The sequence below is a fragment of the Kitasatospora atroaurantiaca genome (assembly GCF_007828955.1).
GTDB classification, from domain to species: Bacteria; Actinomycetota; Actinomycetes; order Streptomycetales; family Streptomycetaceae; genus Kitasatospora; species Kitasatospora atroaurantiaca.
This window is the reverse complement of sequence record NZ_VIVR01000001.1, coordinates 5419502-5534844: the sequence shown is the minus strand read 5'-3', so window position 1 is coordinate 5534844 and position 115343 is coordinate 5419502. Positions and strand designations below refer to the sequence as shown.

The 115343-nt window shown below is 71.1% G+C and carries 92 protein-coding genes and 3 rRNA genes (2 of these 95 running past the window's edge); 27 read left to right on the top strand and 68 right to left on the bottom strand.

Annotated features, from left to right (window positions below; genetic code table 11):
• Positions 1 to 681, bottom strand: partial view of a PP2C family protein-serine/threonine phosphatase gene (locus tag FB465_RS25055; protein ID WP_211785850.1) — the 5' portion only. Its footprint begins 510 nt before the window's first position; only the first 681 of its 1191 coding nucleotides appear in the window; its start codon is at positions 679 to 681; its stop codon lies off the left edge, out of view.
• A gap of 313 nt (positions 682 to 994) precedes the next feature.
• Here FB465_RS25055 and FB465_RS25050 point away from each other — a divergent pair, with 313 nt between their 5' ends.
• Positions 995 to 1213, top strand: a complete 219-nt coding sequence (locus FB465_RS25050) for a heavy-metal-associated domain-containing protein (protein ID WP_145794053.1) — start codon at positions 995 to 997, stop codon at positions 1211 to 1213.
• Positions 1214 to 1276: 63 nt separating this feature from the next.
• The gene (locus tag FB465_RS25045) at positions 1277 to 3556 is read left to right on the top strand and encodes a heavy metal translocating P-type ATPase (protein ID WP_145794052.1); all 2280 of its coding nucleotides are present in this window, start codon (positions 1277 to 1279) and stop codon (positions 3554 to 3556) included.
• 29 nt (positions 3557 to 3585) lie between these two features.
• Here FB465_RS25045 and FB465_RS25040 read toward each other — a convergent pair whose 3' ends face one another.
• The 3 genes from FB465_RS25040 to recD2 form a co-directional block, all read right to left on the bottom strand.
• Positions 3586 to 4305, bottom strand: a complete 720-nt coding sequence (locus FB465_RS25040) for an SDR family NAD(P)-dependent oxidoreductase (protein WP_145794050.1) — start codon at positions 4303 to 4305, stop codon at positions 3586 to 3588.
• Between the two features lie 539 nt (positions 4306 to 4844).
• Complete coding sequence (locus FB465_RS25035) at positions 4845 to 6134, bottom strand: citrate synthase (protein ID WP_145794048.1); 1290 nt, start codon at positions 6132 to 6134, stop codon at positions 4845 to 4847.
• A 226-nt stretch (positions 6135 to 6360) separates the two neighbouring features.
• A complete protein-coding gene (recD2, locus tag FB465_RS25030; protein ID WP_145794046.1) occupies positions 6361 to 8664 on the bottom strand; it encodes an SF1B family DNA helicase RecD2 in 2304 nt (767 codons plus the stop codon).
• 164 nt (positions 8665 to 8828) lie between these two features.
• Between recD2 and FB465_RS25025 the strand changes: the two genes are divergently transcribed.
• A complete protein-coding gene (locus tag FB465_RS25025) occupies positions 8829 to 9623 on the top strand; it encodes a VOC family protein (protein ID WP_145794045.1) in 795 nt (264 codons plus the stop codon).
• 43 nt (positions 9624 to 9666) lie between these two features.
• A complete protein-coding gene (locus FB465_RS25020) occupies positions 9667 to 10119 on the top strand; it encodes a GNAT family N-acetyltransferase (RefSeq protein ID WP_145794043.1) in 453 nt (150 codons plus the stop codon).
• A gap of 95 nt (positions 10120 to 10214) precedes the next feature.
• Here the strand turns inward: FB465_RS25020 and rrf are convergent.
• The 6 genes from rrf to FB465_RS24985 form a co-directional block, all read right to left on the bottom strand.
• Positions 10215 to 10331: ribosomal RNA gene (rrf, locus tag FB465_RS25015) — 5S ribosomal RNA — on the bottom strand.
• An 83-nt stretch (positions 10332 to 10414) separates the two neighbouring features.
• Positions 10415 to 13536, bottom strand: a 23S ribosomal RNA gene (locus FB465_RS25010).
• 276 nt (positions 13537 to 13812) lie between these two features.
• A 16S ribosomal RNA gene (locus FB465_RS25005) occupies positions 13813 to 15336 on the bottom strand.
• The 16S, 23S and 5S rRNA genes sit together here, the layout of an rRNA operon.
• Before the next feature lie 411 nt (positions 15337 to 15747).
• A complete protein-coding gene (locus FB465_RS24995; protein ID WP_425461213.1) occupies positions 15748 to 16551 on the bottom strand; it encodes a DUF3710 domain-containing protein in 804 nt (267 codons plus the stop codon).
• A gap of 62 nt (positions 16552 to 16613) precedes the next feature.
• Entirely contained in the window at positions 16614 to 17081 is a 468-nt protein-coding gene (dut, locus tag FB465_RS24990) for a dUTP diphosphatase (protein ID WP_145794038.1), read from the bottom strand.
• Positions 17078 to 17617, bottom strand: a complete 540-nt coding sequence (locus FB465_RS24985; RefSeq protein WP_246193313.1) for a PaaI family thioesterase — start codon at positions 17615 to 17617, stop codon at positions 17078 to 17080. The genes dut and FB465_RS24985 overlap by 4 nt, the downstream gene beginning before the upstream one ends.
• A gap of 253 nt (positions 17618 to 17870) precedes the next feature.
• On the opposite strand from FB465_RS24985, the gene FB465_RS24980 reads away from it, so the two are divergent.
• Complete coding sequence (locus FB465_RS24980; RefSeq protein WP_145794035.1) at positions 17871 to 18320, top strand: DUF3093 domain-containing protein; 450 nt, start codon at positions 17871 to 17873, stop codon at positions 18318 to 18320.
• Positions 18321 to 18552: 232 nt separating this feature from the next.
• On the opposite strand, the gene FB465_RS24975 is transcribed toward FB465_RS24980, so the two are convergent.
• The 4 genes from FB465_RS24975 to FB465_RS24960 all read right to left on the bottom strand — a co-directional run bounded on the left by FB465_RS24975 (position 18553) and on the right by FB465_RS24960 (position 22573).
• Complete coding sequence (locus FB465_RS24975; protein ID WP_145794033.1) at positions 18553 to 18852, bottom strand: DUF4193 domain-containing protein; 300 nt, start codon at positions 18850 to 18852, stop codon at positions 18553 to 18555.
• Positions 18853 to 19299: 447 nt separating this feature from the next.
• Complete coding sequence (locus tag FB465_RS24970) at positions 19300 to 20274, bottom strand: acyl-ACP desaturase (RefSeq protein WP_145794032.1); 975 nt, start codon at positions 20272 to 20274, stop codon at positions 19300 to 19302.
• A 255-nt stretch (positions 20275 to 20529) separates the two neighbouring features.
• Positions 20530 to 21846 (bottom strand): sensor histidine kinase, encoded by a 1317-nt coding sequence (locus FB465_RS24965; RefSeq protein ID WP_145794030.1) that lies wholly within the window; start codon positions 21844 to 21846, stop codon positions 20530 to 20532.
• Positions 21847 to 21919: 73 nt separating this feature from the next.
• A complete protein-coding gene (locus tag FB465_RS24960) occupies positions 21920 to 22573 on the bottom strand; it encodes a response regulator transcription factor (RefSeq protein WP_145794028.1) in 654 nt (217 codons plus the stop codon).
• A 447-nt stretch (positions 22574 to 23020) separates the two neighbouring features.
• On the opposite strand from FB465_RS24960, the gene FB465_RS24955 reads away from it, so the two are divergent.
• On the top strand, positions 23021 to 23206 hold the full coding sequence (locus tag FB465_RS24955; RefSeq protein ID WP_145794026.1) for a hypothetical protein: 186 nt from the start codon (positions 23021 to 23023) through the stop codon (positions 23204 to 23206).
• Between the two features lie 138 nt (positions 23207 to 23344).
• Here FB465_RS24955 and FB465_RS24950 read toward each other — a convergent pair whose 3' ends face one another.
• A complete protein-coding gene (locus FB465_RS24950; protein ID WP_145794024.1) occupies positions 23345 to 24148 on the bottom strand; it encodes an inositol monophosphatase family protein in 804 nt (267 codons plus the stop codon).
• A gap of 22 nt (positions 24149 to 24170) precedes the next feature.
• Positions 24171 to 25307, bottom strand: coding sequence for a ferrochelatase (locus FB465_RS24945; protein ID WP_145794023.1), 1137 nt, complete (start codon positions 25305 to 25307; stop codon positions 24171 to 24173).
• A 122-nt stretch (positions 25308 to 25429) separates the two neighbouring features.
• Here FB465_RS24945 and FB465_RS24940 point away from each other — a divergent pair, with 122 nt between their 5' ends.
• Complete coding sequence (locus tag FB465_RS24940) at positions 25430 to 26683, top strand: MFS transporter (RefSeq protein ID WP_145794021.1); 1254 nt, start codon at positions 25430 to 25432, stop codon at positions 26681 to 26683.
• A 91-nt stretch (positions 26684 to 26774) separates the two neighbouring features.
• The gene (locus tag FB465_RS24935; protein WP_145794019.1) at positions 26775 to 28088 is read left to right on the top strand and encodes a D-arabinono-1,4-lactone oxidase; all 1314 of its coding nucleotides are present in this window, start codon (positions 26775 to 26777) and stop codon (positions 28086 to 28088) included.
• Positions 28089 to 28092: 4 nt separating this feature from the next.
• On the opposite strand, the gene FB465_RS24930 is transcribed toward FB465_RS24935, so the two are convergent.
• Entirely contained in the window at positions 28093 to 28821 is a 729-nt protein-coding gene (locus tag FB465_RS24930; protein WP_145794017.1) for a hypothetical protein, read from the bottom strand.
• Between the two features lie 437 nt (positions 28822 to 29258).
• Here FB465_RS24930 and sepH point away from each other — a divergent pair, with 437 nt between their 5' ends.
• A complete protein-coding gene (gene sepH, locus FB465_RS24925; RefSeq protein ID WP_145794015.1) occupies positions 29259 to 30326 on the top strand; it encodes a septation protein SepH in 1068 nt (355 codons plus the stop codon).
• Between the two features lie 150 nt (positions 30327 to 30476).
• On the opposite strand, the gene FB465_RS24920 is transcribed toward sepH, so the two are convergent.
• Positions 30477 to 31319 (bottom strand): sulfurtransferase, encoded by an 843-nt coding sequence (locus tag FB465_RS24920; protein ID WP_425461212.1) that lies wholly within the window; start codon positions 31317 to 31319, stop codon positions 30477 to 30479.
• A 150-nt stretch (positions 31320 to 31469) separates the two neighbouring features.
• On the opposite strand from FB465_RS24920, the gene FB465_RS24915 reads away from it, so the two are divergent.
• Positions 31470 to 32243, top strand: coding sequence for a VOC family protein (locus tag FB465_RS24915; RefSeq protein ID WP_145794012.1), 774 nt, complete (start codon positions 31470 to 31472; stop codon positions 32241 to 32243).
• A gap of 131 nt (positions 32244 to 32374) precedes the next feature.
• Here the strand turns inward: FB465_RS24915 and FB465_RS24910 are convergent, their stop codons facing one another.
• The 4 genes from FB465_RS24910 to FB465_RS24895 form a co-directional block, all read right to left on the bottom strand.
• Positions 32375 to 33031: a thymidine kinase gene (locus FB465_RS24910; RefSeq protein ID WP_145794011.1), complete on the bottom strand. Its 657-nt coding sequence runs from the start codon at positions 33029 to 33031 to the stop codon at positions 32375 to 32377.
• Positions 33032 to 33066: 35 nt separating this feature from the next.
• Positions 33067 to 34233, bottom strand: a complete 1167-nt coding sequence (locus FB465_RS24905) for an alkaline phosphatase family protein (protein ID WP_145794010.1) — start codon at positions 34231 to 34233, stop codon at positions 33067 to 33069.
• 15 nt (positions 34234 to 34248) lie between these two features.
• Positions 34249 to 34839, bottom strand: coding sequence for a DUF5998 family protein (locus tag FB465_RS24900; protein WP_145794009.1), 591 nt, complete (start codon positions 34837 to 34839; stop codon positions 34249 to 34251).
• Between the two features lie 93 nt (positions 34840 to 34932).
• Entirely contained in the window at positions 34933 to 37707 is a 2775-nt protein-coding gene (locus tag FB465_RS24895; RefSeq protein ID WP_145794008.1) for a bifunctional acetate--CoA ligase family protein/GNAT family N-acetyltransferase, read from the bottom strand.
• A 119-nt stretch (positions 37708 to 37826) separates the two neighbouring features.
• Between FB465_RS24895 and FB465_RS24890 the strand changes: the two genes are divergently transcribed.
• Positions 37827 to 38105, top strand: a complete 279-nt coding sequence (locus FB465_RS24890) for an HPr family phosphocarrier protein (RefSeq protein ID WP_145794007.1) — start codon at positions 37827 to 37829, stop codon at positions 38103 to 38105.
• 190 nt (positions 38106 to 38295) lie between these two features.
• Here FB465_RS24890 and FB465_RS24885 read toward each other — a convergent pair whose 3' ends face one another.
• Entirely contained in the window at positions 38296 to 39207 is a 912-nt protein-coding gene (locus FB465_RS24885) for a glutaminase (protein ID WP_281292356.1), read from the bottom strand.
• A 94-nt stretch (positions 39208 to 39301) separates the two neighbouring features.
• Between FB465_RS24885 and FB465_RS37985 the strand changes: the two genes are divergently transcribed.
• A complete protein-coding gene (locus FB465_RS37985) occupies positions 39302 to 39382 on the top strand; it encodes a hypothetical protein (RefSeq protein WP_145797571.1) in 81 nt (26 codons plus the stop codon).
• Between the two features lie 49 nt (positions 39383 to 39431).
• Positions 39432 to 39977, top strand: coding sequence for an FHA domain-containing protein (locus FB465_RS24875; RefSeq protein WP_145794006.1), 546 nt, complete (start codon positions 39432 to 39434; stop codon positions 39975 to 39977).
• A gap of 117 nt (positions 39978 to 40094) precedes the next feature.
• Here FB465_RS24875 and FB465_RS24870 read toward each other — a convergent pair whose 3' ends face one another.
• From FB465_RS24870 to FB465_RS24860, 3 genes are all read right to left on the bottom strand, one after another.
• The gene (locus tag FB465_RS24870; RefSeq protein WP_145794005.1) at positions 40095 to 41288 is read right to left on the bottom strand and encodes an RtcB family protein; all 1194 of its coding nucleotides are present in this window, start codon (positions 41286 to 41288) and stop codon (positions 40095 to 40097) included.
• A 311-nt stretch (positions 41289 to 41599) separates the two neighbouring features.
• A complete protein-coding gene (locus FB465_RS24865; RefSeq protein ID WP_211786005.1) occupies positions 41600 to 42967 on the bottom strand; it encodes a M16 family metallopeptidase in 1368 nt (455 codons plus the stop codon).
• Between the two features lie 20 nt (positions 42968 to 42987).
• Positions 42988 to 44310, bottom strand: a complete 1323-nt coding sequence (locus FB465_RS24860; protein WP_145794003.1) for a M16 family metallopeptidase — start codon at positions 44308 to 44310, stop codon at positions 42988 to 42990.
• A gap of 295 nt (positions 44311 to 44605) precedes the next feature.
• Between FB465_RS24860 and FB465_RS24855 the strand changes: the two genes are divergently transcribed.
• Both FB465_RS24855 and FB465_RS24850 read left to right on the top strand, forming a co-directional pair.
• A complete protein-coding gene (locus tag FB465_RS24855) occupies positions 44606 to 47056 on the top strand; it encodes a DNA gyrase/topoisomerase IV subunit A (protein ID WP_145794002.1) in 2451 nt (816 codons plus the stop codon).
• Positions 47057 to 47258: 202 nt separating this feature from the next.
• Entirely contained in the window at positions 47259 to 48146 is an 888-nt protein-coding gene (locus FB465_RS24850) for a ferredoxin family protein (protein ID WP_145794001.1), read from the top strand.
• A 52-nt stretch (positions 48147 to 48198) separates the two neighbouring features.
• Here FB465_RS24850 and FB465_RS24845 read toward each other — a convergent pair whose 3' ends face one another.
• From FB465_RS24845 to FB465_RS24835, 3 genes are read right to left on the bottom strand one after another with little or no spacing between them, the layout of a single operon-like run.
• Positions 48199 to 49260: an ABC transporter substrate-binding protein gene (locus tag FB465_RS24845; protein ID WP_145794000.1), complete on the bottom strand. Its 1062-nt coding sequence runs from the start codon at positions 49258 to 49260 to the stop codon at positions 48199 to 48201.
• A 56-nt stretch (positions 49261 to 49316) separates the two neighbouring features.
• Positions 49317 to 50177, bottom strand: a complete 861-nt coding sequence (locus FB465_RS24840; protein ID WP_145793998.1) for an ABC transporter permease — start codon at positions 50175 to 50177, stop codon at positions 49317 to 49319.
• On the bottom strand, positions 50167 to 50988 hold the full coding sequence (locus FB465_RS24835) for an ABC transporter ATP-binding protein (RefSeq protein ID WP_145793997.1): 822 nt from the start codon (positions 50986 to 50988) through the stop codon (positions 50167 to 50169). The genes FB465_RS24840 and FB465_RS24835 overlap by 11 nt, the downstream gene beginning before the upstream one ends.
• A 224-nt stretch (positions 50989 to 51212) precedes the next feature.
• Between FB465_RS24835 and FB465_RS24830 the strand changes: the two genes are divergently transcribed.
• The 3 genes from FB465_RS24830 to FB465_RS24820 all read left to right on the top strand — a co-directional run bounded on the left by FB465_RS24830 (position 51213) and on the right by FB465_RS24820 (position 54011).
• Complete coding sequence (locus tag FB465_RS24830) at positions 51213 to 52802, top strand: ATP-binding protein (protein ID WP_145793995.1); 1590 nt, start codon at positions 51213 to 51215, stop codon at positions 52800 to 52802.
• On the top strand, positions 52799 to 53488 hold the full coding sequence (locus tag FB465_RS24825) for a response regulator (protein WP_145793994.1): 690 nt from the start codon (positions 52799 to 52801) through the stop codon (positions 53486 to 53488). Before FB465_RS24830 ends, FB465_RS24825 begins: the two co-directional genes overlap by 4 nt.
• A gap of 238 nt (positions 53489 to 53726) precedes the next feature.
• The gene (locus FB465_RS24820) at positions 53727 to 54011 is read left to right on the top strand and encodes a hypothetical protein (protein ID WP_145793992.1); all 285 of its coding nucleotides are present in this window, start codon (positions 53727 to 53729) and stop codon (positions 54009 to 54011) included.
• Positions 54012 to 54034: 23 nt separating this feature from the next.
• Here FB465_RS24820 and FB465_RS24815 read toward each other — a convergent pair whose 3' ends face one another.
• The 6 genes from FB465_RS24815 to FB465_RS24790 all read right to left on the bottom strand — a co-directional run bounded on the left by FB465_RS24815 (position 54035) and on the right by FB465_RS24790 (position 61115).
• The gene (locus tag FB465_RS24815; protein ID WP_425461259.1) at positions 54035 to 55771 is read right to left on the bottom strand and encodes a solute symporter family protein; all 1737 of its coding nucleotides are present in this window, start codon (positions 55769 to 55771) and stop codon (positions 54035 to 54037) included.
• 95 nt (positions 55772 to 55866) lie between these two features.
• A complete protein-coding gene (locus FB465_RS24810; RefSeq protein WP_425461211.1) occupies positions 55867 to 56358 on the bottom strand; it encodes a DUF485 domain-containing protein in 492 nt (163 codons plus the stop codon).
• 165 nt (positions 56359 to 56523) lie between these two features.
• On the bottom strand, positions 56524 to 57180 hold the full coding sequence (locus FB465_RS24805) for a response regulator transcription factor (protein WP_145793988.1): 657 nt from the start codon (positions 57178 to 57180) through the stop codon (positions 56524 to 56526).
• Positions 57177 to 58352 (bottom strand): sensor histidine kinase, encoded by a 1176-nt coding sequence (locus FB465_RS24800; RefSeq protein WP_145793986.1) that lies wholly within the window; start codon positions 58350 to 58352, stop codon positions 57177 to 57179. The genes FB465_RS24805 and FB465_RS24800 overlap by 4 nt, the downstream gene beginning before the upstream one ends.
• Before the next feature lie 11 nt (positions 58353 to 58363).
• Positions 58364 to 58849 carry a CcdC protein domain-containing protein gene (locus FB465_RS24795; RefSeq protein ID WP_145793985.1) on the bottom strand — a complete coding sequence of 162 codons (486 nt, stop codon included), beginning with the start codon at positions 58847 to 58849 and terminating at the stop codon, positions 58364 to 58366.
• A 154-nt stretch (positions 58850 to 59003) separates the two neighbouring features.
• On the bottom strand, positions 59004 to 61115 hold the full coding sequence (locus FB465_RS24790) for a DNA gyrase/topoisomerase IV subunit B (RefSeq protein WP_145793983.1): 2112 nt from the start codon (positions 61113 to 61115) through the stop codon (positions 59004 to 59006).
• A 504-nt stretch (positions 61116 to 61619) separates the two neighbouring features.
• On the opposite strand from FB465_RS24790, the gene FB465_RS24785 reads away from it, so the two are divergent.
• Positions 61620 to 61850 carry a DUF7455 domain-containing protein gene (locus FB465_RS24785; RefSeq protein WP_145793982.1) on the top strand — a complete coding sequence of 77 codons (231 nt, stop codon included), beginning with the start codon at positions 61620 to 61622 and terminating at the stop codon, positions 61848 to 61850.
• A 139-nt stretch (positions 61851 to 61989) separates the two neighbouring features.
• Here FB465_RS24785 and FB465_RS24780 read toward each other — a convergent pair whose 3' ends face one another.
• The 7 genes from FB465_RS24780 to FB465_RS24750 all read right to left on the bottom strand — a co-directional run bounded on the left by FB465_RS24780 (position 61990) and on the right by FB465_RS24750 (position 71371).
• Positions 61990 to 62796: a S1 family peptidase gene (locus FB465_RS24780; protein ID WP_145797569.1), complete on the bottom strand. Its 807-nt coding sequence runs from the start codon at positions 62794 to 62796 to the stop codon at positions 61990 to 61992.
• Between the two features lie 278 nt (positions 62797 to 63074).
• On the bottom strand, positions 63075 to 64697 hold the full coding sequence (locus FB465_RS24775) for an RNA polymerase sigma factor (RefSeq protein ID WP_145793980.1): 1623 nt from the start codon (positions 64695 to 64697) through the stop codon (positions 63075 to 63077).
• Positions 64698 to 65211: 514 nt separating this feature from the next.
• Positions 65212 to 66084 (bottom strand): FadR/GntR family transcriptional regulator, encoded by an 873-nt coding sequence (locus FB465_RS24770; RefSeq protein WP_145793978.1) that lies wholly within the window; start codon positions 66082 to 66084, stop codon positions 65212 to 65214.
• Positions 66085 to 66257: 173 nt separating this feature from the next.
• Positions 66258 to 67055 (bottom strand): hypothetical protein, encoded by a 798-nt coding sequence (locus tag FB465_RS24765; RefSeq protein ID WP_145793976.1) that lies wholly within the window; start codon positions 67053 to 67055, stop codon positions 66258 to 66260.
• A 3-nt stretch (positions 67056 to 67058) separates the two neighbouring features.
• The gene (locus FB465_RS24760; RefSeq protein WP_170290684.1) at positions 67059 to 68249 is read right to left on the bottom strand and encodes an ABC transporter ATP-binding protein; all 1191 of its coding nucleotides are present in this window, start codon (positions 68247 to 68249) and stop codon (positions 67059 to 67061) included.
• A gap of 235 nt (positions 68250 to 68484) precedes the next feature.
• Positions 68485 to 69228, bottom strand: coding sequence for an NUDIX hydrolase (locus FB465_RS24755; protein ID WP_145793973.1), 744 nt, complete (start codon positions 69226 to 69228; stop codon positions 68485 to 68487).
• A 76-nt stretch (positions 69229 to 69304) separates the two neighbouring features.
• Positions 69305 to 71371 carry a glycogen debranching N-terminal domain-containing protein gene (locus FB465_RS24750; protein WP_145797568.1) on the bottom strand — a complete coding sequence of 689 codons (2067 nt, stop codon included), beginning with the start codon at positions 71369 to 71371 and terminating at the stop codon, positions 69305 to 69307.
• Positions 71372 to 72239: 868 nt separating this feature from the next.
• Between FB465_RS24750 and FB465_RS24745 the strand changes: the two genes are divergently transcribed.
• Positions 72240 to 73553: an alpha/beta fold hydrolase gene (locus FB465_RS24745; protein ID WP_145793971.1), complete on the top strand. Its 1314-nt coding sequence runs from the start codon at positions 72240 to 72242 to the stop codon at positions 73551 to 73553.
• 7 nt (positions 73554 to 73560) lie between these two features.
• Here the strand turns inward: FB465_RS24745 and FB465_RS24740 are convergent, their stop codons facing one another.
• Positions 73561 to 75027: a DUF4192 domain-containing protein gene (locus tag FB465_RS24740; RefSeq protein ID WP_170290683.1), complete on the bottom strand. Its 1467-nt coding sequence runs from the start codon at positions 75025 to 75027 to the stop codon at positions 73561 to 73563.
• A 221-nt stretch (positions 75028 to 75248) separates the two neighbouring features.
• On the opposite strand from FB465_RS24740, the gene FB465_RS24735 reads away from it, so the two are divergent.
• Both FB465_RS24735 and FB465_RS24730 read left to right on the top strand, forming a co-directional pair.
• Positions 75249 to 77492 (top strand): RecQ family ATP-dependent DNA helicase, encoded by a 2244-nt coding sequence (locus FB465_RS24735; RefSeq protein WP_145793967.1) that lies wholly within the window; start codon positions 75249 to 75251, stop codon positions 77490 to 77492.
• A gap of 289 nt (positions 77493 to 77781) precedes the next feature.
• Positions 77782 to 78366, top strand: coding sequence for a hypothetical protein (locus FB465_RS24730; RefSeq protein ID WP_246193307.1), 585 nt, complete (start codon positions 77782 to 77784; stop codon positions 78364 to 78366).
• A gap of 50 nt (positions 78367 to 78416) precedes the next feature.
• Here the strand turns inward: FB465_RS24730 and FB465_RS37745 are convergent, their stop codons facing one another.
• The 3 genes from FB465_RS37745 to FB465_RS24715 form a co-directional block, all read right to left on the bottom strand.
• Positions 78417 to 78809 (bottom strand): hypothetical protein, encoded by a 393-nt coding sequence (locus FB465_RS37745; RefSeq protein WP_342791834.1) that lies wholly within the window; start codon positions 78807 to 78809, stop codon positions 78417 to 78419.
• A 371-nt stretch (positions 78810 to 79180) separates the two neighbouring features.
• Entirely contained in the window at positions 79181 to 79864 is a 684-nt protein-coding gene (locus tag FB465_RS24720; protein WP_145793962.1) for a ribonuclease HII, read from the bottom strand.
• Positions 79865 to 79988: 124 nt separating this feature from the next.
• Positions 79989 to 80672 (bottom strand): TetR/AcrR family transcriptional regulator, encoded by a 684-nt coding sequence (locus FB465_RS24715; RefSeq protein WP_246192817.1) that lies wholly within the window; start codon positions 80670 to 80672, stop codon positions 79989 to 79991.
• 255 nt (positions 80673 to 80927) lie between these two features.
• On the opposite strand from FB465_RS24715, the gene FB465_RS24710 reads away from it, so the two are divergent.
• Positions 80928 to 82475 carry an MFS transporter gene (locus FB465_RS24710; protein WP_145793960.1) on the top strand — a complete coding sequence of 516 codons (1548 nt, stop codon included), beginning with the start codon at positions 80928 to 80930 and terminating at the stop codon, positions 82473 to 82475.
• A gap of 106 nt (positions 82476 to 82581) precedes the next feature.
• On the opposite strand, the gene FB465_RS24705 is transcribed toward FB465_RS24710, so the two are convergent.
• The 13 genes from FB465_RS24705 to FB465_RS24645 all read right to left on the bottom strand — a co-directional run bounded on the left by FB465_RS24705 (position 82582) and on the right by FB465_RS24645 (position 97804).
• The gene (locus tag FB465_RS24705; RefSeq protein ID WP_145793958.1) at positions 82582 to 84156 is read right to left on the bottom strand and encodes a DUF4153 domain-containing protein; all 1575 of its coding nucleotides are present in this window, start codon (positions 84154 to 84156) and stop codon (positions 82582 to 82584) included.
• 159 nt (positions 84157 to 84315) lie between these two features.
• Positions 84316 to 87423, bottom strand: a complete 3108-nt coding sequence (locus tag FB465_RS24700) for an Ig-like domain-containing domain (RefSeq protein WP_145793957.1) — start codon at positions 87421 to 87423, stop codon at positions 84316 to 84318.
• Between the two features lie 121 nt (positions 87424 to 87544).
• Positions 87545 to 88480 carry a carbohydrate ABC transporter permease gene (locus tag FB465_RS24695; RefSeq protein WP_145793955.1) on the bottom strand — a complete coding sequence of 312 codons (936 nt, stop codon included), beginning with the start codon at positions 88478 to 88480 and terminating at the stop codon, positions 87545 to 87547.
• The gene (locus tag FB465_RS24690) at positions 88477 to 89478 is read right to left on the bottom strand and encodes a carbohydrate ABC transporter permease (protein WP_145793953.1); all 1002 of its coding nucleotides are present in this window, start codon (positions 89476 to 89478) and stop codon (positions 88477 to 88479) included. Before FB465_RS24690 ends, FB465_RS24695 begins: the two co-directional genes overlap by 4 nt.
• Before the next feature lie 73 nt (positions 89479 to 89551).
• Positions 89552 to 90928 carry an ABC transporter substrate-binding protein gene (locus FB465_RS24685; protein WP_145793952.1) on the bottom strand — a complete coding sequence of 459 codons (1377 nt, stop codon included), beginning with the start codon at positions 90926 to 90928 and terminating at the stop codon, positions 89552 to 89554.
• A 252-nt stretch (positions 90929 to 91180) separates the two neighbouring features.
• Positions 91181 to 92377 carry a cytochrome P450 family protein gene (locus FB465_RS24680; RefSeq protein ID WP_145793950.1) on the bottom strand — a complete coding sequence of 399 codons (1197 nt, stop codon included), beginning with the start codon at positions 92375 to 92377 and terminating at the stop codon, positions 91181 to 91183.
• Between the two features lie 30 nt (positions 92378 to 92407).
• Positions 92408 to 93652: a cytochrome P450 gene (locus tag FB465_RS24675; protein WP_145793949.1), complete on the bottom strand. Its 1245-nt coding sequence runs from the start codon at positions 93650 to 93652 to the stop codon at positions 92408 to 92410.
• Positions 93649 to 94329: a GTP-binding protein gene (locus FB465_RS24670; protein WP_145793947.1), complete on the bottom strand. Its 681-nt coding sequence runs from the start codon at positions 94327 to 94329 to the stop codon at positions 93649 to 93651. Before FB465_RS24670 ends, FB465_RS24675 begins: the two co-directional genes overlap by 4 nt.
• A complete protein-coding gene (locus FB465_RS24665; protein ID WP_145793945.1) occupies positions 94310 to 94672 on the bottom strand; it encodes a DUF742 domain-containing protein in 363 nt (120 codons plus the stop codon). Before FB465_RS24665 ends, FB465_RS24670 begins: the two co-directional genes overlap by 20 nt.
• A complete protein-coding gene (locus tag FB465_RS24660; RefSeq protein ID WP_145793943.1) occupies positions 94669 to 95103 on the bottom strand; it encodes a roadblock/LC7 domain-containing protein in 435 nt (144 codons plus the stop codon). Before FB465_RS24660 ends, FB465_RS24665 begins: the two co-directional genes overlap by 4 nt.
• Positions 95103 to 96779, bottom strand: coding sequence for a sensor histidine kinase (locus tag FB465_RS24655; protein WP_246192816.1), 1677 nt, complete (start codon positions 96777 to 96779; stop codon positions 95103 to 95105). The genes FB465_RS24660 and FB465_RS24655 overlap by 1 nt, the downstream gene beginning before the upstream one ends.
• Positions 96780 to 96986: 207 nt before the next feature.
• Positions 96987 to 97547 carry a Clp protease N-terminal domain-containing protein gene (locus FB465_RS24650; protein WP_145793941.1) on the bottom strand — a complete coding sequence of 187 codons (561 nt, stop codon included), beginning with the start codon at positions 97545 to 97547 and terminating at the stop codon, positions 96987 to 96989.
• Between the two features lie 2 nt (positions 97548 to 97549).
• Positions 97550 to 97804, bottom strand: a complete 255-nt coding sequence (locus tag FB465_RS24645) for an RNA polymerase subunit sigma-70 (RefSeq protein ID WP_145793940.1) — start codon at positions 97802 to 97804, stop codon at positions 97550 to 97552.
• Between the two features lie 102 nt (positions 97805 to 97906).
• Between FB465_RS24645 and FB465_RS24640 the strand changes: the two genes are divergently transcribed.
• Positions 97907 to 98719 (top strand): helix-turn-helix domain-containing protein, encoded by an 813-nt coding sequence (locus FB465_RS24640; RefSeq protein ID WP_145793938.1) that lies wholly within the window; start codon positions 97907 to 97909, stop codon positions 98717 to 98719.
• A gap of 6 nt (positions 98720 to 98725) precedes the next feature.
• Here the strand turns inward: FB465_RS24640 and FB465_RS24635 are convergent, their stop codons facing one another.
• The 3 genes from FB465_RS24635 to nrdR form a co-directional block, all read right to left on the bottom strand.
• On the bottom strand, positions 98726 to 99163 hold the full coding sequence (locus FB465_RS24635) for a hypothetical protein (protein WP_145793936.1): 438 nt from the start codon (positions 99161 to 99163) through the stop codon (positions 98726 to 98728).
• Between the two features lie 233 nt (positions 99164 to 99396).
• Positions 99397 to 102279, bottom strand: a complete 2883-nt coding sequence (locus FB465_RS24630; protein WP_145793935.1) for a vitamin B12-dependent ribonucleotide reductase — start codon at positions 102277 to 102279, stop codon at positions 99397 to 99399.
• Positions 102280 to 102429: 150 nt separating this feature from the next.
• Positions 102430 to 102927, bottom strand: a complete 498-nt coding sequence (gene nrdR / locus FB465_RS24625) for a transcriptional regulator NrdR (protein WP_145793933.1) — start codon at positions 102925 to 102927, stop codon at positions 102430 to 102432.
• A 390-nt stretch (positions 102928 to 103317) separates the two neighbouring features.
• Between nrdR and lexA the strand changes: the two genes are divergently transcribed.
• Positions 103318 to 104055, top strand: a complete 738-nt coding sequence (lexA, locus tag FB465_RS24620) for a transcriptional repressor LexA (protein ID WP_425461258.1) — start codon at positions 103318 to 103320, stop codon at positions 104053 to 104055.
• Between the two features lie 111 nt (positions 104056 to 104166).
• On the opposite strand, the gene FB465_RS24615 is transcribed toward lexA, so the two are convergent.
• Genes FB465_RS24615 through FB465_RS24595 form a run of 5 tightly spaced genes read right to left on the bottom strand, consistent with a single transcriptional unit; the run spans position 104167 to position 111739 of the window.
• A complete protein-coding gene (locus FB465_RS24615) occupies positions 104167 to 106263 on the bottom strand; it encodes an ATP-dependent DNA helicase (protein ID WP_145793930.1) in 2097 nt (698 codons plus the stop codon).
• Positions 106264 to 106275: 12 nt separating this feature from the next.
• A complete protein-coding gene (locus FB465_RS24610; RefSeq protein WP_145797565.1) occupies positions 106276 to 107988 on the bottom strand; it encodes an IucA/IucC family protein in 1713 nt (570 codons plus the stop codon).
• A 55-nt stretch (positions 107989 to 108043) separates the two neighbouring features.
• On the bottom strand, positions 108044 to 109402 hold the full coding sequence (locus tag FB465_RS24605; RefSeq protein ID WP_145793928.1) for a lysine N(6)-hydroxylase/L-ornithine N(5)-oxygenase family protein: 1359 nt from the start codon (positions 109400 to 109402) through the stop codon (positions 108044 to 108046).
• The gene (locus FB465_RS24600) at positions 109395 to 110078 is read right to left on the bottom strand and encodes a GNAT family N-acetyltransferase (protein WP_145797564.1); all 684 of its coding nucleotides are present in this window, start codon (positions 110076 to 110078) and stop codon (positions 109395 to 109397) included. Before FB465_RS24600 ends, FB465_RS24605 begins: the two co-directional genes overlap by 8 nt.
• On the bottom strand, positions 109970 to 111739 hold the full coding sequence (locus FB465_RS24595; protein WP_145793926.1) for an IucA/IucC family protein: 1770 nt from the start codon (positions 111737 to 111739) through the stop codon (positions 109970 to 109972). Before FB465_RS24595 ends, FB465_RS24600 begins: the two co-directional genes overlap by 109 nt.
• A 336-nt stretch (positions 111740 to 112075) precedes the next feature.
• On the opposite strand from FB465_RS24595, the gene FB465_RS24590 reads away from it, so the two are divergent.
• Both FB465_RS24590 and FB465_RS24585 read left to right on the top strand, forming a co-directional pair.
• A complete protein-coding gene (locus FB465_RS24590) occupies positions 112076 to 113227 on the top strand; it encodes a trypsin-like serine peptidase (RefSeq protein WP_145793925.1) in 1152 nt (383 codons plus the stop codon).
• A gap of 67 nt (positions 113228 to 113294) precedes the next feature.
• Entirely contained in the window at positions 113295 to 114464 is a 1170-nt protein-coding gene (locus FB465_RS24585) for a trypsin-like serine peptidase (protein ID WP_145793923.1), read from the top strand.
• 103 nt (positions 114465 to 114567) lie between these two features.
• Here the strand turns inward: FB465_RS24585 and hflX are convergent, their stop codons facing one another.
• Positions 114568 to 115343 carry the 3' portion of a GTPase HflX gene (gene hflX, locus FB465_RS24580; RefSeq protein ID WP_145793921.1) on the bottom strand. 730 nt of this gene lie beyond the right edge of the window, so only the last 776 of its 1506 coding nucleotides appear in the window; its start codon lies beyond the right edge, outside the window; it ends in the stop codon at positions 114568 to 114570.

Sequence of the window (115343 nt, the reverse complement as noted above, 5' to 3'; positions counted from 1 at the left end):
CTCGTCGTAGGCCGCCTCGCGGAAGGCACCGAGCACCACGGCGGCGGTCTGCACGGCACCGAGCCCCTTGCCACGGACGTCACCCACCAGCACCCGGGTGCCGTGCGGGGTGTCCAGGACCGAGTACAGGTCCCCGCCGATCCGGGCGGCGTCGGCGGCCGAGACGTACCGGACGGCCAGTCGGAGCGGCCCCACCGAGGGTCCGGGCCGGTGGAGCAGCGCCCGCTGGGCCGCCTCGGCGACCGAGCTGACGGCGGCGAAGGCGGCCGCACGGTGCATGCGGAGCCGGGCCACCCAGGCACTGAACAGCGTCAGCGCGATGTAGCTGAGCAGCGCACCGAACAGGAATCTCCCGTCGTTCAGGCTGTCCGTCTGGTCGTAGTGGCTCAGGCCGAGCAGTGAGAGGAAGCCGAGCAGGCAGACCAGCAGGAGTTCGGCCGGCCGCAGGGTGAGTGCGGCGATCGAGGGCACCACCACCATCAGCGGGGCCAGGTAGCGGTCCTGACCGGAGAGGAGATCGGCCAGCGAGACCACCAGGACGGCCAGCAGGGCCGGCGCGGCACGGCGCCGCAAGGAGAGGTCCTGCAGGTCGGTGGCGAGCAGCGCCCGGCGGCGCCTGGCCGGTGACAACCCGGCGGCCTCGGGCGCTTCGGGCGACTGGGCTCGACCGTTCCGGAACACATCTCCGACATTACGGATGAATCACCCCCGCCCGCCACGCGTCGGCCGGCGGTTCCGGCAGGATCCCTCGGAGCCACCCGTCCTCACCCGACGACCGGCCGACCACAGGACACGCCCCACTGGTCCCCAGGGGCGGACATCACGCAACAGCGCGACTACTCTCTGCTAGCGATCAGCGGAAACGCTGCGATCCACGCCACAACGACCACCCACCCCCGGAATACCCCAGGGGGGTATGGTGTTGTGAGCAGACAGAGCAGTGAGTAGACAGAGCCCGGCACCTGCCCGGGCAGGAGCTTCCCGGAGGTCCCCGATGTCCAGCACCACCACCTACACCGTCAGTGGCATGAGCTGCGGCCACTGCGAGAAGTCGGTCAGCGCCGAGGTCTCGGCCATCCCCGGCGTGATCGAGGTCGCCGCCGATGCCAAGGCCGGGACGGTGACGGTCTCCTCCCGGTCCCCGTTGGACGAGGACCAGGTCCGCGCCGCCGTGGACGAGGCCGGCTACGAACTGGTCGGCCCGGCAGCCTGAGCCTCCCGTGGCGGGGGCGGGCCCGGACCGCGCGCCCCCGCTGCGCTCTCTCCCAAGGAGCAGATGAGCATGAGCACCACGACCCCCGGCATAGACACCGGGGCTGTCCGCGACCGCGTGGAGCTGTCCATCGGCGGCATGACCTGTGCCTCCTGCGCGGCGCGGATCGAGAAGAAGCTCAACCGGCTGGACGGCGTCGAGGCCACCGTCAACTTCGCCACGGAGCGGGCCCGGGTGGACTTCGGGCCCGAGGTGAGCGTGGCGGACCTGATCGCCACCGTGGAGCGGACCGGCTACACCGCCGAGCTGCCCACGCCGCCCGCGCCGGCTGCCACGGAGCCGACCCCGGAAGCCGCTCCTGCCGTCGAGGTCGATCCACTGCGTGAGCGACTGCTCGTCAGCGCCGCGCTGTCCGTCCCGGTGGTGCTGCTCTCGATGATCCCGGCCCTCCAGTTCGACAACTGGCAGTGGCTGGCCTTCGCACTTACCGGCCCGGTCGTCGTCCACGGCGGCCTGCCCTTCCACCGGGCCGCCTGGACCAACCTCAAGCACGGCGCGGCCACCATGGACACCCTGGTCTCGCTCGGCACCCTGGCCGCCTTCGGCTGGTCCGTCTGGGCACTCTTCCTCGGCCACGCCGGGATGACCGGCATGCGGCACGAGTTCGCCCTCACCGTCGGCAACTCCAACGCCTCCTCGACGCTCTACCTGGAGACCGCCGCCGGCGTCACCACCCTGATCCTGCTCGGCCGATGGCTGGAGTCCCGCTCCAAGCGCCGCGCCGGCGCCGCCCTGCACGCACTGCTCGACCTCGGCGCCAAGGACGTCGCGGTGCTGGAGCACGGCCGCGAGGTACGGCTGCCGGTCTCGCAGCTCGCGGTCGGCATGCGCTTCGTGGTCCGGCCCGGCGAGAAGATCGCCACCGACGGCACGGTGGTCGAGGGTGCCTCCGCCGTGGACGCCTCGATGCTCACCGGCGAGTCCGTCCCCGCCGAGGTCACCGTCGGCGACGCCGTCACGGGTGCAACGGTCAACGCCGGCGGGCGCCTGGTGGTCGAGGCCACCCGGATCGGCGCCGACACCCAGCTGGCCCGGATGGCGAAGCTGGTCGAGGAGGCCCAGAACGGCAAGGCGGCGGCTCAGCGCCTCGCCGACCGGATCTCCGCGGTCTTCGTCCCGGTGGTCATCCTGATCGCCCTCGGCACCCTGGTCGCCTGGCTGCTCGTCAGCAGCAGCCTCACCGACGCGTTCACGGCAGCGGTGGCGGTGCTGATCATCGCCTGCCCGTGCGCCCTGGGCCTGGCCACGCCGACCGCCCTGATGGTCGGTACGGGCCGGGGCGCCCAGCTCGGCATCCTGATCAAGGGCCCGGAGGTGCTGGAGACCACCCGCACGGTGGACACCATCGTGCTGGACAAGACCGGCACCGTGACCACCGGGAGGATGGCGCTCACCGCCGTGCACACCGTCGACGGCGTCTCGGAGGCCGAGGCGCTGCGGCTGGCCGGCGCCCTGGAGCACGCCTCCGAGCACCCGATCGCCGCGGCCATCGCCGCTGCGGCGGCCGAGCGGGTCGGCGAGCTGCCGGGCGTCGAGGGCTTCGAGAACATCCCGGGTCACGGGGTGCAGGGGGTGGTGGACGGCCATGCGGTGGTCGCGGGCCGCGAGGCGCTGCTGGCCGACTGGGCCCAGCACCTGCCGCCCGTACTCGCCGAGGCCAAGGCCGCAGCCGAGGCCGCCGGGCGGACCGCCGTCGCGGTCGGCTGGGACGGCGCGGCGCGGGCCGTCCTGGTGGTCGCCGACACCGTCAAGCCCACCAGCGCCGAGGCGATCCGCGAGCTGCGTGCGCTGGGCCTGCGCCCGGTGCTGCTCACCGGCGACAACCGGACCGTCGCCGAGGCCGTGGCGGCCGAGGTCGGCATCGAGCCGGCCGACGTGATCGCCGAGGTGCTGCCCGAGGACAAGGTGGAGACCGTCCGGCGGCTGCAGGCCGAGGGCCGTTCGGTGGCGATGGTCGGCGACGGTGTGAACGACGCCGCCGCCCTCGCCCAGGCCGACCTCGGGCTGGCCATGGGTACCGGTACCGACGCCGCGATCGAGGCCGGCGACCTGACCCTGGTCCGGGGCGACCTGCGCTCCGCCGCCGACGCGATCCGGCTCTCCCGGCGGACGCTGGCGACCATCAAGGGCAACCTGTTCTGGGCCTTCGCCTACAACGTGGCAGCGATCCCGTTGGCCGCGGCCGGCCTGCTCAACCCGGTGGTCGCCGGGGCGACCATGGCCTTCTCCTCGGTCTTCGTGGTCACCAACAGCCTGCGGCTGCGGCGGTTCGCGGCCTCGTGAGCCGGAGTCGGTGAGCTCCTGCGGGTGCGTCAGCGCCCCAGGAGCTCACCGCCGTTGCAGTGCAGGATCTCGCCGGTGATGAAGCCCGCCTCGGGCGAGGCCAGGAAGTAGACCGCCGCCGCGACCTCACCCGACTCGCCGATCCGGCCGAGCAGCGTCCGGGCCGCACGTCGCGACACCTCGGCCTCGTCCAGCCGCGGCCCGAAGAACTCGGTGCCCGACACGGTGCCCGGGGCGACGATGTTCGCGGTGATGCCGGAGGCACCGAGCTGCGCGGCCAGGAAGTGGTTCCAGGCGTGCAGCGAGGCCTTGGCAGCGCCGTACGAACCGGCACCGCGCAGGGCCGCGATCGAGCTGACGGTGACCACCCGGCCGGTGCCCTGGGTGAGCCGGTCCCGGATCGACTCGGTGAGCAGCACGACCGTCAGCACATTGCGCTCGAAGTCCCCCCGCCAGCGCGCCAGCACGGCGTGCGGCCCGGCGCCGATCACGGTCTCGCGGCTGCCCGCGTTGTTGACCAGGACGTCGATCTCGGCGGGCAGTTCGGCCAGCGCGGCCTCGACGGCGTCGGGATCGGCCAGGTCGCAGACCAGCGGCCTGACGTTGGCGCCCAGGTCGGCGGCGGCCCGCTCCAGCACCGCCCGCCGGCGACCGACGATGACGACTTGCTCCCCCGCCTCGGCGAACCGACGGGCCACCTCGTACCCGATGCCGGTGCCACCGCCGGTGACTACCACGTTCCTGGCCATCTGCGCACTCCCTCCCCTGCCCCGCCGCCGCGCTGCTGAGGGTGCGGGCGGTCCGTGCCGGAATGAGACGATTCCTATCACGCTGGGTCGCCATGACTGCGGGGAGGGTGACGTCGCGCTCGGCACATCGTGTGATATGGGCGAGGCACCAGGCGCACACGGAGCGTGGAGAGAGCCAACTCACACCCCCCGGGCGTAACTTTGCGCCCCCGGATACGTCTTACCTTTTGTAGTGCGGCAGCTTTCGGTGGGCGGCGGCGTGGAGAACGGCATCACGTCACCGCACGACCACCACTGCCGACGACGGGGCTCCGGCGGGCCCCGGGACGGCTGCCGAGTCGGTTCGGCGGCCTTCGCGCACGACGCCGGGGGCGGCGGGTCGGAACGCTTTGAGCGGCCGTTCCCGGCCAGGCCGCCCTCGGGCGTCGTGCGCCGCTTCTTCTCCCCTCCCGAGGGGACGCGAAAGGGCCCGACTGCTGGTCAGCAGTCGGGCCCTTTCGCGTCGAGACGTGGAGACGTCGGGACGTGTCAGCGAGGTGTCAGCGGTCGCCGAGGGCGACGTAGTCGCGGATCGCGGTGCCCGTGTAGATCTGACGCGGACGGCCGATGCGGCTCGTCGGGTCGTTGATCATCTCGTGCCAGTGGGCGATCCACCCCGGCAGCCGGCCGAGCGCGAACAGCACGGTGAACATGCTGGTCGGGAAGCCCATGGCGCGGTAGATCAGGCCGGTGTAGAAGTCCACGTTCGGGTAGAGCTTGCGCGAGATGAAGAAGTCGTCGCTCAGCGCGTGCTCCTCCAGCTTGAGCGCGATGTCCAGCAGCTCGTCGGACTTGCCGAGCTGGCCGAGGACCTCGTGCGCCAGGAGCTTGACCTGCGCGGCGCGCGGGTCGAAGGCCTTGTACACGCGGTGACCGAAGCCCATGAGCTTCACGCCGTCCTCGCGGTTCTTCACCTTGCGGATGAAGGAGTCGACGTCGCCGCCGTCCTTCTGGATCTGCTCCAGCATCTCCAGGACGGCCTGGTTGGCGCCGCCGTGCAGCGGGCCCCAGAGCGCCGAGATGCCGGCCGAGATCGAGGCGAACTGGTTCGCGTGGCTGGAACCCACCAGACGGACGGTGGAGGTCGAGCAGTTCTGCTCGTGGTCCGCGTGCAGGATCAGCAGCTTGTCCAGCGCGTTGACGACGACCGGGTTGATCTCGTAGTCCTCGGCGGGCACCGCGAAGGTCATCCGGAGGAAGTTCTCGACGTAGCTCAGGTCGTTGCGCGGGTAGACGAACGGCTGGCCGACGGACTTCTTGTACGCGTACGCGGCGATCGTCGGCAGCTTGGCGAGCAGGCGCACCGTCGACAGGTGGCGCTGGCCGGCGTCGAAGGGGTTGTGGCTGTCCTGGTAGAAGGTGGACAGCGCGCCCACCACCGAGGACAGCATCGCCATCGGGTGCGCGTCACGCGGGAAGCCCTGGTAGAAGCGCTTGACGTCCTCGTGCAGCAGCGTGTGCTGGGTGATCTCGGCGTTGAACGCCGCCAGCTGATCGGTGGTCGGCAGCTCGCCGTTGATCAGGAGGTACGCGGTCTCGATGAAGCTGCCCTGCTCGGCCAGCTGCTCGATCGGGTAGCCGCGGTAGCGCAGGATGCCGTTGTCACCGTCCACGAAGGTGATCGCGGACTTGTACGCGGCGGTGTTGCCGAAGCCGTTGTCCAGGGTGACCAGGCCGGTCTGCGGAAGCAGCTTCGAGATGTCGAAGCCGGCGTTGCCCGCAGTGCTCTCGACGACGGGGTACTCGTACTCGCCGTCCTGGTACCGCAGTACTACCGATTTGTCGCTCACGTCTTCCTCACCGACGAAATGAATCCTCTTCCAAGGTGCCCTGACTGTTTCTACGATCCCCCATCCGGGGGACAGCCGCGCACCCGGGGTGGGCCGAAAAGGGCCCCGCCCTACAAAAGCTGTCGCCGCAGCCGGTACGAACCGGACAAGATCGGCACCAGACCAGGCTCCGCCCTAAATCTCTTCACGTCAAGACAACCTAGTCCACGGCAGCAGCCCTGGATGATCATCCAGTTGCCAGCCGATGATCCAGCGCAGAGTGCCTCCTACCTGCACTGACGGCCCTGACCGCCTGTCCGATCGCTCTGCGTGACCCGACCAGCACGACCAGTTTCTTCGCCCGGGTCACGGCGGTGTAGAGCAGGTTCCGCTGCAGCATCGTCCACGCGGAGGTGGTGACGGGAATCACCACCGCCGGGTACTCACTTCCCTGCGATCGGTGGATGGTCACCGCATACGCGTGCGCAAGCTCGTCGAGCTCGTCGAAGTCGTAGCCGACCTCCTCGTCCTCGTCGGTGAGCACGATCAGCCGCTGGTCCTCCACGCTGAGCGACGTCACCACGCCGACCGTGCCGTTGAAGACCCCGTTCTGCCCCTTCTCGTAGTTGTTCCGGATCTGGGTGACCTTGTCCCCCACCCGGAAGGTCCGGCCGCCGAACCTGCGCTCGGGCAGGCCCTCGCGGCCCGGCGTCACCGCCGCCTGCAGCAGCGTGTTGAGATTCCCCGCACCGGCCGGCCCCCGGTGCATCGGGGCCAGCACCTGGACGTCCCGGCGGGGGTTCAGCCCGAACTTCTGCGGGATCCGCCGGGCCACCACGTCCACCGTCAGCCCCGCTGCCTTCTCCGAGTCCTCCTCCGCGAACAGGAAGAAGTCCGGCAGCCCGTCCGTGACAGGCGGCAGCCCCTCGTTGATCCGGTGCGCGTTGGTCACCACCCCGGACTGCTGGGCCTGCCGGAAGATCCTGGTGAGCCGGACGGACGGGATCGGGCCGGTCGCCGCCAGCATGTCCCTCAGCACTTCACCGGCCCCGACCGAGGGGAGCTGGTCGACATCCCCCACGAACAGCAGGTGGGCGCCCGGTGCAACCGCCTTCACCAGCTTGTTCGCCAGGATCAGATCGAGCATCGATGCCTCGTCCACCACCACCAGGTCCGCCTCCAGCGGCCGGTCGCGGTCGTACGCCGCCTCGCCGCCGGGCCGCAGCTCCAGCAGCCGGTGCACCGTCGACGCCTCGACGCCCGTCAGCTCCGACAGCCGCTTCGCAGCCCGGCCGGTGGGTGCCGCCAGCACCACCTTCGCCTTCTTCGCCAGCGCGAGCGTCACGATCGACTTCACCGTGAACGACTTGCCGCAGCCGGGCCCGCCCGTCAGCACCGCGACCTTCTCGGTCAGCGCCAGCTTCACGGAGTCGCGCTGCTCCGGCGCGAGTTCCGCCCCCGTACGCTTCGCCAGCCAGGCCAGCGCGGCCTCCCAGTCGACGGCTGCGAAACCCGGCATGCGGTCGGTGTCGGCGCGGAGCAGACGCAGCAGCTGGTTGGCGAGGGAGATCTCCGCCCGGTGGAACGGCACCAGGTACACCGCCGAGACCGGCTCACCCGCCTCCCCGGGCACGCTCTCGCGGACCACGCCCTCCTCGGCGACCAGCTCGGCCAGACAGTCGATCACCAGGCCGACATCCACCTGAAGGAGCTTCACCCCGTCCGCGATCAGCCGCTCCTCCGGCAGGTAGCAGTGGCCCTGGTCGCTGCTCTGCGAGAGCGCGTACTGCAGGCCCGCCTTGACGCGCTCCGGGCTGTCATGGGGGATGCCGACCGACTGGGCGATCTTGTCTGCCGTCAGAAAGCCGATGCCCCAGACGTCGGACGCCAGCCGGTACGGCTCGTTCCGCACCACACCGATGGAGCCGTCCCCGTACTTCTTGAAGATCCGCACCGCGAGGGAGGTGGAGACCCCCACACCCTGCAGAAAGACCATCACCTCCTTGATGGCCTTCTGCTCCTCCCAGGCCGCGGCGATCATCTTCGTACGCTTCGGCCCGAGCCCCGGCACCTCGATCAGGCGCTTCGGGTCCTGCTCGATCACGTCCAGGGTGTCGACGCCGAACCTCTCCACGATCCGCTCGGCGAATCGCGGCCCGATCCCCTTGATCAGCCCCGAGCCGAGATACCGCTGGATGCCCTGGACCGTCGCCGGCAGCACGGTCGTGTAGTTCTCCACCATGAACTGCTTGCCGTACTGCGGATGCGAGCCCCATCGCCCGTGCAGCCGCAGCGACTCCCCGGGCTGCGCGCCGAGCAGTGCCCCGACGACCGTCAGCAGGTCGTTCGCACCGCGGCCGGTGTCGACCCGGGCCACCGTGTAGCCGGTCTCCTCGTTGGCGTAGGTGATCCGCTCCAGCACACCGTCCACCTGGGCGAGCTGGCGCTGCTGCGGGGGCTGCTGGGGCTGCTGCCGGGCCTGTTGCTGGGCCTGTTGCTGGGCCTGTTTCGGAGCCTGCTCGGGCTGTTGCCGGGCCTGTCGTTGCTGCATGCCCACAAGCCCCCCTCTCGGTGCCGGTGACCGTCCGCTACGCACCGTACCTCCCCGCACTGACATCGCGGGGTGGCCGCCGGGCTGCTCAGGGCCGAGGATGCCACAGGGGGCACTCATCACGCCCATCCGCGAGGACGGGTCCGCCGAAGGAGCAGTGCACCGTGCTCACCACCGATTTCGTCCCCGGCTCTCCCAACTGGCTCGACCTCGGAAGCCCTGACACCGAAGCCGCCGAGGCCTTCTACACCGCACTCTTCGGCTGGACCTTCACCTCGGCGGGACCGCAGGCCGGCGGTTACGGCTTCTTCCAGAAGGACGGCCGGACGGTCGCGGCACTCGGCCCCCTGACGGAGGAGGGCGCCGAACCCGCGTGGACCCTCTACTTCACCACCCCCGACGCCGACGCCACCGCCGCTCTGGTGCAGGACTCCGGCGGCACGGTCCGCGCCGCCCCCTTCGACGTGTTCACCAACGGCCGGATGGCCGGGTTCACCGACCCGACCGGCGCCGAGTTCGCCGTCTGGCAGCCCGGCGACACGGTCGGCCTCGACGCCGTCACCTCCCCCGGCACGCTGTGCTGGACGGAGCTCTACAGCTCCGACCCCGCCGCCGCGAAGGCCTTCTACCGGGCCGTCCTCGGCTGGCAGGAGCAGGACGTCCCGTTCGGCGACACGGCTACCTACACGGTGCTCACCCCGGCCGGCGGCGGCACCGACGACGGCCAGGGCGGCATCCTGCAGCTGCTCCCCGAACAGACCGCGGCGGGCGTCAGCTCGCACTGGCTCCCGTACTTCGAGGTGCCGGACACCGACGCTGCCGTCGCCGAGGCCCAGCGGCTGGGCGGCGCGGTACGGGCTCCCGCCACGGAGGTCCACGGCGTCGGCCGGTTCGCGCAGCTCACGGACCCGCACGGAGCGGTCTTCGCCGTCATCACCAGTGCCGCCCCGGGTGAGTGACACCCCGTCGGAGGCCGGCGGGCAGCTGACGTAGGGTCCGACCATGAGCGACCTCACGATCCGTCCCGTCGTCCTTGCCGACCTCCCCGCCATCGTCGCGATGCTGGCCGACGACCCCATCGGCGCGAAGCGCGAGTCCCCGGACGACCTCACGCCCTACGAGCAGGCCTTCGCCCGTCTGGCCGCCGACCCGCACCAGCACCTGGTGGTGGCCGTACGGGAGGGCCGGACGGTCGGCACCCTTCAGCTGAGCCTCATTCCCGGGCTCTCCCGCCGCGGCTCCACCCGGACCATCATCGAGGCCGTACGCATCGACGCCACGGAGCGGGGCAGCGGCCTCGGGACCGAACTCATCGAGTGGGCCATCGACACCTCACGCACACTCGGCGCCAACCTGGTCCAGCTGACGTCGGATGCCACCCGGACGGACGCGCACCGCTTCTACGAGCGGCTCGGGTTCGTGGCGTCACATCTGGGATTCAAGCTCGCCCTGTAGGGCGGGGGTGGGGGGCGCGGGCCGGCCTCATGGCCGGCTCGGGAAATGCAGAAAGCCCCCTCCCGTTCCCGGGAGGGGGCTTTCTGTAAATGATTGTTCGGCGGCGTCCTACTCTCCCACAGGGTCCCCCCTGCAGTACCATCGGCGCTACGAGGCTTAGCTTCCGGGTTCGGAATGTAACCGGGCGTTTCCCTCACGCTATGACCACCGAAACACTATGAAACCGTTGACCGCACCACACCGTGACCTGGTGTGGGGTCGTTGTTTCAGAACAACACAGTGGACGCGAGCAACTGAGGACAAGCCCTCGGCCTATTAGTACCGGTCAGCTCCACCCCTTACAGGGCTTCCACATCCGGCCTATCAACCCAGTCGTCTACTGGGAGCCTTACCCTCTCAAGGAGGTGGGAGCGCTCATCTCGAAGCAGGCTTCCCGCTTAGATGCTTTCAGCGGTTATCCCTCCCGAACGTAGCCAACCAGCCATGCCCTTGGCAGGACAACTGGCACACCAGAGGTTCGTCCGTCCCGGTCCTCTCGTACTAGGGACAGCCCTTCTCAACACTCCTACGCGCACAGCGGATAGGGACCGAACTGTCTCACGACGTTCTAAACCCAGCTCGCGTACCGCTTTAATGGGCGAACAGCCCAACCCTTGGGACCTACTCCAGCCCCAGGATGCGACGAGCCGACATCGAGGTGCCAAACCATCCCGTCGATATGGACTCTTGGGGAAGATCAGCCTGTTATCCCCGGGGTACCTTTTATCCGTTGAGCGACGGCGCTTCCACAAGCCACCGCCGGATCACTAGTCCCTGCTTTCGCACCTGCTCGACCCGTCGGTCTCACAGTCAAGCTCCCTTGTGCACTTACACTCAACACCTGATTGCCAACCAGGCTGAGGGAACCTTTGGGCGCCTCCGTTACTCTTTAGGAGGCAACCGCCCCAGTTAAACTACCCACCAGACACTGTCCCTGATCCGGATCACGGACCCAGGTTAGACATCCAGCACGACCAGAGTGGTATTTCAACGACGACTCCACCCAAACTGGCGTTTGGGTTTCAAAGTCTCCCACCTATCCTACACAAGCCGAACCGAACACCAATATCAAGCTATAGTAAAGGTCCCGGGGTCTTTCCGTCCTGCTGCGCGAAACGAGCATCTTTACTCGTAATGCAATTTCACCGGGCCTATGGTTGAGACAGTCGAGAAGTCGTTACGCCATTCGTGCAGGTCGGAACTTACCCGACAAGGAATTTCGCTACCTTAGGATGGTTATAGTTACCACCGCCGTTTACTGGCGCTTAAGTTCTCAGCTTCGCCCGACCGAAATCGGACTAACCGGTCCCCTTAACGTTCCAGCACCGGGCAGGCGTCAGTCCGTATACATCGCCTTACGGCTTCGCACGGACCTGTGTTTTTAGTAAACAGTCGCTTCTCGCTGGTCTCTGCGGCCGGCCCCAGCTCAGGAAGCAAGTTCCCTCACCAGATCCGGCCCCCCTTCTCCCGAAGTTACGGGGGCATTTTGCCGAGTTCCTTAACCATAGTTCACCCGAACGCCTCGGTATTCTCTACCTGACCACCTGAGTCGGTTTGGGGTACGGGCCGCCATGAAACTCGCTAGAGGCTTTTCTCGACAGCATAGGATCATCCACTTCACCACAATCGGCTCGGCATCAGGTCTCAGCCTTAATGAGTGACGGATTTGCCTATCACTCGGCCTACACCCTTACCCCGGGACAACCACCGCCCGGGCTGGACTACCTTCCTGCGTCACCCCATCGCTCACCTACTGCAGACTTGGTCCGGCGGCTCCACCACGTCCCTTTGTCCGAAGACTCCGGGCCGGCTTCGCGGCCTTAGCATCACCTGGTTCAGCGTTGGCGCTTCAAAGCGGGTACGGGAATATCAACCCGTTGTCCATCGACTACGCCTGTCGGCCTCGCCTTAGGTCCCGACTTACCCTGGGCAGATCAGCTTGACCCAGGAACCCTTGGTCAATCGGCGCAAGAGTTTCCCACTCTTGTATCGCTACTCATGCCTGCATTCTCACTCGTGTACCGTCCACAACTGGTTTCCACCGCTGCTTCACCCGGCACACGACGCTCCCCTACCCATCACAGCCCCCGTTGGGGGTATTGCTGCAATGACACGACTTCGGTGGTGTGCTTGAGCCCCGCTACATTGTCGGCGCGGAATCACTTGACCAGTGAGCTATTACGCACTCTTTCAAGGGTGGCTGCTTCTAAGCCAACCTCCTGGTTGTCTCTGCGACTCCACATCCTTTCCCACTTAGCACACGCTTAGGGACCTTAGTCGGTGTTCTGGGCTGTTTCCCTCTCGACCATGGAGCTTATCCCCCACAGTCTCACTGCCACGCTCTCACTTACCGGCATTCGGAGTTTGGCTAAGGTCAGTAACCCGGTGAGGCCCATCGCCTATCCAGTGCTCTACCTCCGGCAAGAAACACGTGACGCTGCACCTAAATGCATTTCGGGGAGAACCAGCTATCACGGAGTTTGATTGGCCTTTCACCCCTAACCACAGGTCATCCCCCAGGTTTTCAACCCTGGTGGGTTCGGTCCTCCACACGGTCTTACCCGCGCTTCAACCTGCCCATGGCTAGATCACTCCGCTTCGGGTCTTGGGCATGCAACTCAAACGCCCTATTCGGACTCGCTTTCGCTACGGCTACCCCACACGGGTTAACCTCGCTACACACCGCAAACTCGCAGGCTCATTCTTCAAAAGGCACGCAGTCACGACCCGCCGTCCGAAAACGACGAGCGACGCTCCCACGGCTTGTAGGCACACGGTTTCAGGTACTATTTCACTCCGCTCCCGCGGTACTTTTCACCATTCCCTCACGGTACTATCCGCTATCGGTCACCAGGGAATATTTAGGCTTAGCGGGTGGTCCCGCCAGATTCACACGGGATTTCTCGGGCCCCGTGCTACTTGGGAAATGAGCAAGCAAGCCGCTGATGTTTCGTCTACGGGGGTCTTACCCTCTACGCCGGACCTTTCGCATGTCCTTCGACTACACCAACGGTTTCTGACTCGCCGACCGGCCGGCAGACCGATCAAGCTCACTCCCACGACCCCGAAACGGCAACCCCTGCCGGGTCTCACACCATCTCGGTTTAGCCTCATCCGGTTTCGCTCGCCACTACTCCCGGAATCACGGTTGTTTTCTCTTCCTGCGGGTACTGAGATGTTTCACTTCCCCGCGTTCCCTCCACATACCCTATGTGTTCAGGTATGGGTGACAGCCCATGACGACTGCCGGGTTTCCCCATTCGGAAACCCCCGGATCAAAGCCTGGTTGACGGCTCCCCGGGGACTATCGTGGCCTCCCACGTCCTTCATCGGTTCCTGGTGCCAAGGCATCCACCGTGCGCCCTTAAAAACTTGGCCACAGATGCTCGCGTCCACTGTGCAGTTCTCAAACAACGACCAGTCACCCACCATCAACACGCACACGCGCATCTCAAGTAGGACCGGCATCTCTGAAGCAACGACCATACGGCCGTTCCCTCAGGACCCAACAACGTGCCCGACACGCCTGACTGATGATGTGCTTTCCACGCCGAAGCAGTACTCACACTCATAACCAAGCGTGCCGAATAGTCAACGTTCCACCCATGAGCAACCGTGCGAGACATTCGCTCGCAACCGGCTATTGCTCCTTAGAAAGGAGGTGATCCAGCCGCACCTTCCGGTACGGCTACCTTGTTACGACTTCGTCCCAATCGCTGGTCCCACCTTCGACGGCTCCTCCCCTTACGGGTTAGGCCACCGGCTTCGGGTGTTACCGACTTTCGTGACGTGACGGGCGGTGTGTACAAGGCCCGGGAACGTATTCACCGCAGCATGCTGATCTGCGATTACTAGCAACTCCAACTTCATGGGGTCGAGTTGCAGACCCCAATCCGAACTGAGGCCGGCTTTTTGGGATTCGCTCCGCCTCGCGGCATCGCAGCCCTTTGTACCGACCATTGTAGCACGTGTGCAGCCCAAGACATAAGGGGCATGATGATTTGACGTCGTCCCCACCTTCCTCCGAGTTGACCCCGGCAGTCTCCTGTGAGTCCCCATCACCCCGAAAGGCATGCTGGCAACACAGAACAAGGGTTGCGCTCGTTGCGGGACTTAACCCAACATCTCACGACACGAGCTGACGACAACCATGCACCACCTGTATACCGACCACAAGGGGGGCTACATCTCTGCAGCTTTCCGGTATATGTCAAGCCTTGGTAAGGTTCTTCGCGTTGCGTCGAATTAAGCCACATGCTCCGCTGCTTGTGCGGGCCCCCGTCAATTCCTTTGAGTTTTAGCCTTGCGGCCGTACTCCCCAGGCGGGGAACTTAATGCGTTAGCTGCGGCACCGACGACGTGGAATGTCGCCAACACCTAGTTCCCAACGTTTACGGCGTGGACTACCAGGGTATCTAATCCTGTTCGCTCCCCACGCTTTCGCTCCTCAGCGTCAGTAATGGCCCAGAGATCCGCCTTCGCCACCGGTGTTCCTCCTGATATCTGCGCATTTCACCGCTACACCAGGAATTCCGATCTCCCCTACCACACTCCAGCCTGCCCGTATCGAATGCAGACCCGGGGTTAAGCCCCGGGCTTTCACATCCGACGCGACAGGCCGCCTACGAGCTCTTTACGCCCAATAATTCCGGACAACGCTCGCACCCTACGTATTACCGCGGCTGCTGGCACGTAGTTAGCCGGTGCTTCTTCTGCAGGTACCGTCACTTGCGCTTCTTCCCTGCTGAAAGAGGTTTACAACCCGAAGGCCGTCATCCCTCACGCGGCGTCGCTGCATCAGGCTTTCGCCCATTGTGCAATATTCCCCACTGCTGCCTCCCGTAGGAGTCTGGGCCGTGTCTCAGTCCCAGTGTGGCCGGTCGCCCTCTCAGGCCGGCTACCCGTCGTCGCCTTGGTGGGCCGTTACCCCACCAACAAGCTGATAGGCCGCGGGATCATCCTGCACCGCCGGAGCTTTCCACCCACCCCCATGCGGAGGCAGGTCATATCCGGTATTAGACCTCGTTTCCAAGGCTTGTCCCAGAGTGCAGGGCAGATTTCCCACGTGTTACTCACCCGTTCGCCACTAATCCACTCCGAAGAGCTTCATCGTTCGACTTGCATGTGTTAAGCACGCCGCCAGCGTTCGTCCTGAGCCAGGATCAAACTCTCCGTGAATGTTTACCCGTAATCGGGTGAGACACTCGCGTTGAGCGGCACGGCAACCACCGGAATAGGGTGATCCCGCGCACTGCGTCCTCGCTGTGTTTTTACTTCAAAAGGAATCTCCAACCCGGACCGAACGGTCCAGGCCGGGGATGTCAACATATCTGGCGTTGACTTTTGGCACGCTGTTGAGTTCTCAAGGAACGGACACTTCCTTCAAAACACTCTCGTGTCTCTCCGGGCGCTTCGTTCTTTCGTGTTTCAAGCTTATCAGACGATTTCCGCTCCGTTTTCCGGAGTTTCACTCACCAGACCCGCTTTTCTTCGCCCCTCGCGGTGCGACTCCGGAACTGTACGGGGACCGGCGCCCCACAAGCAAATCGCCTCCGCCCGGCACTCCGGGCGGAGGCGATCAGCGTTTGCTCAGCGGACCTCGGTGATCTCCGGGCCGCGTGCGAACGGGTCGAGCGAAGCGCCGCCGAAGCGGGTGCCGTCACCCTCGCCCGCGCCGCCGTCAGCGACCATCTGGGCGTCCTCGGGGAGCTTGAGGACGATCGGGTCGCGAGGCGCCATCGGCGTCTCGCCGCGGACGACCACGGTCTGCTGGAAGACCTGCTCAAGGACCCCGGCCATCTCGGGCTGCACGGCAGCCTGGCCGGAGATCACGCCGCGCAGGAACCAGCGCGGGCCGTCACAGCCCACGAAGCGGACGAGCTGGACGCCCTGCGTCCCGTCCGGCAGCTGCACCGGCACCTGAGCCCGGAGGTGCCAGCCCAGCGGGCCCTCCTCCTCCTCGACCAGGCCGCCCTGCTGGGTGATGCCGTTGGCGATCTCCTCGCGGACCTCGCCCCAGATGCCCTCGGACTTGGGGGCGGCAAAGGCCTGGAGCTGGATCGCACTGTTACCGAGGACCAGGGTTGCGGCCACGATCGCGTCGCCGGCCACCTCGACGCGCAGCTCCATGCCCTCCACGCCGGGGACCAGGAGGCCGCCGAGGTCCACCCGGCCGTCCTCCGGATTCTCCAGCTCGGAGATGTCCCACGGGCCGTCCGGACGCGGAGCCGGCGGCAGGCCGACCCGGTCCGCCGGGTCCTGCTCAGTCACGTTCTCGCTCTCGGAGTCGGCGGAACCTTCGACGTCATCGGCCGTCTCGTCGGCGCTGATGGCGTCGTCGGCGAGCTGCTCGACAGCGTCCTCGCTCTTCTGGCGACGACGGAACACGGTCACTGTCCTTCCCGGTCCAAGACCGAAGCGAATACCTGCTCGGCTACTGCGAGGCCGCGGGAATGCTAAACCGCGGCGTGACCGCCGGTCGACCCGAACCCGCCTGCGGCACGTGCCGACCCGGGCAGTTCGGCCACCTCGTGGAAACGCGCCTTCTCGACCTGCTGGATCACCAGCTGGGCGATGCGGTCCCCACGGCGGAAGCTGACCCCCTCGCGCGGGTCCAGATTGACCACGATCACCTTGATCTCACCACGGTACCCGGCATCGACCGTCCCTGGGGCGTTCACCAGTGCAACTCCGCAACGAGCTGCGAGTCCCGAACGCGGGTGCACGAACGCCGCGTAGCCGTCCGGAAGGGCGATCCCGATGCCGGTGGGGAGCACCGCGCGCTCGCCCGGGGCCAGTTCGGCGTCGACGGTGGTGCGCAGGTCGGCGCCGGCGTCGCCGGGGTGCTCGTACGCGGGCAGCGGCAGCTCGGGGTCGAGCCGCCGGATCAGGACGTCTACCGGCGGGCGGGCGGTACTACTCACGGGTTCACCTCAAAGGCTCGGGCGCGCTTGAACAGATCCGGGTCGTCCATGGCCTTCTTGATGTCCTCGGGACGACCGTGCGTGGTGAAGTGTTCCAGCTTCACCTGGACGAAGAGTGCCTGGGCTCTGATGGCCACCGGCCCGTCCGGTCCGCCGATCCGTCCCTCCGCCGCGCTGTAGATCTTGCGGCCGTGCACCCCGGTGACCCAGGCGCGGATGTGCAGCACGGCATCCACCGGCACCGGCCGGACGAAGTCGGTCTCCAGCCTGCCGGTCACCGCGGCGGCGTGCAGCAGCCAGTTCAGCGTGCCGAGGGTCTCGTCCATGGCGGTCACCAGCACACCGCCGTGGGCCAGCCCGGGGCCGCCCTGATGGCTCGGCCTGACGGTGAACTCGGCGGTCACGTCCAGGCCCTCGCCGGCCACGGCGGTCAGCTGGAGGCCCTGCGGATGCTGCGGGCCGCAGCCGAAGCAGTGGTCGTAGTGCGAGCCGAGCAGGGTGCCAGGGGCCGGCGCCTCGGGGGCGCGGGGCGGCAGGACGGCGCCCGCCGGGGGCGTGGTCGGCGGGAGGGCGACGGCCCGGGCGGCGGGCTCTTCCGAGCCCTGCGGCGCAGGCGGGGAGGCGGATGGTCCGTTCACACGCGCGACCTTACCGCCGAGTAGCAAAACGAGTGCAAGGCGAGTCGCACGACGAGTGGCACGAGCTGCGCCGAGGAGCCGCCTGCCAGGCCTGCCGCACCGGGGCGGGGGCGCCACCGGGGCGGGGCCGCGCAGCCCACACAATGGGTGCATGTACGACGAACGCCTCACCGTCCCCCGCTCCTGGTGGCTGCTCCCGGCCGCGGCCGGGCTCTCCTTCGCGCTGATCATGCTGCGCTTCAGCCCGGTGGCCGCTCTGATCGGGCTGGTGGTCGGCATCGCGGCCGGCGCGGCGGCGCTCAGCAGCTACGGCTCCGCACGGATCCGCGTGGTGCAGGGCTCGCTGGTGGCCGGACAGGCCCGGATCCCGGTCGGTGCGCTGGGTACGGCACATCCGCTGGATCGCGCCGAGGCGGTGGCCTGGCGCTCGGTGAAGGCCGACCCGCGCGCCTTCATGCTGCTGCGCAGCTACATCCCCACCGCGCTGCGGGTCGAGATCACCGACCCGGCCGACCCGACGCCGTACGTCTACCTGTCGACCCGCTCGCCGGAGCGGCTGGTCGAGGCACTGGCCGCAGCCCGCGAGGGCACGGCCCGCTAGGACCCTGCGGGTCCGGCGCCCTTCGAACCGGGCCCGGAAACGGAGGAGGGACGGCTCCGCTGTGTGCGGGACCGTCCCGGTGCTCCGGTGGTGCTGTGTGCAGGGCTCGCCTGCTTGTGCGGTCGCTGGCGGCGACCGCCGCTTCTGCCTCCGACCCCGCTGCTCAGGGCCGGACGGGGCGGTGAACCGGGCCGACGGAAGCCGTCGGACCCGGGGCATGCCCGCCAGGTGCTCAGGCGCCGCAGTCCCGGCAGATCGGGTTGCCGTTCTTCTCGCTGTACAGCTGGCTGCGGTGGTGCACGAGGAAGCAGCTCATGCAGGTGAACTCGTCGGCCTGCCGGGGCAGAACCCGGACCGAGAGTTCCTCGTTCGAGAGGTCGGCGCCCGGAAGCTCCAGCCCCTCGGCCGCGTCGAACTCGTCGACGTCGACCGAACTGCCCGACTTTTCGTTACGCCGGGCCTTCAGTTCCTCGATGCTGTCCTCGTTGAGGTCGTCATCGGTCTTGCGTGGGGTGTCGTAGTCCGTTGCCATTTTTCGCTCTCCCCCTCTGGGTGTGTGCGGTATCTCCAGCGCACGTAACGCATGGGGGGTCGGTCTTGTGCCCGACCCGAGGCGGAGATTTTGCCTTACTTCAAGCCCTGTTACTCAATCGACACCCAGCAGCAGGCCCGTCGGGGTGATCGAATGCGGTCCGAACGGCCTCACCCGCAGCTACCACGAACGGCCCAATAAGGTGGGCGATTCACTACGTTGAGTGACCGGCGGCCAATCCCTTGACCCGCAATCTACTTGCAGGTCAAGGGAATTGACGATAGGTCGACAAATTCTCCTGGGACCTGACCCGTCACCCTGGGCGACTGCGCCACTCGAACCGGTGATCACCCTGCGAGATCATCCGAACGTGTCGCGCAACAAAGTGTGAGCTTGGTCACATCGGTCATTTTTCGGGCAAATTCTCGAAAATCACCCAGCCGAAGGCTACTTCTTCGCGGCGTTCGCGGCGCGTCGGGCGAGCAGGGCGGCCTGCCGCTCGTCGAACTTGGCGGCCTGCGCGTCGAGGCCGGCCAGGAACAGTCCGAGCTCCTCCTGGGCCTTCAGGCCCTCGGGGCCGAGCCCGCCGATCTCCATCACCCTGAGGTGGCGCAGCACCGGCTGCAGCACGTCGTCGTGGTGGATGCGCAGGTTGTAGATCCCGCCGATGGCGATCTGAGCGGCGGAGCGCTCGAAGCCGGGCATCCCGTGGCCGGGCATCCGGAAGTTGATGACGACGTCCGCAATGGCCCGCATCGCCTGGTCCGGCGCCAGCTCCAGGGCGGCCCGCAGCAGGTTCCGGTAGAAGACCATGTGCAGGTTCTCGTCGTTGGCGATCTTCGCCAGCAGCTGGTCGCAGAGCGGGTCGCCGGAGTGGTGGCCGGTGTTGCGGTGCGAGATGCGGGTCGCGAGCTCCTGGAAGGCCACGTACGCGACCGAGTGCAGCATGCTGTGCGCGTTGTCGGACTCGAAGCCCTCCGACATGTGGAACATCCGCGCCCGCTCCAGCTCGACCGGGTCGACGGCCCGGGTGGCGAGCAGGTAGTCGCGAATGGCTATGCCGTGCCGGCCCTCCTCGGCCGTCCAGCGGTGCACCCAGGTGCCCCAGGCGCCCTCGCGGCCGAACATGGTCGCGATCTCGTGGTGGTAGCTGGGGAGGTTGTCCTCGGTCAGCAGGTTCACGACCAGCGAGATCCGGCCGAGCGGGGTGACCTTGGACTGCTCCAGCGACCACGCCTCACCGCCGAGCACGCCGTCGAAGTCCCGCCCCTGGCTCCACGGCACGTACTCGTGCGGCATCCACTCCTTGGCCACCTTCAGGTGGCGGTTGAGCTCGGTCTCCACCACCTCTTCGAGCGCCAGGATCAGGCGGGCGTCGGTCCAGGCGGTGGAGGCGGTGCGCTGCACGGGTGCGATGGTCACGTCGGGTGCTCCTGAGGGCGGGCGGCAGGGACGGGTGGGACGCGCTGGGGCCGGGCGGAGCCGGACTCTGGCGACTCACTTACGGCTGCGTAGGTTACGTAACCGTAAGTTGTTCCGGCGGCAAATGACAAGCCGCCCCTGCCAGGGCTTATGTCGTCTTGACATGAGCGGCAGGGGCGGCAGTGGATGGTCCGCGCACGGAGCGAGAGAGGGCCGGAAGGCGTAGGAGGGCCTCCCAGCGCCCTGGCGGGAGGGTCAGGCGCCTGGGATGCGTACCCGGATCGTGAGGCCGCCACCGGTGCGTGGGGTGGCCTCGATGGTGCCTCCGTGCGCCCGGACGACCGAGCGGACGATGGAGAGTCCGAGCCCGACGCCTCGGTCGCTGCGGGTGCGGTCGGCGCCCTTGACCCGGCGGAACGGCTCGAAGATGTGCTCCAGCTCATAGCCCGGGACCACCGGACCGGTGTTGGTCACCACCAGCTCCCCTCCCCCGCCCGGGGAGGTGGCGGTGGAGATCTCCACCCAGCCGTCGGGGACGTTGTACCGGACGGCGTTCTGCAACAGGTTGAGCGCGATGCGTTCCAGCAGGATGCCGTTGCCCGAGACGGTGGCCGGCTCCAGCCCCGGGCGCAGCACGACCTCACGGGTGGCCGCCTCCGGCCGGATCTGTTCCAGGGCGCGGAGGGCGACCTCGGAGAGCTCGACCGGCCGGCGGTCGGTGAGCTCGTTGTCGCTGCGGGCGAGCAGGAGCAGGCCCTCGACGAGCTGTTCGCTGCGCTCGTTGGTGGCCAGCAGGGTTTTGCCGAGCTGCTGCAGGTCGGGCGAGGCGTTCGGGTCGGAGAGCTGGACCTCGAGCAGGGTGCGGTTGATCGCCAGCGGCGTGCGCAGCTCGTGCGAGGCGTTGGCGACGAAGCGGCGCTGGGAGTCGAAGGAGCGGTCCAGCCGGTCGAGCATCTCGTCGAAGGTGTCGGCGAGCTCCTTGAGCTCGTCGTCGGGGCCCTCCATCTGGATCCGGCGGTGCATCTCGGAGCTCGCGACCTCGCGGGCGGTCCTGGTGATCCGCCCCAGCGGGTGGAGCACCCGGCCGGCCAGTGCGTAGCCGGCCATGAAGGCGATGACCGCGAGGCAGACCAGGGCGGTGAGCGCCTTGCGGAGCAGGGTGGCCAGTGCGGCGTGCGCCTGGGTGGCCTGCATGTGGTCCAGGTACTGGTTGAAGTTGTTCGCCGTGATCTCGGAGCCGTCCTGCGTGACGATCTTGACGCCGGGTCCGAGGGTCAGATTGGGCAGCGAGGCGTCCTCGAACGCCTGCTGGACGAAGTAGTACATCAGCACCAGCAGGACGACCCCGGCCATCAGGAACATCCCGCCGTAGAGCAGGGTGAGCCGGATCCGGATGGTCGGGCGCAGCGGCAGCCAGCTGAGCAGTCCGTCGCCCGGGGTGTACCCGGTGGACTCGGCCTTGGGGCCGGCCGGCGCCTCGGCGGCCGGCGGGTGCGCCGGGCGCGGCGGTACCGGGCCCGGGCCGCCGGCGGGCGTGCCGGGGGCCCCGCCGATGGGGGGCGGGGTGGTCATGGCTGTCCTCTCGGGTGCTGCTTCGGTCGGGTCTGCGGTGGGCCGCGGTGGGCCGGGGTCGGCTGCGGCGGGCTCAGATGCGGTAGCCGGATCCCGGGACGGTGACGATGACCGCCGGGTCGCCGAGCTTGCGGCGCAGCGTCATCACGGTGACCCGGACGACGTTGGTGAACGGGTCGGTGTGCTCGTCCCAGGCCTTCTCGAGCAGCTGCTCGGCGGAGACCACCGCGCCGCCGGCCCGCATCAGGACCTCCAGGACGGCGAACTCCTTGGGGGCGAGCTGGATGGGCTTCTCGTCCCGGAGCACCTCGCGTCGGCCGGGGTCGAGCGAGATCCCGGCCCGCTCCAGCACGGGCGGCAGCGGTACGGTCGCCCGGCGGCCCAGGGCCCTTACGCGGGCGACGAGTTCGCTGAAGGCGAACGGCTTGGGGAGGTAGTCGTCGGCGCCGATCTCCAGGCCCTCGACCCGGTCGCTGATGTCGCCGGAGGCGGTCAGCATGATCACCCGGGTGGACAGTCCCTGCTCGACGATGCTGCGGCAGACGTCGTCGCCGTGGACCAGGGGGAGGTCGCGGTCCAGGACCACCACGTCGTAGTCGTTGACGGCGATCCGCTGGAGTGCGGCCTCACCGTCGTAGACCACGTCGACGGCCATGGCCTCGCGGCGCAGACCGGTCGCGACGGCTTCGGCGAGCAACTGCTCGTCCTCCACGACGAGTACCCGCACGGTGGTTGTCCCTTCTCCAGGCCGACACACGGCTCCGACGGTGCTTCCATCCTGCCTGGTTGCGGCGTAAAGCATCAGTAAGCGGGCACAAGGCGGGCCGACCCCGGGTACCCGAACCTGATCGGTGCCCGACCGGCGGAGCCGCTAAGCGGTACGGCAGTGCCCTGATTGGACTGTGACGCGGGCAACTTTCTCGGGCCGGGAGGTTTCCCGCTCCGGGGCGTGGGGAGGACAGGTTCACACCCGCGATCGGGCCGAGCGTCGATCGCAAACCACCCGCCGTGCGTTCATCCGCACCGGCTCAGGGGATCCAGAGTCACCGGGAGCGGCCGAGGCCGTCTCCGCACCCGACCGGAGAGCAGCACCGGCTGGGGCGTTGCCGTTGACCGCCGTCCCTCGGCCGGGGAACGCCGGACCGTGCCCGTCCGACAAAGCAAGGGGGCCCGTATGGACGCCTTTACCGCCGGAATCCTGCAGCGCATACAGAACGCCGAACAGGATCTCCACCGCGCACTCGAGTCCGGGGACGAGTTCCTGGCCGAGGTCGAGCAGTCCGAACTGGACGACCTGCGTCGGCTCGCAGCCGAACACGGCGTCGACCCGGTGCACGAGATGCACCGCACCGCCGCCTGACCCGACAGTCCCGGACCTGCCGGCAGCGCGCCGGCACCCCGCCCCGAGAGCCGTACGGGGCAGCAGAACCAGGCCCTGGCATCACATCCCGTGTGCCAGGGCTCTTCGCTGCCCGCCGGCCGTCGGGCCGGGCGCGCCTCAGTCGTGCCAGGCACCGAGTTCCTCCAGGCGCGCCTGGAGCTGCTCGAAGGCGCCGGGCGGGGCGGTCACCGTGAGGCCGCCGTGCGGCTCCTCCCCCGGGCGGCCGCCGGAGCGGGCACCGGCCTCGCGGGCGATCAGCACGCCGGCCGCCATGTCCCAGGGCTGGAGTCCGCGCTCGTAGAACGCGTCCAGCCGGCCGGCCGCGACGTCGCAGAGGTCGACGGCCGCCGCGCCGGCCCGGCGGATGTCGCGGACCTCCGGCATCAGGGCGAGCAGGACCTCGGCCTGGTGGACGCGCACGGCCTGGACATAGTTGAAGCCGGTACCGACCAGGGCCTGGCCCCAGGGCGGGGCGGGGCGGCAGGAGACCGGGCGGCCGTTGAGGAAGGCGCCGCCGCCCAGCACCGCGTGGAAGAGCTCGTCCCGAGCCGGGACCGCCACCACACCCACCACGGCCCGGCCGTCGACCTCGACTCCGACGCTGACGCCCCAGGAGGGCAGCCCGTACAGGTAGTTGACGGTGCCGTCGAGCGGGTCGACGACCCAGCGGACACCGCTGGTGCCCGGGCGGTCGGCGCCCTCCTCGCCCAGGTAGCCGTCCTCGGGGCGGCGTTCGCCGATCAGCTCCAGGATGAGCTTCTCGGAGGCCAGGTCCATCTCGGTGACCACGTCGACCGGGCTGCTCTTGGTCGCGGCCACGCCCAGGTCGGCGGGCCGGCCGTCACGCAGCAGCGCACCGGCCCGGGTGGCGGCCTCCACGGCGACGTCCAGCAGTTCGGCGAGCAGCTCGGGGTTGGGCACTGGGTTCCTTCCGGAGGGGGGGTCAGAGCTGGGCGGCGGCCGGGCGGGGCGCGCGGGGGTTGGGGCAGCACGCGACGGCGCACACGTCGTGGCTCGCGCCGAGCGCACCCAGGGCGCACCGCTCGACGGGCACGCCTCGCTCGGTCGCCGCGCGCTCCAGGACCAGTTCCCGGACCGCCGCGGTGAAGCGCGGGTCGGCGCCGACGGTGGCCGCCCGGGCGACGGGCAGGCCGAGCTCGGCAGCCTTGGCGCGGGCCTCGGTGTCGAGGTCGTACTTGACCTCCATGTGGTCGGAGACGAAGCCGATCGGCACCATCACCGCCGCCGGGGCACCCGCCGCGTGCAGGCTCTCCAGGTGGTCGCAGATGTCCGGCTCCAGCCAGGGGATGTGCGGGGCGCCGCTGCGGCTCTGGAAGACCAGCTCCCACGGCCGTCCGGCGACGCCGGTGGCCTCGGCGACGGCCTCGGCGACCAGCCGGGCGACCTCCAGGTGCTGGGCCACGTACGCGCCGCCGGGCCGGCCGCGCGCGGGGTCGTCGGGGGCGCCGGAGGACTCGGCCATCGCGTCCGGGATGGAGTGGGTGGTGAAGGCCAGGTGGGCCCGGTCGCGGGCATCGGCGGGCAGCTCGTCGAGCGCGGCCAGGGTGGCGTCGATCATCGGCCGGACGAAGCCGGGGTGGTTGTAGAAGTGCCGCAGCTTGTCGACCCGCAGCTCGGGCAGGCCCTCCTCGGCCAGCGTGGCGAGCGCGTCGGCGAGGTTCTCGCGGTACTGGCGGCAGCCGGAGTAGCCGGCGTAGGCGCTGGTGGCCAGGACCAGCACGCGGCGGTGGCCGTCGGTGGCGATCTCGCGCAGGGTGTCGACCAGGTACGGGGCCCAGTTGCGGTTGCCCCAGTAGACCGGCAGGTCCAGGCCGTTCCCGGCGAAGTCCTTGCGCAGGGCGGCGAGCAGCTCGCGGTTCTGCTCGTTGATCGGGCTGACCCCGCCGAACAGGAAGTAGTGCTTGCCGACCTCGGCGAGACGCTCCTTGGGGATGCCCCGGCCACGGGTGACGTTCTCCAGGAACGGCACCACGTCCTCCGGGGCCTCGGGGCCCCCGAAGGAGAGCAACAGGAGCGCGTCGTACGGCGTGTGGTCGATGGGGATGCGCGAGTCGGACATGGCACCGATCCTGCCACTAGCAGGCCGTCGGCCGGTGACAGGCCGTCCGGCGAGTAATCGATTGCCAGGCTTCGTAAGCTGTCTACTGGAGTCTTGTTCCTTACCCGTCCAGCGGAGCCCGTGTGCTGTCCAGCTACCGCCAGATCTTCGCCGCCCCCGGCAGTCTGGCCTTCTCGTCCTCCGGCTTCATCGCCCGGCTGCCGATCTCGATGACCGGGATCGGCATCGTGACCATGCTGTCCCAGCTGCGCGGCTCGTACGGGATGGCGGGCGCGGTCGCGGCGGTGCTGGCCCTGGCTGCGGCGGCGCTGGGCCCGCAGGTCTCCCGCCTGGTGGACCGGTACGGGCAGCGCCGGGTGGCCCTGCCCGCCACCGCGCTCACGATGGCCGCAGCGGTCGCGCTGCTGCTGTGCGCGCGCTTCGAGGCACCGGACTGGACGCTGTTCGTCGCCGCCGCCGGGATGGGCGTGATGCCGAGCACCGGCTCGATGGTCCGGGCCCGCTGGGCGCATTTGTACAGCGGCGAGCCGCCCAGGCTGCACACCGCGTACTCCTTCGAGGCGGTGGTGGACGAGGTCTGCTTCATCGTCGGCCCGATCCTGTCCATCGGCCTGGCCACCTCGGTCTTCCCGGAGGCGGGCGTGCTGCTCGCCGGGGTCTTCCTGACCGTCGGCGTGGTGCTGTTCACCGCCCAGCGGCGTACCGAACCCCCGGTGCACCCGGAGGCGCACCACGAAGGCCGCTCGGCGATCCGCTCGGCGGGGCTGCAGGTGCTGGTGCTGACCTTCGTCGCGACCGGGGCGATCTTCGGTTCGGTCGAGGTGGTGACGGTGGCCTTCGCCCAGGACCAGGGGCACACGACGGCCGCCAGCCTGGTGCTGGCCGTGTACGCGCTCGGCTCCTGCCTGGCCGGGGTGGTCTTCGGGACGCTGAAACTCAAGGGCTCGATGGCGGGGCGGTTCCTGGTCGGGGTCGCCGTGATGGCGGCCAGCATGGTGCCGCTGGTGGTGGTCTCCGGGCTGGTGGCCGGCGTGACCGGGCTGGCCGCGATCGGCGGGGCGCTCTTCGTGGCGGGCCTTTCCATCTCGCCGACCCTGATCACGGCGATGGCCCTGGTCGAGCGGCTGGTACCGGTCTCCCAGCTGAACGAGGGGATGACCTGGACGACCACCGGGCTGGCGCTGGGGGTGGCCCTCGGCTCCTCGGCCGCGGGCTGGGTGGTGGACGCCGAGGGCAGTGCCGCCGGGTACTGGGTGCCGGTGGCGGCCGGACTGTTCGGCGTGCTGACGGCACTGGCGGGCCTGCCCCGGTTGCGGGCCGGGCTGACCTCCGCGGCCCGCGCTGCGGACGAGACGGCGCTCAGCGGCAAGGCGTAGACCGGCGCCGACCAACTGGCTACGCTCCCCCTACTCGTTGGTAGGACGTGCGGGGGCCTGCGCTCCCGGCACCCGAGCAGGAGGCACCCGCATGCCGCAGGGCAGCACCACCGGCTGGACCAACTGGGCCGGCAACCAGAGCGCCCGCCCGAGCCGGGTGGCCGCCCCGGCCTCGGCCGCCGAGCTGGGCGAGGTGATCCGCCGGGCCGCCGACGAGGGCAGGACGGTCAAGGCGGTCGGGTCCGGCCACTCCTTCACCTCGATTGCCTCCGCCGGTGACGGCGTGCTGGTCCGCCCCGACGCGCTGACCGCCGTCCGGGAGCTCGACCGCGAGGCCGGGACGGTCACCGTGGAGTCCGGGCTGCCCCTCGCCAAGCTCAACCGGCTGCTGGAGGCCGCGGGCCTCTCCCTCACCAACATGGGCGACATCGAGGTCCAGACCGTCGCCGGCGCCACCAGCACCGGCACCCACGGCACCGGGCGCGACTCGGGCTCGCTCGCGGCGCAGATCAAGGCGCTGGAGATCGTGCTGGCGGACGGTAGCGTCCAGCGCTGCTCGCCGACCGAGAACGCCGAGCTGTTCCGGGGCGCCCGGCTCGGCCTGGGCGCGCTCGGCGTGGTCAGCGCGATCACCTTCGGGGTCGAGCCGGCCTTCCTGCTGACGGCCCATGAGAAGCCGATGACCTTCGACGAGGTGCTGGGCGGCTTCGACGAGTTCGCGGCCGTCAACGAGCACTTCGAGTTCTACTGGTTCCCGCACACGGACCGCTGTTCCACCAAGCGCAACAACCGCAGCCAGGGCCCGGCCAGGCCGCTGCCGCCGTTCAAGGCCTGGCTGGACGACGACTTCCTCTCCAACACCGTCTGGGAGGGCGCCTGCCGGGTGGGCCAGCGCTTCCCGCGGACCGTCCCGACGATCGCTCAGGCCGCGAGCCGGGCGTGGTCGGAGCGGACCTACACCGACCTCGCGTACAAGGTGTTCACCAGCCCGCGCAAGGTGCGCTTCATCGAGATGGAGTACGCCGTGCCGCGCGAGGCGGCCACCACCGTGCTGCGGGAGCTGAAGGCCCTGGTCGAGCGGTCCGACTGGCGGATCAGCTTCCCCGTCGAGGTGCGGATCGCCCCCGCCGACGACCTGTGGCTGTCCACCGCGAGCGGCCGGGACACCGTCTACATCGCCGTCCACCTCTACCGGGGCACCGCCGAGCAGGGCTACTTCACCGAGGTGGAGAAGCTGATGACGGCTCACCAGGGCCGCCCGCACTGGGGCAAGCTGCACACCAGGGACGCGGCCTACCTGGCCTCGGTGTACCCGCACTTCGCCGACTTCACGGCGCTGCGCGACAAGCTCGACCCCGGTCGGCTGTTCGCCAACGACTACCTGCGCCGGGTGCTCGGCGAGTAGCCGCTCAGGGTGTCGGGGCGGCCGTCGGCGGGGTGGCGGACGAGGTCGCCGCGTCGCCGGAGCTGCCGGTCGGTGTGGTCGTCGGCGTCGCGGTGGGCGAGGGGCTTCCGCTCACGGACGGGGACGGCGACGGCGAGGTGGAGGCCGAGGGGCTGCTGCTCGGCGACCCCGAGGGGGTGGCACTCGGCGACGTCGAGGGGACGGCCGGCGGGCCGGTGCTCGCGCTCCCGGAGGGCTCGACCGACGGCGCGGGGGACGTTCTGCCGCCCGGGTTCAGGGAGGTGCCCGAGCCCGACCGGCCCGTGGTGATGTCGTGCAGCGGCTTGCCGGCCGCCACCTCGACGACCAGGATCGGCGTCATCGCGACCGCGAAGACCAGCGCCGAGACGGCGGCGTACGTCTTCCAGGTCCAGCGCCGCTTGGCCCGGACGGTCCGCGGCGCGTTCCAGTCGGAGGAGATCTCGGCCACCGGCTCCGGCTGCGGGTCGACAGCGCCGCGCAGGTGCTCGCCGGTGCGCTTGAAGAGGTGCTGGAAGACCGCGCCGCCGACCGTGGCCCCGACGCTGACCACGGCCGCGCCGATGATCGTCCCGTACACACCGAGCCCGGAGGCGAGCACCGCGCCGGCCACCGTCGCCAGAGCACTGGCGGCCACCTGAGCCACACTCAGGTCGATCCGCCTTCGGCCGTCGACGGCGGGCTTCGGCGGCGCCTGCGCGCTCTGCTGTGGCATCAACATCCCTCGGTCGGTACGGCTCGACATCGAACAAGTCCCTCCATCTTGCACAAAGAAGGACACAAGGGTCGAAATTCTGGTTCTGGGCGGTCGATATATGTGAAGATGATCACCGTCCACTGACCAGCGGTCGGCCATTGGAGTGCCCTCCCTTGAGATTCCCGTGAATCGCGGGAGACTTGAGCGGCGAGCCGCCCCTCCGGATGCCACGAATGGAGTACTGTTCGTGGAGCCTGAGCCTTCGGTCAACGTGTCGACTGTCCATCAGACGGCGGCCGGGGCACCCGGGCGCGACGTCGACCGGCGACGTGGCAAACAGGCAACCGTGCCACAACGGCAGGTCCGGGCGAAAGCCCGACACGCCGAGTAACTCTGCAAGGTTGTGGCCAGTCGCGAGTGGGCAGGCCACACTCAGTACGGGAGCAGCGACGCAGGTGACGTCGGCAGGCACCACCCGGGAGGTAACCGTGCCCGAACTGCGCGTCGTGGCCGTCAGCAATGACGGCACACGTCTGGTGCTCAAGGCTGCCGACAGCACGGAGTACACCCTCCCCATCGACGAGCGGCTGCGCGCCGCCATCCGCGGTGACCGGCCCCGCCTCGGCCAGATCGAGATCGAGGTCGAGAGCCACCTGCGGCCGCGGGACATCCAGGCGCGGATACGAGCCGGTGCCTCCGCGGAGGAGGTCGCCCAGGCCGCCGGCATCTCGGTGGACCGGGTACGGCGCTTCGAGGGCCCGGTGCTGGCCGAGCGCGCCTTCATGGCCGAGCGGGCGCGGAAGACCGCGATCCGACGCCACGGCGAGTCCACCGGCCCGCAGCTGGGCGAGGCGGTGGCCGAGCGGCTGGCGCTGCGCGGCGCGGAGAAGGACGCCGAGCGGTGGGACTCCTGGCGGCGTGACGACGGCACCTGGGAGGTCATCCTCGCCTACCGGGCCGACGGCGAGGGCCGCACCGCGAGCTGGACGTACGACCCGCCGCGCCGGCTGGTGCAGCCGAACGACGACGAGGCCCGCGCGCTGATCGGCGAGAGCGTCGAGCGCGAGGAGGACTCGGTCTTCCCGTTCATCCCGCGGATCGCCCGGCTCCCCCAGGACCGTCCGGCCCGCCCGATGATCGAGCGCCCCTCGGCGGACCGGATCATGTCCGCTCGCGAGGTGCGGGAGAGCCGGGAGGCCACGGCCGAGAACCGGGACTCGCTCACCAGCCTGCTCGACGTGGTGCCGGCCTTCCGTGGCGACCTCGCCGTCCCCGCGGTCGAGCCGGTGCCGAGCGAGGCGCCGGAGGAGGCCGAGGAGCAGCAGGCCCCTGCGGCCAGCATCGGTGCGGGCTCCGCGTACGCGGACATCCTGATGCCGCGTGCGGTCTCCCCGCACCGGGAGCGGCTGGTCGGCACGACGGACCGTCAGGCCGAGGCGGACGGCGTCCGGCCGGGCCGCCGGGCCACCGTGCCGAGCTGGGACGAGATCGTCTTCGGCAGCAGGCGCAAGAAGCAGGAGTAGCCCGCGCGGCCGAACCGTGCGCATTGGGCCAACCACAGCAGGGGCGCGGGGAACTGCGCGATCAACCGTGCACCTACGTCGTGCCCTGGTCGCGCAGTTCCCCGCGCCCCTGTGGGTACCCAACTGCGTCGGGGTCGCCCCTGCCGGTGGTCAGCCGGGCAGCTCTGTGGTGGCCACCGGGTTGTCGGGGTTGGCGGACCACTCGCTCCAGGAACCCGGGTAGAGGGCGACGCCCCGGAAGCCGGCCACCTCGAGGGCGAGCAGCTCATGGGCGGCGGTCACGCCCGAGCCGCAGTAGACGCCGACCCGCCGGTCAGCCGCGCCCAGCCCGCGGAAGCGCTCGGCCAGCACGGCGGGAGCAAGGAAGCGTCCGTCTGCAGCCAGGTTCTCCGTGGTGGGCGCGCTCACCGCTCCCGGGATGTGCCCGGCGCGCGGGTCGACCGGCTCGACCTCGCCCCGGTACCGCTCACCGGCCCGGGCGTCCAGCAGCAGTCCCTCGCGGGCCAGTCCGGCGGCCCGGGCGGCGTCGAGGGTGGGCAGCTGCCCGGGCACCGGCTTGAAGTCACCGGCCTGGGCCGGCGGCACCTCGGTGGTCTCCGGCAGCCCGGCCGCACGCCAGGCGGCCAGCCCGCCGTCCAGCACCCTGACCTCGGGGTGCCCGGCCCAGCGCAGCAGCCACCAGGCCCGGGCCGCCGAGGTGGCAGGCCCCGCGTCGTACACCACGACCGGGCGGTCGGAGCTCACCCCTGCACGGCGAAGGGCCCCGCCGAGGACCTCCGGATCGGGCAGCGGGTGACGGCCGGCGACGCCCGGTGGGGAGGCCAGCTCACGGTCCAGGTCGACGTAGTACGCGCCGGGCAGGTGCCCCGCCGCGTACTCCTCGGCCCCCGGCGGGCCGCCCAACTGCCAGCGGATGTCGAGCAGCACCGGCGGACGGGAGGAGTCGAGTGCCGCGGCGAGTTCGGTGACGGAGATCAGCGGTGAGGAGGTCATGTCCGCCATTGTGACGCGCGCGACTCCGCTCTTTGTACGGTCTTTGCCCGGCTCGCCGCGCGGCCGCACCCCGTCGGCGGGTCACGGGTGGAACCATCGCCCTGGGACGCGCGTCGGCCCCGTCGACCGCCCCCGTCGAGGAGGCACGCGATGACTGCGGTGAAGGTCCGGCTGGCTCAGGGCACGCCCTGCTGGGTGAGTCTGATGACCAGTGACCAGGAAGGCGCCATGGCCTTCTACGGCGCGCTGCTGGGCTGGGAGTTCACCCCCGGCCCCACCCCGCTCGGGGCGTACGTGCGGGCCACCCTGAACGGCGCCAAGGTCGCCGGCATCGGTGCCACCCCCGCGCGTACCGGCCACCCCGTCGAGTGGACCACCTACTTCGCCGTGGACAGCGCGGACGACGTGTCCCAGCGGATCCGCGAGTGCGGCGGCACCGTCGCGGTCGGGCCGCTGCAGGCCGAGCACGCCGGGCGGCTGGCGATCGCGGCAGACCTGTCCGGCGCGGTGTTCGGCCTCTGGCAGGGCGAGGAGCACATCGGCTGGGAGGTGGTCGGCGAGCCGGGCGCACCGGCCTGGAACGAGCTGCTGACCTCTGACGAACCGGCGGCCTCCGCGTTCTACGGCGCGGTGCTCGGCCGGTCCGTGGTCGAGTCGGACGCGGCGGCCGTCGCCCGGGGCGAGGACGACGCGACGCTGGTGGTCGGCGGCTTCCCGGTGGCCGGCATCCGGCGCAGCACCGACCTGCGGGACGGTCCGCCGCGCTGGCGGGTCCACTTCGCCGTCGCCGACACCGATCTGACGGTCCGCCGGGCTCTGCAGTTGGGCGGACGGGTACTGGTCGGCCCGCACGACACCCCGTACGGCCGGGTCGCCCGACTCACCGACCCCCAGGGCGGGCGCTTCTCGGTCGTCCAGACCTGAGCACCATACGCAGAGGGCCAACCACAGCAGGGGCGCGGGGAACTGCGCGATCAACCGTCAACGTACGTCGTGCCCTGGTCGCGCAGTTCCCCGCGCCCCTGGTGGGTACCCAGTTGCGTACCTACGTCTTGCTACGCGTGCTGGTTCTCGAAGGGGAGGACGTCCGGGGAGAGGACGGCCGCGCGGGCCGTGGCCGCCGTGAGGCGGCGGCGGTGGTGGCGGCGGCAGAGCACCTCGTACCCGACCTCGCCCTCGCTGACGGCGATGTCGCCGACGACGACCTGGGCGCCCTCGACGACCATCACGCCGCCGACGGTGCGGGCGTTGTGGGTGGCCCGGGCGCCGCACCAGCACAGGGCCTCGACCTGCAGGACCTCGACCCGGTCCGCGAGCTCGATCAGGCGCTGGGAGCCGGGGAAGAGCTTGGTCCGGAAGTCGGTGGTGATGCCGAAGGTGAAGACGTCGATGCCGAGCTCGTCGACCACCCGGGCGAGCTGGTCGACCTGCTCGGAGGTGTAGAAGTTGGCCTCGTCGCAGATCAGGTAGTCCACCTTGCCGCCCGCCGAGAGCAGCTGGACGACGTGCGCGTGGAAGTCGAAGCCGTCCGTGACCTCGACGGCGTCCGCGCGCAGGCCGAGCCGGCTGGAGATGGTGGAGGCACCCGCACGGTCGTGCCGGGAGAAGATGATCCCCTGCCGGCCACGGGCCGCGTGGTTGTGGTCCAGCTGCAGCGCGAGCGTCGACTTGCCGCAGTCCATCGTGCCCGAGAAGAACACCAGTTCAGCCATGGGTGGAGCAGAGGCCTTTCAGCGAAGGGACGGGATCAGGCGCGGACTTCGAGCAGCGGCACCAGCTGCTCCACCGGGGTCATCGAGCCGTGCAGGCCGACCATCGAGGACTCGCCGGGCTCGCTGCGCGAAGCGATCACCGCGACGTCGTCCCGGGCGGCGGCCACCACGTCGCCGATCCGCAGGTAGACCCGCTCGTCCACCACGGGGCCGAACCAGCCCGCCGCTATCGCCTGGTCCCTGGTCGCGACCCACATCCGGTCCCCGAGCACCTCGCTCCAGACCGTGAACACGTCGGCGGCCGCCCCCGGCACCGCGTACACGTGCCGGGCCCGGCCCTCGCCGCCCAGCAGGGCGACGCCCGCGCTGAGCTCCCAGTCCTCGTCGAAGTCGACCCGGTCCTCGGGCGCGATGTCGATCATGCCGTGGTCGGCGGTGACGTAGAGCGCCGAGCGCGGCGGGAGCTGTTCGGCGAGCCGCTGCGCCAGCCGGTCCACGGTGTTCAGGGTCATCCGCCACTCGTCCGAGTCGACCCCGAAGCGGTGGCCGGCGCCGTCCAGTTCGCTGACGTACGTGTAGACCAGTGCCCGGTCGTGCTCGCCCAGCCACTGGGCCGCGAGGTCCATCCGCTCCTCTCCGGTGGTCCGGCCGAGGAAGGTGCCGCCGGAGAGGGCGACCTGGGTGAGCGGGGTGGTCGAGAACAGCGGCGAGGAGACCTGGCAGGTCGCCACGCCGGCCGCCTGGACCTGCTCGAAGACCGTCGGGTACGGCTGCCAGCTGCTCGGCTCCACCGGCGGCTGCCAGCGCAGCTGGTTCATCAGGTAGCCGGCACCCGGCACCGCCACGGTGTACCCGGCCAGGCCGTGCAGGCCGGGCGTGAGGCCGGTGCCGACCGAGGCCAGCGAGGTCGCGGTGGTGGACGGGAAGCCCGAGGTGATCGCCCGGCCGCCGGCGATCAGCGAGGTCAGGAACGGCGCGTACTCGGGGTGACGCTTGATCAGCTCCCAGCCCATCCCGTCGACCAGGAAGACGCAGACCCGGTCGGCGGGCGCCAGCGGCAGGCCGCTCGCGAAGCCGGGCACGCCGAGACCTGCCGCCACGGCGGGCAGCAGGTCCGAGAGCGAGGTGCTCCCGTACGTGGGAGCGGGGGCGTCGGAGGGATCCAGGATCTCGAAAGCGTCGTAACCGAGGTGCGTCGTCATGGGGAGCGTCGGACCTCAGACCCGGTCGGCGATCGTGGCTTCGGACAGCGCGCGGGCGAAGATCAGCGCCTGCGACACCGTCTCCGGACCGTCCCCCGCCTCGCTGACCCGCAGTGACAGGTCGTCAGCCGTCGCCGAACCGGTGTAGCCGTGGTCGGCCTCGCAGTTCGGGTCGGAACAGCCGGCCGGCTCCAGGTCGATCCGCTGCACCGCGCCCCAGCCGATGGTCAGCACGACCTCGCGGGGCAGCGTGCCGGGCGTGTACGTCTCCGGGTTGGAGACCATCCGGCTGAGCACCACCGAACCGATCCGGTCGAGCCGGACGCACTCGGTGGAGGTGGTCGCGTACGGCACCGGGCTGGTCGCGTCCCCGGCCTGCTCGTCGGTGTGGCTGACCACGAAGCGGGTCGGGGTCAGTACCAGCACGGTGACGTGCCGGCGGACCTCGTTCGCGTCGAAGGTCGTCTCCTGGTGGACCAGGTAGGAGGTGATCGGCTCGGGGCCCACCGCGGACTCGACGGCCTCGGACACCAGGGCCGGGTAGTAGCCGCTGCGCTCGATCGCCGAGCGCAGGTCCTGCGTGGTGGTGGTACCGGTCTTCGCCATAGCTCCATCCTGGCATGTCCCGCCGCCGAAGCGGGCGGCACTGCGCCGAGCTTCTGGCCTTCCGCGCCTTCTGGCAGACGCAACCAAGGAAGGTTACAGGCTGCTCATCGCGCGCGGACCCAGATCGCTGCGCACCGGCAGGGGTGCGATGCGGACCCGGGCCCCCAGTACCGCAAGGCCGTGCGGGGCCACGACCACGGGTTCGAGATCGACCGAGGCCACCTCGGGCAGGTCGTCGACCAGCCGGGAGACCCGCAGCAGCAGTTCCTCCAGCGCGGCGGTGTCCACCGGCTCCGCGCCGCGCCAGCCGAACAGCAGCGGGGCGGCCCGCACCTCGCGGATCAGGGCGGCCGCGTCCTGGTCGGTGGCCGGGACCAGCCGGTGGGCGACGTCACCGAGCAGCTCGGCGGGGGCGCCGGCCAGGCCGAAGGAGAGGATCGCGCCGACGGCCGGGTCGACGGTCGCGCCGATCACGGTGTCCACACCGCGCGGGGCGAGCGGCTGGACCACCAGCCGGGCCTTGGCGGCACCGCCGAGCAGAGTGTCCAGCTCGCGGTACGCGCGGCGCAGACCCGGCTCGCCGGTGAGGTCCAGGCGGACGCTGCCCAGGTCGGGGCGGTGGCGCAGGTGCTCGGCGGTGGCCTTGAGGGCGACGGGGTAGCCGAGGGTGGCGGCGGCCCGGACGGCGCTCTCCTCGTCGGGGGCGGGAAGCGTGGGGAGCACGTCGATGCCGTAGTGGGCGAGCAGCGCGACGGCGTCCGCATCGGGGAGGGCGATCCTGGCGCCACCCGGCTGGGTGCGGGCGGCGACCGCCGTACGGGTCTCCAGGGCGGCCTCGACCAGGGTGCGCGCCTTGGCCTCCTCGATCCGGTCGAGCTCGGGGACGCGGGCGGTCTGCTCGGCCTCGGCCGTACGGCGGCGCCACTCGGCGTAGTGCACGGCCCGGGCGAGCGCGTGCACGGCGCGCTCGGGGGCCGGGTAGGCGGGGATGCCGGCGGCGCGGAGCCGGTCGGGGAGCTCGGTGAGCGCCAGGTGGGCGAGCAGCAGCGGCTTGCCCGCCTCCTGCGCACGGGAGGCCGCTTCGAGCAGGGCCTCGGCGAACGCGGGCTCGTCCGCGCCGAGATCCTCGGCGGGCAGGTGGGTGCCGATCGGCGGGATGGCCACCGCGATCACGGCGTCCACGGCCGGGTCGGTGAGCGCCACGTGGAGGGCGATCCGGAAGTTCTCGCCGGTGGCGCCGGTGGTGAGGTCGACGGGCGTACGGGGGCGCAGCCCGGCGCTCAGGCAGGCGTCGTGGGTGAGCAGACCGAGCGAGTCGGAGTTGCCGACCACGGCGACCCGGTCCCCGGCCGGGAGGGGCTGGCCGGCCAGCAGCTCGCCGGTGTCGTACAGCTCGGTGATGGTGTCCACCCGCAGTACGCCGGCCTGCTGGAACAGGGCGTCGACCGTGGCGTCCCGCAGGCCGCTCGCGGCGGGCTGGACGGCATGCCCGGGCGGGAGGCTGCCGGTGTGACGGGCGCCCTTGACCACCACGACCGGTTTGACGGCGGCCAGGCGGCGGGCGATCCGGGTGAACTTGCGCGGGTTGCCGAAGGACTCCAGGTAGAGCAGCACGACCCGGGTCGCCGGGTCCTCCTCCCAGTACTGGAGCCAGTCGTTGCCGGAGACGTCCGCGCGGTTGCCGACCGAGGCGAAGGAGGAGATGCCCAGGCCCCGGCGGTGGGCGGCCTCCAGGAGCGCGACGCCGATCGCGCCGGACTGGCAGAACAGGCCGAACGGGCCGCGTTCGGGCAGCACGGGGGCGAGCGAGGCGTTGAGCGGCTGCTCGGGGTCGGTGTTGAGCAGGCCGAAGGCGTTCGGGCCGACCACCCGCATCCCGGCGGCCCTGGCCTGGCGGACCAGCGCGCGCTGCCGGTCGCGGCCCTCCGGCCCGGTCTCGGCGTACCCGGCGGAGACCACCACCAGGCCCTGGACGCCGTGCGCGCCGCACTCTGCGACGGCGGCGGGGACCGCCGGGGCGGGCACCGCGATGACCGCGAGATCGACGGGGCCGGGGATCTCCAGCACCGAGCGGTAGGTGACGGCGCCGTCCAGCTCGGTGCCGGGCGGGGCGTTGCGGTTCACCGCGTACACCGGGCCGTGGAAGCCGGCCAGGTCGCGCAGCAGCGCGCGGCCGACGGACTGCGGATTGCGGGAGACCCCGAGCACCGCGACCGACCGCGGGGTGAGCAGCCGCTGGACGGAGCGGGCCTCGGCCCGGTGCTCGCGGGCCCGCATCACCGCCAGCGAGGCAGCGGTGGGCTCCAGGTCGAACTCGAGGTGGACGACGCCGTCGGCGAAGCTGCGGCGCTGGGTGTAGCCCGCGTCGGTGAAGACCTTGATCATCTTGCGGTTCTCGGGGAGCACCTCGGCCGTGAAGCGCAGGATGCCGCGCTCCTGGGCGACGGCGGCGATGTGCTCCAGCAGGGCGGAGGCGACACCGCGGCCCTGGTGGGCGTCCTGGACCAGGAAGGCGACCTCGGCGTCCGTCCCGCTCTCGGACGGGCGGCCCTCGGCGTCGATCCGGTCGTAGCGGACGGTGGCGATGAAGCGGTCCCGGACCACGACGGCCAGGCCGACCCGGTTGATGTAGTCGTGGTGGGTGAAGTGCCGGACGTCCTTGTCGGAGAGCCGGGGGTACGGGGCGAAGAAGCGGAAGTACTTGGACTGGTCGGAGACCTGTTCGTAGAACTCGACCAGCCGGTCGGCGTCGGCCGGGGTGATCGGCCGGATCCGGGCGGTGCCGCCGTCGCGCAGCAGGACGTCGGCCTCCCAGTGCTGGGGGTAGCTGTGCTCGTCGCTCCGCTGCGGGGGCCCGGGGTCGTCCACATTCGTCAGGTTATCCGGCGACGAGCCGCTTGGCGCCGGGTGCGACGGGGGTTGCGCACGCGTGCAACACTGGTCTAGACAACACAGCTCCACCCAGCACCACCTGAAAGGCACGTCTCATGGCCGAGCGCCGCGTCACCATCGGTTGGGCCGAGGGCCTGCACGCCCGTCCCGCCTCCATCTTCGTCCGCGCGGCCACCGCCGTGGGCGTGCCCGTCACCATCGCCAAGGACGGCGGCACCCCGGTCAACGCCGCCTCCATGCTCGGCCTGCTCGGCCTCGGCGCCGAGGGCGGCGAAACCGTCATCCTCGCCTCCGACGCCCCCGGCGCGGACGAGGCGCTGGACCGCCTCGCCAAGCTGGTCCAGGAGGGCCTGAGCGAGCTTCCCGCCGCCTGACCCCGCACCTCCCCTGGGGGCGCCCCTCTCACACAGGGGCGCCCCCAGGGGCGCGTGGGGGACCTCCCGGCCGAAGGCTGGGGGAGAACTGCGCGAATCGGAAGCCTCGATCGCCGCACCCGCCCTCCGGGGGCGAGTCGCACCACCTGCTCCGAGCAGCTTCCCGCGCCCCTGCTCGGTGCATGGCCGATCAGAAGACGGACCAGCCCGTCGCCGTCGTCAGCGCGTCGAGCGCCGCCACGCCCAGCACCGAGTTCCCCGCCGTGTCCAGCCCCGGGCTCCACACGCACACCGCGCCCCGCCCCGGCAGCACCGCCAGCACTCCCCCGCCGACCCCGCTCTTGCCCGGCAGCCCCACCCGGAACGCGAACTCCCCCGCCGCGTCGTACGTCCCGCAGGTCAGCAGCACCGCGTTCACCCGCTTCGCCTCGCTGCGCGTCAGCAGCCGCGAACCGTCCGCCCGCAGACCGTGCCGGGCCAGGAACCGTCCCACCAGCGCCAGATCACGGCAGCTCGCCGAGATCGCGCAGTGCGCGTAGTAGTGCGCCAGCACGCTGTCCACCGGGTTGCGCAGATTGCCGTAGCTCGCGATGAAGTGCGCCAACGCCGCGTTGCGGTGGCCGTGCCGCGCCTCCGATGCCGCCACCGTGTCGTCGGTGGAGATCAGCTCGTTGCCCGACTCCGCGCGCAGGAACTCCCGTACCGCGCCGGCCGCGTCACCCGACAGCTCCAGCAGCCGGTCGGTGACCACCAGCGCGCCCGCGTTGATGAACGGATTGCGGGGGATGCCGTGCTCGGTCTCCAACTGCACCAGCGAGTTGAACGGGTTCCCCGACGGCTCCCGGCCCACCCGCTTCCAGAGGTCGTCGCCGCCCTCCGCCAACGCCAAAGCGAGGGTGAACAGTTTGGAGATGCTCTGGATCGAGAACGGCCGCTCCCAGTCACCGGCCCCGTACACCTCGCCGTCCACGGTGGCCAGGGCCACCCCGAACGCCTCCGGATCCGCCGACGCCAGGGCGGGGATGTAGTCGGCGGGCCGGCCCCGGCCGGGGGTCCGGCGGGCGGTGTCCATCACGTCGTGCAAGAGCTCCTGGTAGTCCACGCGGCCATTGTGCCGGGGCCGTCCGAGGCGTGAAATCACCACCGTGTACCGACCGACCCCGCCTACCCCGATCTGACGGCCCGCCACCGCCGCCCTGCACCTGTGGCGGCGCAACGCGCTGCTCGGCATCGTGGCGGGCACGGGGGTCTACATGCTGGTCAGCCACCTCTGCTGATGGTGCATCGTTGTGGACAGCGCCGCACAACACATCCGACAATCTCCCCATGACGCCAGCTGAGTTCCGGACCCGAGTGTCCCGACCGTCGGAGGCCGAGCGGGACCGGGCGCTCGGCGTGCTCCGCGACAGCGTCGGCAGCGGCAGGATGTCCCACGACACCTTCATGGGCCGGATGGAGCTCGTGCTCACCGCCCGCAGCCAGGCCGAACTCGACCACGCGCTCCGCGACCTGCAGGCCGCCGGACGGGTCTCCGCACTGGCCCTGCGCACGGTCGGCCGGATCTCCGCCTTCACCGCCCGGCTGCGCCGCACCTGGCACACCGAGCAGCTCCCCGGCCTCAGCCTCCCGGCCCCCGGCACCGCACCCCTGCGCATCGGCCGCATCCCGGGGTCCGACCTACGCCTCAGCGACGGCTCGGTCTCCCGCCGGCACGCCGAACTCCGCTACGAGGCCGACGGCTGGACCCTCCACGACCTCGGCTCCACCAACGGCACCCACGTCAACGGCCTCCGCGTCGCCGGCACCATCCGCGTCCACCCCGGCGACCAGGTCCGCTTCGGCCGCCTCAGCTTCCGCCTGGCGGCGGGCTGATCAGCGAATCGCGGCTCTGTTGGACCGCACAGTGAGCAGCTGCGCTGCGAGGCGTTGGCGCCTCCGCGGACCACAGCGAATCGCCAGGGTGCGCCTGCCGCGCACCCTGGCCTGATCTCAACCCTTCACACAGACGACCTGCTTGAGGTGGGCGACCACCTCGACCAGGTCCTCCTGCTGGGCCATGACCTTCTCGATCGACTTGTACGCGCCCGGGATCTCGTCGACCACGCCGCTGTCCTTCCGGCACTCCACGCCCCGGGTCTGCTCCGCCAGGTCCCGCGCGGTGAAGCGCTTCTTGGCGGCGGTGCGGCTCATCTTCCGGCCGGCGCCGTGCGAGGCCGAGTTGAAGGCCGCCTCGTTGCCGAGACCGCGGACGATGTACGAGCCGGTGCCCATCGAGCCCGGGATGATGCCGAAGTCGCCGGAGCCGGCCTTGATCGCGCCCTTACGGGTCACCAGCAGGTCGACACCGTCGTACCGCTCCTCCGCCACGTAGTTGTGGTGGCAACTGATCACCTCGTCGAAGGTGACCCTAGCCTTGGGGAACTCACGGCGAACGATGTCCTGGAACAGCGCCATCATCACCGCGCGGTTGTTCTTGGCGTACTCCTGCGCCCAGAACAGGTCCTGACGGTAGGCAGCCATCTGCGGGGTGTCGGCGATGAACACCGCGAGGTCGCGGTCGACCAGGCCCTGGTTGTGGGGGAGCGACCGGGCGACGCCCATATGGTGCTCCGCCAGCTCCTTGCCAATGTTGCGCGATCCAGAATGCAACATCAACCAGACAGAACCGGTCGCATCAATGCAGACCTCGCAGAAATGGTTGCCTGATCCGAGCGTTCCCATCTGCTGCATGGCCCGCTCGCGCCGCCACTTCACCTCGTGCGCCACCCCGTCGAAGCGCAACCAGAAGTCGTCCCAGCCGGTCGTGGCGAACCCGTGGAGCTTGCGCGGGTCGACCGGCTCGGAGTGGAGGCCGCGGCCCACCGGGATGATCTGCTCGATCTTGGAACGCAGCCGGGACAGGTCGTCGGGGAGGTCGCGGGCGGTGAGGGAGGTCTTGACCGCGCTCATTCCGCAGCCGATGTCGACGCCGACGGCAGCGGGACAGACGGCACCCTTCATGGCGATGACGGAACCGACGGTCGCGCCCTTGCCCAGGTGGACGTCGGGCATCACGGCGAGGCCGTGCAGCCAGGGCAGGGAGCTGATGTTGCGAAGCTGCTGCATGGCCTGGCCCTCGACGGTGGCCGGGTCGGTCCACATCCGGATCGGGACCCGGACGCCAGGCACCTCGGTGTACGACATGGTTGAACGACCTCCAAAGGTCGGCTGATTCAAGCCTAGGTGGGGTGTACTGCCACGCGAAGCTTCCGGCGTGGCTCGGGGAAGTCTGAGAGGACGGCTCAGGCGGTGGCGCATCGGAGGGACAGCGGTCGTGGGGAGCTGTAGCGCCTGGTGGCTTGCTCGACCCGCATGGTGACCGCCTCCTCTCCTGTGATGTGCGCCTGACCGGCTGCGGGAGCTATCTACCCACAGCGGCGGCGAGAGCCGCAAGAGATTAAACGACGGCGGCCCGGCGGAGTACTGATACTCCGTCGGGCCGCCGTCGGGCGAGGTCAGGACGTGATGACCGTGACCTCGCCGATGCCGAGTTCCTTGACCGGGTCGGCGATGGTCGCCGCGTCGCCGACCAGGACGGTGACGAGCCGGTCGGGCGGGAAGGCCGCGACGACGGCCTCGGTGGCGGCGGCCGTGTCGAGGGCCGCGAGCTGCCGGTAGACCTCGGCCTGGAAGTCGTCGGGCAGGTCCTGCTCGACCTGGTCGGCGAGGGTGCCGGCGACGGAGCTCGCGGTCTCGTACTTGAGCGGGGCGACCCCGACCAGGAACTGCACGGCGTCGTCGCGTTCGGCGTCGGTGAGGCCTTCGGCGGCGAGGGTGCGCAGGATGGTCCAGGTGTCGGCCAGGGCGGGGGCGGTGGAGGCGGTGTCCACGGAGCCGCTGATGGCGAGCAGGGCGCGGCCGGAGCCGTCGGCGCTGGAGCGCAGCGGCTGGGCGAAGGCGCGGACGCCGTAGGTGTAGCCCTTCTCCTCGCGCAGGACGCGGTCGAGGCGCGAGGTGAGGGTGCCGCCGAGGCAGTAGGTGCCGAGGATCTGCGCGGCCCAGGTGGGGTCGTGGCGATCGGGGCCGATGCGGCCGATGAGCAGCTGGGTCTGCACGGATCCCGGTCGGTCGACGATGACCACGCGGCCCTGGTCGTCCGCGGTGACGGGTGCGTGGACGCTCGCGTCGGCCGGGGCGCCGGTCCAGGTGCCGAGGGTGGCTTCGAGGAGGGCGGTGAGGTCGATGCCGGTGAGGTCGCCGACGACCACGGCGGTGGCGGTGGCGGGGCGCACGTGGGCGTCGTAGAAGGCCTTGACCGCTGCGCGGGTGATGTTCTTGACGGTGTCGGCGGTGCCGCTGCGGGGGCGGGAGAGCCGGTCGGCGCTGTCGAAGAGGTCGGCGTAGAGGGCCTTGGCGGCGCGCCGCGCGGGGTTGGCCTGCTCGTGGACGATCTCGTCGAGGCGGTTGGCGACGAGCCGCTCGATCTCGTCCTCGGGGAGGGCGGGTGCGCGCAGGGCGTCGGCGAGGAGGGTGAGTCCGCGTTCCAGGCGGGAGGCGGGGACCTCCAGGGAGACGCGGATGCCGGGGTGGTCGGCGTGGGCGTCGAGGGTGGCTCCGGCCCGTTCGAGCTCGCCGGCGAACTCCTCGGCGGTGAGGGTGTCGGTGCCCTCGTTGAGGGCTCGGGCGAGGATGTTGGCCACGCCGTCCAGGCCGTCGGGTTCGGCGGCGAGCGGGACGTCGAGCTGGACCTCGACGGCGACCAGCTGCTGGCCGGGGCGGTCGCAGTGGAGCACGGTGAGGCCGTTGCCGAGGGCGCCGCGCTCGGGGGCGGGGAAGGCCCACGGGGTGGCGGTGCCGGGGGTCGGCTGGGGGTGGAACGTCATGGTGGGGGTGTAGTCGGTGGTCATGCCGCCTCCTCCTCGGTCTCGTCGTCGGCGGTGGTGGTCGGCTCGTACACCAGGACGGCCCGGTTGTCGGGGCGCAGGCGTGCGGCGGCGACGGCCTGGACTTCCTCGGTGGTGATGTCGAGGACCTTGGCGAGCGCGTTGTTGAGGAGCCCGGGGTCGCCGAAGAGGACGGCGAAGCGGCAGAGTTCGTCGGCGCGGCCGGCGACGGTGGTGAGGCGGTCGAGCCACTCGCGCTCGATCTGGGCCTGGGCGCGCTCGAGTTCCTCTGCGGTGGGGCCTTCGGCGGCGAAGCGGGCGAGTTCCTCGTCGACGGCGGTCTCGATCTGGTCGATGGTGGCGTCGCCGGAGGTCTTGACGTCGAGCCAGCCGAGGGAGGGTGCGCCGGCGAGGCGGAGCAGGCCGAATCCGGCGGCGACGGCGGTGCGGTCGCGGCGGACGAGGCGGTTGTACAGGCGGCTGGACTCGCCGGAGCCGAGGATGGTGAGCGCCAGGTCGGCGGCGTCGGCCTCGCGGGTGCCGTCGTGCGGCAGGCGGTAGGCGGCCATCAGGGCGCGGGAGGGGACGTCCTCCTCGACCAGCTCGCGGAGCTCCTTGCCGATCACGTCGGGCAGGGTGCCGTCGCGCGGGGGCTGCTTGCCGTCGTGGGCGGGGATGCTGCCGAAGTACTTCTCCACCCAGGCGATGGCCTGCTCGGGGTCGAGGTCGCCGACGATGGCGAGGACGGCGTTGTTGGGCGCGTAGTAGGTGCGGAAGAACGCGCGGGCGTCCTCCAGCGTGGCGGCGTCCAGGTCGGCCATGGAGCCGATGGGGGTGTGGTGGTACGGGTGGCCGTCGGGGAAGGAGAGCGCGGTGAGCTTCTCGAAGGCGGTGCCGTACGGGACGTTGTCGTAGCGCTGGCGGCGCTCGTTCTTGACGACGTCGCGCTGGTTCTCCATCGAGGTGTCGTCGAGGGCGGCCAGCAGGGAGCCCATGCGGTCGGCCTCCAGCCAGAGCGCGAGCTCGAGCTGGTGGGCGGGCATGGTCTCGAAGTAGTTGGTGCGCTCGAAGCTGGTGGTGCCGTTGAGGGAGCCGCCGGCGCCCTGGACCAGTTCGAAGTGCCCGTTGTTGGAGACGTTGGCGGAGCCCTGGAACATGAGGTGCTCGAAGAGGTGGGCCAGGCCCGTGCGGCCCTTCACCTCGTGGCGGGAGCCGACGTCGTACCAGAGGCAGACGGCGGTGACCGGGGTGAGGTGGTCCTCGGAGAGCACGACGCGCAGGCCGTTGGCCAGGCGGTGCTCGGTGATGGCGAGGCCTTGGGAGGCGGGGGCCGGGTTGGCCATGCGGTTGCCGGTCCTTTCCGGGAAGAGGGGTCTTCCCGTCTTCGACTGCTGGTCGGGGGCAAGTGCCGTGTCCCCATTGTGGTGCAACGTACGGAGGGCCGGGATATGTCCGCGCGGGACGGGCGTTCGCCAGGGGCGGAAGTGGGGCGGAGTGGGGAGGGGGAGGGCCCTTGGCGCTGCCTGTCGGTGGGAGGGTCCACAATGGGGGGCGCCGTACCCCGGTACGGCCTCGGTAGTTACAGATCAGTAGTCACAGGAACGACGAAGCCGACAGACGCAAGGGAGCCCCGCCGCGATGGCCCGCCGCAGTTCGCCTACCCCGCCGCCCGGAGACTTCGAGGAGCGCATCCTCGATGTCGACGTGGTGGACGAGATGCAGGGCTCCTTCCTGGAGTACGCCTACTCGGTGATCTACTCCCGTGCGCTGCCGGACGCGCGGGACGGCCTGAAGCCGGTGCACCGCCGCATCCTGTACCAGGCCAACGAGATGGGCCTGCGGCCGGATCGTGCGCATGTGAAGTGCGCGCGCGTGGTCGGCGAGGTGATGGGCCGGCTGCACCCGCACGGTGACGCGTCGATCTACGACTCGGTCGTGCGCATGGCGCAGCCGTTCTCGATGCGGCTGCCGCTGATCGACGGGCACGGGAACTTCGGTTCGCTGGGCAACGACGACCCGCCGGCCGCGATGCGGTACACGGAGTCGCGGCTGACGGCGGCGTCGATGGCACTGGTGGAGTCGATCCACGAGGACACCGTCGACTTCGGCCCGAACTACGACGGCAGCGAGCAGGAGCCGCTGGTGCTCCCGGCGGCGTTCCCGAACCTGCTGGTGAACGGCACCTCGGGCATCGCGGTGGGTATGGCGACGAACATGCCGCCGCACAACCTGGCAGAGGTGGTGGCCGCGGCGCGGCACCTGATCAAGCACCCGACGGCCGATCTCGACACCCTGATGCGTTTCATCCCCGGTCCGGACCTGCCGACCGGCGGCCGGATCGTGGGGCTCTCGGGGATCCGGGACGCGTATGAGTCGGGGCGTGGCACGTTCAAGATCCGGGCGACGGTGTCGATCGAGTCGGTGACGGCGCGCCGCAAGGGCATCGTGGTCACGGAGCTGCCGTACACGGTCGGTCCGGAGAAGGTGATCGCGAAGATCAAGGACCTGGTCGGCGCGAAGAAGCTGCAGGGCATCGCGGACGTCAAGGACCTGACGGACCGTGAGCACGGTCTGCGCCTCGTGATCGAGGTGAAGAACGGCTTCGTGCCGGAGGCGCTGCTGGAGCAGCTCTACAAGCTGACGCCGATGGAGGAGACCTTCGGCATCAACAACGTGGCGCTGGTGGACGGCCAGCCGCTGACGCTGGGCCTGAAGGAGCTGCTGGAGGTCTATGTCGACCACCGGTTCACGGTGGTGCGGCGGCGCAGCGACTTCCGTCGGCGCAAGCGCCAGGAGCGGCTGCACCTGGTCGAGGGCCTGCTGGTGGCGCTGGTCGACATCGACGAGGTCATCGCGATCATCCGGTCGAGCGACAACGCGACGCAGGCGAAGGAGCGGCTGATCGAGCGCTTCTCGCTGTCGGAGACGCAGACGTCGTACATCCTGGACACTCCGCTGCGCCGGCTGACCCGCTTCGACCGGGTGGAGCTGGAGGACGAGAAGGCCAAGCTCACCACGGAGATCGCGGAGTTGACCGAGATCCTGGAGTCGGACACCAAGCTGCGCAGCGTGGTGTCGGGCGAACTCGGCGCGGTGGCGAAGCAGTTCGGTACGGAGCGGCGCACGGTGCTGCTGGAGGCGGGTGCGGTGCCGAGCGCGGCGCTGTCGGTGCCGCTGGAGGTGGCGGACGACCCGTGCCGGGTGCTGCTGTCGTCGACGGGGCTGCTGGCGCGGACGGCGGACGGGGAGCCGCTGGAGCTTCCGGAGTCGCGCTCCAAGCACGACCTGATCGTCTCGGCGGTGCCAGCGACGGCTCGTGCGGATGTGGGTGCCGTGACCTCGGCCGGGCGGGTGCTGCGGCTGACGGTCATCGACCTTCCCGCGCTGCCTCCGACGCCTTCGCCGACGCTGGCCGGCGGGGCGCAGGTGAGTGAGTTCCTGCGGCTGGACGAGGGCGAGCGGGTGATCGCGCTGACCACGCTGGACGAGTCCTCGCCGGGTCTGGCGCTGGGCACGCTGCAGGGTGTGGTGAAGCGGGTGGTGCCGGAGTGGCCGGCGAACAAGGACGAGTTCGAGGTGATCGCCCTCAAGGAGGGTGACGAGCTGGTCGGCGCGGTGGAACTGCGCACGGGCGAGGAGGACTTGGTCTTCATCACCTCGGATGCGCAGCTGCTGCGGTACCCGGCCGGGCAGGTCCGGCCGCAGGGCCGGCCGGCGGGCGGTATGGCGGGCATCAAGCTGTCGGACGGGGCGCGGGTGCTGTCGTTCACGGCGGTGGACCCGGCGGCGGACGCGGTGGTGGTCTCGGTCGCGGGTGCGTCGGGGACGCTGACGGGTGAGGCGCAGAGCAGCTGGAAGGTCACGCCGTTCGAGCAGTACCCGCGCAAGGGCCGGGCGACGGGCGGGGTGCGCTGCCAGCGCTTCCTGCGCGGTGAGGATGCGCTGGCGTTCGGCTGGGCCGGTGCGGCGCCCGCTCGCGCGGCGACGGCGAACGGTACCCCGGTGGACCTGCCGGAGCGGGACCCGCGCCGGGACGGCTCGGGCACCCCGGTGACGACGCCGATCGCGGCGGTGGCCGGCCCCGCGTGATTGGTTGCCTTCAGGGGCGCGGGGAACTGCGCGACCAGCCCTCTACGGAGGTGCATGGCTTTTCGCGCAGTTCCCCGCGCCCCTGGGTGGTGCCTGGTTGATCAGGTGCCTCGGTGACGGGCGGTGCATGGTTCTCGCGCAGTTCCCCGCGCCCCTGGGGCGAGCCCTCAGCGCTCTTGAAGGGCCCTTGTAGGGTGCCAGGGTGAGCACCTGCAGCACGCTGTCGCGTGAACTGACCGAGCCGCTGGCCGCCACGGCCGCGACTGCGGTGACTTGGCTGCTGATCGAGCAGGCCGGGCCGTGGGGCGCCAAGGCGCTCACCGAGAGCCATCTGGACACCGAGCTCGGCAGGGCGCTGGACGCCGCGGCCGCCGGCACGGGGGTGCGGATCGCGCTGATCCGGCGGCCGGGGCGGCATGCCGACCATCTGCCGACCTCCCGGCACGAGGTGCTGGTCGCGCACACGGTGCCGGGTCGCTCCTGGGTACGCCGTGGCGTGGTCGCCGACCCCGCGGAGCTGCTCGGGCTGGACTTCGCCGCTCTCGGTGCGGGCGAGCACGGCGGCTTCGGTGCGGAGCACCCGGGCGGCCCGATCGCCCTGGTGTGCACCAACGGACGCCGGGACCGCTGCTGTGCGCTGCTCGGCCGCCCGCTCGCCGCGGAGCTGGCGGTGGCGGGGCACAGCGAGGTCTGGGAGGTGACCCACCTCGGCGGTCACCGCTTCTCCCCCACGATGCTGGTGCTGCCGTACGGCTACGCGTACGGCCGGCTGACCGGTACGACCGCCAAGGAGGTGCTGGCCGCGACGGCCGCCGGGCACATGGTGCCGGAGTGGTCGCGCGGGCGCTCGTGCTGGGAGCGTCCGGGCCAGGCTGCCGAGCAGGCCGTACGGCTGCTGACCGGGGAGACGGGGATCGAGGAGCTGACGGTCGTTCAGGCCGGTGATGCGATGGAGGTCCGGCACACGGACGGCCGGCGCTGGTCGGTGGAGGTGGCGGAGCACCCGAGCGAGCCGCCCCGGCCAGAGAGTTGTGGAAAGGCCCCGGTCAGGCCGTCCCGGATGGACGTGACGGCCGTCAGGGAACTGTGACGGCCCCTCACCCGCTGTCCAGGAAGGTGAGGGGCCGTTGCAGCGTATACGGTCAGCCGGTGACGGCCTTGCTCACGAACTCGGTGGTGTAGGTCTTGGTGAGGTCGATCGACGCCTCCTTGCCCTTGACGTCCGGGTGGAAGGCGCCGAGGACGGCGAGGACGGTCTTCGGGCCCTCGGCCGGCATCACGCCGTCGGTGGTGAACATCGGCAGCGTCGCCTTGATCGCCTCGGCGTACTGCTCGGCACCGCCCTGGGCGTAGTCGGCCGGCATCTTTGCGGCGATCTCGGCGGGCGTGTGGCCGGCCATCCACTTCAGGGTCTTCACAAAGGCGTTGGCCAGCTTCTGGGTCGTCTCCTTGTTCTTCTCGACCCAGTCGGTGTTCATGTAGAGCGAGGACGAGGGGTAGAGGCCGCCCAGGGCCGCCTTGGAGCCCTCGGGGGTTCGCATGTCGTAGAGCACCGTGCCGAGCTTCTTGGAGAGGATGTTGGCCACCGTCGGGTCGGTGGTCATGCCGGCGTCGATGCTGCCCTGCTGCATGGCGGCGATGAAGGTCTGGCCCGCGCCGACCGCGATCGGGCTGAACTCGCTCACCGCGACGCCGTTCTTGACGGCCAGGTACTTGGTGAGGAAGTCGGTGGAGGAGCCGATGCTGGTGACGCCGAGCTTCTTGCCCTTGAAGTCGGCACCGGTCTTGATGGCGTCGGCCTGCTTGGCGGAGACCACCTCGACCTCGCCGGGGGCCTGGGAGAACTGGACGACCGACTCGACGCTCTTGCCCTTGGCCTGGAGGTCGATGGTGTGGTCGTAGAAGCCGACCGCGCCCTGGACGTCACCGGCGAGCAGCGCGGTGGTGGCGTTGACGCCGGCGGGCTCGCTCATCAGCTCGACGTTGACGCCGGCCTCGGCGAAGTAGCCGAGCCGCTGGGTGAGCATCGCGGGGAGGTAGATGACCTTGTCCAGGCCGCCGACCATGATCTTGACCTTCGGACCCTCGACGCTCGGCCCGGCGGGGGCGGCACCGTTGTGCGAGGTGGAGGCCGCGTCGTTGGCACAGGCGGCGAGGGGCAGGAGCAGCACGGCGGCGAGGGCGGCTGCGGCGGTTCTGCGCATGGGTGGGCGCCTTTCTGGTGACACGGGGTGGGGGAGTTTCAGCGGCCTTCGCCGGATCAGCGGCCGTCGCCGGAGTCGGCGGGCTTCCAGCGGAAGAGCCGTTTCTCGGCGAAGGTGAGGAGGCCTTCGGTGAACAGGGCGACCACGGCGAGGATGGTCATCGCGGCGTACACGCCTGCCGCGTTGAAGGTGCCCTGTGCGGCGGCGACCATCAGGCCGAGGCCCTTGGTGGCGCCGATGTACTCGCCGACGATGGCGCCGATCAGGGCGAAGCCGAAGCTGACGTGCAGGCTGGTGAAGATCCAGGTGGTGGCGGCGGGGATGACCACCTGGAGGGTGACCCTGCGGTTGTCGGCGCCGAGGATCCGGGCGTTGGCGACCAGGTTGCGGTCGACCTCGCGGGCCCCCTGGAAGGCGTTGAAGAAGACCGGGAAGAAGACCAGCACGACCGCCGAGGCGACCTTGGAGGCCGGGCCGAGGCCGAACCAGATCAGGAAGATCGGCGCGAGCACGATCCTGGGGATCGCGTTGAGGACCTTGATGTACGGGCCGAACACGTCGGCGAGGAAGCGGATCCGGCCGAGCGCGATGCCCAGCAGAACACCGCCGGTGACGCCGATCACCCAGCCGGTGAGGGCCTCGTAGAGGGTGTAGCCGATCTGCTCACCGAGTGAGCCCTGCGCGGTGCCGTGGGTGATCCACTGCCAGATCTGCGCCCAGATCTTCGACGGCTGGGAGAAGTTGAACGGGTCGATGATCTCGGTGCGGGCGCACAGCTCCCAGAGCCCCAGGAAGGCGACCAGCACGGCGGCGCGGGCGCCGTACACGCTGAACTTCCGGTTACGGGCGGCGCGTTCGCGGGCCGCGGTTCTCGTCACGACGACCGGCGCGGCGACTGTGGTGGTCTCAAGCGGCATTTCCCGCTCCTCTCTCACGGGTGATGCGCACCTCTTCGCCGAGCGATGCCCAGATCTCGCGGTAGAGCTCCACGAAGCGGGGCTCCAGGCGGACGGCCTCGACGGTGCGGGGCCGGGGCAGGTCGACGGTGAAGATCTCCTTGACGGTGGCGGGGCCCGCCGTCATGACGACCACGCGGTCGGCGAGGGCGATCGCCTCGTCCAGGTCGTGGGTGACGAAGACGACGGAGGAGCCGGTACCGGCCCAGAGCTCCAGCAGCTGGTCCGACATCAGGGCCCGGGTCTGCACGTCGAGGGCCGAGAAGGGCTCGTCCATCAGCAGGATCTTGGGGTCGTTGACGAAGGTCTGGGCGAGGGCGACGCGCTTGCGCATGCCGCCGGAGAGCTGGTGCGGGTAGCGGTCCTCGAAGGCGGCCAGGCCCACCCGGGCCAGCCAGTCGCGGGCCCGCTCCTTGGCCTCGGCGGTCGGGACACCGCGAAAACGGGGGCCGGCCATCACGTTGGAGAGCACGGTGCGCCAGGGGAAGACGGCGTCCTGCTGGAAGACGAAGCCGACGTGCTCGTTGATCCCGTCGACGTTCTCGCCGTGCACCTTGACCCCGCCCTCGGTGGGCTCCTCCAGGCCGCTGACGAGGGTCAGCGTGGTGGACTTGCCGCACCCGGTCGGGCCGACGACGGCGACGAACTCGCCGGGGGCCACCGTCAGATCGAGATCCCGTACGGCAGTGTGCAGGGCACCCGAGGGGGTCCTGAACCGCTTTGTCGCACCGGTCAACTCGATCGCCGGGGCTGTACTGATCAGCCCGCTCATATCCACCTCCGGGGGTCCGGCGTCGTCGCCGGGTCTGTGCTGTGCTCGGAGGTTAGGAGTGGCGCGGGCCACGGCGGCACCCTTGCGGGCGTACTGCGGCTTCAGTGCGTTGAGGGCTGTTCTGCTCGTTTTGCTTCCGCTACAACAGCGGAGCAGGGCTGACAGAAACACCGCGGAAACATATGGTGTGCGTCCCACCCCCACCTGCCGAGAGGAGACCCGCGATGAGGCGTCCGCACTGGCCACGCCGGGTCTTCGCCCAGCTGCTGCTGAGCCAGACCGTGGTCACCGTCGGCGTCACCGCCGTGACGGCCGGGCTGTTCCTCGCCCCGGTGAGCCGCGAGCTGGACCGCGACGCGATGCAGCGCGCCCTCTCGATCGCCCAGGCGACCGCGACGGACGAGGTGCTCGCCCGGGCCGCGGCCGCCCACGACTCCGTCTCCGTGCAGCACAACGCCGAGCAGATCCGGCTGGCCACCGGCGCCAGCTTCGTGGTGGTCACCGACCTGGACGGCATCCGGCTCTCCCACACCGACCCCGCGAAGATCGGCTTCCGGGTCAGCACCGACCCGGAGCCCGCGCTGCGCGGGGAGAGCGTGACCGCCATCCAGGAGGGCACCCTCGGGCGCACGGCCCGCGGCAAGGTGCCGCTCCGGCTGGCGGACGGGCGGATCGTCGGCGAGGTGTCGGTGGGCATCAGCGACGACTCCATCCGGCGGCGGCTGCTCAGCATGGTGGCGGGCATCCTGCTCTGCGCGGGTGCGGGCCTGGCGGCGGGCACGGTGGCCACTCTGGTGCTGGCCCGGCGGCTGAAGCGGCGGACGCACAACATCGCGATCGCCGACATCTCCGCGCTGCTGGTGGAGCGGGAGGCGATGCTGCACGGCATCCGCGAGGGCATGGTCGCGCTGGACCGGCGCGGGCGGATCCGGCTGGCCAACGACGAGGCCGTCCGGCTGCTGGCCCTGCCCGAGGACTGCGCCGGCCGGGCGATCGACGAGGTGCTGCCCCCCGGCCGGCTGGCGGAGGTCCTCACCGGCCGGATCGAGGGCACCGACCTGCCCGCCGTCCGGGACGACCGCGTGCTGGTCGTGAACCGGATGGCGACCGCCGACGATGGCGCCGTGGTGACCCTGCGGGACCGTACCGAACTCGAGTCCCTGGTGAGAGAGCTGGACACCACCCGGAGCCTCACCGAGGCGCTGCGCGCGCAGGACCACGAGCACGCCAACCGGATGCACACCCTGCTCGGCCTGCTGGAGCTCGGCCGGCACGAGCAGGCGGCGGAGTTCATCTCGGAGCAGTCCGGCTCGCACGCGGCCGTCGCCGCCGGGATCGCCGAGCAGGTGCAGGACCCTCATGTGGCCGCCCTGCTGGCGGGCAAGGCCGCGGTCGCGGCCGAGCGCGGCGTACGGCTGGCGATCGATCCGGGCAGCCATCTGCCGGACGCGGCGGTGGACCCGCGCGCGCTGGTCACCGTGCTGGGCAATCTGGTCGACAACGCCCTGGACGCCCTGACCGGCGGCACGGTCGAAGTCACCCTGCGGGCCTCGGGCGCCACCCTGCTGATCGAGGTCTCGGACAGCGGCCCCGGTATCCCGCCCGAACTGCGCGAGCGGATCTTCGAGGAGGGCTGGACCAGCAAGGACGCGCCGTCGCACCGGCCGCGCGGCCTCGGTCTCGCCATGGTCCGCCGCCTGGTGGAGCGGGCCGGCGGGCGGATCACGGTCGAGGACGGCCCGCTCGGCGGTGCCCGCTTCTCCGTGGAGCTGCCCGAGGCGCTGCACCCCGCGGCACTTGTGGAGGCATCATGATCGACGTACTGGTGGTGGACGACGACTTCCGGGTGGCCGAGGTGCATGCCGCCTACGTGGCCAAGGTCCCCGGCTTCCGAGTGACGGGCAAGGCGCACAGCGCGGCCGAGGCGCTGGCCGCCCTCGAGCGCCGCCCGGTCGACCTGGTGCTGCTGGACCACCACCTTCCGGACGAGACCGGTCTGGTGCTGGTCCGCCGGATGCGCGAGGCCGGGATCAGCTGCGACGTGATGATGGTGACGGCCGCGCGGGACGTGTCGACCGTGCACGCGGCGATGCAGCACGGCGCCCTGCAGTACCTGGTCAAGCCGTTCACCTTCGCCGGGCTGCGCGAAAAGCTGGTCGCGTACGCGGACCTGCGGCACGCCCTCGCCGGGCCGGCCGCGCGGGAGGCCTGCCAGGACGAGGTGGACCGGATGTTCGCCACCATGCGCAGCGCCGCCTCCCCGGTGGCGACCCTGCCGAAGGGTCACTCGGCACCCACCACCGATCTGGTGCTCGGCGTGCTCCGGCGTGCCGGGCGGCCGCTCTCCGCCCAGGAGGTGGCCGAGCAGACCGGCCTCAGCCGCTCCACCGCACAGCGCTACCTCAAGCAGCTGGAGCGCGACAGCCGGCTGCGGCTCAGCCTGCGCTACGGCGACACCGGCCGCCCCGAGCACCGGTACGTGCTGCCCGCGCGCGGCTGATTCCCTCACCCTGCGTACATCATGCGCATGCCAAACGTGACATGACCCATAGTGACTGCTGCGTTACTCTCATGGAATAGTCGCCATCGAAAGCATCCCGGCTCTGATTCAAAGGAGAACAGCAGCCATGATTTCGCGTATCGCAGGTCTGGCAGTGGCAGCCGCGGCTACCCTGGCGGCGACGACCGGCTCGGCCGTGGCAACGCCGGAAGCCTCCCAACCCCTGTGCTCAGCCACGGTGAACAGGCCCTGCGCGTGGCAGCAGTCGAGCGGCGGCGGCATCGTCGGAGCGGCCCGCATCGACGCGGCCGACCATCAGCAGATGACCATGCTGCGGGTGGAGGTGAAGATCCAGCGAGCCTGGGGCAGCCCCTGGGAGACGGTCGCCTCCGCCACCCGGATCCGGTCCGGCTCGATCCGGGTGACCACCCCGGCGGTCGTGACCGACTACCGCACCCTCGTGTGCGCAACGGGCGGCCCGGCGGGCAGCATCGAGCAGCAGTCCACGACCTGTACGTACTGACCCGCGCCGGTGCCGGCGCTGCCTCAGACGGCGCCGGCACCCGTCAGCGAACGGACCTCCAGCTCGGCGTACCTGTCCGGGTCGGCGGCCTCGCGCGAGATCAGGGTGCAGATCCAGCCGGCCAGGAAGCCGAGCGGGATGGAGACCAGACCCGGGTTCTCCAACGGGAACCAGTGGAAGTCGACGCCCGGGAAGAGGGCCGACGGGCTGCCGGAGACCACCGGGGAGAACGCCACCAGGACGACGGCCGGCACCAGCCCCCCGTACACCGACCAGATCGCGCCCCTGGTGGTGAAGCGACGCCAGAACAGGCTGTAGAGCAGGGTCGGCAGGTTGGCCGAGGCGGCGACGGCGAAGGCCAGGCCGACCAGGAAGGCCACATTGAGCTTCTGCGCGAACAGGCTCAACACGATGGCCAGTGCCCCGATCGCCACAGCGGCGATCCTGGCCGCCCCCACCTCCTGCCCCTCCGTCACCTCGCGCACGCCGTCTTCGCCCGTTCGCCTCCAGGCGCTCCGACCCGACGCCGACGCTCCTGGCTCCTGCGCTCCTTCGTCGCTTGTCGCTCCTCGCTTTCGGCGTCGGCGCGTCCTTCGGCTCAGGGCGGGCAACCCACGCCAGGCCCCCGCATAGAGGTCGTGCGCGAAGGCGGCCGAGGAGGCGAGGGTGAGCCCGGCGACCACGGCCAGGATGGTGGCGAAGGCGATCGCCGAGATCACCGCGAACAGCACCACTCCCCCGGTACTGCCGGCCCCGCCGCCCAGATCGAGCGCGAGCAGCGGTACGGCAGTGTTCCCTGCGGGGTTGGCGGCCCGGACGGCCTTGGCGCCGACCAGCGCGGCGGCGCCGAGGCCGAGGACGATCGCCATCAGGTAGAAGCCGCCGATCAGCCCGATCGCCCACATCGTGGAGCGGCGCGCGGCCCGCGCCGTGGGCACGGTGTAGAAGCGGGAGAGGATGTGCGGCAGCCCGGCCGTGCCGAGTACCAGGGCGAGCCCGAGGCTGAAGAAGTCGAGCCTGCTGGTGGTGCTCGCACCGTACTTGAGGCCCGGCTGCAGGTACGCCTGCCCGGCGCCGCCGCTGCCGTGCGCGGCGGCGCGCATCAGCTGGGCGAGGTCGCCGTGGAAGCGGGCCAGCACCAGCACGGTGAGCAGCACCGCACCGGCCACCAGCAGGAAGGCCTTGACGATCTGGATCCAGGTGGTGGCCTTCATTCCGCCGATCGTCACGTAAATGATCATCAGGGTGCCGACGCCGACGATGGTCCAGCTCTTCGCCTGGCCACTGGTGGTGCCGAGCAGCAGCGCGACCAGACTGCCCGCCCCGACCATCTGGGCGATCAGGTAGAGCAGGCTGACGACGACGCTGGCGCTGCCGGTGGCGGCCCGGACCGGGCGTTGGCGCAGCCGTACCGCGAGCACGTCGGCGAGGGTGTAGCGCCCGGAGTTGCGGACCAGCTCGGCGACCAGCATCAGCACCACCAGCCAGGCGACCAGGAAGCCGATGCTGTACAGCACGCCGTCGTAGCCGTAGAGCGCGATCAGGCCCGTGACGCCGAGGAAGGAGGCGGCGGAGAGGTAGTCGCCGGACAAGGCGAAACCGTTCTGCAGGGGGCTGAAGCCACGCCCGCCCGCATAGAACTCCTCGGCGGCCTGGCCGCGCCGGCCGACCCAGAAGGTGATGGCGAGGGTGACCAGGACGACCACCGCGAAGAGGGCGACGGCGAGGCCGTGGTGCTGCCCGGTCGTGAGCGGGGCGATCTGCTCGGCCGGTGCCGGAGCCGGTCGCGGCGTGACCACCGGGTGCGGGGAGGGCAGGTGCGGAGCCAGGTACGGCGCCGGGCGCGGGCTCGGGGTCATCGCAGCTGGTCCTGGGTGTCCCAGCGCAGGTCCAGTGCGGCGCGGTCGCGCTTGGTCCGGGCGTTGCGGGCGTACAGCCAGGTCAGCAGGAACGTCGACGCGAACTGCCCCAGTGCGAGCAGCCAGGCGAGGTTGAGCGGCCCGGCCACCGGGCGGCGCATCAGGGCGGGGGCGGCGGCCTGCGCGCCGAGGTAGAGCAGGTACCAGCCGAGGAAGACGGCGGTGGCGGGGAAGACGAAGCCGCGGTAGCCGCGCCGGATCTCCCGGAACGCCTCACTGCCCTGCACCGACCGGTACACCTGGGCGGCGTCCACCGGGCCGGGCGCCTCCACCGGATGCGTCGCACCGGCGGGATGTGCCACGGCCACCGGGCGCACCTCGGCCTCGGGACACGCCTCGGCCACCGGGCGGACCTTGGCGGTCTGGCGGGCCGCCGTACGCCGCGTGGGCTGTGCGGCCCACCAGTCGAACCTCTCCTGCTGTGCCAATGCTGCTCCCGGAGCGGGACGCCCTACGGGTGGCGGCGGGCGTCGGTGTCGGCGGCCGGAGGGTTCGGTTCCGGTCGCACGCTGACCGCTCCAGAATGGGCTGCTGCGTACATCCTTGCGGGCGGTTGCAGAAGCGTTCACTCAATCAGGTGAGGGCCGGTCAGATCACGAACTGCGCCTGATTCCGTGCCGGAACGCGTACGCCACGGCCTGTGCGCGGTCGCGGACGGCGGTCTTGGCGAAGAGGTTGTTGATGTGGGTCTTCACGGTGGCCGGGCTGACGAAGAGCTGCTCGGCGATCTCGGCGTTCGACAGGCCGTCGGCGATCAGGGCCAGTACCTCCGCCTCGCGTGCGGTGAGCCCGTCGGGCAGTTGCTGCGGGCGGGCCGGGGTGGCCGACAGCCGTTCCAGCAAGCGCCGTTGGACCTGCGGAGAGAGACCGGCCGCACCCGAGCGGACGTCTGCGATGGCCCGGGCGATCTCCTCACCGCCCGCGTCCTTGGTGAGGTAGCCGCGCGCGCCGGCCTCCAGGGCGGGGAAGAGCGAGTCGTCGTCGGCGTAGGTGGTGAGCACCACCACCTCGGTGGCGGGGTGCGAGCTCCGGATCCGCCGGGTGGCCTCGACACCGTCGCAGCGCGGCATCCGAAGGTCCATCAGGACGACGTCCGGCGCGTACCGCTCGACCAGCCGGACGGCCTCCTCGCCGTCGGCCGCAGCGCCGACCACCTCGATGTCGGGCAGCAGCCCCAGCAGCATCACGATCCCCTCGCGCACCACCGTCTGGTCGTCGGCCACCAGGACCCTCGTCGGCCGACCGGTCATCGCGGCACCCGCAGCAGCACGCGCCACCCTCCCTCGTCCGGGCCCGCCAGCAGCTCGCCGCCGAGCAGTTCCGCGCGTTCGCGCATCCCCAGCAGACCGTACCCGCTGCCACTGTCCGCCAACTCGCCGGGCGCCTCGCCACGCGGGGCCCCGGAGTTGCGGACCTCCAGCTCGACCGTGCCCTCCAGATACGCCAGCCGCAGCGTCACCCGCCCGCCCGGAGCGTGCTTGCGGACATTGGTGAGCGACTCCTGCGCGGTCCGGCGGACGGCGAGCCCGGCCTCGGCGTTGAGCGGCCTGGCCGTTCCCTCGACCACGAACGCGGCTTCCTCGCGCTGTGTCAGCTCGGCCAGGAACTCGCCCACCGGCGTGAACTCGCCCCGCAGCGCCGAAAGCGCCTGGCGGGTCTCGGCCAGCCCGTCCTGCGCCATCCGCCGCGCGGCCACCACCCGTTCCCGTACCTGCTCCCGGTCGGCCCCGCCGTCCAGCATCAACCGCGCCGCCTCCAGATGGACGAGCTGCGCGGAAAGGCTGTGGGCGAGGACGTCGTGGATCTCCCGGGCGATCCTGGCCCGTTCGGCCAGCGCGGCGGACTCCGCCTCGGCGGCCCTGGCGGCCCGTTCCTGCTCCAGCAGCCGGGCCGCGGTGGAGCGGGCCTCGACGTCCAGGCGCAGCAGGTACCCGAGGAGCAGAAGGCCGCAGACGGTGGCCACCACGGCCAGGAAGCTGTCACCACTGGCTGCCGCGTACGAGCCGAGGGCAGCCGCACAGGCCGGCAGGGCGGCGGCCAACGGAAGCCGCAGCAGGGAGATCACGGCAAGGCCGCACCAGGTGGCGTTGGCCAGCAGCGTGGCCTGGCCGTGGCGGGCCAGCATCGCGGTGACCAGCAGCCCGGCCACCACAGCGAGGGCCGGCCTGATCCGGTTCTCCTCCGTGGTGCGGTGCAGGCCGTAGAACAGACAGCCGGTGACCAGGAGGCGCAGCCCCACGACGAACGCGGACCACCCGGTGAAGCGGCCGCCGGCATAAGTGCCCGAGACGATGACACCGATGACGAGCAGCCGGCCCAGCACGGTGAGCACCTGCCGGGGACGGCTGGTCCGCTCGCGTGGCGGGTCCACCCGGGAGGGCCAGCGGGTCAAGGTCTCCAGCCGCACGTGCGGTCCTTCCATGGTGGGAGGTGTCAGCCCGCGACGGGGGCGGCGGGCGAGGTCTCCAGGTTCCGGGCCCTCCAGTTCACCACGAGGCCCCGGACCAGCAGCAACGCGCCCAGGGAGAGCAGCAGCACGCTGGTGCTCTGGCGCAGGTGGAGTGCCGCGCCGAGGCCGTAGAGGCCGAGCCTGACGGCGATCATCCCGCTCCAGGCGGCGATGGTGGCCTTGGTGCCCTTGGTCCAGACCGTGCCGTCGGGCTTGCGCCAGACCTTGCCGGTCCAGCCCCAGACCGCGCCCATCGCGAGCGTGACGAGCAGGGAGGCGGACAACAGGGCGATCGACACCGTCCGGTGGGCGGTGTCGACGAGATGCGGGTCGCGAAGCGCCAGGACGGCCAGGACCAGCGGGATCAGCCAGAAGCGGCGTTCGGTGTCGAGCCGCCGCGGCTTGAGCTGACGACGCACCACGATCACGATCACCGAGAGCAGCACGAGGAGGTTGACGAGGCCGGTCATCGGTTCGCTCCGTCTTGGCAGGAGGGGTTCTTGACCTCTCCGACGCTACGGATCGGCGGCCTCGCCGTGATCGGAGCCGGGGTTGACCTCGAGCGCGAGGGGCTCTCCACCTGTGGGTGGAGAGCCCCTCGCCGCGATCCGGTGCCGAGCGGTGCTAGGCGTCGATGCGCGAGCGGTCCAGGGTGGCCGCGGAGTCGACGATGAACTCCTTGCGGGGCGCCACGTCGTTGCCCATCAGCAGGTCGAAGACCTTCTCGGCCTGCTCCAGGTCGCCGAGGTTGATCCGGCGCAGGGTGCGGTGGCGCGGATCCATCGTGGTCTCGGCCAGCTGGTCGGCATCCATCTCACCGAGGCCCTTGTAGCGCTGGACCGGCTCCTTCCACCGCTGGCCCTTGCGCTGGAACTCCAGCAGCGTGCTGCGCAGCTCGGCGTCGGAGTAGGTGTAGTGGTACTTCTCCTGGCCGCGCTTGGGGTTGGTGAGCTCGATCCGGTGCAGCGGCGGGACGGCCGCGAACACCCGGCCCTGCTCGACCATCGGCCGCATGTAGCGCTGAAACAGCGTCAGCAGCAGACAGCGGATGTGCGAGCCGTCGACATCGGCGTCGGCCATGAAGATGACCCGGCCGTAGCGGGCCTGGTCGATGTCGAAGGTACGGCCCGAACCCGCCCCTATCACCTGGATGATCGAGGCGCACTCGGCGTTCTTGAGCATGTCGGCGACGGACGCCTTCTGCACGTTCAGGATCTTGCCGCGGATCGGCAGCAGCGCCTGGAACTCGGAGTTGCGGGCCAGCTTGGCGGTACCGAGCGCGGAGTCGCCCTCTACGATGAAGAGTTCGCTGCGCTCGACGTCGTCGCTGCGGCAGTCGGCCAGCTTGGCGGGCAGCGAGGAGGTCTCCAGCGCGGTCTTCCGGCGCTGGGCCTCCTTGTGCTGGCGAGCGGCGACCCGGGTACGGGCGGCGGCGGCGACCTTCTCCAGGACGGCGCGGGCCTGGAGCTTCTCGTCCTTCTTGGCGGAGGTGAGGAAGTGCTTGAGCTCCTTGGCGACGACCGCCGCGACGATCCGGTTGGCGGCCGAGGTGCCGAGCACCTCCTTGGTCTGGCCCTCGAACTGCGGCTCGGCGAGGCGGACGGTGACCACGGCGGTGAGGCCCTCGGTGGCGTCGTCCTTGGTGATGTCGTCCTCGGCGACGCGCAGCACCTTGGTCGCGCGCAGCGCCTCGTTGACCGTCTTGGCGAGCGAGCGCTCGAAGCCGGTGACGTGGGTTCCGCCCTTGGGGGTGGCGATGATGTTCACGAAGGAGCGCAGGGTGGTGTCGTAGCCGGCGCCCCAGCGCAGCGCGATGTCGACGCCGAGCTCGCGGGTGACCTCGGTGGGGGTCATGTGGCCGAGCTCGTCCAGAACGGGGACGGTCTCCTTGAAGCTGCCCTCGCCGCGCAGCCGCAGCACGTCGCAGACCGGCTTGTCGGGGGCCAGGAACTCGCAGAACTCGCCGATGCCGCCGTCGAAGCGGAAGGTCTCGGTCTCGACCTTGTCGCTCTCCGTCAGTCGCTCGTCACGGACGATGATGGTGAGGCCGGGGACGAGGAAGGCGGTCTGGCGGGCGCGGTTGTGCAGGTTCTCCAGGGAGAGCTTGGCCTCCTTGAGGAAGATCTGCCGGTCGGCCCAGTAGCGGATCCGGGTGCCGGTCCTGCCCCGAGAGGCCTTGCCCTTCCTGGTGAGCCCGTTGGCCGGCTCGAAGGGGGCGTCCGGGCTGAGCTCGGTGAAGATGCCGGGGGTGCCGCGGCGGAAGCTGATGGCATGGGTGTGGCCGCTACGGTCCACCTCGACGTCCAGGCGGGCGGAGAGCGCGTTGACCACGGAGGCACCGACGCCGTGCAGACCGCCGGAGGCCGCGTACGAGCCGCCGCCGAACTTGCCGCCGGCGTGCAGCTTGGTCATCACGACCTCGACGCCGGAGAGTCCGGTCTTCGGCTCGACGTCGACCGGGATGCCGCGGCCGTTGTCCCGGACCTCCACCGAGGAGTCGTCGTGCAGGACGACCTCGATGCGGTCGCAGTGGCCACCCAGGGCCTCGTCCACCGAGTTGTCGATGATCTCCCACAGGCAGTGCATCAGGCCGCGGCTGTCGGTCGAGCCGATGTACATGCCGGGGCGCTTACGGACGGCCTCCAGGCCCTCCAGGACGAGCAGATGCCGAGCGGTGTAGTTGGAACCGTCGTCTCCGGCCAGCAATGCGGACGGCACGGTCGTATCGGCACTCACGCGGTGCACTCCCTCAATGACGTTCTGACTCGTCTGACTTCCGACTCGGCCTGTCCGGCCGACCCCCAACAGTGTTCCCAATGCCTGAGACACAGGCGGTTCGGCCCGTTCGGCTTGTACGCGCTGCGCGAACAAGACCTTCACCGGAGCCGGAGGCCCGGGAGCGCCATCTCCACCTTCAACCATGGGTCCTGGCGGACCGTAGCGAGCGGTGCAGGCGGCGGAACTGCTGTGATGCAGGCTACCGGTGTCAGGGACGGGGCTTATGCTCCAACCCAGCAGAGGATTATGCTACGCGGACCTCGGACATCGCTTCGATCGGTCGTTCGAGCCCGCCGGACGGATCCTGGGAATCGGTACGCATGAACCGCCGACGCCCTGGGCACGTCCTCAGCAACACCACAGCAGAATCCTCAGAGAAGAAAAGCCACGAGCGGGAACGTTTTCGGCCTGGTTGGATGTTGACCCTGGTACGACAGCTCGTCGAGCTAGAGAAGAGGCGACGTGACTACTGTTCTGACACCTGCGAGCCCGCTCACCGCGGCTGACCGCTGCGACCGCTGCGGCGCCCAGGCCTACCTGCGCGTCGTACTCGCAAGCGGCGGAGAGCTGCTGTTCTGCGCCCACCACGGGCGGAAGTTCGAGCCGGAGCTCAAGAAGATCGCCGTCGAGATACAGGACGAGAGCGGCCGTCTCACCACGACCAACGCGACGGCCACCGACGACGAACGCTGATCTCGACGCTCATCCGGCGAGCTGTGTCGAGCTAGGCCGTCGAGCCGGGCGGCAGACCCCACGGGGCCTGCCGCCCGGCTCTGTCGTTCCCTGCCCCGTCTCGGCACTTCAGACCTGACGGGACGTCGGAGAGTAGCCGTCAGAGTACGGAGCGCACCGAGTCGGACACCGCCGAGATCCGGGTGTAGACGCCGGGGTGGGCGGCCTCGGCGCAGCCCGTACCCCAGGAGACCAGCCCGGCCAGCCGACCGGCCACCACGAGCGGGCCGCCGCTGTCGCCCTGGCAGGCGTCCTTGCCGCCGGACTCCTCACCCGCGCACACCATCGCCCGGGCGTCGAACCCGCCGTCGGCACCGCCCGGATACGCGTGAGCACAGACCGCATCCGAGATGACCGGCACGTCCACGCCCCGCAGCGTCGAGGAGTAACTGCCGTCGCCCCGCGTGTCACCCCAGCCGTAGACCTGCGCCCGGGTGCCCGCCGCGTACGGCTCGGACTCGCCCTGGCCCACCAACTCGATGACGGGGGTGTCGTCCTGCGGCTCGGCGAGCGTGAGAACCGCCACATCCTGCATGTTGGCGGTGAAGGAGTAGTCCGGGTGGATCCAGATGTCCCGGACGTCCACCTCCCGGCCCGCATGGCCGGTGAGGTCGTCACGGCCGACGACCACCCGCAGGCCGGGGCGGTCCACCCGCCGCCCGCGGGACTCGTCGTAGAAGCAGTGCGCCGCCGTCACCACCTTGGTCGGCGAGATCAGCGCACCACCGCAGAACTGCCCCGAGCGGGCGTTGCCGAACTGCTGGCGGCTGGCCAGCGCCACCACCCAGGGATGATCGGCGGTACCGGCGGGGCGGCCGCCCACGATGCGCCGCTGCGCCTGAGCGGGAGCGGCCGCACTCAGCGCGACCAGCGGGGCCGGCAGAGTGGCCAGCAACGCCAGGGCCATCGCCCGGCGGCGGCGCCTGCGGTGCGGCGGGGCCGGGCGAGCGTCCAGGATGGGCAGCACCGGATGTCTCCAAGGTGGTTCGGCAGCAGGCAACCGCCACAGCGTAGTCGACCGATTACCCAAAGTGCCGTCAACTCCCTGCCGGAGCACCCGGACGAGGGACCCGGGAGGCCGCCGAATGACCTGCCATCTCCGGGATGTTCCTGGATGCGGAGGATCCGGAGGAACGCCGAAGGGCCCCTCGCTGCTGCGAGGGGCCCTTCGGCGTGTGCTCGGACTCAGTCCAGGTAGTCGCGCAGCACCTGGGAGCGCGACGGGTGGCGCAGCTTGGACATGGTCTTCGACTCGATCTGGCGGATGCGCTCACGGGTGACCCCGTAGACCTTGCCGATCTCGTCCAGCGTCTTCGGCTGACCGTCCGTCAGGCCGAAGCGCATCGAGACCACGCCGGCCTCGCGCTCGCTCAGGGTGTCGAGCACCGAGTGCAGCTGCTCCTGGAGCAGGGTGAAGGAGACCGCGTCGGCCGGGACGACCGCCTCGGAGTCCTCGATCAGGTCACCGAACTCGCTGTCGCCGTCCTCGCCGAGCGGCGTGTGCAGCGAGATCGGCTCGCGGCCGTACTTCTGGACCTCGATGACCTTCTCGGGGGTCATGTCGAGTTCCTTGGCCAGCTCCTCCGGGGTGGGCTCGCGGCCCAGGTCCTGGAGCATCTGGCGCTGGACGCGGGCCAGCTTGTTGATGACCTCGACCATGTGCACCGGGATACGGATGGTGCGGGCCTGGTCGGCCATCGCGCGGGTGATCGCCTGACGGATCCACCAGGTGGCGTACGTGGAGAACTTGTAGCCCTTGGTGTAGTCGAACTTCTCGACCGCGCGGATCAGACCGAGGTTGCCCTCCTGGATCAGGTCCAGGAAGAGCATGCCGCGGCCGGTGTAGCGCTTGGCGAGGGAGACCACGAGGCGGAGGTTGGCCTCCAGCAGGTGGTTCTTGGCGCGACGGCCGTCCTCGGCGATGATCTCCAGCTCGCGCTTGAGCTTGGGGGCGAGCTTGTCGGCGGCCGAGAGCTTGTCCTCGGCGAACAGGCCGGCCTCGATGCGCTTGGCGAGCTCGACCTCCTGCTCGGCGTTGAGCAGCGGGACCTTGCCGATCTGCTTGAGGTAGTCCTTGACCGGGTCGGCGGTGGCACCCGCGACGGCGACCTGCTGGGCAGGGGCGTCGTCCTCGTCGTCGTCGGAGAGCACGAAGCCCTCCGACTCCTCCTCCGGGGCGTCACCCTCGGCGGCGGGCTTGTCACCGGGCAGCGCGACGTCCTCGAGCAGCTCCTCTTCGCCGACCAGCTCCTCGTCGCCCTTGGCGGCCTTGGCGGTGGTCTTCTTGGCCACGGCCTTCTTGGCCGGGGCGGCAGCCTTCTTGGCCACGGCCTTCTTGGCGGGGGCAGCGGCCTTCTTGGCCGCGGCCTTCGCCTCGGCCGTCTCGATGGTCTCCACGACCGTCACCTCGGGGGTGGTCACGGCGGCGGCGACGGCCGGCGCGGCCGGGGTCGCCGCAGGGGCGATCCGCACCGGGGGCTTGGTGGGCGCCGCCGGAGTCCGCGTGGTGACCGCCTTGGTAGCCGTGCGCTTGGTGGTGCTCTTGGCCGCAACGCTCTTGCGCTTGGAGCCGGCGGGTTCCGCCGCGCTGACCATGAGGTCCACCCCTTCCTCAATCAGCACCTGGTTGAGGCTGCGCATGACGTTCTTCCACTTGGTGACCGGGATCTGGTCCGCCTCGAAAGCCTGACGCACGTCGTCACCGGCGATCTGCCCCTGGGCCTTGCCCCGCTCGATGAGCGCGAGCAGAGCTGCGGACTCGGCGATCTCGGGGGGGAGCGAACGGGATGTGCTGGCCGACACGAACAACCTCTCGGACGATGAGTGAACTCGAACCCGTACCGGGCCGCCCGAGGGGGCGGGGAAGGATCACGCGCACAGCGCGCGGTGTCGATTCCGACCGGCTCGGGCTTGAGGACTGGGTTTGCAGGACGGCAGCAGCGCCGCAGACCAACACAGCATTCTGACACGGTGGTGGTATTCCGGAGTACTTCCGCTCCGTACACATCGCTGCCACCCCTCAAGTGTTACGCATGGCCTTCGTGGCGCCGGTCACACCGGCGCCCGCGGCGTGTGCGCGGCGACCGTCCGGATGCGGCCATGGCCCTCCAGCTGCTCCGGAAGGTGCAGCTGGAGGGCCATGGGTGCCTCGGTTCCGTCGTCTCGGGAGGTCGGTTCTCGGGAGTTCGGCTTCTCTGGATCTCGGTTCGCGGGATCTCGGTTCGCGGGATCCCGGTCCGTGGATCTCGATCCTCGGAGCTCGTCCTCGGATCTCGGTCCTCGGGATTTCGGTTCGTCGCCCGCTCTGCGCCTGACGCTCCGGTCAGTGCTCGCGGGGCGCCGGGACCGAGTGCTCGATCTCGGGGTGGACGGTGAGCAGGGCGCGGACGGCGGCCTCGGCGGCGGTGCCGTCGCCGGTGCCGAGCGCGTCGACCAGCCGGGAGTGCAGGCTCACCGAGGAGTCGGAGGGGCGCTCGCACGAGATGGCCGGGCCGCCGGAGACCTGCAGGGCGCAGGAGACGATCCCGGAGAGGTGCTCGAGCATCCGGTTGCCCGCCATCTGCAGGACCAGCGAGTGCAGCTCGACATCGGCCCGGCCGTAGCTGACCAGGTCTCCCTGGGCGCCGGCGTGGCCCATGATCTCGGTCAGCTCGACCAGTCGCTGCTGGACGTCGTCCCGGCCGTGGCCGGCCGCGAGACGGGCGGCCAGCGGCTCGATCGCCCAGCGCAGCTCGAACAGCTCGCGGCGCTGCTCGTCACGCTGCGGACCGAAGGCCCGCCACTCGATGATGTCGGGGTCGAGCAGGTTCCAGTCGCTGACCGGCCGGACCCGGGTGCCGACGTTCGGCCGGGCACTCACCAGGCCCTTGGCCTCCAGCACACGGAGGGACTCGCGGACGACGGTGCGGGAGACCTCGAACCGCTGCCCGATCTCCTCGGGGACGAGCGGGCGGTCGGCGCCGAGGTCGCCGGAGACGATCATCTGGCCGAGCTGCTGGACGAGCTGGCCGTGGAGGCCGCGGCCGCGGCTGCTGGTGGTCTTGCGGCCGACCCGGGAGAGGTCGGTCTCGGCGCCCTCCCAGCGGGGCGCGGGCGGAGTCGGCCGATCGGCGTAGGAGAAACGGTCCAGCTCTCCGGGGCCGACTGCGTCGGCCGAGCGAGCTGCGGTCATGGTGGGGTGCGCAAGGGTACTCACACGTCCTTTGTCGGCGATCGGCGGGCCCGGCTTGAGAATTCTCGTGAAAAGCACACGAAAGGGTGATCGCCCGTGACCGGATAATTGACTTCTTATCAGGCAGAAGCGGTTGTTTCGATCCCGGTACAACGTTCCACATGACTGGGTGTCACCGGAGGGCCGTCGACGGTGGTTCAGAGCGCCCGGCGACGGGCCTGGACCAGCACGCAGGCGACCAGGAGCAGAGCCGCCGGGGTCAGCACGCCGGCCAGCAGCACCGGGTCCAGGGGCGCCGCCGCGCCCTGTGGGTCGGCGCCACGCACCCAGTCCAGGCCGTACTGGAACGGCAGCACCTCCCGCACCTGAGCCGGCCAGACCCGTCCGGCCTGGCGCAGGATCAGCGAGAGCCCGGGCTCCAGCAGCGGCGGGAGCGCGCAGAGGATGAGGAGCCCCGCCGCCGCACTGCGGACCAGCGAGGTGGTGAGCAGACCCGTCCACCCGGCCAGCACGACCAGCCCCGCGAACACCGCGAGCGGCTGCCCGGCGGCGGCCAGCGCCTGGGCGTCCGCGCCGAACACCGGCCCGGGCTCCACCGCCGGTGCCAGGGCCAGGCGCAGGACCAGCGTGTCCAGCAGAACGGTGGCGAGGGCCAGCAGCGCCGAGAGCAGGCCGATCACCGTGAGCTTCCCGGCCAGCAGGCCGAGCCGGCGTCCGTACGAGACGTGGGACGCGGCCAGGCCGGGGTGGCGGACCTCGTGCCCGTACGAGAGGGCGCCGAGCGCGCCGGTGCCCAGGGCGGCGATGGGGAGCGGGAGCAGCGGGACGACGGCGGTGACGGAGCGGACGGCGGCCCCCACCGAGAGCGTCCCGGCGGGCAGCTGACGGGCCAGAACGGCCGCCACTGCGGCGTCGCACAGCAGGGCCGCACCGAGGATGAACCAGGTCGAGCGCAGGCCGCGCAGGCGGCGCACCTCGTAGGCAAGAACGCGCACGGGTCACTCGCTCCGGTGGTCGGGCCCGGTGACGGGCTGGTGGTTGAGGGACGTCGGGGCGGCGGGCTCCGCGTGTGATGGCTGGGCCTGCGGGCGTTGGGCTTGCGGGGGTTGGTCCTGGAGGGGCTGAGCCTGCGGGGGCCGGCCGGCCACGGGTGCGGGTTCGTCCTGGAAGAGCTGAGGGGCGGTCGGGGCGGTGGCCTGCAGGATGCGGTCGGGCGGGGTGGACTGGCCGACCACGGCCGGCCTGCCCGGTTCCGCCTGCCCGGCGGGCCTGAGCTGGACGTGGCCGGAGCGGCCCGAGGCGGCGGGGAGGGCGGGGTGCGGGACGGGCTGCTCGACCACCCGGTCGGCGAGCTCATGGAGCAGGATGCCGTGCCGGTAGGCGAGTTCGCCGATCTCGGTGCGGCCGATGCCGCTCACCGCGATGCCGGCCCCACCGTCCCGGCGGACCTCTACGCCCTGACTGAGGAGCAGGTCGGCGAGCCGGGCCATCTGCGGGCCGCGGACCGAGACCTCCGGGTGAAGCCGGGTGCGGCGGAACTCGGCGACCGGCTGGTCCGCGAGCAGTTGGCCCCGGTCGAGGGTGATGACCCGGTCGGCCAGGACTGACGCTTCCTGCATCGTCCGGGTGGTGACCAGGACAGTCCCGCCGGAGACGGAGAACGAGCGCAGGAAGGAGTGGAACCACTCGATGTTGCGCGGCGACAGGCCCTCGGTGGGGGCGTCCAGCAGCAGAGTGCCCGGGGATCCGAGCAGGGCGGCGGCGAGGGAGAGCCGGCGGTGCATGCCGGGCGAGAAGGAGCGCAGCCGATGCCCTGCCACGCCCGCCAGCCGGGTCTGCTCCAGCAGTTCGTCCGCTCGCCGGGCCGGCACCCCGACCGCCCCTGCCAGCATGCGCAGGTGACTGCGGGCGCGGCGCCCCGGGTGGCCGGCCACCGGGCGACCGGTGGGGAGCAGCACTCCGATCTCGCGTTCGGGACGGCGCAGCCTGCGGTAGGTCCGGCCGTCGAACAGGGTGATGCCCTGGCCCTGTTCGAGTTCCAGCATGAGCCGGAGTGCGGTGGTCTTGCCCGCGCCCTCGGCGCCCAGCAGGGCGGTGACCATGCCGGGGCGGGCGTCGAAGGTGAGGTCGAGCAGGGCCGGCGGGCGGCCCCGGCGGTAGACCTTGGTCAGTCCGGTGATCTGGATCATCGCTGCCTGCTCCCATGTCCTCGTCCGACCGGGTCTGCGAGGCGTGGGTGGTCCCATGTGCCCGCGCCAGCACACTAGGACGCATCGATGGAGAATTCGGGCATTACGGATGCGTGGTGGGTGGCGTGGCCACGCAGCTCACCCGATCAGGGGACAGGTGCCGCGGGTCTCGGCGCCGACGCCGGAGCTGGGTGAGGCAGCGGGGAAGCCAGAAGGGCTGATCGATTGCCCACCTCTACGAGTCGGGGCGGAGCATCGGGGGGTTGAGGACGGTGGCCCCGCCGGCCTTGAAGAGCTGGGCCGGGCGCCCGCCCTGACGGGTCGTGGTGCCGCCTGAGGGCACCAGGAAGCCGGGGGTGCCGGTCACCTTGCGGTGGAAGTTGCGCGGGTCCAGGGCCACGCCCCAGACCGCCTCGTAGACCTGCCGCAGCTCTCCCACGGTGAACTCCGGCGGACAGAAGGCCGTCGCGAGCGAGGAGTACTCGATCTTGGAGCGGGCCCGCTCGACCCCGTCCGCGAGGATCTTCCCGTGGTCGAACGCGAGCGGCACTCCGTCGGCCGGAGTCTGGCCGAGCAGCTCCCCGACCGGCGCCCAGCGGGCGCTGCTGGCGTCACCGCCAGGGCGGGGGGTCGGCAGGTCGGGGGCCAGCGCGAGGTGCGCCACGCTGACCACCCGCATGCGCGGGTCACGCTGGGGGTGCCCGTACGTTGCGAGCTGTTCGAGGTGGGCTCCCGCCGCGCCCTGGCCGGGCGTGGAGTGAGCCCGTAGGCCGGTCTCCTCAGCGAGCTCTCTGGAGGCCGCCTCGGCGAGGCCTTCGTCCGGACGGACGAAGCCACCGGGCAGGGCCCAGTACCCCTGGAACGGCGGCTCGCCCCGTCGGACCAGCAGTGCGCAGAGCGCGTGCTCGCGCACCGTCAGCACCACCAGGTCGACCGTGACAGCGAACGGGGGGAAGGCCGACGGGTCATAACGCGACATGGTGACGATCATAGTCGTCTCTCTGACGATAAGCACAGGGGCGAGGCGGGCCGCCCGCTGGGCCCGGCCGGGCCGCTCAACGCGCGCCCAGCTGAAGCTCGGGCGGCGCCTCCTCCACCACGGCCACGCCGATCCGGCTGACCCGGACCGAGAACGGCTCACCGGCCACCCGCAGACCGGAGAGCTGGAGCTCACCCAGCGGAGCGGTGCTGGCCGGGCGGACCAGCACCCGACCGGCCGGGATGTCCGGGCGGACCCCGGCGAGCGCGAGGACCAGGTGCACCGCGGCTGCCGCCGACACCGCCGCCGGGCGGCAGGCCGCCGGGTGCGGCACGGGCGGGCAGCCCGTCACCCGCTGCTCACCCGCATACATCTCGGGCAGCCGCCCCTCGAAGTGTGTGGAGGCGTCCAGCAGCCCCTCCAGCAGTGCCCCGGCCTCCCGCTCGAATCCGGCCTCGGCCAGGCCCACCACGGCGAGCGCGGTCTCATGGACCCGGACGGCCCCACTCCGGTGGCCCAGTGGGTTGAAGCGGGGGGACTTGGCACTCAGCGTCCGCAGCCCCCACCCGCAGTCGAACTCCGGCGTGACCAGCCGCTGCGCGAGGATCCTGGTCTGCTCGCGATCGAGCAGCCCCTCGTGATGAGCACCGTCGGCGGCCAGCCCGAGGTCGAGCAGGTGCACGAAGGAGGAGGCGACGGCGGGCAGTGGACGGCCTGGCCCCGCCAGCGCGGCAGCGGGCCGGCCGCCCGACAGGTCGTCGATCCAGAACTGTTCTCGGAAGCGCTCACGCAGACCGGCCGCCCAGCCACGCCACTCTTCGGCTCCCCGCCTGCCGAAGGCCTCCAGCAGCTCCGCCCCGTGCAGCGCCGCCCGGTGAGCCTGGGCCTGCACCTCGCAGCGGGCGGCCACCGGACGGGCGGCGCGCTCCTCGGCCGAGCGGCCGAGATCGGTCACAAAGCTGTTCGGACCGTCGGTCGCGAAGCCGCCGGAGCCGTCGCTGACGTTGCTGCGCAGCGCCGCGAGGGCCCGCTCCGCGGCGGGCAGCAGGTCGGCGACCTCGCTGCGGGGCATCCCCCACCGCCATGCCTCGGCGAGCACGGTGACGAACAGGAGGGTGGCCTCGGTAGCCGTGCACGACGGCGGAAGCTCGGGCCCGGCGTGCCGCAGCGCACCCGGAATCAGGCCTTCGGGGCGTGAGCCGGCCGCCTGGGCCGTAGCCGTCGGGCCGCCCGCTGTGCCGGCACCGGCTGTCGCGGCGGACGCGCCGGCGGGGGTCGCCGAGGCGGGGGCGCTGCCACCGCCCGGGTGCTGACGGCGTGCCAGGGCGCGCAGGGTTCCGCCCGCCAGGCGGGTACCCAGGGGCAGCGTCAGCCTGGCCGCCCAGAGTGCGTCGGCCGAGGTCAGACCGAAGCGCCACGGCACACCCGAAGCCGCGTAGAGGTCGGTCGGACGGTCGGCGTCGGCGAGCAGCAGCCCGCCGAGCGCGTCGAGCGAGCGGGGCAGGAGCACCTCGACGCGTGAGTCGTCGCACCGCACCTCGGGCGCCGACCACGGCAGTGGCACGCCCAGACCCCGACCGCTCGGCGGGCGGACCCCCACCGGGGAGGAGTGCTCCAGCTCCGTGCGCAGCTCGACCGACCAGCGGGCCCCGGGCTGCACCTCCAGATCCCAGCGCAGCACACCCGCGCCGGCCAGGACGGCGTGCGGCGACGGCCTGGCGGTGACCGTGGCGCTGTGGCTCTGTCCGGCCCAGCGCAGTCCGGCCGACTGCACCTGGCCCGGCAGGTCCGCCGACCGCTGACCGGCGGCGATGTCCGACAGCTGGCCGAGATCCGTGCCGAGCGCGATCTCCAGCGGGAGACGGGCCGGGCGGCTGCCGGTGTTCCGCACGGTGATGGTCTCCACTCCGTCGGCGTGCCGCAGCCGTTCGACGGTCAGCGCCGGGTCCGGATCCAGGTCGCCCGGAATGCGTACGGCGCCGAGGAAGCGTGCCTCGGCCGCCGAGGTCAGAGTGCCCTGGAGAGGGAGCGGCTCGATGCCGCCGAGCCGTACCTCCATCCTCGCCAGGGTGCGGACGCCCGCTCGGTAGAAGCCGTGCAGGCTCTGGCCGCGGAGCTGCCCGTCCGGACCTGAGGCGGCCATCGCCGGGGCGTTCACGCAGAGGATCGTGTTGTGCGCGGCGGCGGGCTGCGGACGGGCCTGGGTCTGCGGACGTGGCTGGCCCGAGGCAGGCTGGTCGGACCGCGCAGGGCTCGTCGGCGGCGGGTACAGCGGAGCGGCAGGCGCCGCGGACGGTGACGCTGCGGACGGTGCGGTCGGTGCGATCGGTGGAGCCGAAGGGTACGGCGGCACCGAGTACGGCCCGGCGGTCGGCGCCCCGGCAACCGGCGGCGCGGGTGGTGCGGTCGGTACAGGCGGTGCGGTCGGCGGCGCTGCCTGTGGCACTGCCTGTGGCGGCCTCATGGCGGTCACCTGGCTCTCCTCCCTCGGCCGACCGACGACGGCGATGCCGGTCGGCCGCGAGCGTGCTCGATCGCGATTGCTGCTGATGGGCCGGTGGGACATGCGGGCTGCCCGGGCGGACTGCCTCCGCCAGGGTCAGCCCCCGGAAACCTCGCGGCTCCGTGGGCCTGTCTGGTCGGCTCGGACGACTCCGGGCGCCGCTGCGGCTCGTCCGAGGACGGCTCGCCGGCTGCTGCGCGGAACCGTCCCGACCGGTCGGTGTCGCGCCCCGCAGGTTGAACGCACCGTACCTCCCCCAGGTCACGCCGAAGGTGCGATCCGCAGTCTCCGTCAGGGGCCGGCCGAACGCCCGCCGGTCGAACGGACGGCGCCACCTGAACCCGTCTGACACCGCCGCACACCCCGACCGGCCGTCCCCCACGACCGCCCGCCCGTACCGGCTCACACGCGCCGCCAGGATACGGTGCGAAGGCGGCGGCGGTCGCACCGGGAACCCCGTGGGCATCCGCCATGCCGCGCTTGTGACCAGCACGTACCGAGGAGTTGTATGTCCACCGCCAGCCGGCTGCCCGGGATCGTCACGACCGACCACTACTTCCAGGTGCCGCTCGACCACCATGCGGCCGACGGCGAGCAGATCGAGGTGTACGGCCGCGAGGTGGTGGCCTCGGGCCGCGAGCACGACGACCTGCCGTGGCTGCTGTTCCTGCAGGGCGGCCCCGGGGGCAAGGCCGGGCGCCCGCTGGGCCGGGACACCTGGCTGGAGCGTGCCCTGGACGACTACCGGGTGCTGCTGCTCGACCAGCGGGGCACCGGGCGGTCCACCCCGGCGAACCGGCAGACGCTCGCCCGCCGCGGCGGGCCGCACCAGCAGGCGGACTACCTGGCGCTGTTCCGCGCCGACTCGATCGTCCGGGATGCGGAGCTGATCCGCCGGAGGCTGCTCGGCGACGAGGGGCGGTGGAGCCTGCTGGGGCAGAGCTTCGGCGGGTTCTGCACCCTGACCTACCTCTCGCTGGCTCCCGAGGGGCTGCGCGAGGCCTTCGTGACGGGCGGCCTGGCCGGCCTGCGCAGCTCGGCGGACGACGTCTACCGCGCCGCGTACCCACGAGTGGCCCGCAAGAACGCGGCGCACTACGCGCGCTACCCGCACGACGTCGCCGCGGTGCGGCGGATCGCCTCCCACCTGGTCAAGGCCCCCGCCCGGCTGCCGGACGGCGGTCTGCTGACCGTCCAGGCCTTCCAGGGCCTTGGCATGCTTCTCGGTTCGGGGACCGGCTCGCACTCCCTGCACTACCTGCTCGAGGAGGCCTGGGTCGAGGGCGTGCACGGCCCCGAGCTCTCGGACACCTTCCTCGCGGGTGTGCAGGCCCAGCTGTCCTTTGCGCAGGGGCCGCTCTACGCCGTGCTGCACGAGTCGATCTACGGCCAGCGCTCGGTGGAGCCGGCGGCGACGGCCTGGGCGGCGGAGCGCGTCCGCAAGGAGTTCCCGGAGTTCGACGCCGAGCAGGCGCTGGAGTCGGACCGGCCGGTGCTGTTCACCGGCGAGATGATCTACCCCTGGCTGTTCGAGACCGACCCGGCCCTGCAGCCGCTGCGTGACACCGCGCAGCTGCTCGCCGAGCGAGCCGACTGGCCCGACCTGTACGAGCCTGAGCGGCTCGCCGCCAACGAGGTGCCGGTGGTGGCGGCGGTGTACCACGACGACATGTACGTGGACACCGACGACTCTCTGGAGACCGCGCGCGCCGTCAAGGGCCTGCGGACCTGGGTGACCAACGAGTGGGAACACGACGGTCTGCGGGTGAGCGGCGGTGCGGTCCTCGACCGCCTGATCAAGATGGCGCGCGGAGAGCTTTAGCCGCATGTCAGCTCCCGACGGGGGTGTCGCGGTCCCAGCCCTCGGTGGCCCGTCGGCCAGGCCCGGCCCTGAGCCGCCGTCGGGCCCGGCGGGCCTGTCTGCGCAGCAGGCCCTGCCCGGGGCTGCTGCGCCCGCCCGGACCGGTCTCGCACGGGTGCTCGTCCGACCCGCCCTCCCCCTCTTCGCCTGACGGACCGCCCGGCGACTCGCCCGGCCTCGGTCGCTCGCCCGCCCCGGCCGGGCGAGTTGCCGACGGGTCGGCGGGCGAACCATCGGGGTGCGGGTTCGGGGGCCGCCCGGGACGCCTCGGGCCCGGCACCTGCCCCGGAGAGCGCCGCCCGGCTCGCTCCTCGCGCACGCTCGCCAGCAGCTGCTGCGGCAGCAGCCCGCCGTTGAGCGACTCGTAGAGAAGTTGGGCGAGGGTGTACTCGGGGTCGAGGTCGAGCGCCCTCGCCAGCACCACCCGGGCGGTGGCGTTGTCGCCCGCGAGCCAGGACGTCCAGGCGAGCAGGGTCAGCGGGGCCGCCGCGAAGTGCTCGTACGGGGCGACACAGCGCTGGGCGAGGAAGCGCCAGAGGTGCTGGGCCGGGACGAGCTCGTGCGGCTCGGCGTACTCCGCGCCGCGGTCGCGGCCGAGCTTGTCCTGCAGACCGACCAGCAGCCGGGCCGCGCGCTCGGGGTCGGTCTCCCGCGCGCCGCCCTGGAACTCGGCCATCACCTCGGCGAGCAGCACGCCCGTGCGCTCCAGCACCGCGGGGCGACCGCCGAGGCCGGCCAGCTCGTGGACCAGCTGTGGCCCGACACGGTCGATGGCCTCCCGGTAGGTGCCGTCCTCGGGCGGGCCGACCGGTGCCAGCCCCGCCACGATCGCCTTGCGGCTGCCTCTCGGGGCGAGGCCGGCGAAGGTGGCCGCCGCAGCCACCGGGCTCGGGAGATGGGCCGAGCGGATCTGCACGCCCGCCGGGTCACAGCAGTCCGTCCCCTCGCACAGGAACGACCACCATCGCCCTGCGGAGACACAGAGCGACTCCTTCACCGTGACGCCTTCGGCCCGGAACGCGTCGGCCAGGTGCGAGGCCAGCGGACGGAGCCTGGCGGCCACGCCCCTGCCGCCACCGCGGTCGCCCTCGCCGCGGTCGCTGCCGCTGTCGCCGTCACGGTCTGACGGATCTCGGCACACGTACAGCAGCACCTGCTCGGGGCGACGGTCGCGCTGCTCGGAGAGCTCGATGAGCAGCCGGGCCGTGTCGGCGGCGATCGGCTGCCAGTGCGCGGGGTTGTCGGGGATGTCGAGGCGGATCACCCCGCCCTGCTGGAGCGCGGGGCCCTGCAGCCCGACCGCGACGATGCTGTCGTCGGGGAAGAAGCCCAGCAGGTAGGGGAGCATCTCGGCCATGTCGGCCGGGCCGCGCATCCTGACCGGCAGCTGGCCGGGGAGCGGGCCGGGAGGCAAGGTGGTGCGGTCCTCGTTCATGCCGGGAAGAGTGCCGCACCGCCGACCCCGCCGACGGAAACTGCTTCCGCCCTGTGGATAAAGCCGGGGGGTCAGCATTTCCTCCCCCATTCGGCTCAGTCGTGACTTGCCCACATAACAGGACAAATGACACCGGCTCAGATGATTTCCAGATCATCGACCCGCGTCCCCGAATCCTGGCTGTTCGCCCTCTGTCGGTCCCACGGGGTATTCATTGAGCCATGGACCAGCCCACACCCCACCCTGACCAGGCAGTCGACCGCGCCGCCGTCCGGGTACGCGCCGAGGCCGTGCTCCGCGAGCTGGCCGGCCCCTCGGCCGTGCTGCGTGAGGACCAGTGGCTGGCGATCGAGGCCCTGGTCATCGACCATCGCCGCGCCCTCGTCGTCCAGCGCACCGGCTGGGGGAAGTCTGCCGTCTACTTCATCGCCACCGCGCTGCTGCGCGCCCGAGGAGCGGGCCCGACGGTGATCGTCTCCCCCCTGCTCGCCCTGATGCGCAACCAGGTCGACTCGGCCGCCCGCGCCGGGATCCACGCCCGCACCATCAACTCCGCCAATCCGGAGGAGTGGGACGAGATCCAGGCCGAGGTCGCCGCCGGCGCGGTCGACGTCCTGCTGGTCAGCCCGGAGCGGCTGAACAACCCCGACTTCCGCGACCAGGTGCTCCCCAAGCTGGCCGCCTCGACCGGCCTGCTCGTGGTCGACGAGGCGCACTGCATCTCCGACTGGGGTCACGACTTCCGCCCCGACTACCGCCGCCTTCGCACCATGCTGGCCGAGCTGTCGCCCGGTGTCCCCGTACTCGCCACCACGGCCACCGCCAACGCCCGGGTCACCGCCGACGTCGCCGAGCAGCTCGGGACGGGCGGAACAGGTGGAACAGGAGGCGGGACAGAAACCACCGGCCGCCCGAGCGCCGGCGACGAGCGCGCCCTGGTCCTGCGTGGCCCGCTCGACCGCGAGAGCCTGAGCCTCGGCGTCCTCGCCCTTCCCGACCCGGCCCATCGCCTCGCCTGGCTGGCCGACCACCTCGCGGAGCTCCCGGGGTCCGGCATCATCTACACCCTCACCGTGGCCGCCGCCGACGAGGTCACGGCCTTCCTGCGCCAGCGCGGGTACCCGGTCGCCTCGTACTCCGGCCGGACCGAGGACGCCGAGCGGCGCAGTGCCGAGGCCGATCTGCTGGCCAACCGCGTCAAGGCCCTCGTCGCGACCTCCGCCCTGGGCATGGGCTTCGACAAACCCGACCTCGGCTTTGTGGTGCACCTGGGCTCCCCGAGCTCCCCGATCGCCTACTACCAGCAGGTCGGCCGCGCCGGGCGCGGTGTGGCGCGTGCCGAGGTGCTGCTGCTCCCCGGCCGCGAGGACGAGGCGATCTGGCGGTATTTCGCCTCGCTCGGATTCCCCGCCGAGGAGCAGGTCCGCCGGACGATCGGCGCCCTCGCCGAGGTCGACCGGCCGCTCTCCACGGCCGCCCTGGAGGCCCGGGTCGACCTCCGGCGGGCCCGCCTGGAGACCATGCTCAAGGTTCTCGACGTGGACGGCGCGGTCCGCCGAGTCCGCGGCGGCTGGACGGCGACCGGCAACGCGTGGACGTACGACGCGGCGCGCTACGCGAAGGTCGCCGAGTCCCGCGAGGCCGAGCAGCGGGCCATGCGCGAGTACGCGGCCACGACGGGCTGCCGGATGGAGTTCCTGCGGCGGCAGCTCGACGACGAGGAAGCCGTGCCGTGCGGACGCTGTGACAACTGCGCCGGCGCCCGCCACACCGCGGAGGTCTCGGCCGAGGCTCTGGACGCGGCCCGGGCGGCACTCGGGCGGCCCGGCGTCACGTTCGAGCCGCGCCGGCTCTGGCCGACCGGCATGGACGCCCTCGGCGTGGCGCTCAAGGGCCGGATTCCGGCCGGCGAGCAGGCCGAGACCGGCCGGGCGCTGGGGCGGCTCTCCGACATCGGCTGGGGCAACCGCCTGCGCACCATGCTCGCCGAGCACGCACCGGACGGTCCCGCCCCCACCGAGGTGGTGGACGCCCTGGTCAGCGTGCTGGCCGACTGGGCTCGCGGCCCCGGCGGCTGGGCCGGCCCCGAGGGCTCCGACGGCAGCCGGCCCGCCCGGCCGGTCGGGGTGGTGACGATGGCCTCGGGCACCCGTCCGGTGCTGGTGGAGAGCCTGGGCGCCCAGATCGCCGCGATCGGCCGACTGCCGCTGCTCGGGCGGATCGAGTACGCGGCCGGCCGGCCACCCCATGGGCCCAGGAGCAACAGCGCCCAGCGGCTGCACTCGCTCGCCGGGACGCTGCTGGTGCCGGACGAGCTCAGGTCCGCGCTGGCCGCCGCCTCCGGTCCGGTGCTGCTGGTCGACGACCTGGTGGACTCCGGCTGGACGGTCACGGTGGCGGCGCGGCTGCTGAGGAAAGCCGGGGCGAGCGCGGTCCTGCCGCTGGTTCTCGCGGTCCAGGCGTGACGGTCCAGGCGTGAGCGTGGCCTCCGGATCCGATCCGATGCACCGTCAGCCGAATGGCACCCGCGCCGGAGTGGAATATATCCGGCAGAACACCGAGTTTCGGGCGCCGTTCATCATTTCATCGTTGCCGGTCGGGCCCATCTGACCTGAGAATTGGACCGTACCCAGCCTCCGGTCCCGACGGACCCGGCCTTCGGCGTACGTTCGTACCCGCACGCCTGCGGGTCGGGGAAGGAGGATCGTGATCAACGGTATCGACCGAGGTCAGCTCTCCTCCGCCCGGAAACGGATGCTCGACCTCGAGACCTGGTCGAACTCCGGGATCCCCCTGCTGCGGGCCCCGCGCGAGTTCGTGGCCGAGCTGCACCAGCGGCACCTGCCTCAGCCGGGCACCACCGTGGTGGCCGTGCTGGACGCCCAGCACCATGTGACGGCATCGGCCTCGTTCGCCGCCCGGGCGCACATCCTCGACGGTTGGCACCATCGGAACGCGATCCTCACCCAGCTGCGCCAGGTCACTCCGCACGACCTGCGGCTCGCCAGTCCCACCCGTACGGCGGTGCTGCTGCGCTGCCGCGAGGGCTCGGCCGACTGGACGGAGCAGGACGGCGCCTGGATGTGGGCGCTGCGCGACGCCTCGGCCCTGCACGGCCTGCGCTGCGGCTCGTACATCGCGCTCACACCGACCGGCTGGCAGTCACTGGGGGACGGCCGCCGGGGACGCAACCCGCACTCGGGCTCCTGGGCGGACGGCCCGGTACACACCGTCACCGAGTTCGCGCCGCGCGCCGCGCGCGAGCCGGCCCCTGAACGCCCCTGGAGACCGGCGGCGATCACCTCGATCGACACCGTCCGCCGCGCGGCGACCAGCTGACGAGCGGCGACCCGGAACGCCGGGGCCATCCCGGGCCGCCGCATCACAGGTCAGGCCGGTACGGGCCTGCTCACCCCGGGGAACAGCGGCGCGACCAGCGCGGACTCACCACACACCACCAGCAGCTTGCCGGCGTGACCGAGAGCCTTCCGGGCCGCCTGCTCCACCCGCCCGGCAGCACCGTCGTTGACGACCAGCACCACGACGTCCCGGCGCAGCGGCCGCGTGGTCGCGGCGTCCGCGTAGAACACGTCGCCCGCCTCGGCGAGCTGGGCCCAGTAGCGGTCCTCGCCGAAGGAGAGTTCGTGCTGCTGCCACGGGTGCGGCTCACCGACCGTCAGCACCAGAATGTCGGCGGGCCCGCGACCCGACTCCAGCAGGGTGTCCACCGCCTCGTCGGCCCGCTCGACCGCGTCCCGCGCGGCCGCGGGCACCAGCTGCACGGTCGGGACGGCCCGACGGGGCCCGGGACCGGGCTTGGGGATCTGCGCAGAACGGGCCGCAGGCCCCGGCCGGTCGCCCATGGGCGAGGCAGGACGGGGCACCGCCGGTCGCGGCGCCGCGGGGCGCGGGACAACGGGGGACGTGGGGACAGGGGACGCGCTGCCGACGGCAGGCGTACGGGGGGCATGTGCGTCCGACTCGCGGGGGAAGGGAACGCCGGCGCCCGGGATGCTCTCGTGAATCTCCGGCTCCTCGGGGAAGACTGGCATACCCGGATATCTATCAAATGCCGGTCGGATGCGCACGGGCGCCCCACCCTTTGGACACACGCACAGCCGCTACCGACCGCTCCGGGAGAGCGGACGAATCGTCAGAAATCCAGCGCGAGCTGCTCGTCCTGCTCGGCCACGGCCCGGACCCGCTTCAGGTGGCTCCACCTGGGCAGCCCGTCCAGGTACGCCCAGGAGAGCCGGTGGTACTCGGTAGGCCCGTACTCCTCCAGCGCCGCGCGGTGCACCGGCGAGGGATAACCGGCGTTGTCGGCGAACCCGAACGCCGGGTGATCGTCCCCGATCTCCGCCATCAGGCTGTCGCGCTGCACCTTGGCCAGCACCGACGCGGCCGAGACACAGATGCAGGACTGGTCGCCCTTGATCACCGTCCGCACCCGCCAGGGCCCGCCGAGATAGTCGTGCTTGCCGTCGAGGATGATCGCGTCCGGCTGGACCGGGAGCGCCTCCAACGCACGCTGCGCCGCGAGCCGCAGAGCGGCGGTCATCCCGAGCTCGTCGCACTCCTCCGGCGAGGCGTGACCGAGCGCGTACGCGTGGACCCAGTCCGCCAGCAGCGGTGCGAGCTCGTTGCGGCGGCGCTCGGTGAGCAGCTTGGAGTCGGTGAGCCCCTCCGGCGGCTTGCGCAGTCCGGTCACCGCCGCGCCCACCGTCACGGGCCCGGCCCAGGCTCCGCGGCCGACCTCGTCCAACCCCGCCACGAGCCGGGCACCGGCCCGGCGCAGCGAGCGCTCGACCGAATGGGTCGGGGGGTCGTACGGCATCGGGGGGTCCATTCGGCTGCTTCCTGGGCGAGTCCAGCCTACGTCCTGCACGCCGGCCCGAGGCCCACCCCCAGGACACCACCCGCCCACCCACCCGACCGCTCACCGCCCGCCCGAGGGCTGCTCACCGGCAGTCGGCAGGGCTCACCATCGGGATCAGCACCTCGTCGACCAGCGCCGTGCAGAAGCCGGGGTCGAAGGGGCCCTCGCAGACCTTGGCCCGGTACATGAGCATGGCCGGCCCGACATCCGCGACCAGTGAGTTGGCCGCCCCGGGCCGGACGTCGCCCCGGAGTTCGCCCCTGCGGAGGATCTCCAGCATGGCGAGGGTCGCCGGCTGCACGACCCGGGCCAGCACGAAGTCCTTGAAGACCCGCGCCCGTTCGTGGTCCAGCTCGGCCATCAGCGCGCGCATCGCGGTACCGGCCCGGGACTCCATCACCTCACCGAAACGCCCCATGAGCTGCATCAACTCGCTACGCACGGACCCGAGGTCGGGGATGTCGGTAGGGGGTGGGAGAGTGGACCCGAGGGCATCGATGACCAGATCGGCCTTGGATGCCCAGCGTCGGTACAGCGCGGCCTTCCCGGTCTGCGCCGCACCGGCGACACCTTCCATCGTCATCCGAGCAAACCCGCCGGAGGTGAGTTGGTCGAGGGCCGCTTCGAAGATCGCGGCCTCCAGCGCCTTGCCTCGCTTCCGCGACGGCGCGACCGCCGCACCACTCACCTCGCCCGCCAGCACACACCTGGGCGACGCTCCGGCCGGGGGGCCGTCGGCCCTCTGCCGCCGCACCATCTGATCCATCGTCACCAACCCTAGAGAACGCTTGCGTTCACAATCATCCACCGGATATTGTCCACCATAGTGAACGCATCCGTTCCTTCATAGCGCGCAGCTGGGCTACAGGGCAGTCATAGCAGCGGGGGCAGCCCTGGTACTACCCGCAGTTCAGGCACTACGCGCTGAACCGCCGGCACGCCGTCAACCGCGGCCGGTAACCGCAGATTCGACTGCGGAAGACAACTGCAACCAGAAGCAGTAGCCAGCAGGGGGCATTACATGGCTATCTCGGACACACTAAGCAAGGCTGCACCATCGCAAGCCAGCCGCGGCCAGCACAAGGGCATCGCCCTGGCGGTCATCGCGGCCACCCAGCTCATGGTCGTGCTCGACGCCACGATCGTGAACATCGCACTCCCCCACATCCAGGACGCGCTGGAGTTCTCCAACACCAGCCTGTCTTGGGTCATCAACGCCTACACCCTGACCTTCGGCGGGCTGCTGCTGCTCGGCGGCCGGGCCGGCGACATTCTCGGCAGGCGCAGGGTCTTCATCTTCGGCGCTCTGCTCTTCGGCCTGGCCTCGCTGCTCGGCGGTTTCGCGCAGGACTCCGGCATGCTGCTGGCCGCCCGTGCGCTCCAGGGCATCGGTGGTGCGATCTGCTCACCGACCGCGTTCGCCCTGATCGCCACCAACTTCGAGGAGGGGCCCGAGCGAAATCGGGCCTTCGGGGTGTTCTCCGCGGTCGCGGGCTCCGGTGCCGCCATCGGCCTGCTGGCCGGCGGTCTGCTCACCGAGTACCTGAACTGGCGCTGGGTGTTCTTCGTGAACGTGCCGATCGCCGTCCTCATCGCGGTTGCCGCACCGCTCTACATCAACGAGTCCGAGCGCCACGAGGGCCGCTTCGACCTCCCGGGTGCGCTCACATCCACGCTCGGTCTGGTCAGCCTGGTGTACGGCTTCATCCGGGCCGCCTCGGAGGGCTGGAGCGACTCGCTGACGCTGGGTTCCTTCGCCGTCGGCGTGGTGCTGCTCGCGCTCTTCCTGGTGATCGAGCGGCGCACGGCACAGCCCATCACGCCACTGCACCTGCTCGCCAACCGCAACCGTACGGGCGGCCTGGTGATGATGCTCTGCCTGGCGGCCGCCATGTTCGGCATCTTCTTCTACATCACGATCTTCGTACAGCGGGTGCTCGGCTACAGCCCGCTGAAGGCCGGTGTGGCCTTCCTGCCGATCAGCGTCGCGATCATCATCGCCGCGCAGATCGCCTCCGTCTTCCAGGCCAAGTACGGGCCCAAGCCCTTCATGGCCGGCGGGGCCGTGCTGGTGACCGGCGGTCTCACCTGGCTGACGCAGACCAGCGCGGACAGCAGCTACGTCACCGGGGTGCTCGGCCCCACGGTCGTCTTCGGCTTCGGAATGGGTCTGATCTTCGTCCCGGTGATGCTGCTCTCGGTGGCGGGTGTACCCGGCCACGAGACCGGTGCGGCGTCCGGCCTGCTCAACTCCATGCAGCAGATCGGCGGTTCCCTGGGTCTCTCGATCCTGACCACGGTGTTCGCCACGGCGGCCCGTAACGAGGGCAAGCTGCAGGCGCCGGACTTCATGGCCAACGCGACACCCGCGCAGAAGGCGGAGTTCGCCGCCCAGGGGCAGTTCCCGGTGGGCACCAGCTGGTACAACGAGGTGCTGGCGCACGGCATCGCGCAGGCCTTCATCATCGGCGCCGCGCTGGCCGCGGTCGCCCTGCTGGTGTCCGTCTTCGTGATCAAGGCCAAGCCGGGCGACCTGCCCACCGAGGGCGTCGCGGCCGCGGTTCACTGACCGTAGCCCGCGTTTCACTGATACACCGTCAACACCGACCGACAGACGGGCCGTACGGTCGCGGGTGTGCCCCCCGGCACACCCGCGGCCGGCTCGCCGCCCGTCGCTACGGCAGGTAGTCCTCGCGGAATCCGGCCCGCAGGCAGGCGTTTCCGCCGTCCGGTGCCACCGGGTTCTTCCGAAGTATGTCCCTGGCGCGGGCCTCGGCCAGGCTGGTCGAGTACCAGCTCGACCTCGCCTCTGAGAGGTCCTGGCTGATCAGCTGCAGCGCGCAGGTCCGCCGGTCGTCCGGCAGCCGGTCGAGGGCCGGCACGGCGTCCGCCGACAGCTCCCTCAGGTACCCGACATCGAGCTTGCCGGACTTCTCGTACCGCGCGACGTTCTGCTCCGCGATCAGCGCGTCCGGCCCCAGCAGCCCGAACACCCCGACAGCGAGAGCCGCGCTGAGCACCACGGCCCGGGGCAGCCAGCGCCGCGAGCTCAGCACTCCCCCGGCGATGACCAGCAGGAACACCACGCCGAGCCACAGCTCCACCGCCGCCACCGAGATCCGCAGCCTGGTCAGCCCGAAGGCGTCCACGTAGAGCTGCATCCGGTAGAGCGCCGAGGCCACCACGACCAGGGTCAGCGCGCAGAGCAGCCCGAGCAGGCCCTTGACCAGCAGCCGGTCGCCGGCCGTGCGCCGGGGTGCCCAGCGCTTCGCCAGCGCGACCACCACGAGCGTGAGCACCGTGACCCACAGCAGCTGCCAGAAGCCCTGCCGCGCGTACTCGGACGGGATCAGCCCGGGCTTGCGCAGGATCGCCTGGTAACCGTCGACGAACACCACCAGCTGGACGGCCGCAAAGGCTCCGAAGAGCAGGTTCAGGGCGATCAGCGGCAGTGCCCACTCCACCCGGCCGCGCTCCCGCCCGGGCGCGACGGGCAACCGGTCCCAACGCCTGGGGGAGGCCGCCGTGTGCGCGGCACCGAGCGCCACCACCAGGCCGACCGCGAACATCAGGACCCGCAGCGGCAGATCGCCCACATCGGCGCTCGGCATCAGGTCGCCGAACAACTCACCCATGGCCGCATCCGCACTGGCGAACAGCGCACCGAAGACCACCAGCAGGCCGAGCGCCACGGCGGAGGCCTTTAGCACGGGCAGGATCCGCTCCCGCGCCGGGTACTGACGATCACGCAGCGTCATCGCCGCCCACGGCACCGACGGTACGAGATGCGCCCAGAAGCCCAGAGGACCGAGCAGCACCCCGGCCCACCTGGACCCGCCGTGCAGCGCGAGCGAGCCGATGCCGAGCGCCGTCACGATCGCCAGGAAGGTCGGCCAGCCGGCGTCGGTGAGCACCGGAACGACCAGCAGCAGCAGCGCCACGACACCCCAGAGGACCGTCCACGGCCGTACCTGCCGCCCGGCGGAGCGCCCTGCCAACCCGGCCGCCACGGCGGCGATCAGCGCGCAGATCAGCAGGTTCACCCCGATCCCGTCCGCCAGCACGGCCGCCGACACCAGTCCGGCGGCGAGGCCGGCCGCCACTACCCGCACCCCGGGCACCGGGGTCGGCTTGCGCGGCTCGGTGGCCTTCATCCAGGCGGGCGGCTGCAACGGGCTCGGCACCACCGGCGGGCGGTACGGGTCGTTCGGCACGCGCGGCGGCGGGGCGGCAGCGGACGGACTGGACATGAGTCCCCCTCAGGGATCGGTGAGCACGCGGTCCGCTCCCTCGGGCGCCGCGGCATGACCGTGACTGTAGGGTCCCTGCGATCATTCTGAACAGGTTCAAAACATGCCTGGGGCGCTTGTGTCGCAGACTTGTGACACAAGCGCCCCACGGACGGAGGGTCAGTACGACCCGTACAGCGAGTACATCAGCGTGTCCTTGGTGGCCGGCCCGAAGCTCGCCGGCCAGGTCCCGAAGGGCACCCCGGTGCTGCTGTAGGCGCCCTGCCCGGCCGCTCCGGTGCTGAAGTTCATGTTGTTGACGGCCGCGCTCGTCCCGTTGCTGTTGTAGACGAACCAGTACGTGGTGTTGGCACTCAGCGTGGCGCTCACCGGCAGCGAGTTCCAGGCGTTGGCGGTCAGGGTGCCGCTCGCCGTGGAGACCACCAGGGTGCCCGGCGAGCCGCCGCTGTCGGTGTACACCGCCAGCTGGTACTGGTTGTTGGGCGCCGCGCTCACCGAGCCCACGTGCACGCTCAGCGAGGTCAGCGGCACCGGGCTCGCACCCGTCGTCACCTTGCTGCCGTTCAGGTGGTTGGAGTCGGTGTCGTCGATCAGCGTGCCGACGGCGGTGTTCCCGATCGTCTGCGGCGGCGCTCCTCCGGTGGTGAAGGAGACGCTGTACGGGCTCGCCAGCACGTTCCCCGCGATGTCCTTCACCCCCTGCACGGTGGCCGTGTAACCGGTCGTCAGTGCCAGCGCCGAGCCGGGCGTGAAGACCGCGCTGCTGGTCGTGCTGTCGTACGCGACCGAGCCGGCCACCGCAGCACCGCCGCTCACCCGCAGCGTCACCGTCGAGGCCGTCACCGTCGCCGGGTCGAGCGGCTCACCGAAGGAGAACCGCACCGCCGCGGAGGGCGCCACCCCCGTGGCCCCGTTCGCCGGGGAGGTCCCGGTCACCGTGGGCGCCGTGGTGTCCTGGCCGTAGGTCGCGACGTACGAGCCCACCGTCCCGTCGAAGAAGGCGTAGGACACGCCCTTGATCGTCTCGATCCGGTACGGCACGGACTGCCCCTGCCGGCTCAGACCGGCGAGGCTGCCGGAGGCCGAGTTGACCGGCACCATCGCGCGCAGACCGTTCGCCCCGCCCGTGATGTCGAAGCTCAGCGAACTGCCGCTCCAGGCCAGCTTGCTGAAGGCCGAGCCGTTGCGCCCGTCCAGCCAGGTCAGCATCTGGCGGCCCGACACCACCGGAACGCCCTTGGCCTTGGCCGCGGCGATGATCGCGTCCGAGGCGGTCGAGGCGGCGTAGTCCGTGTGGATGTTGGCGGTGAGCGCCGCGTAGTAGCCCTGCGAACCGTAGGCGCCGTTCAGCAGTGTGTTGACGGTGGCGGGGTAGGTCTGGCCCGACTCGTCGGTCAGCTGGGTGGTCGCCTGGTACTCGTCGATGACGCTGCCGTCGGTGTCGGCGAACTTCATGATCTCGCCGGTGCCGTTGAAGTAGCCGGGCCGGTCCTTGGTGAAGGAGGACGGATAGAAGTAGTAGTCCTCGTCCAGCCGGATGCCGTTGGCCAGCTTGGTCCTGGCCTGCGTCGCCCAGTCGTCCCACTCCACGCAGTGCGTGCGGCTGCTCGACGGCGTCGGCAGGGAGGGGTACTTGGCCTTGAAGGCGTTCAACTGGTCGGTGTACATGCCCTGCAGAGCCGCCGTGGTGCCCCAGGGCTGGCAGTTGGTGGTCACGTGCAGCCCGACCTCGAAGCCCTGGTCGGAGTAGGCCTGTGCCTGGGCGGCGGTCATCGGCCCGCTGGTGTAGAGGTACGAGGAGCCCCGGATGCACTCCCAGTTGGCCACGTTGCAGCCGGCCGGGCTCTGCGCGATGTACCCGTCCCAGCGGCCCGCCGTACCGCCGATGCCGTGGTCGTCACCGCTCATCACGACCACCGCCTTGACGTCGCGGGGGAAGTACCAGAAGCGCGGCAGCGGCTTCTTGGCCGAGTCCACCAGGGTGATCAGGTTGGCCAGCAGCCGCTGCTGCTCGTCGGCGATGGGGATCAGCGCCTTGTCCAGGTTGTTCCAGTCCGGCTGGCCGCCCGTCCCGAAGAACATCTCGCTCGCCTCGTAGCCGTCGGTGGCGTCACGCTGCTGACCGGCCCAGGCGATGTTGCCCTGCCGGGTCTGCACCACGGACTTCGCGAGGTCGAAGGTGAACGCGGCGGCCCGGCCGCTGCCCGCCGTGCGCAGCGTCACGGCCGGGTTGGCGGTGGCGGTGCTCGCGTCGCTGTAGAGGGTGGCCACGGCGGTCGCGCCGTTCAGCGTGTACCGGTCGGCGGTGCCGTGGTAGCCCATGGTGTCGCCGGTGAGCCCGGCGCCGGGGGCCGCCGAGGTGTCGATCTTCAGGTAGGCGTCGGACTGCGTCCCGGTGGTGGCCGTCAGGCCGAGCAGCGGGGCGAGCTGCTTGTCCGGGCGCATCGCGACCAGGCGTCCGCCGCCGTTGGTCCAGTCGCTGAACATGGTGACCTGGGCGGCCGTCAACGGCATCTCGCCGAGCAGCACCACGTCGTAGGAGGCGAGCGTGGAGCTGGTCACCGCGGAGAGGTCGCTGACCTTGTAGCAGTTGAGACCCTCGGCCTTGAGGATCTCCGTGTAGTACCGGGTGTACGGGTTGCCCGGGCTGCTGACCAGCAGGATCGGGCCCTCGCCGCCGGGGCCGGCGCCCGGCGGGGTGCTGCCGCCGTCGTCCGGGGTGTACGTCGCGTAGATCGAGAAGCTGAGGTTCTCCGCCGTGGTGGCGCCGAAGGTGGCGGGCCAGGTCCCGAAGGTGGCGCCTCCGTTGCCGTACGCGCTGGTGCCGCCGCTGGTGTACTTGAGGTTGTTGACCGTCGCGTTGCTGCCGTTGGTGTTGTACGCGAGCCAGTACGGGGTGTTGGGGCCGAGCGTGGCGGTGACCGGCAGGGTGTTCCAGGCGTTGGCGGTGAGCGTCCCGCTCGCGCTGCTCGCCAGCAGGGCGCCGGGCTTGCCGCTGCTGTCGGCGTACACCGCCACCTGGTACTGGTTGTTGGGCGCCGCGCCGACCGCCCCGACGTACACGCTGATGCTGCTGACCGCTCCGCCGGCGGATCCGGTGACGTACCGGGAGGCGTTGAGGTAGTTGGAATCCCCCGAATCCGTGGCCGTACCGACCACGTTGTTGCCGAGCACGGCCGTGCCGGCGGCCCACGCGGGGGCGGCCACCAGGGCCGATGCCGCGAGCAGGGCCACCAGCAGGCCTGCGAGTCGTTTCTTGAGCCCCACGCCGTCCCCCAGCGTCCGATAACCACATCAGCGGCCGAATTGCCGCCTCCGGTTTACCGGTTGCGAGGTGGGCGTGTCCGCAGAATCCACACATTCCCGAGGCATGACACCCGATGGAGCGTCAGCCCTTGACGGACCCGGCCAGCAGCCCCCGGACGAAGTAGCGCTGCAGGCTGAAGAAGACGATCAGCGGGACGATCAACGACAGGAACGCCCCGGCGGTCAGCAGCTCCCAGCGGCCGCCGAAGGACCCGGACAGCTGCGCCAGCCGAACGGTCATCGGCGCGACCTCGGCCGTTCCTCCGGCGAAGGTGAGCGCCACCAGCAGGTCGTTCCAGACCCAGAGGAACTCGAAGATCGCGAACGAGGCGAGGGCGGGCGTGCAGAGCGGCAGCACGATGGACCGGAAGATCTTGAAGTGCGAGGCGCCGTCGACCACGGCCGCCTCCATCAGGTCGCGCGGCAGCTGCGAGATGAAGTTGTGCAGCAGGAAGATGGCCAGCGGCAGCGCGAACATGGTGTGCGCCAGCCAGACCGGCGCGTACGTCCCGCTCAGGTCGAAGGCCGGGACGATGGTCAGCCCGCCCAGGTGCGCGCCGCCGGAGAACAGCTGCAGCAGCGGGATCAGCGCCATCTGCAGCGGCACCACCTGCAGCGCGAAGATGATGAAGAAGACCGTGTCGCTGCCCCTGAACCGGACCCAGGCCAGCGCGTACGCGGCCATTGCGGCCAGCACCAGCGGGAAGATCGTGGCCGGGGTGCTGATCGCCAGCGAGTTGACCAGGAAGGGCATCATCCCGGCGCTGTTGCCGAAGCCTCCCTCGAACAGCACCGCGTGGTAGTTGGAGAGGATCAGGTCGGGGTGGACGAAGACCTCCCACCAGCCGCTGCTCGCCACGTCCTGCTTGGGCCGCAGAGAGGTCGCCAGCAGGCCGAAGGTGGGGATCGTCCAGAGCACCGTCACCGCGATCACGAACACCGAGGCGAGAGGGGCGCTGAAGGACTTCCGGACCGCCTTGGCCGCCGTCAGGGGCACGGGCTGCACGGCCTCGCTCATCGGGTCTCACGCTCCTTGCGCAGCTGGACGATGTTGTAGGCCACCAGCGGCAGCACGGCGAGGAAGAGGATCACGGCGAGCGCGCTGCCCCGCCCGACGTTGAACTGCACGAAGGACTGCGAGTACATCTCGTTGGCCAGCACCTGGGTGCCGAAGTTGCCGCCCGTCATGGTGCGGACGATGTCGAAGGCCTTCAGCGTGGTGATCATGACGGTGGTCAGCACCACCACCAGCGTGGTCCGGATCATCGGCACCGTCACGTACCAGAAGAGCTGCAGCCCGCGCGCCCCGTCCAGCCTGGCCGCCTCGGTCACCTCGTCGGGGATCGCCTTGATGGCCGCCGACAGCACCACCATGGCGAAGCCGGTCTGCACCCAGACCATGACCGCCATCAGCAGGAAGTTGTTGAGCGGCTGGGAGAGGATCCAGTTCGGCGGGTGCTCCCAGCCGAGGCTGATGGCCAGTTGGCTGAGCAGGCCGATCTGCTGCTGGGAGGAGTCCCGGGCCTCGTAGACGAACTTCCAGATGATGCTGGCGCCGACCAGCGAGACGGCCATGGGCATGAAGATCAGCGACTTGTACAGCGCCTGGCGCCGCATCCGTTCGACCAGCAGCGCCAGGACCAGCCCGAGCCCGGTGGCCGCCAGCGGGGCGATCACCAGCCACAGCAGGGTGTTGAGCAGCACCGTGTGGATCGAGTCGGTGGTCAGCGCCCAGCCGTAGTTCTTGCCGCCGAGGAAGCGGGTGCTGTCGTCGTTGTAGAAGCTCAGGTACACGGTGCGGACCAGCGGGGCGACCAGGCCGACGATCAGCAGCAGGACGGCCGGGCCCAGGAAGATCCCGATGGCGAGCGGCCGGCTGAGCCGTCCGCTCGCCCGGCCCGCCGCGAAGAACACCACCAGCAGGATCCCCAGGAACCCCGCGATCGCGCCGAAGCTGTTGCCGAGCTTGATGGTGGCATCGGTCCACGCCGAGTCGGCCAGTAGAGCCGTGGGCATGCGAAAGGTCCTTCCACCGGAGAGAGGTTCGGGCGACGCGGGCGGGTGGACCCGCGCCGCCCTGGACGGCTGTCTACTGCGGCCAGGCCGCGTCGATGTCAGCCGCCACCTTCGGGATGGCCTGTCCCTCGGCGAACCAGGCGGTCAGCGACTTCCACTCCTGGCCCGAGCCCACCGCGGCCGGCATCAGGTCGGAGCCGTCGAACCGGAAGGTCGCGGCCGGGTCGGTCAGCGCCTCGGCGGAGAGCTTGTCGATCGGGTCGGTGTAGAGGCTCTTGTCGACGCCCTGATTGGCGGAGACCCAGCCGCCGGACACCTTCACCCGGCTACCGGCCCACTCCGAACTGGAGAGGTAGTTCTGCACCGCCTGCACCTCGGGCCGGTCGGAGAACGCGGCGAGGAACTCGCCACCGCCCTCGACCGGGTTGGGCACCGAGGGGTTCACCGCGGGCAGGTGGAAGGCGAAGATGTCGCCGTCCGCCGCGATCTTGGTGCCCTTGGCCCACTGCGCCCGGTAGAAGGACGCCTGCTGGAGCAGCCAGCACTTGTTGGTGAGGATCGGCGCGCCCGCGTCCTGGAAGGTGGTGGTGGCGATCGACTTCACGTCGCCGATCCCGCCGTTCACCCAGGCCGGGTTCTGCATCCAGCCCGCCACCGTCTGCATCGCGGTGGTGATCTTCGGGTCGCTGAACTTCACCTGGTGGCCGACCCACTGGTCGTAGACCTCACCGCCGTACGAGCCGAGGACGACCTCCTCCAGCCAGTCGGTGGCCGGCCAGCCGGTGGCCGTGCCCGAGCCGATGCCGCCGCACCAGGGCTTGCCGCCGCCCGCCTTGGCGATCTTGTCGCTGAGCGCCATCAGGTCCGCCCAGGTCTTCGGCACCTCGTAGCCGGCCTGCTTGAAGTACTTCGGCGAGTACCAGACCAGCGACTTCATGTTGGCGCTCATCGGCGCCGCGTAGAAGGTGCCGTTGACCGAGCCGTACGTCTTCCAGACCGGGCTCCACTTGTCCTCGTTGGCGACCGTCCCGGCCGGCGGCTTCACGACCTTGCCGGTCTTCACCATCTGGGCGAGCAGGCCGGGCTGCGGGATGATCGCGAAGTCCGGGGCATTGCCGCCGGTCACGCGTACCTGCAACTGGGACTCGAAGTCGTTGGAGCCCTCGTACGAAATCTTGATGCCCGTACAAGAACTGAATTCGGCCCAGGACTTCTCCAGCGAGTCCGACTCCGGGCTGAGGATCGAGGCGTACATCGTCACCTTGGTCCCGGCGTGACCGGCGTACGGCTGGTACTTGGCGCAGTCGCCGGTCAGGGCGGCTGCGGACGAGGCGCCGCCACCGTCCTTGGAGGAGCTGTTGGAGCAGGCTGCGGTGAGGGCGAGGGCAAGGACGGCCGGGACGGCGAGCAGGCGCCGCCGGAGTAGTACGGGCCGGGACTTCTGGGTCATCGGCGGCCTTCGATCGCGATCAGGGTGGGGGTCAATGCGTCCTCCTTGCCAGGGCATGACATGCCAGCAATAAGACAGAACAACACTGCGCTGTACCGGAGATCGATCTGTACCCAGCGGGGGCTGGCTTGAAGACGTTAACTTAACTGTTACCGCACGCCAAGGTGTGCGTTCGACCTTCATCGGCCAGTGCCACAGTCGTGACCTGGCCGTGCTGGGCCGGGCCGCCACCCGGTGGCGGCCCGGTCGGTCCTACAGCCGGACGGGCAGTTCCCGCAGGCTGTTGACCACCATCGACGGGTTGGGCCGCAGCTCGCCGTCCTCGACCGCCAGGGCCAGACCCGGGAAGCGCTCGAACAGCGCGGGCAGCGCGACGGTCGCCTCCAGCCGGGCCAGCGGAGCCCCCGGGCAGACGTGCGGGCCGTGCCCGAAGGAGAGGTGGCGGGCCGGCTCCCGGGTGATGTCGAAGAGCTCGGCGGTGATGCCGTGCTGTGCGGGGTCCCGCCCGATCGCGTTGTACGAGACAAGGACGGCCTCGCCCTCGGGGATCACCACCTCGCCGACCTTGATGTCCTCGATGGCGAAGCGGAACAGGAAGTTGCTGGTCGGCGGCGTCCAGCGGAGGGACTCCTCGACCACCGCGGACCAGGGCACCTCGCCGGAGCGCACCAGCTCCAGCTGATCGGGGTGGGCCAGCAGGGCGCGAACGGCGTTGGTGATCAGGTTGACGGTGGTCTCGTGCCCGGCCGCGATGATCACCCGCAGGGTCGCCGCGGCCTCGGCGTCGGTCAGCGCCCCGCCCTCCACGTCGGCGGCCAGCAGCGCGCTGGTCAGGTCGTCCCCAGGCTCCGCCCGCCGCTTGGCGACCAGGTCGGCGACGAAGGCGTTGAGCTTGGCGATCGTCGCCTGGACGTCCGCCGCGACGCTGCTGAAGAAGCGCTCGTACAGCTCCCGCACGTACGCGTGGTCCGCCTCGGGCACCCCGAGCAGCGAACCGATCACCGTCATCGGCAGCGGGAAGGCGAACGCCGTCTTGAGATCCACCACGGGCCCGGCCTCGGCCAGCCGGTCCAGCAGCTCGGCCGTGACCTCCTCCACCTTGGGCCGCATCAGCTCCACCCGGCGGGGCGTGAAGGCCTGCGCGACGATCGCGCGCAGGCGGCGGTGCTCGGCCCCGTCCGTGGTGACCATGCTCGGGCCCGGCACCGCCAGGCCGATCAGCGGCCAGCTCTTCGGGATCTCCCCGCGCTGGTACGCCGCCCAGTGCTGGGCGTTCTTCACCAGCCGCTGGTCCGTCAGCAGCTCCCGGGCCTCGGCGTGCCGGGTGACCGCCCAACCCCGGACCCCACCCATCAGCTCCACGGCCACCACCGGGCCGGCCTCGCGCAGCAGGGCGCCCTCGGCGGCGTTGTCGCGCGCCAGCGGGTCCATCACGATCGGGGCGGTCATCCGCTCACTCCTCAGACAGTCGACGGGACGTCAGGCCACATAGCCCGGCGTGAAGGCCACCGGCAGTGCCACCAGTGCGCGGACCCAGGCAGAGGGCCGCCAGACCAGGGCGTGCTCGGCCACGGCCAGGCGCAGGTCCGGCAGCCGGTCGAGCAGCACCTCGATCGCCGTGGTGGCGATCACCTCGGCGGACTCCTGGGCCGGGAAGGGGCAGCCGTGGGCCCCGTACGAGAAGCTCATGTACGCCCGGTTCCCCTCGGCCGGCCGGCCGCTCTCCTGACGGACCGACGGGTCCGCGTTGGCGCCGGCGATACCGAGCAGCACCATGTCGCCCTTGGCGATCCGCTGCCCGCCGAGCTGCGTGTCCCTGGTCGCCCAGCGACCCGCGAAGATCTGCGTCGGGGTGTCCTCCCAGAGCGCCTCGGAGAGCGCCTGGCTGATGCTCCGCCGGCCGCCGGAGAGCGAGGCCGCGAACCGCTCGTCCGTCAGCATCAGGCGCAGCGCGTTGGAGATCCAGTACGCGCACGGCTGGTGACCGGCGATCAGGATCACCCGCATGTCGCGCATGACCTCCTCGTCGGTCAGCCCGGCCTCGTGCGCCAGCAGCCGCGAGGTGATGTCCGGGCCGGGCCGCTCGCGCTTCTCCTGCACCAGCTTCAGCATGCTGTCCAGCAGCCGCTGCGCTCCGGCCTGGGCGTCGGCCCCGCCGTCCAACATCGCCAGCAGGCCGCTGATCAGCACCGGAGCCTCGTCCTCGCCGAGCCCGAACAGCCGGCAGAGCACCAGCAGCGGCACCCGGTGCGCGTACTCGGCGACCAGATCCGCCTCGCCCCTGCCCGCGAACTCGTCGATCAGCCGGTCGGCGATCTCCTCGCAGTGCTTCTTCAGCTCGTACGGGTCCACCCCCGCGAGGGCCTCGGTGACGGCGTCCTTGCGGCGCTGGTGCTCGACCCCCTCGGCGTAGAGGATCGACGGCACCGGAGCCATCATCGGCTTGAGCGGCCAGTCCGCCGGGATCTCCGGCCACTGGTTCCAACGGCTGGAGTCACGGCCGAAGACCTTCGGCTGGCTGGTCATCAGCTGCAGCTCGCGGTAGCCGATCACCAGCCAGGCCGGCACTCCCCCGGCCAGCTCGACGGGCGCGACCGGGCCGTGGGTCTCCCGGAGCTCCTGGTAGAGCTGCCCCGGGTCGGTCTGGAACCGCGGGCCGTACAGCGGGGCCGCACCTGCGTGCGCCGGGCAGCCCGGCGGCGGGGTGGTCGCGGGCTCGGTCACGGGGTCTTCTCCTGTTCGACAGCGACGGCGACAGCGTCTGCGGGTGTGGCCTCGGCCGGAGCTGCGGGGGCGGCCCCGGCCAGTCGGTGCAGATGGCGGAGCAGCTCGATCAGCACCTGCTTGCTGGACTCCCGGTCCCGGGCGTCGCAGTCCACCAGCGGGACGCTCTCCGAGAGGTCGAGGGCGGCCCGGACCTCCTGAAGGCTGTGCTCCTGCTCGCCGAAGTTGTTGCGGGCCACGATGAACGGCGTGCCGTGGTGCTCCAGCCGGTCGATCGCGTACCAGGACTCCTCCAGCCGGCGGGTGTCCACCAGCACCACCGCGCCCAGGGCGCCGTTGAACAGCCGGTCCCAGAGGAACCAGAAACGTTCCTGCCCGGGGGCACCGAAGAGGTAGAGCACGTTCTGGTCGTTGAGGGTGATCCGGCCGAAGTCGAAGGCCACCGTGGTGGACCGTTTGCCCTGGATGCCGGAGAGGTCGTCGATGCCCTCGCCGGCCTTGGTCATCGTCTCCTCGGTGTTGAGCGGACGGATCTCGCTCACCGCGCCGACCAGGGTGGTCTTGCCCACACCGAAGCCGCCCACCACCACGATCTTCAGACCGTTCTCGACCGTGCTGCGCAGGGGTGTGACGGCTCTGCCGGGCAGTACGGCGGTGTCAGAGCTGTTGGAGTCCATGGAGCACCTGCTTCAGCGTGTCGAGGTCGGGCAGCCGGGCCTTGGTCGGGGCGAACCGGGGGTGCCGCGCGGTGATCCGGTGGGTCTCCAGCAGGTCGCCGAGCAGGATCTTGACCACGCTCACCGGCAGCGCCAGCTCGGCCGCGATCTCCACCACGGCCGTCGGGTTGACGCACAGCCGCAGGATCCGGGCGTGCTCGGACTGCATGCCGGGCACCGGCTCCTGCTCGGTGACGATCAGGGTGACCAGGTCGAAGGCGTGCTCCGGCGGACGGCTGCGGCCCCGGGTGACGGTGTAGAGCCGGTCCGGATCCTCGTCCCGGCCCGGAAGCTGCCTGCTCATGCGGGCACGGCGTCGTCGATCCCGGCCTCGTCGAGCTCCCGCGGCGGGGCACTGAGGAAGGCGCCGATCTGCTCGATCAGACCGTGCATGTTGTGGCCGACCACGCCCACGTCGGCGTCGTCGTCGGTCACCACCGCGAGATGCGCGCCCTCACCGGCCGCCACGATGCACAGGATGCCCCCGTGAAACTCCGTCATCGACTGCCGGACCCCGCCGGTGCGGTCGCCGAACTCGATCGACGCGCCGTGCGCCAGGCTCTGCATCCCGGAGGCGATCGCCGCCAGCTGGTCCGCCTGGTCCGTGCCCAGCCCGGCCGTGTGGCACAGCTTGAGACCGTCGGCCGAGAGCACCAGGGCGTGCCGGGCGCCTGGCGTGGCGGTCAGCAGGTTCTCCAACAGCCAGTCGAGGTCGCGATCGGTGCTGCTGCTCATCAGGAGTCATCCTTCGGGAGAGCGTCGGTGGTGTCGGGCCCCTGCTGGAGGGCCCTTCGGAAGGCGCCGAACCGGGCCGCGGAGACGGCCGCGTCGGCTCGTACGGGCTGCGCCGGCCGTACGGGCTGCGCCTGGAAGAGCGGCGCGGAGGACTGCGAGGCGGAGGACTCCGAGCCGGAGGGCAGCGAGGCGGAGGGCTTCGAAGCGTTCGAAGCGGAGGGCTGGGAAGCCGCGAGGGTCTGCCCGCGACGGCGTTGCGGCAGGCCGTTGTCGGCGGTGGCAGGGCTGCTCCGCCGGGGCTCCAGGACCGCGCGGGTCGGCTCCGCGGCCGGCTGCTGCGTCCGGGCCGCCTCCACCGCCTTGGCGAGGGCCGGTGTCGGGTGGGTGACCAGCTGCTCGGGAATCAGCATCACCACGCCGGTGCCGCCCCGGGCGGAGGGCCGGAAGGAGACCGACAGCCCGTGCTTGCGGGCCAGCGCGCCGACCACCGCCAGGCCGAGCCGGGTACCGGCCGAGAGCATGGTGAGGTCCAGCGGCTCGGCCGACACCGCCCGCTCGGCCCGGCGCAGCCAGCTCTCGCTGAGGCCCAGGCCGCCGTCCTCGACGGTGATCACCAGGCCCGAGTGGACCTCCTCGACGTACACGTGCACCTCGGCCGGCGGGGCCGAGAAGTTGGCGGCGTTGTCGAGCAGTTCGGCCAGCGCGTGCATCACGCCCTCGGCCGCGAAGCCGGCCACCGCCGCCGTGCTGGCGGAGTGCAGGCGCACCCGCTGGTACGCGCCGATCCGGCCGAGAGCACCACGCAGAATGCTCTCCACGCCGATCGGCTTGGTCCAGCGCCGGCCCGAGCGGGCACCGGTGAGCACCGCGATGCTGTCGGCCATCCTGCCCGCCTGGGCGGTCGCGTGGTCGAGGCTCAGCAGGTCGCCCAGGACGTCCTCGCCGTGCCGGTGCTGCATGTCGCGCAACTCCGCGTGCATGCTGGTGGCCAGTGCCTGGACCCGGCCGGCCGCCGTGGCGCAGACCGCGAGGGCGGCCGCGCGCTGGCGTTCGCCCCGGCCGATCTCCTCCGCCACGGTGCGCAGCAGGCCGGCGTGGGCCGGCCCGGTGTGCCCGGCGAGTGCGGAGTCGACCGAGCTGCCGGCCCGCAGGCGCTTGACCACCTCGGGCAGGATCGCGGCGGAGAGCCGCTCGACCTCCTCGCGCCCCTGCTGCCCGGCCTCGGCGGCGGCCCGCAGTTCGGCGGTCCGGGCCTCGGCCGTGGCCAGGTCCGCCCGGGCAGCGGCGAGGTCGGCGTTGGCGCCGTCGGCCTCGGCCTGGGCGGTGGCGAGGGCGGCGCGCAGGGCGGCTGCCGCCGAGTGCGTGGCGGAGAGGTCGGCGTGCAGCGCGGCCGCCTGCGCCCGGGTGTCCATCAGCTCGTGGCGTACGGTGGCGAGTTCGCCGTGCATCCGCCGGGAGCGGTCGGCCTGCCAGACCGCCACCAGGACCAGGGCGCACCACAGGACGAGAGCACCGCCGACCGTACCCGCGACGGCCGCCCGGTGGACGGTGGGAACGGCGGTGGTGGCGGCAGCACCGGTGCCCGCGCCGACCAGGATCCCGGCCGCCGCCCACAGCACGGTCCTGCCGTTCGGGCGTTGGTGCGCCCCGCGTTCGGGGCGCGTGCGAGCTCTCATCAACATGATCCTCGGGGCGGGGCGTCAGCGTCGGGCGGGCGACAGCGCACCACCGCCCGGGGCACGCGGCAGAGCGGGCTCCGGGCGGTTGATCAGTACACGCGGTCAACAGATCATATCCATTCACCACTTGTACTCAACCGGCGAGTTGACGATGCGTTCTGTCACATGACGCTGTGCATCCGTACAACCGGTGTCGACCGGGCCTCAGGCCAGCCTGGCCTCGACCGCCCGCCGGACGGCCTTGACGTCCAGGCCGTGGTCGGCGATCACCCTCGCGGCGAGGCCGTCGCCCTCGCGCAGCAGCCCCAGCAGGATGTGCCCGACGGCGATGTGGTCGGCACCCAGCCGGATCGCCTCACGCAGGGACAGCGCCAAGGTCTTCTTCGCCCGGTCGGTGAACGGGCTGCGCCCGCCCCCACCCTTGAACCAGCCGCGCCGCCGCGACTGGTCCCCACCGGCCGGCCCGTCGAGCGCGCCCTCCCCGAACTCCGCCTCGACGGCCTCCCGTACGGCGTCCAGGTCCACCCCGATCGCCGCCAGAGCCTGCGCGTCTCCGCCGGACCCGAGCAGCCGGACCACCACGACGCGGGCGGCGTCATGGTCGAGCCCGGCCTCCACCAGCACGGCCGCCGACGGGTCCTGCGGGTCGGCCAGGATGCCGAGCAGCAGGTGCTCGGTGCCGATGTACCCGTGCTTCAGCTCGGCCGCCTCGGCCTTCGCCTGCACGACCACCTGCCGTGCGCCCACGGTGAATCGCTCGAACATCGTCAGCCTCCGTCCTTGTCCATGTCCGTGTCCTTGTCCTTGCCGAAGCCGCGTCGGCCGTACTTCTTGTGCACCGCTTGTCTGCTCACGCCCAGACACACCGCGATGTCCTGCCAGGACCAGCCCTGGCCACGGGCGTTGCCGACCTGGAGGTCCTCCAGCCGGTCCGCCAACTCCCGCAGCGCCCGGACGGCCCGCAGGCCGACCGACGGGTCACGACTGCTCGCGTCTGCCGCGAGCTGCTTCGTCTCGCTCATACTGTCAACTTAGGTTGACACCTCACGCTTGTCAACCAAAGTTGACACTTCTCCGGCCGGAAGTCGTCCCGCCGCGCCCGCCCCCGGGTTACGGTCCTTGGCATGACGACTGCTGCGACGGACACGGGGTCGGGAGCCGGGGCGCTGCTCCGCAGTTGGCGTGAGCGGCGGCAGTTCAGCCAGCTGCAGCTCGCGCTGCGCGCCGACTCCTCGGCACGACACATCAGCTTCATCGAGACCGGCCGGTCCAGGCCCAGCCAGGAGATGATCCTGCGCCTCGCCGAACACCTCGACGTTCCCGTCCGGGAACGCAACACCCTGCTGCTGGCCGCCGGTTACGCTCCGCTCTACCCGGAGACATCGATGGACGACCCGACCATGGACGCGCTGCGCGCCGGCGTGGAGCGCCTGCTGGCGGCCCACGACCCGTACCCGGCGCTGGTCGTCGACGGCACCTACCGGATCCTGGCGGCCAACCGGAGCGTCGGCCTACTGCTGGCGGGAGTGGCCGAGCACCTCCTGGAGCAGCCGCTCAACGCGATGCGGATCACCCTGCACCCGGAGGGCCTCGCGCCGCGCATCCGCAACCTCCACGAGTGGCGGGGCCACTTGCTGGAGCAGATGGAGCGCCAGATCGCGCTGGTGCGCTCCGAGCCGCTGCGCGCCCTGTACGAGGAGGTGAGCGCGTACCCCGTGCCCGCCGACGCCGGGGCGGAGTCCAGCCGTGACGCGGCGGAGCTGTTCCCGTTCGCGCTGCCGCTGCGGATCGAGCACGACGGGCGGGTGCTGTCGTTCTTCTCGACCATCGCGACCTTCAACACGCCCATGGACGTGACCGTCTCCGAGCTGGCCATGGAGACATTCCTCCCGGCCGACCCGGAGACGGTCGCGTATCTTCAGTCGCTCACGCCCTAGCAGGCGTCAGGCGGCGCTCGCCCGCACGGCCCTGAGCGCGGAGAACTGGAGCGCGGCGAAGCCTGCCACCGTCGCGGCCTGCATCGGAATCCAGACCAGGCCCGCCGTGGTCGGGGAGAGCAAGGCCTCCAGCGCCACGATGCTGAGCACCGGCCAGATCAGGTTGGCCTCGATGACGGCCTTCACCGCGGGCACCGGCGGCTGCCTGCGGGTCGCCAGCACGCCGACCCCGGCACCGAACAGCAGCAGGAACGCGCCGATGTCGAGCAGCAGCATCCGGTCGATCCCGAGCAGCCGCCCGAGCGGGCCGGACAGGGCGAGGTACGCGAGGCCGTTCCCGCCCGTGACGACCGCGTCCAGCGCCAGGAAGCGGCGCAGGTAGGTCAGCGGAGCAGTACCGGTGGAGCGGGGGGCGCGGGCGGCGGCGAAGGAGTTCGCGGACATCGTGGATCAGCCTCCGGAAAGCATCGAAAGTGCAGGTCGGCGGACTGGCCCCGGGTCTCTCCTGTCTCCCTCGGACCAGCTGGTACCACCATGCCCGGCGCCTCCGGAAGGGTCGATTACGCCGCTGGTAATGCCCTCCCGGTAATGCGGAAAAGGGAGCCGGCCCATGGGCCGACTCCCTTTTCCTGACCTGCAGACGGTCACCTCAACGGCGACCGCTCAGCGGTTGCCTCTCAGCTGCAGCCGCTGGTCGAGCCGCAGCCCTCGCAGAGGTAGCAGCTGCCCGCACGGCGCATCTTGGTGCCGCAGGAGAAGCAGAGCGGCGCGTCGGCGTTGAGACCGAGCTGGATCTCGATCAGCTCCGTGGAGTTGTGGGCCTGGGCCGGCGCGGCCTTCGGCTTCTCGGCCACCGGCTGGGCGGCGGGCTGCGAGGCGCGCGGCGCCGACTGGGCCAGGCCCTCGACGTCCACGTCCTCCGGCTCGGGCTCGACCGGCTCGTAGGAGCCGGTGTCGAGGTGGCGCTGGCGCTCCTCGACGGAGTGGATGCCGAGGGCGGAGCGGGTCTCGAAGGGCAGGAAGTCCAGCGCCAGGCGGCGGAAGATGTAGTCGACGATCGACTGGGCCATCCGCACGTCCGGGTCGTCGGTCAGGCCGGCCGGCTCGAAGCGCATGTTGGTGAACTTCGAGACGTAGGTCTCCAGCGGCACGCCGTACTGCATACCGACCGAGACGGCGATGGAGAAGGCGTCCATCATGCCCGCGAGGGTCGAGCCCTGCTTGGACATCTTCAGGAAGACCTCGCCGAGGCCGTCGTCCGGGTAGGAGTTGGCCGTCATGTAGCCCTCGGCGCCGCCGACCGTGAAGGAGGTGGTGATGCCGGGGCGGCCCTTGGGGAGGCGCTTGCGGACGGGGCGGTACTCGACGACCTTCTCGACGGCCGGCTCGACGGCCTTCGCCTCGACCGCGGCCGGGGTCTTGGTCTTCGCCGAGAGCGGCTGGCCGACCTTGCAGTTGTCGCGGTAGATGGCGAGCGCCTTGACGCCGAGCTTCCACGCCTCGAAGTAGATCTCCTCGACCTCTTCGACGGTGGCGTTCTCCGGCATGTTGACGGTCTTGGAGATCGCGCCGGAGATCCACGGCTGGATCGCCGACATCATCCGCACGTGGCCCATCGGCGAGATGGAGCGCTCGCCCATCGCGCAGTCGAAGACCTCGTAGTGCTCGGCCTTCAGGCCCGGCGCGTTCAGCACGTTGCCGTGCTCGGCGATGTGGGCGACGATCGCCTCGACCTGCTCCTGCTGGTAACCCATGCGACGGAGGGCGCGCGGCACGGTGCCGTTCACGATCTGCATCGAGCCGCCGCCGACCAGCTTCTTGAACTTGACCAGCGCCAGGTCGGGCTCGACGCCCGTGGTGTCGCAGTCCATCATCAGGCCGATGGTGCCGGTCGGGGCGAGCACCGACGCCTGGGCGTTGCGGAAACCGTTCTGCGCACCGATGCGCAGCACGTCCTGCCAGGTCTCGGTGGCCGCGGACCAGACCGGGGCGTCCAGGTCGTCCACCGCGACGGCGGCGGAGTTGGCGTCCGCGTGCTGCTTCATGACCCGCTGGTGCGGCTCGGCGTTGCGGGCGTAGCCCTCGTACGGGCCGACCACGCCGGCGAGTTCGGCGCCGCGGCGGTACGCGGTGCCGGTCATCAGCGAGGTGATGGCGCCGGCCAGGCCGCGGCCGCCCTCGGAGTCGTACGCGTGGCCGGTGGCCATCAGCAGGGCGCCGAGGTTGGCGTAGCCGATGCCCAGCTGGCGGTAGGCGCGGGTGGTCTCGCCGATCTTCTCGGTCGGGAAGTCGGCGAAGCAGATGGAGATGTCCATCGCGGTGATGACCAGCTCGACGACCTTGGCGAAGGTCGCGGCGTCGAAGCTGTCGTCGTCGCGGAGGAACTTCATCAGGTTGAGCGAGGCGAGGTTGCAGCTGGAGTTGTCCAGATGCATGTACTCGGAGCAGGGGTTGGACGCGTTGATGCGGCCGGACTCCGGGCAGGTGTGCCAGTGGTTGATGGTGTCGTCGTACTGGATGCCCGGGTCGGCGCAGGCCCAGGCCGCCTCGGCCATCTTGCGGAAGAGCTTCTTCGCGTCGACGGTCTCGATGACCTCGCCGGTCATCCGGGCGCGCAGACCGAAGTCGGTGCCCTTCTCGACGGCGGTCATGAACTCGTCGGAGACACGGACCGAGTTGTTGGCGTTCTGGTACTGGACGGAGGTGATGTCGTCCCCGCCGAGGTCCATGTCGAAGCCCGCGTCGCGCAGCGCGCGGATCTTCTCCTCCTCCTTCACCTTGGTCTCGATGAAGGCCTCGACGTCCGGGTGGTCGACGTCCAGCACGACCATCTTGGCGGCGCGCCGGGTGGCACCGCCGGACTTGATGGTGCCGGCGGAGGCGTCGGCGCCGCGCATGAAGGAGACCGGACCGGAGGCGTTGCCGCCGGAGGAGAGCAGCTCCTTGGAGGAGCGGATGCGGGAGAGGTTGAGGCCGGCGCCGGAGCCGCCCTTGAAGATCATGCCCTCTTCCTTGTACCAGTCGAGGATCGACTCCATGGAGTCGTCGACGGCCAGGATGAAGCAGGCGCTGACCTGCTGGGGCTGCTTGGTACCGACGTTGAACCAGACCGGCGAGTTGAAGCTGAACACCTGGTGGAGGAGGGCGTGGGTCAGCTCGTGCTCGAAGATCTCGGCGTCGTCCGCGGTGGCGAAGTAGCCGTGCTTCTCACCGGCGGCGCGGTAGGTGAGCACCACGCGGTCGATGATCTGCTTGAGGCTCCACTCGCGCTGCGGGGTGCCGACCGCGCCGCGGAAGTACTTGGACGTCACGATGTTCACGGCGTTGACCGACCAGAAGTCGGGGAACTCGACGCCGCGCTGCTCGAAGTTGATCGAGCCGTCACGCCAGTTGGTCATGACGACGTCGCGCCGCTCCCAGCTGACCTCGTCATAGGGGTGGACGCCAGGAGTGGTGTAGATGCGCTCGATCCGCAGGCCGCCCTTGGGCGCCTTGCCGGCTCCCTTGGCCGCCTTCTCGGACTTCGACCCGCGCGCGGAACCGCTCGTAGTGTCAGTCACTTCTCTCCTCCTGGTGCAGTGCCCCAATTGTCCCTCGGGAACTGCGTCGCTCTCCTGGTGTGCGGCAGGCAAAAAGTCCCCCGCCATGCACGATGTGTAATGTTGTGCACACGCCCGGTAGGCGCACGACGGAACGTCGGTAACGTCGCCCTAGGGCGCTGCGGCGGGGGCAGGCACCGGGGTACCGGCCTCCGCGCTGAAGGGCCGCTCGGCGCGGAGTTCCGCGATGGCGGCCTCGAAGTCCTCGAGTCCGTCGTACGCCCGGTACACGGACGCGAAACGGAGGTAGGCCACGACGTCGAGATCCTTGAGCGGGCCGAGTATGGCCAGCCCGACGTCATGGGTGGAGAGCTCGGCGCTGCCGCTCGCCCGGACGCACTCCTCGACCCGCTGGCCGAGCTGGGCGAGGGCGTCCTCGGTGACCGGGCGGCCCTGACAGGCCTTGCGGACGCCGGAGATGACCTTCTCCCGGGAGAACGGCTCGGTGACGCCACTGCGCTTGATGACCATCAGAGTGGCCGTCTCCACCGTGGTGAAGCGGCGGCCGCAGTCAGGGCACTGGCGGCGGCGGCGAATCGAGCTGCCGTCGTCACTGGCACGACTGTCCACGACACGGCTGTCCGGGTGTCGGCAGAAGGGGCAGTGCACCTGAGGACTCCCTCTCTGGCATGACAGGCGGACCGGCACACTCTAGCCGACCACAACTTGTAGGCCCAATCGGGGACTCTGGCACAAGATCTAGGTCTGCGGTAGCCGCCACGCCGCGCCGTGTCGACCCCTTCGAAGTCGTGAAATAGACTTCTCAGGTCGAACATTTAATCGATGTACACCCAAAACCTTGATCGGGTCAGCCGACTCCGAGATAATTCACTCGAACGTGTGTTTGGCGCAACCTTTCGATAGGTGCAGCAGTTGAGCTGGACAAGGGAGAGCACCTGTCGAATGAGGGCCGCCATGAACACCGTAGAAGCCAAGACTTCCATCCCGGTGCAGGAGCGTTCCGCGCGCACCACCGACCAGGAGAGCGTGGACCACAGCATGAGCCGCAGCCAGCCGATCGAGCACTCGTCGGTGCAGGACGCCGTGCTCGGCGCGCCAGCCCCCGTGCGCTCCTTGCCCGGGCGCCCGCCCGGCATCCGGACCGACGAGGCCGGCCTGACGGAGCGCCAGCGGCGCGTCATCGAGGTCATCAGGGACTCGGTGCAGCGCCGGGGTTACCCGCCGAGCATGCGGGAGATCGGCCAGGCCGTCGGCCTCTCCAGCACCTCCTCCGTGGCCCACCAGCTGATGGCCCTGGAGCGCAAGGGCTTCCTCCGCCGCGACCCGCACCGCCCCCGGGCGTACGAGGTCCGCGGCGTCGAGGTCGCCCGGCCGAACACCGCGGAGGCCGCCGGCCGGCCCTCCACCTCGTACGTGCCGCTGGTCGGCCGGATCGCCGCCGGTGGCCCGATCCTGGCCGAGCAGACGGTCGAGGACGTCTTCCCGCTGCCGCGTCAGCTGGTCGGCGAGGGCGAGCTGTTCGCGCTGACCGTACGCGGTGACTCGATGATCGAGGCCGCCATCTGTGACGGCGACTGGGTCACCGTCCGCCGCCAGCCGGTCGCCGAGAACGGCGACATCGTCGCCGCGATGATCGAGGGCGAGGCCACCGTCAAGCGGCTCAAGCGCGAGGACGGCAGGATCTGGCTGATGCCGCACAACCCGGCGTACGACCCCATCCCGGGCGACAACGCGACCATCCTCGGCAAGGTCGTCGCGGTCCTCCGCCGCCTCTGACTTGTCGGGGTTACCTGCAGGGGCGCGGGGCTCTGTTTGATCAACTGCGTGCGCGAATCGGAAGGGTACGCAGTTGATCAAACAGAGCCCCGCGCCCCTGTTGTGACACCCCTAACTGCGCTTGGTGACCGGGCGGACCGGGGCCGCCGAGGCGTCGATCGCGGCCAGTGAGCGCCGCACCTGGTTACGGTCGTTGGTGTACCAGAAGTCCGGCATCGAGGAGCGGAAGAAGCCGCCGTAGCGCGCCGTGGCCAGCCGCGGGTCCAGCACCGCCACCACACCCCGGTCGTCGGCCGCCCGGACCAGCCGGCCGGCGCCCTGCGCCATCAGCAGCGCCGCGTGGGTGGCCGCCACCGCCATGAAGCCGTTGCCGCCCGCCTCCTCGACCGCCTTCTGCCGGGCGCTCATCAGCGGATCGTCCGGACGCGGGAACGGGATGCGGTCCATCACCACCAGCTGGCAGGCCGAGCCCGGCACGTCCACGCCCTGCCAGAGCGAGAGGGTGCCGAAGAGGCAGGTCTGCGGGTCGGACGCGAACTCCCGGATCAGCTCGCCCAGGGTGTCCTCGCCCTGCAGCAGGATCCGGTTGTCCAGCCGCTCGCGCAGCGCCTCGGCCGCCGCCTGCGCGGCCCGCATCGAGGAGAAGAGCCCGAGCGTACGGCCGCCGGCTGCGCCGATCAGCTCCGCCAGCTCGTCCAGCATCTCCGGCCGGTCCGGCTCCCGGCCGGGCGGCGGCAGGTGCTTGGCGACGTAGAGGATGCCCTGCTTGGGGTAGGCGAACGGCGAGCCGACGTCGATCCCGCGCCAGTACGGCGGCGCGTCCTCGCCCTCGTCGAGCGCGGGCTCCTCGGGGCCGCGTACGTCCGGCAGGCGGCCCTCGCCGGGCAGGCCGACCGAGGCAGCCACGCCGTTGAAATCCCCGCCGAGCTTGAGGGTCGCCGAGGTCAGGACGACCGAGCGCTCCTGGTAGAGCTTCTCCCGCAGCAGCCCGGAGACGCTCAGCGGCGCGACCCGCAGCGAGGCCGTGCCCATGCCGAAGCGGTCGCTGCGCTCGATCCAGACCACGTCGTAGGCCGACTCTGCGAGCAGCCGGTCCGCCGTCTCGTGCAGCGTCTCCGCCGAGGCCATCGCCTGCTTGCGCACCGCGTCCTCGTCGGTGAGCGCCTTGTCGCGCGTCTCCCCCAGCGAGGTGATGACCAGGCGGCAGGCGTCCCGGATCGCCGCCACCGCGTACGAGAGGTACTCGGGCAGCTCCTCCACGCGGCCCGGCTGCGCTGTCTCCATCAGGCCGTGGAAGCTCTCGGCGGCGGCCTGCAGCGCGTCCACCGCCTTCTCGTTGGCGAGCTTGGCCGCGCGCTTGACGGCCCGGTTGACCGCGCCGACCGTCAGCTCCGCGGTGGCGGCGCCGGTGACGCGGTTCACCAGCTCATGGGCCTCGTCGACGATCAGCATCGCGTGCTCGGGGAGCACGGGGGCGCCCTCGATCGCGTCGATCGCGAGCATCGCGTGGTTGGTCACCACCACGTCGGCCAGCTTGGCCCGCTCCCGGGCCTTCTCCGCGAAGCACTCCTGCCCGTACGCGCACTTGCTGGCGCCCAGGCACTCCTTCGAGGTGACCGAGAGCTGTGCCCAGGCCTTGTCGGAGACGCCGGGCGACATGTCGTCCCGGTCCCCCGTCTCCGTCTCCTCGGCCCACTCGCGCAGCCGCAGGACGTCCTTGCCGAGCTTGCCGGTCGGGCCGCCGAGGGCGTCCACCGGGTCGAAGAGCCCCTCGCCCTCGTCGCTCGGGGTGCCCTCGTTGGCCCGGTGCAGGCAGAGGTAGTTGGAGCGGCCCTTGAGCATCGCGAACAGCGGGCGGCGGCGCAGCACCGGGTGCAGCGCATCCACCGTCCGGGGCAAGTCCCGCTCGACCAGCTGGCGTTGCAGGGCGAGGGTGGCGGTGGCCACCACCACCCGGTCGCCGTGGGCGAGCGCGGGCACCAGGTACGCGAGGGACTTCCCGGTGCCCGTACCGGCCTGGACCAGCAGGTGCTCACCGGCGTCGACCGCGTCGGCGACGGCCTCGGCCATCCGGATCTGGCCGGGCCTCTCGACGCCGCCGACGGCGGCGACCGCGGCGTGCAGCAGCTCCGGGAGCTCGGCCCGGGGCACGGGCTCCGGGGCCTCGGGAGCGCCGGGGAGGGGTTGGGGTGCGGAGTCGTTCGTCATGACGGTTCCACCCTACGGGGCCGGAGTGACAATCCGGTCCCTCTGGGTGGGCAGCACACTCGGTCCGCCGGGGTGCAGGGCGTTGTCGACCTCGCCGTGCACGGCGGCGTGCGGGCGCTGTGGCCGGTCCCGGTAGCCGTCCAGCAGCAGCCGGTTGCGGTTGAGGCAGAGCCGCTCGATCCGCGGGGTGAAGAGGTCGAAGAGCTTGAAGCGGTCGGTGAGCTCCGGGAAGCGCCGTTGGTGCGCCATGATCCGCTCGCGCAGCAGTGCCCAGAACTCGGCCTCGCCCACCCCGAGCTGCTCCTCGAAGAGCGGCGCCAGGAAGCGGTACACCCCGATGAACAGCCCCGAGTGCAGGAACTGACAGAGGAACTCCGGGGGTTCGCGCAGCAGGACCTCGCCGACCTCCGCCGGCAGGCCGGCCAGCTCGGGCAGGTCCTGGTCGCTGATGTTGACGTCGTCCACGAAGTCCTTGACGGCCAGCCGGACCGGCCTGTCCTGCTCGTCGAAGACCACGATCGCGTTCTCGCCGTGCGGGGAGAAGACCGTGCCGTAGCGGTAGAGGAAGTGCAGCAGCGGCGGCAGCATCACCGCGAACAGCCGGCGCAGCCAGTCCCTGGCGGGGAGGCCCGAGCGGGCGACCAGCTCGGCGACCAGCGCCCCGCCGTCGGAGCCGGTCTGCAGCAGGGACGCCAGGGTCCGGCCGCGCTCGCCCGGCTTCAGGTACCGGCCGAGCGGCTCGCGCCAGATCGCGCCCAGCAGTTCCTTGTACTGGTACGGGACTTCCGGCAGCTCCCGGTAGAGCGGGTGGTCGACGGTGACGGAGGCGATCTCGCCGAGCAGGATCACCCGGCACTCGTCGCGCAGGAACGGGTCGCCGTCGCGCAGCCCGTGGATCCAGGCGGTGACCGCCGGGGCGGCGAGGGTGCGCTCGGTCGGCAGGCCGCGCCAGACCAGGGTGTTGAGGATGGAGAGCGGCAGCTTGACGGTGCAGCGGTCCGGGCGGCTGAGGTTGAAGAAGCTCCGGATCGACTGCTGCGGCAGCCTCAGGTCGCCGTCGCTGGGCAGGGGCACGATCTCGCCGGAGGCGATCCAGGGGGCGAAGAGCGGCACGACCACCTCGTCCCACTGCCACGGGTGGACGGGCAGCAGCAGGTACTCCCCCGCCCGCTCGCCGAGCTGCTCGCGGAACGCGGTGTCCAGCTCGTGCGTGTAGAGGTCCTCCTGCCCACGGAACGAGGCGAGCCGCCTGTGCACCGCGATCCACGGCAGCCGCTGCGGTGTACGGGCCTCCGGCGCCCAGCCTGCGGTGTCCCGGGCCGAGAGGCCGAGCCGGCCCTTGTTGGGGACGATCCAGGGGTGCCCGCTCTGCCGGCCCTCCAGCTCGACATGGCCGAGGTCGGCCAGTTCGGCGGCGGTCAGCTCGGTGGCGATCTGGTGCGCGTCGGCCAGCAGGGTGGCGGTGAGCTCGCGGAGCAGGTGCCCGAGGGTGTCCCCGGAGAGGCCGAGCACCCCACGGGCCAGCTGGACGAAGCGCAACGGGTCCCCGTCCGGGTCCGCGGCGCAGCCGACCGAGGCCGGGTCGACCTGCCAGCTCCCGTACGCCCCCCGGCGTGCGGTGAACCGGTACTCGGCGCCCGGGACCTCGAGCAGGTACCCGTCGCCGTCCGCGACCGGGCTGATCAGCTCCTCGTACGCGAACTCGCCGATCATCTTGGCGAGCATCGCCCGGCGGGCCCGCTGCCAGTGCTCGGGGGTGAGCTGCGGTGGCAGGTAGAGCTCAGCGGGTGGCTGCTGCGGCACGGTTCCCCTCCTGGGGTCGCGGGAGCACGGTGGCGGCGGGCGGGGCGAAGCTGGTCCAGGCCGTGCGGGCGGGCAGCCGGTGGATGGTCTTCCCGGCGACGGCGTTGAGGATGACGGCGGCGCGGTGGGCGCCGAGGCCGAGGTCCGGGGTCCCGACCCCGTGGGTGTGCAGTTCGGCGTTCTGGACGTACAGGCCGCCGGTGAGCCGGGGCCGGGTGGCCACCCGGTGGTCCGGGTCGACCCGGTAGCGGCCGTGCTCGTCCCAGTCGATCAGCTCGGCGATCGGGTCGAGCGCGGCCGGGCGGACCGCCCGGTAGCCGGTGGCGAGCACGACGGCGTCGGTGCGTACCAGGTGCTCGGCGCCCGAGTCGACGTGGCGGCAGCTCAGTTCGAAGCCGCCGCAGGGCCCGGCCAGCGCCTCGGTGACGGCCGTGCCGGGAAGGATCTCGACCGGGTCGGCGTCCAGCGGGCGGCCGATGGTGCGCTCGTAGAGGTGGTCGTGGATCTCGGCGAGGGTCTCGGCGCTGGCGGCCTTGTGCAGCTGCCACTGGGCCTCGACCAGCTGGTCGCGGACCGTGGGATCGAGGCTCTGGAAGTACCGGGTGTAGTCGGGCGTGAAGTGCTCCAGGCCCAGCTTGGAGTACTCCATGGGGGCCAGCGCCCGGGTCCTGGTCAGCCAGCGCAGCCGGGTGCCGTCGCCGCCGCGGGTGCGCAGCAGGTCGAGGAAGACCTCCGCACCGGACTGGCCGGAGCCGACCACGGTGATGTCGCGGGCGGCGTCGAGGCTGTGGCGGCGGTCGAGGTAGTCGGCGGAGTGCCAGACCCGGGGGTGGCCGCGCAGCGCGGCGAAGGCCTCGGGGTGTCCCGGACGGGTGCCGACGCCGAGGACGACGTTCCTGGCCCAGACCTCGCCGCGGCCGGTCTCGGCCCGGTACAGCTCGTGCTCCTCGGACCAGTGCAGCGCGGTGACGGCGGTGCCGAAGCGGCAGTTGACGAGGCGCTCGGCCGCCCAGCGGCAATAGTGGTCGTACTCGCGGCGCGGCAGCTGGAAGCGCTCGGCGAAGTAGAACGGGAAGAGCCGCTCCCGGTCGCGCAGGTAGTTGAGGAAGGACCACGGGTTGGTCGGGTCGACCAGCGTGACCAGGTCGGCCAGGAACGGGACCTGCATCCTGGCCCCGTCGACCAGCATCCCCGGGTGCCAGCGGAACTCCTCCCTGGCCTCGCAGAACAGCGAGCTGAGGCCGCTGACCTGGTCGGCCAGCGCGGCCAGGGAGAGGTTGAACGGGCCGATGCCGACACCGAGGAGGTCGTACGGCTCGGGCTGCGGGTTATCCATGCCGTCCTGTTCGGAGAGGGGTCTGGGGGCGGCGGCGGATCATCAGGGCCGCGCGCTTGGTGGGCAGGTCGAGTTCGGCGGCGAGCTCGAAGCCGGCGTTCCGGAAGGCCCGTACCGAGGGCGTGTTGCGGATGTCGGGTTCGGCGACCACCCGGCCGCAGGCGGGCCGTGCCTGCAGGATCCGTTCGGCGAGCGCCGCCAGCAGGGTGCTGCCGAGGCCCCGGCCGCGGGTGCCGGCGGGGCCGAGCAGCAGGTGGACGCCGGTGTCGTGGGGCTGTGCGGGGTAGTGCCGGGCGAGCGGGTCGAGGTCGGCGCGGTAGATCTCCCAGTAGCTCATCGGGACGCCGTCCAGCAGCCCCAGACGGGGAAGGCTGCGGCCGTCGCCGTCGAGCTGGGGGCGCAGGTGCTGCTCGGTGACTCCCGGCGGGCCGGCCAGCTCCCAGAAGGCCGCCACCGCGGGGTCGTTCATCCACTCGGCCAGCTGCGGCAGGTCGTCCGGGAGGTGGACCGGTCGGAGCCGGAACTCCCCGGCGGTGGTCGGGATCACCTCCTGCAGGCCGTCCAGGATCACGCGGCGGCCACCGGGTTGGGGATGTCGACGTAGACCGACTGGGTCTCGACCGGGCCGACCAGCTCGTCCATCCCGTGCAGCCGGGTGAGCAGGTTCGCCTTGCAGTGCAGGGACGGCGCCTCCAGCAGGTGCCGGGCCAGGCCGGACCCGGTGGCGGCGGCCCGGGGGCCCGCCAGGAACCGGCGCAGCGCGGCCAGCAGCACGTGCTCGTCCGCGAGCTGCTGGGAGCCGAAAGCGCCGATCAGCCCGAGGATGTGGTTGATCCCGAGGTAGTAGGCGAAGTGCTTGTCGATCACCCGGTCGTCGATGAAGGTGTCGCTCAGCTTGCCGATGCCGGGCAGCCGGGCGTCCAGCCGGTCGGCGTGCGAGGTCCTGAAGTAGTAGCCCTGGTTGTCCCGGTAGCGGCCGCCGACCGGCCAGCCCTCCTCGTCCAGCAGCACCAGGCTGTTCTGCTGGTGCGCCTCCAGCGCGATGCCGGCCTGCCCGTCCAGCCAGAGCACGGGCAGCACCATGGCGTCGAGGTAGCGCAGGAACCACTCGGCGGCGACGGTCGGCACCGGCCGTCCGCTGCGCGCGGCCAGGGTCCGCAGGACGTCACCGAGGTGCGAGTCGACCCGGCCGAGCGGCCGTTCGGCGACCAGCCCGGCCACGCAGAGCGCTCGCTCGTCGGGGCCGAAGGGCTGCTGCCGCAGCACGGTGTCCAGTCCGTTCGGGTCGTCGAGGCCCGGGAGGTCCACCCCGATCCAGGCCGGGTCGCGGACGATGTCGAAGCCGGGGTGGGCGGCCCGCCACTCGGCGCCGAGACCTGCCTCCAGCAGCTGGTGCATCTCCAGACCGCGGTGCAGCTCCTTGCGGAGGTTCTCCCGGCGGGAGTTGGTGATCCGCAGGCCGAGCGAGAGCTTGAGCATCCACGGGCTGCCGGGGCGGCAGACGGTCCGGACGGACGAGGTCGGGTACCACAACTCGCCCTGCACGCCGAGGTCGTGCAGCCCGCCGGTGGCCAGCAGCTCGGCGACGGCGGGCCGCAGGGCCAGCTCGCGGGCCTGCCAGGGGTGCAGCGGCAGGGCAGCGGTGCCCGGCGGCAACAGGCCGGGATCGCCCAGCAGTTGGGCGGTCAGCCGGTCGGCGTCGAGCCCCGCGGCCGAGTCGGCGGCGAGCAGCTCACGGTCGACCGCGTACCAGTGCAGCCGGAAGGCACCGTGCAGCTCGGGCGAGTACGCGGCGCTCTGCGCCGGCCCGAGGCCGTCCCGGCTCTTCGGGGTCGGGTGCAGCGGGTGGCCGAGCAGCAGGGACTGCTCGGCCCGCAGGAAGGGCCAGGAGGCCGGCTCCTCGGCCCCGCGGCGGTACGCCAGCACGTCCGCGGTGCGGACCACCGAGTCGGCCACCCGGGAGGCCAGGTCGGCGATCTGTCCCGGGTCGGGCCGCTCGGCGACCGCACTGGCGACCAGGGCGGCCACGGTGACGGCGTCCACCGGGGCGTCCGGCCCCCCGTCGGCCCCCGCCAGGACGACCGGGCCGAAGCGGTGCCAGCCGCAGGCCGACCAGTGGCGTACGGGCGCGGCGAGCTGCGCCGCACCGCCGAGCACCGGGATCCGCAGCAGCCCGTCGGCCCCCGGGACCGCACCGGTCTCCCTTGCCCAGCAGCGCAGCAGGCTCTCCACCCCGGCCTGCTCCGCCGCCACCGCCGGATCGGGATCGAGCAGCCGGTCCGGCTCGCTCGACTGGTGGGGGACTGCGGGCGGGGCTCCGGTGAGGGCGGTGCTCAAGGCTGCTCCTAGGGGCGCGTGGGACTGCGGGCGCTGGGAGGGTCGGGGGCGGTGGGAAGGCGAGGGTGTGGGGGACGCTTCCCGGACGCCACAGGTAAGGGTTACCTAGCCCTGACGGGTGATCACAAGATCGGCTCACTCGTTGTGGTGAATACCGTCCGATCACTCACCCGTCGGAGTGAGAATCGAGGAGACCCGGTCACGGAAAGGTGACCATCCGTCAACCCGCGCAACCAGGGGGTGGCCACCGCCGTCCTGCTCCGAGGTGGGAGACTCCACCGGTGCCCGGCCGCCGGTCCGGGCCGTCCAAGCGCACATGCCACGGGGGGCTGAGCCATGTCATCGCTACGCCGAACGGCCTTCGCGGCACTCGCCGCGGCGACCCTGCTGACCGCCACCGCCTGCGGCCCCGGGGACGACGGCGGCAAGGCCGCCCCGCCGCCCGCGTCGGCCTCGGCCACCGGTGGCTCCGGGGGGCGGCTGCACCTGCCGACCAGCCTGCCCTCGGGTCTGCTGGACGGGCTGCCGAAGAGCTGGGACGAGCTCAGGAAGTGGAAGTTCGAGGACTGGGACAACTGGGCGTCCAAGCACGTCTTCAACAACCCGGTCGTCAAGGACCTCTGGAACCCGGACCGGATGAACGGCGCCCAGCCGCAGCAGCCCGCTCCCGTCACTCCGCCGCCCGCCGACAGCGGCGTCACCGACCCCGAGCCGGCTCCGGTCCAGGCCGTGGCGGTGCCGCGCCCCTACACCAGGTACGCGGCCTCCGGGAAGGTCTTCTCGACCGCGCCGGGCGGCGGCACCGGCCAGTGCTCCGCCACGGTGGTCGCCGACCCGGCGCACCCCGGGAAGAGCAACCTGGTCTGGACGGCCGGGCACTGCGTGCACGAGGGCAAGGGCGGGGACTGGTTCAAGAACATCATCTTCGTGCCCGCGTACAACAGCTCGGGTGCCGCGAGCGGGGGCAGGAAGGCGAGCCTGGCGCAGGTCGCCCCGCTCGGCCAGTGGTGGGCCGACAAGGTCATCACCTCCCCGCAGTGGACGGCCGAGGGCGGCCACAGCGGCAACTCGGCCAGCCAGTACGACTTCGCCGTCCTGAAGGTGCACAACCCGGACGGCGGTTCCAAGTCCCTGGAGGAGACGGTCGGCACCGCCGTGCCGGTCTGGTTCGACGCTCCGCGCGAGCAGTTGACCATCTCCGCCTGGGGCTACCCGGCCGTCAAACCCTTCGACGGACGGGAGTTGAACCGGTGCGACGGCGGCAAACCCGTCAGGCTCTCGTTCGACCCCAAGCGGCCCTCGATGCTCACGATCGGCTGCACCATGACCGCGGGCTCCAGCGGCGGCGGCTGGTTCGCCACCATGCCGGACGGCCGCCAGGCCCTGGTCAGCAACACCTCGATCGGGACGCTGGAGCACACCTCGCTCAGCGGCCCGTACCTGGAGAGCGTCGCCAAGCAGGCTCTCGACTACCTGGCCAAGAAGTAGCGCCACGACGTGGCGCCAAGACGTACCACCCTCAGCTGGACAACCATCACCACGGGGAACCGAACACATGCCATCTGACGCCCGCACAGCACCGATCCGCCGCACGGCCGGTCCGGCCGCCGCTGTGCTCACCGTCCTCGCTCTGGCCGCGACCGCCTGCGGCCCCGAGGACGACACCTCTCCGAAGGCGGCCCCGCCCGCGAGTGCCACCGCCTCGCCGAGCAGCAAGGCCGGCCTCAGCCTGCCGAAGAGCCTGAAGGACCTCAACCTGCAGGACCTGAAGAACTGGAGCCTGTCCGACTGGTCCAAGTGGGCCGACGCGCACGGTTTCAAGAACGACCTGGTCAAGGGCTTCTGGGACCTCACCAGGATGGAGGGCGCCAAGGGCATGGACCCGCAGGAGGCGGGCATCCAGTCCACCACCACGGCTCCGGAGAACGACCCCCAGCCGAGCGTCATCACCGCCAAGCCGCAGCAGCACCCGTACAGCGCGAGCACCGCGGTGCTCGGCAAGATCTTCATGACCGTCGACGCGGACACCGGCGCCGTCTGCTCGGGCACCGTGGTCAGCGACCCGGCCCACCCGGGCAGGAGCAACCTGGTCTGGACGGCCGCGCACTGCCTGCACGAGGGCAAGGGCGGCGACTGGTTCAAGAAGATCAGCTTCGTCCCGTCGTTCAACCGCGCGGGCGCCGCCAGCGGGGGCAAGCGCGCCACCGAGGCGCAGCTCGCCCCGTACGGCAGCTGGGCCGCCGACTACGCCGTCGTCTCGCCGCAGTGGGTCGAGGAGGGCGGCCACAAGGGCGGCCCGGCCAGCCAGTACGACTTCGGCGTGATCCGGGTGCACTCCGAGAGCGGCGACGGCCGCTCGCTGGAGGAGACCGTGGGCAGCTCGGTGCCGGTCTGGTTCAACGCCCCGCGGGACCAGATCACCTCGGCCTTCGCGTACGGCTACCCGCAGGCCGCGCCGTTCGACGGCCGCGAGCTCGAGCACTGCGACTCGACGGTCAAGCCCGCCCGGCTCTCCTTCGACGCGAGCCGCCCGTCGATGTACAACATCGGCTGCACCATGACCGGTGGCTCCAGCGGCGGCGGCTGGTTCGTCAACCGCGGCGGCAAGCCCGCACTGATCAGCAACAACTCGATCGGCCCGCGTCCGGCGGCCTGGATGGCGGGCCCGGCGCTCGGCGCCCAGGCGAAGCAGATGTTCGACTACATCAGCCAGAAGAAGGACTGACGTAGCAACAACAGGGGCGCGGGGACCTGCGCGAAACCGGGAGGCTACGGCTCGCAGCCTCCCGCTTCGCGCAGTTCCCCGCGCCCCTGGGATACCCCGAGCCTCAGCCCTGGGTGACGACCGTGAAGCGCTCCAGCTCGGAGGCCAGCTCGGCGGGCACCTTGGCGCGCAGCAGTGTGCCGTCGCCGGTGTGCTCGGTGGAGAGCAGCTCGCCCTCGGCGTGCACCCGGGAGACCAGGTCGCCCCGGGTGTACGGGACCAGGGCCAGGACCTCGATCGCCGGACGCGGCAGCTCGTCGTCGATCAGCTTGAGCAGCTCGTCCATGCCCTGCCCGGTGCGGGCGGAGACCACGATGGCGTGCGGCTCACGGCGCAGCAGGCGCTGCAGCACGTGCGGATCGGCGGCGTCGGCCTTGTTGATCACCACGATCTCCGGCACGTTCTGTGCCTCGACCGAGACGATCACCTCGCGCACGGCGGCCAGCTGCGTCTCCGGCTCGGGGTGCGAGCCGTCCACCACGTGCAGGATGAGGTCCGCGTCGGCGACCTCCTCCATGGTCGAGCGGAAGGCCTCGACCAGGTGGTGCGGCAGGTGCCGGACGAAGCCGACGGTGTCGGCCAGGGTGTAGAGCCGGCCACTCGGGGTCTGCGCCCGGCGCACGGTCGGGTCCAGGGTGGCGAACAGCGCGTTCTCCACCAGCACGCCCGCGCCGGTGAGCCGGTTGAGCAGGGAGGACTTGCCGGCGTTGGTGTAACCCGCGATGGCCACGGAGGGGACCTGGTGACGCTTGCGCTCCTGGCGCTTGGTGTCCCGGCCCTTCTTCATGTCGGCGATCTCCCTGCGGAGCTTCGCCATCTTCTCGCGGATCCGACGACGGT

Coding starts and splice junctions, on each gene's coding strand:
- FB465_RS24650 (WP_145793941.1), bottom strand. CDS start 97,547: ATGTTCGAGCGATTCACCGTGGGCGCACGGCAGGTGGTCGTGCAGGCG.
- FB465_RS24855 (WP_145794002.1), top strand. CDS start 44,606: ATGGCCCGCCGCAGTTCGCCTACCCCGCCGCCCGGAGACTTCGAGGAG.
- FB465_RS25045 (WP_145794052.1), top strand. CDS start 1,277: ATGAGCATGAGCACCACGACCCCCGGCATAGACACCGGGGCTGTCCGC.
- FB465_RS24975 (WP_145794033.1), bottom strand. CDS start 18,852: ATGGCAACGGACTACGACACCCCACGCAAGACCGATGACGACCTCAAC.
- FB465_RS24610 (WP_145797565.1), bottom strand. CDS start 107,988: ATGCTCGCCAAGATGATCGGCGAGTTCGCGTACGAGGAGCTGATCAGC.
- FB465_RS24830 (WP_145793995.1), top strand. CDS start 51,213: ATGAGGCGTCCGCACTGGCCACGCCGGGTCTTCGCCCAGCTGCTGCTG.
- FB465_RS24660 (WP_145793943.1), bottom strand. CDS start 95,103: ATGAGCAGCAGCACCGATCGCGACCTCGACTGGCTGTTGGAGAACCTG.
- FB465_RS24835 (WP_145793997.1), bottom strand. CDS start 50,988: ATGAGCGGGCTGATCAGTACAGCCCCGGCGATCGAGTTGACCGGTGCG.
- FB465_RS24720 (WP_145793962.1), bottom strand. CDS start 79,864: ATGCCGTACGACCCCCCGACCCATTCGGTCGAGCGCTCGCTGCGCCGG.
- FB465_RS24740 (WP_170290683.1), bottom strand. CDS start 75,027: ATGAACGAGGACCGCACCACCTTGCCTCCCGGCCCGCTCCCCGGCCAG.
- FB465_RS24860 (WP_145794003.1), bottom strand. CDS start 44,310: ATGGCCAACCCGGCCCCCGCCTCCCAAGGCCTCGCCATCACCGAGCAC.
- FB465_RS25040 (WP_145794050.1), bottom strand. CDS start 4,305: ATGGCCAGGAACGTGGTAGTCACCGGCGGTGGCACCGGCATCGGGTAC.
- FB465_RS24930 (WP_145794017.1), bottom strand. CDS start 28,821: ATGCCACAGCAGAGCGCGCAGGCGCCGCCGAAGCCCGCCGTCGACGGC.
- FB465_RS24605 (WP_145793928.1), bottom strand. CDS start 109,402: ATGGATAACCCGCAGCCCGAGCCGTACGACCTCCTCGGTGTCGGCATC.
- FB465_RS24845 (WP_145794000.1), bottom strand. CDS start 49,260: ATGCGCAGAACCGCCGCAGCCGCCCTCGCCGCCGTGCTGCTCCTGCCC.
- FB465_RS24840 (WP_145793998.1), bottom strand. CDS start 50,177: ATGCCGCTTGAGACCACCACAGTCGCCGCGCCGGTCGTCGTGACGAGA.
- FB465_RS24685 (WP_145793952.1), bottom strand. CDS start 90,928: ATGACCCAGAAGTCCCGGCCCGTACTACTCCGGCGGCGCCTGCTCGCC.
- FB465_RS24710 (WP_145793960.1), top strand. CDS start 80,928: ATGGCTATCTCGGACACACTAAGCAAGGCTGCACCATCGCAAGCCAGC.
- FB465_RS24590 (WP_145793925.1), top strand. CDS start 112,076: ATGTCATCGCTACGCCGAACGGCCTTCGCGGCACTCGCCGCGGCGACC.
- FB465_RS24615 (WP_145793930.1), bottom strand. CDS start 106,263: ATGACGAACGACTCCGCACCCCAACCCCTCCCCGGCGCTCCCGAGGCC.
- FB465_RS24920 (WP_425461212.1), bottom strand. CDS start 31,319: ATGACCTCCTCACCGCTGATCTCCGTCACCGAACTCGCCGCGGCACTC.
- FB465_RS24585 (WP_145793923.1), top strand. CDS start 113,295: ATGCCATCTGACGCCCGCACAGCACCGATCCGCCGCACGGCCGGTCCG.
- FB465_RS24780 (WP_145797569.1), bottom strand. CDS start 62,796: ATGGCCCTGGCGTTGCTGGCCACTCTGCCGGCCCCGCTGGTCGCGCTG.
- FB465_RS24890 (WP_145794007.1), top strand. CDS start 37,827: ATGGCCGAGCGCCGCGTCACCATCGGTTGGGCCGAGGGCCTGCACGCC.
- FB465_RS24870 (WP_145794005.1), bottom strand. CDS start 41,288: ATGTCGTACACCGAGGTGCCTGGCGTCCGGGTCCCGATCCGGATGTGG.
- FB465_RS24875 (WP_145794006.1), top strand. CDS start 39,432: ATGACGCCAGCTGAGTTCCGGACCCGAGTGTCCCGACCGTCGGAGGCC.
- FB465_RS24635 (WP_145793936.1), bottom strand. CDS start 99,163: ATGTCCGCGAACTCCTTCGCCGCCGCCCGCGCCCCCCGCTCCACCGGT.
- FB465_RS24750 (WP_145797568.1), bottom strand. CDS start 71,371: ATGGCCGCCTCAGGTCCGGACGGGCAGCTCCGCGGCCAGAGCCTGCAC.
- FB465_RS24715 (WP_246192817.1), bottom strand. CDS start 80,672: ATGGATCAGATGGTGCGGCGGCAGAGGGCCGACGGCCCCCCGGCCGGA.
- FB465_RS24745 (WP_145793971.1), top strand. CDS start 72,240: ATGTCCACCGCCAGCCGGCTGCCCGGGATCGTCACGACCGACCACTAC.
- FB465_RS24655 (WP_246192816.1), bottom strand. CDS start 96,779: ATGAGAGCTCGCACGCGCCCCGAACGCGGGGCGCACCAACGCCCGAAC.
- FB465_RS24980 (WP_145794035.1), top strand. CDS start 17,871: ATGTACGACGAACGCCTCACCGTCCCCCGCTCCTGGTGGCTGCTCCCG.
- FB465_RS24730 (WP_246193307.1), top strand. CDS start 77,782: ATGCTCGACCTCGAGACCTGGTCGAACTCCGGGATCCCCCTGCTGCGG.
- FB465_RS24865 (WP_211786005.1), bottom strand. CDS start 42,967: ATGACGTTCCACCCCCAGCCGACCCCCGGCACCGCCACCCCGTGGGCC.
- FB465_RS24735 (WP_145793967.1), top strand. CDS start 75,249: ATGGACCAGCCCACACCCCACCCTGACCAGGCAGTCGACCGCGCCGCC.
- FB465_RS24965 (WP_145794030.1), bottom strand. CDS start 21,846: ATGACCACCCCGCCCCCCATCGGCGGGGCCCCCGGCACGCCCGCCGGC.
- FB465_RS24915 (WP_145794012.1), top strand. CDS start 31,470: ATGACTGCGGTGAAGGTCCGGCTGGCTCAGGGCACGCCCTGCTGGGTG.
- FB465_RS24640 (WP_145793938.1), top strand. CDS start 97,907: ATGACGACTGCTGCGACGGACACGGGGTCGGGAGCCGGGGCGCTGCTC.
- FB465_RS24760 (WP_170290684.1), bottom strand. CDS start 68,249: ATGATCCAGATCACCGGACTGACCAAGGTCTACCGCCGGGGCCGCCCG.
- FB465_RS24955 (WP_145794026.1), top strand. CDS start 23,021: ATGGACGCCTTTACCGCCGGAATCCTGCAGCGCATACAGAACGCCGAA.
- FB465_RS24665 (WP_145793945.1), bottom strand. CDS start 94,672: ATGAGCAGGCAGCTTCCGGGCCGGGACGAGGATCCGGACCGGCTCTAC.
- FB465_RS24645 (WP_145793940.1), bottom strand. CDS start 97,804: ATGAGCGAGACGAAGCAGCTCGCGGCAGACGCGAGCAGTCGTGACCCG.
- FB465_RS24935 (WP_145794019.1), top strand. CDS start 26,775: ATGCCGCAGGGCAGCACCACCGGCTGGACCAACTGGGCCGGCAACCAG.
- FB465_RS24755 (WP_145793973.1), bottom strand. CDS start 69,228: ATGTCGCGTTATGACCCGTCGGCCTTCCCCCCGTTCGCTGTCACGGTC.
- FB465_RS25050 (WP_145794053.1), top strand. CDS start 995: ATGTCCAGCACCACCACCTACACCGTCAGTGGCATGAGCTGCGGCCAC.
- FB465_RS24690 (WP_145793953.1), bottom strand. CDS start 89,478: ATGCCCACGGCTCTACTGGCCGACTCGGCGTGGACCGATGCCACCATC.
- FB465_RS24805 (WP_145793988.1), bottom strand. CDS start 57,180: ATGACCGGTCGGCCGACGAGGGTCCTGGTGGCCGACGACCAGACGGTG.
- recD2 (WP_145794046.1), bottom strand. CDS start 8,664: ATGCAGCAACGACAGGCCCGGCAACAGCCCGAGCAGGCTCCGAAACAG.
- FB465_RS24825 (WP_145793994.1), top strand. CDS start 52,799: ATGATCGACGTACTGGTGGTGGACGACGACTTCCGGGTGGCCGAGGTG.
- FB465_RS25020 (WP_145794043.1), top strand. CDS start 9,667: ATGAGCGACCTCACGATCCGTCCCGTCGTCCTTGCCGACCTCCCCGCC.
- FB465_RS24670 (WP_145793947.1), bottom strand. CDS start 94,329: ATGGACTCCAACAGCTCTGACACCGCCGTACTGCCCGGCAGAGCCGTC.
- FB465_RS24795 (WP_145793985.1), bottom strand. CDS start 58,849: ATGACCGGCCTCGTCAACCTCCTCGTGCTGCTCTCGGTGATCGTGATC.
- FB465_RS24905 (WP_145794010.1), bottom strand. CDS start 34,233: ATGACGACGCACCTCGGTTACGACGCTTTCGAGATCCTGGATCCCTCC.
- FB465_RS24945 (WP_145794023.1), bottom strand. CDS start 25,307: ATGTCCGACTCGCGCATCCCCATCGACCACACGCCGTACGACGCGCTC.
- FB465_RS24705 (WP_145793958.1), bottom strand. CDS start 84,156: ATGTCCAGTCCGTCCGCTGCCGCCCCGCCGCCGCGCGTGCCGAACGAC.
- FB465_RS24910 (WP_145794011.1), bottom strand. CDS start 33,031: ATGGCTGAACTGGTGTTCTTCTCGGGCACGATGGACTGCGGCAAGTCG.
- FB465_RS24800 (WP_145793986.1), bottom strand. CDS start 58,352: ATGGAAGGACCGCACGTGCGGCTGGAGACCTTGACCCGCTGGCCCTCC.
- FB465_RS24680 (WP_145793950.1), bottom strand. CDS start 92,377: ATGACCGCCCCGATCGTGATGGACCCGCTGGCGCGCGACAACGCCGCC.
- FB465_RS24900 (WP_145794009.1), bottom strand. CDS start 34,839: ATGGCGAAGACCGGTACCACCACCACGCAGGACCTGCGCTCGGCGATC.
- lexA (WP_425461258.1), top strand. CDS start 103,318: ATGAGCCGCAGCCAGCCGATCGAGCACTCGTCGGTGCAGGACGCCGTG.
- FB465_RS24695 (WP_145793955.1), bottom strand. CDS start 88,480: ATGAGCGAGGCCGTGCAGCCCGTGCCCCTGACGGCGGCCAAGGCGGTC.